Origin of the sequence: Lysobacter sp. M2-1 (genome assembly GCF_022662495.1) — a bacterium.
GTDB lineage: Bacteria > Pseudomonadota > Gammaproteobacteria > Xanthomonadales > Xanthomonadaceae > JAKPBU01.
Map to the genome: position 1 here is coordinate 685307 of NZ_JAKPBU010000001.1, position 115343 is coordinate 800649.

The following is a 115343-nucleotide window of genomic DNA, read 5'->3' on the forward strand; positions in this document are numbered from 1 at the left end:
AGGTGCCGGCCAGCAGCAGGGTCTCGGCGTCGGGCGCGATCTCGTGCACCTCGATGCCCATGCCGTTGATCATGCCGATGATGTCTTCGATCTGCTCCGGATCGACCATGTCGTCGGGCAGGTGGTCGTTGACCTCGGCATAGGTCAGATACCCCTGCTCGAGGCCTTTGCTGATCAGCAGCTTGATGTCGGACTGCGGGGCAGTCTGCCGTTCTTGGGCGTTGGCCATGGAATCAGGTACCGGAAGAATCGTGCGAAGTGAACTAACCATTATACCCGCGCGGACGGGGCATCCGGCCGGAACCGGACATCGCGTGACGGGCGCTGGGGGTGACGTGGAAGGCGATCAAGCTCGGAGGCCACGTGCCGGGAAGGCCATATGGGCGCCCGGATGCAGTTTTTCCAGCCCCACCGAGCCTCAGGCCCGAAGCAGGAAGGTCACCGGGCCATCGTTGACCAGGCTGACCACCATATGCGCACCGAAACGCCCGGTTTCAACGCCTGATGGGTGATGTTGACGGCATTCCGCAAGCAGTTCGCCGAAGATCCGCTCGGCCACGGGAGGTGGCGCCGCGGTGCTGAAACCCGGCCGCATGCCGCTGCGGGTATCCGCGGCCAGGGTGAACTGGCTGACCAGCAGCAGCCCGCCGCCGGTGTCGGCGAGCGAGCGGTTCATGCGTCCGGCCTCGTCCGCGAACACGCGATAGCCCAGCAGGCGCTCGCGCATCCGGGCCACCTGCGCGGCGCCGTCATCCGGCTCCACGCCCACCAGGGCCAGCAGGCCCGGGCCGATCCTGCCGACGATCTCGCCATCCACTTCGACCTGGGCCCGGCTGACGCGCTGGATTAGGGAGAGCATGGGCACGGAAGGCGACTGCGGGGCCGCGATTGTGCGGCGTTGCCCGTGGCGTCGCACCCACCCGATGGCGGCGTAGTGCGCCACCGCGACCGCCGAACCGCGCCGTCCCGACCGATACACTCGCCCGATGACCAAGCTCGCTGCCCGCCTGCTGTACTGGCTCGCAGCCGCCTTCGCGCGGTTGCCCTGGGCCTGGCTGCGCGCGCTGGCCGACGCGCTGGCCGCGCTCTGGCTGCGGCTGGACGCGCGCGAGGCGCGGGTCGCCAGGCGCAACCTGGAACTGATCGGCCCGCAGTGGCCACCGGCGCAGCGCGCGGCGCTCCTGCGCGAGGTGCTGCGCTCGACCGCCCGCCAGCTGCTGGAAACCCTGCGCCTGTGGACCCGACCGCACCCCGAAAACCTGGCGCTGATCCGGGAGGAACATGGCGTCGCCGGATTCGATGCCGCAATCGCCGCAGGCCGGGGCGTGATCGTGGCCGCCCCGCATCATGGCAACTGGGAGCTGCTCAACCAATGGCTGGCTGCGCACACGCCACTCGCGATCCTGTACCGGCCGCCGGATTCAGCTGTGGGTGAGGCGTTCCTGCGGATCGTGCGTGCCGACCGGTCCGGTCATCCCGAGCGTGGCGAGCCGAAGGACCGGGTCACCCAGGTCCGCGCGGACGGCCGCGGCGTGCGCGAGCTGTTCCGCATCCTGAAGGCCGGGGGCGTGGTCGGGATCCTGCCCGACCAGCAGCCCAAGGCCGGCGATGGCGTGCTCGCGCCGTTCTTCGGCCTGCCGACCTACACCATGACCCTGCTCGGACGCCTGGCCGAACGCAGCGGGGCCGCGGTGCTGTTCGCATGGTGCGAGCGGATCGACGATGCGCTGGGATTCGCGCTGCATATCGAGCCGGCGCCGGCGGGGATCGGCGCAGCCGACGCCGCGCTGTCGACCGCCGCGCTGAACGCCGCGGTCGAAGCCATCGCGCGCCGCGACCTAGCCCAGTACCAGTGGACCTACAAGCGCTTCCGGCTCAAGCCTTCGCGCGATCACGCCGAGAACCCCTACCGCGACACGCGCCGATGAGCCAACCCGATCCCCTTTCCCCACCCATCGATCCGGGGCACCGTGCGGACGCCTCCGCCGGCTGGCGCAGCCTGCCGCCGCAGGCGCGCAGCCTGTTCGTCCTGTCCGGGCTCATGCTGGCCCTCCCGGCAGGGTTCGCAGCGCGGGTGCTGACCCGTGTGTTCGACCTGCCTTATCCGTGGAGCACAAGCCTTGCGATCGCACTGCTCGGCGCCGCGTTCGGCGCCTGGCTGGGGCTGCGACGCTACCGGCACACCCGCTGGCTGCTGGATGCGGACGGGTTCTCGCTGCGCAAGGGCCGCATGTGGCAGTCCGACACGCGCGTGCCGGTGAACCGGGTCCAGCATCTGGACCTGCGACGTGGCCCGCTGGAGCGGCGCTACGGCCTGGCGACGCTGGTCATCCACACGGCCGGCACCCGCGACAGCGCGGTGAACGTAGGCGGTCTGGACGCTGGCGACGCCGAAGCGCTGCGCGACCTGCTCGCGCGGCAGGTGGAACATGACCGGCGTTGAGGCGGACGTGCCGCAGCCCGCGCTGCCCGAACGCAGGCTGCACCCTTGGTCCTGGCTGTTCGTGCTGGTGCAGCAGCTCAAGCAGTTCCTGCTGCCGTTGATCGTGCTGCTGGTGTTCGGCCGCGGCGACCGCAACGAGCTGTGGGGTCTGATCGCGGTGGGCGTGCTGGCGCTGATTTCGGTCTGGCAGTACTTCACCTACCGCTACCGGATCGAAGCCGACAGCCTGGTGGTGCGCAGTGGGCTGTTCGAACGCAGCCTGCGCCAGATCCCGTTCGCGCGCATCCACAACGTGGCCCTGCACCAGACCCTGCTGCACCGGCTGTTCGACGTGGCCGAGGTGCGGCTGGAATCGGCCGGCGGGCGCAAGCCCGAGGCGGAAATGCGGGTGCTGCGGCTGTCGGAGGCCACCGCGCTGGAAGCCCTGGTCCGCCGGCATGCGCGTGCGGCGTCCGCTGCCGGCGCAGCCACTCCAGACGCGGACGCGGAGCTTGCGCACGAGGTCGAACAAGCACACGAGCTCCTGCATCTGCCCGTGGCTGAAGTGATCCGCCTGGGCATGATCTCCAACCGCGGCATGCTGGTGGTGGGTGCCGCCTTCGCCACCATCAGCCAGCTCAATCCCGATCTGCTGGGCGAACCGGTGGAAGCGTTCGCGCGCGCGCTGGTGCGTTGGCTGGATCTGCACCAGCTGGGGCTGATCCAGTACGTGCTGGCCACGGCGGGCTTCGTGCTGGCCGCGGTATTGCTGCTGCAACTGCTCTCGGTCGCGCTGGCGCTGTTGCAATACAGCGGCTTCCGCCTGACCGAAACCGGGCCGCGCCTGACCATCGCACGCGGGCTGCTGACGCGTGTGCGGACCAGCGCCTCGCGCCGGCGCATCCAGGCATGGACGCTCAGGGAAGGCCTGTTGCACCGGCTGTTCCGCCGCCGTGCGCTGCTGGTCGATACGGCCGCCGCGCAGGCGCAATCCGAACAGCGCGCATTCCGCGAACTGGCGCCGGTGATCACGCCCGATCGCGCCGACGCGCTGGTCAGGCATCTGCTCGAACATGCGCACTGGCCGCTGCAGGGCTGGCAGCCATTGCACCCGCGCGCATGGTGGCGGCTCGCGATTCCGGGCGTGGCCGTCGGCCTGGCGGCGACGGCGGTGCTCGGCTTCCACTTCGGCACCTGGGGCCTGCTGGGTCTGCTGTGGCTGCCGTGGTCGCTGCTGGCGGCGCACCGCCATGCGCAGCGCGCAGGCTTCGCCTTCGAGGGCGAACTGATCGCGGTGCGCGAAGGCTGGTGGTCGCGCCATTGGCGCTTCGCCGAACTCGACAAGCTGCAGACCCTGCGCCTGCGTCGCGGTCCGCTGGACCGGCGCCTGGGCATGGCCTCGCTATGGCTCGACACCGCCGGCGCCGGCGCGTTCGCACCGCCGCTGCGGATCCGGTTCCTGTCCGTTGCGCAGGCCGAAGCGCTGCACGCACGGCTGGCCGCCGAGATCGCGCATCGGCCGCTGCGCTGGTAGCGGCCGCGGCCCTACGCTGATTGCGCTTGCGTCGCCAGCACGGTGTCGAGGTTCCCTGCGCGCCGCTCGAGCCAGGCCAGGATCTCCTCGCGCAGTTCGTCCGGCGCCAGTTCCAGGCTCTGCACGCAGGCGAATGCGGCGTTCGCGTCGCGATCGGCGCCCGCCATCTTGTGGCGCACCCGCATGGGCGACTGCTGGCGTGGCTTGAGCTGCACCGTGTGCAGGCTGTTGTCCAGCAGCGCGCAGTCCTGGGCAATCTCCAGGTGCGCGGCCAGCACTTCGGCCTTGAACTGCTCGGAGGACCGCAGCCGGTAACTCACGTTGCGTTCCAGCAGATCGGGATGCGCATCGAAGAACGCTTGCAGGCGCGAGCGCCGGAACGGGTACGGGTTGTGGTACATGCGGTAATAACGGCGCGGAAAGCCGGCAAGGCGCGCGCTCAGTTCCTGCGCATCGTGGTTAGTGGCCCGATCGGCCTGGACGCCGCGCCAGCGTTTCCACAGCGACGCCAGCCGGCGATTGATCCGGTAGCGCGACTGCGGCAGCCACTTGCCGCGCAGCACCATCTTCCCGTCGCGGAAAAAATCGGTTTCGGCAACCGGGCGCAGCAGGCTGAAGTCGTCGTTGAAATACACGAAGCGTTCGGCCAGGCCTTCGATCCGCCACAGCAGGCTGATGATCGCGCGGCTGTTGAAGGTCGGAAGGTGCTGTTCGAAGCCGGCGAAGATCTCGCGATGGTCGACCACCCGCACCCGGTCGGCGAACCGCGTCCCGGCCAGCTTCGCCACCAGCGCCGGCACCTGTCCGTCGGTCACGATGTGGATGGTGCGAAACCACGGCGCGTGGCGCAGAATCGAGGCGATGCAGTACTCGATCTCGCCGGCGTCATGAAAGCGCGTCGCCCGGGCGACCGGCGGCGCCTCGCCGCCGATCGAGGCCAGGTAGGCCGAAAGCCTGGCGCGATGCGCGGGGTCGTTTCCGTCGACCCAGGTGACGACCGCATCGATGCCGCTCACGCTGCGTCTCCGCCCTGCCCGCGTGCGGCGTTCAGCACCGCGCCGGGCCCCAGTACCCGATCCGCCTGCGCAGCTTGAGCTTGCGCCACAGGTTCGCCGGCTTGGGGCGGCGGTTGCGGCCGCCGCCGGCGATGAACGCGTCGATGGCATCGAGCACACGCTCGCTCGAGCGTCCGTCGCGATCCGGATGGATCGCCAGGCCGAACTCTGCGATCGCCCCCATCAGCTCCGGCGGTCGCGACAGCGCGCGCGCGATCGCCGGTTCGAACTGGTCGACCTGGTCGATGTCGATCAGTTGCGGCCCCGGGCGGCGGTTGCGGAAGGTCACGACCGGCTTGCCGGTGAGCAGGAACTCGCTCAGCGCGGACGAGGTGTCCGAGCACATCATGTCGACCTGGGGGAACAGGTCGAGGATGTTGTCGTCCTCGGCGAAGCGCAGATGCTCGTTCTGCAGCGCCTTGTACCTGGCCACCGTCTCGGCCGGCATCTTTGGGTGAAAGGTGACGATCCATCTCCAGCGGCCGTCGCGCGAGAGCCGCCGGACTTCCCCGTACAGCGTCTCCGCCGCGCTCCACGACGGCGAGAAGGTCGAGTGGTAGAGGATCACCGGCGGATCGCGTACCGGCGGCAGCGGCCCGGCGATCTCGCGCAGGGCATCCCTTTTAAACATGGGATCGAGCTTGGGCCAGCCGGTCTGGGCCACGCTGAAATGGCCGAGCTTGTCGGCCAGCGCCTGGAACTGCGCGGTGTCGCGCGGCCCGGTCGTGCAGTACAGGTCGAAGAATCCGCGGATGTAGATATGTCGCGGCTTACCGGCATCGAAGCCATGGAACACCTCGACCTTCACTCCAGGAAAGAAATGCGGCAGGTGGTTGCCCGGCGTGAGCACCGCGTCCGGCTTCCAATCACGCACGCCCCGCACGTCGAGCAGGCGTTCGCCCTCGACCAGGTCGGCGGCGCCGGGGCCGTCGAAAAACCACGCGGCTTCGCCGCCGCGCCGCCGGATGGCGTCCTGTAGCGGCCTGAGGATGGCCAGCGCGTAACGTTCCGACCCGTAGAGCAGGTATTTCTTCATCCGCGCATGATCGCATCTGCACGGCGGCGGCCGTCAGTCCTGGTCCTCTTCCTGCGTCGCTGCGCCATGCGGCCTGGTGCAGGGACCGGTCACCGCCGCGTGCGGCACCAGCCACCAGTCGCGCCGATTGGAACGACCAATCTCGATGCTGCGCGCACGATCGATGCAGGCGCCCAGTGCACGGCCTTCGACCAACAACCAGCGCCGCTGTGGCGCGCCGGCCAGCCATACCGTGCCGCGCCGCAGCTGCTCGTCCCACGGCTGTCGGAACCCGAAGTCGACCGCCTTGCGATCTGCCATCAGCAGGTTTTGCTCCTTCCACGCCACCAGCCCCAGCTCCGCATCGGGCCCGATCTGCCGGCCGGCTGCAGTCATCAACGCACGCGCCGAACTCGCATCGTTGAGCACCGGATAACCCACCAGCCCGAACAGCAGCCACAGGCCCGCCAGGCCCGAAAGCATCGCCGCCACCGGTCGTCGCACGCCGAACCAGAGCAGTCCGGCGCAGCCCCACACGCCCACGGCGGTGAGTAGCCATGCCAGCCCCTGCGCATCGGGCGCGAGTCCGCGCGCTTCGAGCAGACGGCGTTCGAAGCCCGGATTGCCGAGCAGCATCGCAAGCCCCGCGCCGAGCATGGCCAGCGCGAACGCCACCGCCCAGCCCAGGGCGATCCGGCGCGGCCAGGCACGTCGAAGAATGCCGGGCAGCAGCGGGGCGAGCGCCAGGCAAGCCATCGGCAGTGCGGGCAGGATGTAGACATCGCGCTTGCCGCTGGCAATGCTGAAGAACAGCAGCACCAGCGCCCACCACGCCAGCGGCAGCAGGTAGCGTGCATCGCGCCTGCGCAACCGTCGGCGCCATGCAGGAATCGCCCAGGGCAGCGCCAGGATCGCCGGCGCCCAGGTCAACATGACGCCGAGGAAATACCAGGGCGGCTGCGGATGCGACCAGGTACCACCGTAGCGTCCGGCGGTCTGGTGGAACAGGATGTTGTCCATGTAGGCGCGGTACGCAGGATCGGCGTGGCCGGTCGCCACGATCACCATCGGCACCAGCCACAGCGACACCGCCGCGAGGAAGGCCACCGGTCCCCACCACGCCCGGGCGCCACGCCTCGGCGCCGAAGCACGCGGAGACCAGCCGCGCAGCACCGCATACAGGCCCGGCAGCGCCATCAGCAGCGCGATCGCGCCCACGCCCTTGCTGATCGTGCCCAGCCCGGCCGCAAACCAGCCCAGCGCCCACATCCGCCAGTCGGGCCCGCGCAGGAAATGCCGCAGCAGGCCGTAATTGGCCAGGGTGATCCAGAACGTGACCAGCGGATCAATCTGGGCCTTCTTCGCCTGGTAGGTGAACTGGATCGCGAACAGCAACGCCCAGCCGGCATACAGCCCGACCCGTCGCGTCCACAGCCGCCGGCCGAGATCCACCACGCACCACAGCGTGCCGAGCGAGGCCAGCAGCGATGGCAGCAGGAAGGCGACGCGCCAGTCGCGCAGCACGGTGTACGCCGCCGCCTGCAACCACATGAACAGCGGCGGCTTGTCCGGATACAGCTCGCTGCCGCGATGCGGGAACAGCCACTCGCCGCTTTCCACCATCTGCCTGGCGACCAGGGCGAAGCGCGGTTCGTCCGATGGCCACGGATCGCGCAGCCCGAGCCCTGCCCCGATCACCAGCAGCGCGGTGAGCCAGAACAACCAGGATTCGCGGGAAGCGCGGGTCTCGAGCATCGCTAAATGATAGCCAGCACGGGTCGGAAAACCGTTGCCCTTGTAGGCGCGATGTAAGGCGCGAGCCTTCCACTCGAGGCCACGTTGGCGTGGCTAAAGCTCGCGACTTGGGTCGCTCCTACGGCGAGGGGGCTTTGCGCAGCCGCGCGTAGTAGAAGCCGTCCATGCCGTCTTCGCCGGGCAGGCGTTGCCGGCCATCGCCCGCGACGCGCCCGAAACGCGCATCCAGCGCATCGACAGTCGCATCGGGCGTGCGCGCGAGGAAAGCGGCCACCTGCCGTTCGTTCTCCGCGCGCAGGATCGAACAGGTCGCGTACAGCAGCGCGCCACCGGGTGCCAGCAGCGGCCACAAGGCCTCGAGCAGACGCGCCTGGGTGGCAGTCAGCGCGCCCAGGTCCGAGGCCCGACGATGCAACAGGATGTCCGGCTGGCGGCGCACGATCCCGGTGGCCGAACACGGCGCATCGATCACGACGGCATCGAAAGTCTGTCCGTCCCACCACGACGACGGATCGGTGGCGTCGCCCGTCCGCGCGTCGGCGTTCACGCCGATCCGGGCAAAGGTCTCGGCCATGCGCCGCACACGCCGCGGATCGATGTCGAGCGCGGTCAGGCGCAGCGAGGGATCGCGCTCGAGCATGTGCGCCGCCTTGCCGCCCGGCGCGGCGCAGGCATCGAGTACGCGCGCGCCCCCCGCGAGCTGCAGTGCGTCGGCCACCAGCTGCGCGCTCGCGTCCTGGACCGAGACTACGCCTTCGGAGAAGCCGGGAAGTTCCGCCACGGACACCGGCACGTCGATGCGCAATGCATCGTCTGCATCGGGGTGCGGCACCGCCACGATCCCTGCTTCCGTCAGTTGCTGCAGGTAGGCCGCACGCGTCCGCCGCTGCCGGTTCACGCGCACCCAGAGCGGAGCCGCTTGCGCACTGGCATTGAAGATCCCGGCGGCCTGTTCCGGCCAATCCGCCTCGACCCGCGCGCGCAGCCAGTCCGGCCACGCGGCTGCGGCATCGGTCGCTGCAATGCCATCGCGCTGCGCGCGCCGCAGCAGTGCATTGACCAACCCCGCCTGGTGCGCGCGCCCGAGAGCGCGAGTCGCCTCCACCGTGGCATCGACCGCCGCGTGCGCCGGCAATGCCAGCACGTCGAGCTGGGCGAAGCCGGCATGCAGCAGCGCGCGCAGTTCGCCATCGCGGCGTCCGAGCGGCCGCGGCATCCACGCGGCAAGCGCGGCGTCGTAACGCGTACGCTGGCGCAGCGCGGCGAAGACGATCGCCTCGACCAGGGCGCGATCGCGCGGGTCGGGCAGCGCCGGCAGCGCGGCTGCGAATTCGGCTTTCAGCGAGCGGCCGCGACGCAGCACCGCATCGAGGATGCGCGCGGCGATGATGCGGGTCTGGACGCCGGGGTTCGAAGACATTTGCGAATGCTAGTCCGTAGGAGCGGCGCAAGTCGCCAGCTGTGGCGACGACGTTCGGGGCGCCTGACCTGGACGCTGTGGAGGCCAGACAACGACTCGCGACTTTCGTCGCTTCTACGGCGTGCGTGCGACCAGATCGCGGCGGGCGTTGAGATAATCGGCCGCGGTGATCGCCTTGCCGCCCTCGCGCTGCAGGGTGCGGATGCGCAGCGCGCCCTCGCCGCAGGCCACGTCGATCCCATCGCGCCCGGCGAACAGCACCGTGCCCGGGGCGGCACTATGGGCCAACGGTAGCGCCACCGCGGCATGGATGCGCACGCGCTCGCCGGCCAGCTGCGCCTCGGTCATCGGGAATGGATTGAAGGCGCGCACCTTGTTCGCAAGCGCCTGTGCCGGCTGCGACCAGTCCAGCTTCGCGTCCGCCTTCTCGAGCTTGCGCGCGTAGGTCACCCCTTCGGTCGCCTGCGGCACCGCCACCGGGCGCACGCCCAGGCGCTGCAGTTTCAAGCCGTCGGCCAGCACCTGTGCGCCGAGGATCGACAGCGCATCGTGCAGCTGGCCGCCGGTCATGGTCGGTTCGATCGGAATCGCGCGACGCAGCAGCACCGGGCCGGTGTCCAGGCCCTTCTCCATCTGCATCAGGCACACCCCGGTTTCGGTGTCGCCGGCCTCGATCGCGCGCTGGATCGGCGCCGCGCCGCGCCAGCGCGGCAGCAGGCTCGCGTGCACGTTCCAGCAGCCGTACTGCGGGATGTCCAGGATCGACTGCGGCAGCAGCATGCCGTAGGCCACCACCACCATCAGGTCCGGCTGCAAGGCGCGCAGTGCGTCGCGCGACAGCTTGTTTTTCAGCGTCTCCGGCTGCAGCACGGGGATGCCGCGCTTGAGCGCTTCGAGTTTCACCGGCGAGGCAGTGAGCACCCGGCCACGGCCGGCGGGGCGATCGGGCTGGGTGTAGACCGCCACCACATCCGTCGCGTTGGCGGCCGCGCGCAGTGCGGGCACGGCGAATTCCGGCGTGCCGGCGAAGACGATCCTCATGCGGCCCCGGGATTAGGGATTGGGGATTGGGGATTCGAAACGGCACAAGGGCGGCCTACTCGCATTTGCGAATCCCCAATCCCCAATCCCGAATGCCGAATCCCGCGTGTGGCCGTCAGGCCGCACGCCTCGCCTTGGCCAGCTTCTTGCGCACCATCTCGCGCTTGAGCGGGCTCAGGTAGTCGACGAACAGCTTGCCGTCCAGGTGGTCCATCTCGTGCTGGACGCAGACCGACAGCAGGCCGTCGGTGGTCAGCTCGAACGGCTGGCCGGTGCGGTCGAGCGCGCGCACGCTGATGTCGTTGGAGCGGGTCACGTCGGCGAAAATCCCCGGCACCGAGAGACAGCCTTCCTGGTAGACCTGCTCGCCGGAACGGGCAGTGATCTCCGGATTGATGAACACCAGCGGTGCGCTACGGTCCTCGCTCACGTCGATCACCATGAAGCGCTGGTGCACATCGACCTGGCTGGCGGCCAGGCCGATGCCCGGCTCCTCGTACATGGTCTGGAACATGTCGTCGAGCAGCTGCTGGAAGCCGGGTTCGGAAATCCGGGCAGGGTCGACCGGCGTGGCCTTCGTGCGCAGGCGCGGATCGGGGAACTCGAGAATCGTCAGCAGGGCCATGCGGGAGGAACGCGCGGTGAAGTACGTGAGGTGAATTTTGGGTCGTCAGTCACATCCGCAAGGCGTGGGCGTCGCGGGGCCTTGAATTGTACTCCCGCCGGCTTGCAACCGTCCGCAGATTGTGGGCTATAGTGCCGCTGTTGTTGGGGAAAACTTCAAGGGGAGCGGACACATGGCCGCCAAGCTTAAGCAGCTTTCTCGGGGGCTGCGGATGTCTACGAGACTGCGCGTCGTACTGGGCGCCGCCCTGCTGACGGTCGCGACCTATGCGATCGCCCAGGAATTCCGCGGCGGTCATCCCGATACTTACGTGGTCAAGCGCGGCGACACGTTGTGGGACATCGCCGGCCGCTTCCTCAAGCGCCCCTGGCTGTGGCCGGAGATCTGGCAGGCCAACCCGCAGATCGCCAATCCGCACCTGATCTACCCGGGCGACGTGATCAGCCTGGCCTATCTCAACCGCCTGGCGGCGGAGCCCGGCCCTCGTACCGAGGCGCCGATCAACGCCATCCCGCTGTCGCAGGTGGAAAGCTTCCTCAAGGACCTGCGCGTGGTCGACGACTTCGACGACATGCCCTACGTCGTCGGCCTCGAAGACGACCGCCTGCGTAGCGCCCAGGGCCAGCTGGCCTATGTGCGCGGCCTGGGGGCTTCGCGCCCGGGCGACCGCTACATGGTGCTGCGTCCGCTCCAGCGCTACAGCCGGCTGGATCGCGAACAGGCCTGCTGCGACCGCTTCCACAAGACCGACCTGGACTTCCGCGGCGAGCGCACCCTGCTGTCCAATTCCTACTGGACCGATCCGGCCGGGGTCTATTGGGACACGCGCAAGGGCAAGGACTTCCTCGGCTACGAATTGCAGCGGGTCAACGCGGGAACCATCACCCGTGGCGAGGTGGACGGGATCGAGGCAAGCACCCTGCTGCTCGATGAGTCCAATGCCGAAGTTCGGATCGGCGACCGCGTGGTCCCGGTCGAGCCCCAGACCTACGACCTGCAGTTCTTCCCGCACCCGCCCAAGCAGACCCTCGACTACGGCCGCGCACGCGTGCTTGCGGTGGCGGACATGCTTACCGCCGGCGGCCCGCGCGACGTGGTGGCCCTCTCGGTGGGCGCGCGCGAGGGCGTGGACAACGGCACGGTGTTCTCGGTCTGGCGGGTGGGCAGCAACGCCGTGGACCGGGTGCAGTACGGCGAAGAGCGGACCGAAGACTCGGTCAGCTTCCGCAAGAAGGTCCGGCTGCCCGACGAGTACGCCTCGCACGTCATGGTCTTCCGCACCTTCGACAAGATCAGCTATGGCCTGGTGATGGAAGGGGTCAAGCCCACCCGCATGGGCTACGAGCTCAAGCACCCGGACGCGGCCTACTGATCGGTTTCGGATTTTTCTGACCGCACGATGCGACGGCGCCCGAGGGCGCCGTCGCTGTTTATGCGCCAGTCTGGCGACCATGCCCGACGCCGCATTGCATCGCCTACCCGTCTCCGAGCCCGAAGCCCTGCTGCGACTGATCGCCGCCGGCGGCCCTGCGGCGCCGCGACGGCGCCTGCTGGAACACCACGGCGCTCCAGGCGAGGCCCTGCGGGCGGGCGCCAAAGCCTGGCGCGAGGCCGGTCTGGACGGCCGCCAGATCGATGCACTCCAGGCACCCGATGCCGCCCTCATCGCCCACGCCTGCCGCTGGCTCGAGCACCCGGAGCATGCCGTGATTGGCTGGCATGACCCGGACTACCCGCCTCTGCTGCGATCCATCGCCAGTTCGCCCCTCGCTCTGTGCATGGCGGGTGACCCCGCCCTGTCGTGGCGACCCGTGGTGGCCATCGTCGGCAGCCGCGCCGCCACCGCCGCCGGATGCGAGCATGCCGTCGAATTCGCCACCCGGCTGGCCCGGGCCGGTTTCGTCGTGGCCAGCGGTCTGGCCTCGGGGATCGACGCGGCGGCGCACCGGGCCGCGCTCGCTGTGGGCGACACCACCACCGTGGCGGTGCTCGGCTGCGGGCCGGATATCGCCTACCCGCGGGTCCACCGGCAACTGCTGACCGAAGTCCAGGCACGCGGCTGCGTGATCAGCGAGCATCTGCCCGGCACCCAGGCGCGGCGTGAGTTCTTCCCCAGCCGCAACCGGATCATCGCCGGCCTCAGCCTGGGCACGCTGGTGGTGGAAGCCGGCGAGCGCTCGGGTGCGCTGATCACGGCGCGGCAGGCAGCCGAGGCGGGCCGCGAGGTCTTCGCCGTGCCCGGCTCGATCCGCAATCCGCTGGCGCGCGGCTGCCATCGCCTGATCCGCGACGGCGCCACCCTGGTGGAAACCGCACAGGAGGTGATCGAGCAGCTCGCACCCATGGCGGCCGACCATGCAGTGGCCTTGCGGGCAATGCTGAATGCCCCCATTCCAGCGGGCTCCGACCCATCCGTGCCGCGGGTGGCCGACCAGGACCGCGACTACAAGCGCTTGTGGCTGGCCCTTGGCCACGACCCAAGCCCTATGGATGCGCTGGTGGAACGCAGCGGATTGACGGCTGCGGAACTGTCCTCCATGCTGCTGGTCATGGAGCTGGAAGGCCGGGTTGTCGTCGAACACGGTCGTTACTCACGCAGGTGAGTTCACAACGGTGAGCTCACGCAAGTGATTTCCCGCAGCGCTCCGGGCCGCCTCGGCCGGCACGCACCGCGATCCAGGACGGATCGCAACCGCCACCGCGGGGGGAAGCATGCCGGTTACGGTGTGCGGTGGCGGCGGCCGGATCCATCGGCCACGACGCTGGCGGGCACGGAGCCCGACGGCGAACCCGGCGAGCTGCCTGCTTCTGGCAGGTCAGCACTTCGACGCGCCGCGTGCGGCGCAGGCCGAGGGAAATGAAAGAGAGCATCCTGGACGTCCTGCTGTACCTGTTCGAACACTATTTCGCCGAAGACGCCGCCCCACCACTGGGCGATCGTGATGCCCTCAACAATGGTGCGCTGTTCAACGAGCTCACCGATGCCGGGTTCAGCACGGCCGAGATCCACAAGGCTTTCGACTGGCTCGGCGCCCTGGACGAGCAGCGGCCGGTCGCCGGCACGCCGCGCGCCAAGGGCCCGACCCGGGTCTATTTCGGCCCGGAGCTGGACAAGCTCGACACCGAATCCCGCGGCTTCCTGCTGTTCCTGGAGCAGCACGGCATCCTCGATTCCGACCAGCGCGAGCTGGTGCTGGACCGGGCGATGGCCCTGGACCAGGACGAGCTGGACCTGGAGGACCTGAAGTGGGTCGTGCTGCTGGTGCTGTTCAACCAGCCCGGTTCCGAAGCGGCCTACGCGTGGATGGAAACCCAGATGTTCCTGGACGAGCCCGAGCCGGTGCATTGAGGCCCGGCCCTCCGTGAAGGGCGCGGCCGGGCCCTTCACGGAGGGCTTCGTGCCCTCGGGGCACGCCCACGACGCTTGACACGGCCGCCAGCGCCGTGACACCACTATAAAAAGAACGTACCTGAACGCCCGTGGCCGCCGGCCCCGGGCGTTGCCATCTCTGCCGGCTCTTTTGCGTCGCCGCGTGCGCGCCCGGATCGCTTCCCCCATGGCCAAGAACCTGCTCATCGTCGAATCGCCCGCCAAGGCCAAGACGATCAACAAATACCTCGGCAAGGACTTCCAGGTCCTGGCTTCCTACGGCCATGTCCGCGATCTGGTGCCCAAGGAAGGGGCGGTGGATCCCGAGCGCGGCTTCGCCATGGACTACACGCTGATCGAGAAGAACCAGAAGCACGTGGAGGCGATCGCCAAGGCGGCCAAGGCGGCCACTGGCATCTTCCTGGCGACCGACCCGGATCGCGAAGGCGAGGCGATCAGCTGGCATATCGCCGAGATCCTGAAGGAGCGCGGTCTGCTCAAGGACAAGACCCTGCAGCGGGTCGTGTTCACCGAGATCACTCCGCGCGCGATCAAGGAGGCCATGGCCAAGCCGCGCGCGATCGCCGCCGACCTGGTCGACGCGCAGCAGGCACGGCGCGCGCTCGATTACCTGGTCGGCTTCAACCTCTCGCCGGTGCTGTGGCGCAAGGTCCAGCGCGGCCTGTCCGCGGGCCGCGTGCAGTCCCCCGCCCTGCGCATGATCGTGGAGCGCGAGGAGGAGATCGAGGCCTTCATCGCGCGCGAGTACTGGAGCATCGAAGCCGAACTCGCGCACGCTTCGCAACCGTTTACGGCCAAGCTCACCAAGCTCGACGGCAAGAAGTTCGAGCAGTTCACCGTCACCGATGGCGACACCGCGGAAGACGCGCGCCGACGCATCGTCGATGCCGCCAAGGGCGCGCTGCACGTCACCGACGTCGCCAGCAAGGAACGCAAGCGCCGTCCGTCGCCGCCGTTCACCACCTCCACCCTGCAGCAGGAAGCCTCGCGCAAGCTCGGCTTCACCACCAAGCGCACCATGCAGGTGGCGCAGAAGCTGTACGAGGGCGTCAACATCGGCGAGGAAGGTACGGTCGGCCTGATCAGCTACATGCGTACCGATTCGGTCAGCCTGTCGTCGGAAGCGCTGGGCGAAATCCGCGACGTGATCGCGCGCGACTTCGGCACCCAGTCGCTGCCGGACAAGCCCAACTTCTACCAGACCAAGTCGAAGAACGCGCAGGAAGCGCACGAAGCGGTGCGCCCCACCTCCGCGCTGCGCACGCCGGCGCAGGTCGCGCGCCATCTCACCGACGACGAGCGCAAGCTCTACGACCTGATCTGGAAGCGCGCGGTCGCCAGCCAGATGGTTCCGGCCACGCTCAACACCGTGACCGTGGACCTGGCCGCCGGCAGCGAACACAGCTTCCGCGCCAGCGGCACCACGATCATCGCGCCCGGGTTCCTGGCCGTGTACGAGGAAGGCAAGGACACCAAGACCGCGGACGACGAGGACGAAGGTCGCAAGCTGCCGCTGATGAAGCCGGGCGAGCGCGTGCCGCTCGATCGCATCCACGCCGACCAGCATTTCACCCAGCCGCCGCCGCGCTTCACCGAAGCGGCGCTGGTCAAGGCGCTGGAGGAGTATGGGATCGGCCGTCCGTCGACTTATGCCTCGATCATCCAGACCCTGCTGTTCCGCAAGTATGTGGAGATGGAAGGCCGCAGCTTCCGGCCCAGCGACGTGGGCCGCGCGGTGTCGAAGTTCCTTACCGGGCACTTCACCCGCTACGTCGACTACGACTTCACGGCCAAGCTCGAGGACGATCTCGACGCGGTCAGCCGCGGCGAGGAAGACTGGGTCCCGCTGATGGAAAAGTTCTGGGGGCCGTTCAAGGAGCTCGTCGACGAGAAGACCGAGAGCGTCGACCGTTCCGAGGCCACCGGCGCGCGCGAACTCGGCACCGATCCCAAGTCCGGCAAGCCGGTCAGCGTGCGCCTGGGACGTTACGGTCCGTACGCGCAGATCGGCACCGCCGAAGACGAGGACAAGCCGACCTTCGCCAGCCTGCATCCGGGCCAGTCGATGCACACGATCTCGCTGGAAGACGCACTGGGGCTGTTCCGGCTGCCGCGCAAGCTGGGCGAGTCCGGCGGCGAGGAAGTCAGCGTCGGCATCGGCCGCTTCGGCCCGTTCGCCAAGCGCGGCAGCAGCTATGCCTCGCTGAAGAAGGAAGACGATCCCTACACGATCGATCTGGCGCGGGCGATCTTTCTGGTCGACGAGAAGGAAGAGATCGCGCGCAACCGGATCATCAAGGAATGGGACGGCAGCGACATCCAGGTGCTCAACGGCCGTTACGGCCCCTACATCAGCGATGGCAAGCTCAACGGCAAGATCCCCAAGGATCGCGAGCCCGCATCGCTGACCCTGGAGGAAGTCACCCGCCTGCTGCAGGAAACCGGCAAGCCGGCGCGACGCGGCTTCGGTGCGAAGAAGGCGGCTGCGAAGAAGGCGGCGCCCGCAAAGAAAGCCGCGAAGGCGCCTTCGAAGAAAGCCGCCGGCAAGACGACTGCGAAAAAGGCCACGACCAAGCGCACGGCGAAAAAGGCCTATGTCAGTCCGCATCCGGAACCGGCCAAGCCACTGGTCACGCCCGCCAAGGTGATCGAACCGGGCAAGAAGCGCGTGGTGAAGCAGGCCAAAGACGATGCGCCGTTCTAGGCGGGCGACGGCCACGTGGATCCGGCTTGGCCGGCGCGCGCCCTAGGATCGCGCCATGCCGGGTCATTTCAATGTGGCCCCAGCCGCCGCGCTCCTGCGGCGCGGCGGGGTGATCGCCTATCCCACCGAAGCGGTCTGGGGGCTGGGCTGCGACCCGCGCAATGAGGCGGCCGTGCTGCGCCTGCTGCAGATCAAGCAGCGCGACATCGGCAAGGGCCTGATCCTGATCGCCGCGCATGTGGAGGACCTGAAGCCCTATGTCGACTTTGGCGCCCTGCCCGAAGCCGCGCTTGCCGAGGTCCTCGCCTCCTGGCCCGGCCCCCACACCTGGATCGTGCCCGCCGACGCAGCCACACCGCGCTGGCTGACCGGCGACCACGACTCCATCGCCGTGCGCGTGAGCGCGCATTCCACCGTCATCGCGCTGTGCAGGGCGTTCGGGGGCGCACTAGTCTCGACCAGCGCCAACCCCGCCGGTGCGCCGCCACCGGTCGCCCTGGCGGACTTCGATCCCGCCTTGCTGCAGGCGATCGACGGCGTGGTCGAAGGCGACACCGGCGGCCTCGAACGCCCGACCGCGATCCGCGACGCGCGCACCGGCCAGGTGCTGCGTTCCTGAGCGCGACGCGCTGATCTCCTGCTCGCGACCTGCATCCTGAATCCGGACGAACGTCGCTCGCCTGCCGCCCGCGTTTTCGCTTTGCCTGCGACGGGTGCTGGCGCAAGATGCGCGCATGGCCGCGTTTCGCTTCCTGATCGCCCTGTGCTGCGCCTGCTGGGTGGTTCCGGCGGGCGCCGCCGAGGGCGTCACCATCTATCGCTGCACCGATGCGCGCGGCAAGGTGGAACTGCGCGATTCGCCTTGCCCTTCAGGCGTCCAGCAGACGACGCGGGAGATGGTGCGTCCGGTCGACCCGCCCCGGCCACAGCGGCTCGAACCGGTGCGTGTCGAAGCTCCCGCTTCCTACGATCCGCAACCCACCCGCGTGATCTACGTGAACACGCCGCGGCCGATGTACGAATGCGTGACCCCGGACGGCAGCCGCTACACCAGCGAATCGCCCGAGGGCAATCCGCGCTGGATGCCGCTCTGGGCGCTGGACTATCCGGTGCTCGCCGAGCGCGACATGTACACCCCAGGTGGCGGCAGCATTCGCTATCGCGACGGCCGCTGGGCGGCCGACTATCGCAGCGGTGGCGTAACCCGCCGCGTGGTGCCGACCATCGCCGCGTACGGCGCCGGCACCTGGGTGCGCGATGCCTGCCATGCGCTGCCGCAGCAGGAAGTCTGCGAACGCCTGATCGACCGGCGCGACGAAGTGCGCCGCCTGTTCTTCAACGGACAACCGTCCGAACGCGCGGTGCTGGAACGTGAGGAACGCGCGATCAATGCGCGCCTGGCTACCGATTGCGGAGGACGCTGATGCGGATGTGGTGGCTGCTGTTCCTTGTGCTGTCGACCAGCACCGACGCGATGGCCCAGCAGGCCGTGGTCCTGTATCGCTGCACCGACGCGCGCGGCGTGGTCACCCTGCAGAACGACACGCCCTGCCCCAAGGGCCAGCGGCAGGAAAAGCGCGTCGTGGAAGCGGCCGCCACGGCCGCGCCATTCCCGGTTCCGCTGCCGTCGCCGCCAGCGGAGATCGTGCAGATGCCCGCCGCCCCGAGCCGGCCGCAAGCGGATCAAGCCATTCCATCGAACGCAGTCGACACGTTGGCGCCTGTCAGTCCGGTGCTGCCGCTGCCAGCAGCGCAGACACGCCCCGGCGAACGGCTGCCACCCCCACCCTTGTACCAATGCAACACGGTCGAAAACGACAGCTATCTCAGCGACACGCCGGACCCCAAACCGCGCTGCGTGCGCGTGGAAACGGTCGGCATCGACGGCTCGCAACAGCTGGGCGCTGGCCAGGCCTGCACGATGGTCTACGACCAGTGCCAGCGCATTCCCGACGGCGCCGCCTGCCCCGCATGGCGCAAGCGGGTCAACGAAGCCCAGGCCGCCTGGACCTTCGCCCGCGCCGACAGCGCGGACGCGCTGAAGGCCGAGTACGAACGCATCGCCCGCGTGGTCGCGGAAACCACCTGCAATCAGTAGCGATGTGTCGCTTGACAACGACTCCGGGCGCAGTCCTCGCGCACGATGTCAGAACCCGTACCGCAAGAAGCCGCCGTCCACCGCCAGGCATTCGCCGGTGATGTAGCTGGCGGCGGGCAGGCACAGGAAGGCGACGGCGGCGGCGACTTCTTCTGGTTCGCCGATGCGACCCATCGGGGTGCGCAGCAGCACCTCGTCTAGATAGTCGGGGTCGGCTAGCTTGGTCGATGTGCGGCGGGTGCGGATGTACCAGGGCGCGACGCAGTTCACACGCACGCCGTCCTCGGCCCATTCCACCGCCAGGTTGCGGGTCATCTGGTGCAGTGCAGCCTTGGTCATGCCGTAGGGTGTACCGGAACGCACGTGGATCTCGCCCGACACGCTGCCGATGTTGACGATGCTCGAGGCCGCATGTTTGGTCAGCAGCGGGTAGGCGTAACGGCACAGCTCGAAGGCGCTGAACAGGTTGACCTCGAAGATCTCGCGCCACTCGTCCTCGCCGTAGTCGGTGGTCGGCTTGGTGAGGTTGCCGCCGGCGTTGTTGACCAGGATGTTGAGGCCTTCGCCGCGGGTTTCGCAGATGTCCTCGACCCAGTCGAGGACTTCGCGGCGCTGCTCGTCGTCGGCGACGTCGGCGACGAAACCGCGCACATCCGCGTCGGGAAGTTCATCGGCCAGCTCGTCGCGCGCGTTCTCGAGACCGGTCGCATCCCGCGCCACGATCAGTACGGCGGCGCCGAAGCCCAGCAGTTCGCGTGCGATCGCACGGCCGATGCCCGCACTGCCGCCGGTGACCAGGGCGAGTTGGCCGTCGAGGCGCCAGCGCTGCGGATCCATGGCCAGGTCATCCCGTGCAGGTCGATCGGCGTAGCATAGCGCCGCGGGTGGCCGCGCCCGCAGGGAGGACGCCGCCATGCATCACCACCGCAAGTCGATCGCGCTGGCCTGCGCCTTGCTCATCGCACTGGGCGCATGCGGCAAGCCGCAACCGCCGGACAAAGAACAACCTCCCGAACCGCAGGCGCAACGTTCGGAGCTGCGCGACGCGGTCCAGCAACCGATCGAACGGGCCAGGCAGGCGGATGCCGACGTGCAGAAGGCCGCCGAGGCACAGCGCGCGGCGATCGACGCCGCCACCGGCGGCTAGCGGAGTCCTGCTCGCGTAGGGAGTAGGCAAGCGTAGGGCGGGCCTTGACCCGCCATCGGAATAATCGACAAGCGAACAAAGGCGGGTCGAGACCCGCCCTGCATCAGAATCCGCAGAAGCAATAGGCCAGCGCCTTGACCGGCCTGCCGGGCGTGGTCTCGAGCGCGGACTGCAGGAATTTCAGGTCGCGTGCGGTGTGCGGCGAGGCCTTGGCGGCCAGCATCTGCAGCCAGGACGCATCGCGCAGCCAGTGCGCGCCCATGCGGCTGGAGGCGAAGCGGCTGAAGAACCGCTCGAACGGCGTGGCGGCCTTCTCGACGTAGCGCACGCGATACGCATCGGGCTTGCCCAGCTTGGCGCGTTGCGCGGCGTCCACGATGGCATCGTCCAGCCCGCCGAAGGCGTCGACCAGACCGCGCTCGCGCGCCTGCGCGCCGCTCCACACGCGTCCGCGTGCGATCGCGTCGATCTGCTGCACGCTGCGCTTGCGCGCCTGGGCGACGCGGCCGGTGAAGTCGCGATAGCCCTTGTCGATCACCGCCTGGATCACCTGGCCGACTTCCGGCGCCAGCGGCCGGGTGATGTCGAATGCACCGGCCAGGCGCGTGGTGCCGACACCATCGGTATGCACGCCGATCTTGTCGAGCGCACGCGGCGCGGTGGGGAACACGCCGAAGATGCCGATCGAACCGGTGATCGTCGACGGATCGGCATAGATGCGATCGGCATTCATGCTGATCCAGTAGCCACCCGACGCAGCCAGGTCGCCCATCGACACCACGACCGGCTTTCCCGCCTGCTTCAGGGCGACGACTTCGCGCCGGATCTGCTCGGACGCGAACACTTCCCCGCCCGGCGAATCGACCCGCAGCACCACCGATTTCACCTTCTCGTCGTCGCGCGCATCGCGCAGCAGGGCGGCGGTGGATTCGCCACCGATCGTGCCGGGCGGCTGCTCGCCGCCGGTGATCTCGCCCTCGGCCACCACGATGGCCACCTGCGGACGCTCGTCGACCGCCTGCAGCGCGCCATCGACGTGCTTGAGGTAGCCGCCCAGGTCCACGGCCCGGAATCCGGTCTCCGAATCCTCGTCGGCGACGCCCCGCTGCGCGAGCAGGGTTTCGACCTCCTCCTGGGTCTTGAGCCCGTCCACCAGTCGCTTGGACTGGGCGTAGCGCGCAAGATCGCCGTTGGCAGCGATGAGTTCGGCGGGAAGCGCATCGATGTCGGCCGCAAGCGACTGCGGGGTGGATTTGCGCAACCTTGCGACATCGCCCAGATAACGCTGCCACACGTCGTTCATCCAGAACAGGTCGGCTTCCTTGGCTTCAGGCGAGGCCGCGTCGAGCACATAAGGCTCGGCCGCGGACTTGTATTCGCCCACCTTGAACAGGTGAATGTCGACGCCAAGCTTGTCCTGCAATCCCTCGCGATAGTACTGGCGGTAGCGGCCCAGGCCTTCGAGCAGGATCCCGCCCATCGGATCGAGATAGACCTCGTTGGCCTGCGCGGCCAGCAGGTACTGGGCCTGGTCGAAGCTTTCGCCAAAGGCCACCACCTGCTTGCCGGCCGCGCGGACCCTGGCGATGGCATCGGCCACCTCGCGCAGCGATGCGTAGCCGGAGAACCGCATCCGGTCGGTGCGCAACAGCACGCGTTCGATGCGCTTGTCGGTGCGCGCGGCATCGAGCCCGCGCAGCAGATCGCGCAGCTGCACTTCCTTGCAGTCCTCGCCGCCGGTCGCCTGGGACAGCCCGCGACTGATCGCGTCGCAGGAATACTGTTCCACCAGCGCGCCTTCGGGCGCGATCACCAGGGTGGTACGGCCAAGCAACGGCCTGGCGCGATCGCCGGCCCCGATCACGGCCAGCAGCAGCAGGACGAACCCGAAGAACAGCAGGTTGAATGCCAGCCGGCGGGTGAAGTTCATCGCGTCCCACAGCCCCTGGAAGAAGCGGGCGATCGGACCGCGGCGGCGGGGTTCGTTCATCTGTGCTCCGTGGCGCAAGCGCCGGGGGTTGTCCGCAGCTTAGCCGGGCGGACGTAAGGGTTTCATGCGTCGTTGGTCACCATGACCTGCGCCGCTCCCGCCACCATGGGGACGCGCCGGCTGCTGCGCAAGAAGCGGCCCGCCATCAGCACGGCGGCGACCAGCAGGCCGGCGATCAGGCCGGTCCACATCCCCTGCGGACCATAGCCCAGGGCCAGCCCCAGGCCCGCGCCCACCGGCATGCCGATGCCCCAGTAGGCCAGCGCCGCGAGCAGCATCGGCACGCGGGTGTCCTTGATCCCGCGCAGCGCGCCTGCCGACATCACCTGGACGCCATCGGGAAACTGGAACGCAGCGGCGAACAGCAGCAGCGACGCCGCCAGCGCCGCCACTGCCGCGTCATGTGTGTACAGCGCGACGATGGCGTCATTGCCCAGCAGCATCACCCCGGCCGCGATCGACTGCGTTACCAGCAGCAGGGCATAACCGGCGAACGCGGCGCGCCGCAGGCCGTCGCGATCGGCGCGCCCCAGCGCATGGCCGACGCGTACCGTGGTGGCTTCGGCCAGCCCGAACGGAATCATGAAGCTCAGGCTGGCGACATTGATCGCGATCTGATGCGCAGCCGAAGGCACCGGACCCAGGCGCCCGATCAGCAGGGCCGTGGCGATGAACAGCCCGCCTTCCATCGCCACGGTGACGCCGATCGGCAGGCCGGTCTTCAGCAGCTCGCGGATGGTCGCCCAGCGCGGGGCTTCGGCATGCGCGAATAGGCGCAGGTCGGCGAAGCGCCTGGCCTTCCACAGGTACAGCGCGAAGCACAGCGCCTGTGCCCACATCATCATGGCCGACGCCGCGCCCAGCCCCAGCGCACCGAGCTCGGGAAGGCCGAACATGCCGAAGGTCAGCACGTATCCGGTGGGCGCCAGCACCAGCAGGCCACCGAAGCCAAGCACCATGCTCGGCAGGGTCCAGTGCAGTCCATCGCTGAGATAGCGCATGCACAGATACAGGGTGAATGCAGGGATGCCCCAGCGGATTCCGCGCAGGAACTCGGTCGCCGCCGGCCGGATCTCCGGCGCGATCCCGAGCCAGGCCAGCCCGTACGGCGCCACGCTGAGGAAGGCGAACATGGCCACGCCCAGCATCGCCGCCAACCACAGTGCCTGGCGGAACTGCTGGCCGATTTCGGCACGGCGGCCGGCACCGTCGAGCCGCGAGACCAGCGGCGGCAGCGCCATCAACGTGCCCATCGGGATCATCATCGGCAGCCAGAACAATGCGGTGCCGACCGATACGCCGGCGAGCGTAGCGGTGCCGTGGCGACCGGCGATCACGCTGTCGACGAAGCCGATCAGGCCGCTGGACACGTGCGCGGCGGCCAGCGGCGCGGCCAGCACGGCGGTGGTGCGCACTTCATCGCGGAAGCGCCGGGGCTGCGGAGAGGCGGAGGACATAATGAAGGCCATCACGACTGCGGCGGCGCATCGGAGCGTGCGCGCTGGCGCCGGGTCGCGGCAGGCGCGTATCTTACCCGCTGCCTCGCGCAGCTTTCGATCCACACGATGAGCGAATCCACCCTTCCGGTCGAAGCTGGCGACGATCCTGCAGCGCATGTCGCGCGCTGCGAGAATTGCGCAACCGTGCTGCAGGGCGATTACTGCCACCAGTGCGGGCAGTCCGCGCACAATCCGCTCGAACACGTCGGCCACGCGATCGAGGAGGTGTTCGAGTCGTTCTGGCACCTGGACGGCCGCATCTTCCGCACCCTGCGCCAGCTGTTCGTACCCGGGCGCGTGGCCATCAACTATCTGGCCGGACATCGGGTGCGCTACATCCCGCCGCTGCGCCTGTTCGTGATCCTCAGTCTGCTCACCTTCTTCATCGGCAAGCTGGTCCTGAACGTCGGCGAAGGCGTGCGCATGGAGGGCGTGGAGGCCGAGATCGGGCGCGCGCAGACCATCGCCGAAGTCGAGCAGATCCGCGACCGTCTGCTAGCCCCGATCGAAAAAGCCGAACAGGCGGCCGCGAAGACTCCGGGCGCGAACCCGGCCCTGATCGCCGCGCGCGTGCGTATCCAGGGCGAGGCCGCGTCCCGCATCGCCGAGCTGCGCGAACAGGCCGCGAAAGCGCAAGCGCCTGCCGACGCGACCGACCGGGGCACGACACCGGCTGACAACGTGGCTCCCGCGAAGGTGACCGTATCGCCGCTGGCGCAGGAGGACGACGATTCATCGTGGGTATGCCGGTTCAATGAGCGGCCGTTCGACGCCAAGACCAATCCGGTGAAAGCGGCCTGGATGCCCGGCTTCGCCAACCGCTGGCTCAACGCACGCATCGGCAGGGGCTGCGAGAACATCAAGGACGCCGATCGCAACGGCGAGCGCCTGTTCCAGCAATTCCTGGGCGCCATCCCCACCGCGCTGTTCCTGCTGATGCCGCTGTTCGCGCTGCTGTTGAAGCTGCTTTATCTGGGCTCCGGCCGCACCTATCTGGAACATCTGGTGGTGGCGTTGTACAGCCACGGCTTCCTGCTGCTGATGCTGCTGGCCCTGTTCATGCTCTCGGCTGCCAGCAATGCCGGTGCTCCGGCCTGGTTCACAGGCCTGGGTTATGCCGCGATCTGGATCTGGATGCCGATCTACCTGCTGCTCATGCAAAAACACGTGTATCGCGGCGGCTGGTTCACCACCGTGTTGCGCTACGTGGTGATCGGCACCGTCTACATGTTGCTGGTGAGCTTCGCCACGCTGTACGCCGCCCTGATCGGGATCTCGTCGTGAGCGCAACGGCGCAGGGCGTCATCTACGAGGTCAGCGTGGATCTCGAGAGCGCCATCGCCGATGAATACCACGCATGGCTGCGCCAACACATCGCGGAGATGCTGGCGCTTCCCGGATTCCTCTCGGCCCAGGTGTTCGATGTGCTCGAGCCGGTGGCAGCGGGACGCGTCACGTACTGCGTGCATTACCGCCTGCGCGATGCCACGGCGCTCGCGGATTACCTGCGCGATCACGCAGCGCGGATGCGTAACGAAGGCGCGGCACGCTTCGGCGACCGTTTCCGCGCGAGCCGTCGGGTCCTGCGCGAAAGCAATTGACTCAGGGGGCGGCGATTTCCGGACGCCCACTTACCGGAATGTTTCCATTCGGGCGAATGTCTCTTTGCTCATAGCGCGCAACCGCAAGCGGTGCGGTGCGGTGCGGTGCCGATGATCAGCGGTCCAGCTGCTCCATCAGCCAGGATCCGCGGTTGGCGGCCGGTACCGCCAGCAGTTCGCTGCGCAGGCGATTGCGCGTCTGCGGCGGTGTGCGCTGGGCCAGCACGCCCAGCGCCTCGCGTTGCTGGGGCGTCATCGCGCGCAGTGCGGACAGCAGCGGCAGGCGCTGCTCGGCCGGCACCTGCATCAGCAGCGGCTGCAGCCGTTGCCAGTGCACTCCGATCCCCGGGCCGAGCAGCCAACCATGCCGCTGGCTCTCGTCCAGCCGCGCGTAACGCGCGCGCAGATCGAGCTGGGCCTGCACCGGTAGTGCGGCGAATGCCCTCGCGGCCGCCTGCAGCTGCGCGCGTTCGCTGACCGGGAGTGCCTGCCAGGCCTGCCACCGCTCGCGGCGCTCGCGGCGCTCGGCTTCACCCAGGGTGTTCCATTCGGCCAGGCGCCGTTCGAACTGCTGCCGCTGCTGCGCCGTCATCGCCTGCAGACTCGCCGCGCGCCGGTACAGCAGGTCGCGCTGCGCGGACGGCAGCGACGCCACCTGTTCCTGCAGCGCGCCGGGCAGCGCCTGCGCGATCACGCCGCCGGTGCAGAGCGAGAGCACAACGACGGCCCAGCCGAGCAGAGTGCGGCTACGGCGCATCGATGCTCTCCGGCGGCTGTGGTGCCGTCGATGGCGCGCTTGTCTCTGCTTCGCCCATCTCCGCCTCCGGATCCGGCGCGCCGATCTCGCCGCCCTGGCTGGCGGCATACCAGGCATAGAAGGCGGGATCGTCCAACGGCGGCGCGAGCGGCCCGGCGGCGAGCACTTCGAAATCTCGCTCGGTGAGCAGTGCCGTCGCCGCGTCGAATCGCGCCGCGGGCGACTGGACCGGCCCGAGCGGCCGTATCCGGATGCCCGGATCGCCGCCTTCACCGCTCCAGCCGGGCGGCCACAGGAAGGTCACGGTCAGGCCGACCCCGCACGCGGCCACGCCCGCCCAAAGCAGTGCGCGCAGGCGCCGGTGCCGTGGCGGCGCGTGTTCCGGTTCGGCTTCCGGAGCCGGCACGTGCAGCGGGCCGATCAGTTCCGGCCGGCGACCCTGCACCGCGGCCTGGCGCAGCCGCGCAAGATGCGCGAGGCGTTCGGCGGGAAGCGCCCGGATCGCCTGCTGTACCGCCTCGGCCAACGCCCGCCAGGCTTCCGGATCGGCGCTACCGTCCTCCCGGTGCGGCAGGGCCTGCCGCAGGGCCAACCGGTAGGTGGGTGGCGCGATGCCCAGGGCCGCGGCGGCGTCGGCGTCGGTAAGACCGGCCACCAGGCGCAGCAATAGCGCCGCGCGCTGGCCCCCACCGATGGGCGCCAGCGCAGCGAACGGCCCCTCCCAGCGTGACGCCGGCGCAGGTGCACGCAGTTTCGGCGAGGCGAGCAGGGTGCGCCAGAACAGCCGCGACCAGTGCGCGAATGGCTGCGCGAGGGCGTGGTCGCGGAACTGGCGCAGGGCGACGGCGAAGGCCTGTTCGGCGCGCAGCGCATCGCCCACCAGCAGCTCGGCGAAGACCGCCCCTCGGCGTTCGATGCCGCGCAGGAAAGCAGTCAGGGCGGCCGGCGCGTCGGCGTCGGACAGGGGGAAATCGGTCATCGGCAGGGCATTCTCACCGCCGCATGATAGCCAGCGCGGCCAGTGCATCGCGCCAAGACCCGGCTAGCGGGAATGGCGCCAGCGAAACCGTTGTACACAGCCGTCACTCCGCTGTCACGGAGCCGCCCGGCTTGTCAAGATGGTGCGCGAACCCGCCGATGTTCCACAGGTAAATGACTGATTGAAAAGGATTATCCGGATTTGGCTGTTTTTTCGCCAATTCGCGTCCGCAGCCAATTTCTAGGCATTTTCGAATCGCGACCGGGATTGCATGCACAGAGTTATCCACATTCGGTGTGGATAAGGCCAAAACTCCTTCACGGCTAACGACTTGCGGCCGTTTCATCGGCGCGCGCACAACAAGCGCGCGCAACTGCGGGTGCGGCGGCGGCGGCGTGACGGCTCGCTAGACTGCGGCGATGTCTGCGTCTGCTCTCGTGCTCAAGGTCGCGTTGCCGCTGCCGCTGCCCTGGCTGTTCGACTACGCGCCGCCGCCCGGCGTCGAGGCCGCGCGCGTATTGCCCGGACAGCGCGTACGGGTGCCGTTGGGGACGCGCGAACTGATTGGCGTGGTCGACAGCCTCGGCGCGGCGGATCCGCATGCGGCCGAGCTCCGGCAGGCGCAGGCGCTCTGCGACGATGTGCCCTTGCTCGATGGTGAGCTGCTGGCTTCGCTACGGTGGCTCGCGCGATACACCCACGCACCCGCGGGCGAGGTGTATGCCACGGCGCTGCCAGCGGCGCTGCGACGCGGCGAGCCGCTGCCCGATACCCGCACCTGGGCGTGGCGTCTGACCGAAGCCGGTGCCACCGCGCTTGCCGGGCTGCGCAAGGGCACGCGTCCGCGCCGGCTGGCCGAGCTGCTGCATTCCGGCGATCGCGACGAGGACGCACTGGACCAGGCCATCGACGACTGGCGCATCGGCGCCCGTGCATTGGCGAAGCGCGGGCTGGTCGAGCGGGTGGCTAGTGTCGTCCAGATGCGTGGGGTGGGCGACTCGCTCGCGTCCGGCTTCGCCCCGAACGCGGAACAGCGCGCCGCCGTCGACGGCATCGATAAGGCGAGCGGTTTCGCCCCGTTCCTGCTCGATGGGGTTACCGGCAGCGGCAAGACCGAGGTCTATCTGCAGTCGATCGCCGCTTGCCTGGCGCGCGGAAGGCAGGCATTGGTCCTGGTGCCCGAGATCGGCCTGACGCCGCAGCTGCTGGCGCGGTTCCGCGCGCGCCTGGGCGTGGCGGTGCACGCCAGCCATTCCGGGCTGAGCGATGGCGAACGCGCACGCGTCTGGACCGCCGCGTGGCGTGGCGAGGCGCGCGTGGTCGTGGGCACGCGTTCGGCGGTGTTCACGCCGCTGCCCGAGGCGGGCCTGATCGTGGTCGACGAGGAGCACGACACCAGCTACAAGCAGCAGGACGGTATCCGTTATCACGCCCGCGATTTCGCCCTGGTGCGCGGCAAGGCGCTGGACGTCGCGGTGGTGCTGGGCAGCGCCACGCCGTCGCTGGAATCCCTGCACAACGCCAATGAGGGCCGGTACCGCCATCTGCGTCTCACCCGCCGCGCGGGCGCGGCCCGACCGCCGCAGGTGCGCGTGGTCGACGTGCGCAAGCGACCGCTGCAGGCGGGGCTGTCGCCGCAGGCGCTGGACGCGATGCGCGCCGCGCTCGACGCCGGCGGCCAAGTGCTGGTGTTCAAGAACCGCCGCGGCTACGCGCCGGTGCTGCTATGCCACGACTGCGGCTGGAGCGCGCAGTGCAGGCGCTGCAGCACGCCCGAGCACGGCCGGCCGATGACCGTGCATGCGGCCGGCCGCCGGCTGCAGTGTCATCACTGCGGCGCGCGTCAGATCCGGCCCGATGCCTGCCCCGACTGCGCCAGCCTGGCGTTGCAGCCGCAGGGCGTGGGCACCGAGCGGCTGGAAGAATTGTTGGCGGAACGGTTCGCGCAGGTCCCCGTGCTGCGGATCGACAGCGCCAGCACCCGACGCAAGGACGCACTGGAGCAGGCGCTGGCCAAGCTCGGCGATACGCCGGGGATCCTCGTCGGCACCCAGATGCTGGCCAAGGGTCACGACCTGGCGAATCTGACCCTGGTCTGCGTGGTCGGGGTGGACGAGGGCCTGTTTTCCGCCGACTTCCGCGCGCGCGAGAAACTCGCGCAGCTGCTGATCCAGGTGGCCGGTCGCGCCGGGCGCGCGGCGCGTGCGGGCGAGGTCCTGCTGCAGACCCACCACCCCGAACACCCGATGCTGCAGACCCTGATCGCCGGCGGCTACCACGCCTTCGCCGATGCCGAGCTGGCCGAACGCGCCGCGGCGGACCTGCCGCCGTTCGCGCACTTGGCCTTGCTGCGCGCGGAGGCCAGACACGCCGACGCGCCGATGGCGTTTCTGCATGCGGCGCGGCAGGCCCTTGCCGGCGAAGACAGCGTGTCGGTCGACGGCCCCTTCCCCGCGCCGATGCCCCGACGCGCCGGCCTGCATCGTGCCCAGCTGCTGCTGTCTTCCGCATCGCGCAGGGCTTTGCAGACGCGACTGGGCCTGGCCATGCCTGCACTGCATGCGCTGCCGGAAGCACGCAGGACCCGCTGGTCGCTGGATGTGGATCCGGTCGACCTGTACTGAACAGGATGACTAGGCAGGGTGCGTGCGAGTCGCCGCCGCGGGTGCACGCCATACCCATGCGGCGAAGGCGTAGAGCGAGATCGCGCACAGCAGGCTCGCGCGCAGACCGATCGCCATGCCCAGCAGCACTGCCGCGAGCGCAGCCACCACCGAGGCGAAGCCATTGAGCGCCCACGCCCACGGCACCCAGTCCGGCGCGGCGCGCGCGACCCGCGAAAGGCCGAGCGGAAACGGCAGGCCCATCGCGAACGCCAGCGGCGCGATGCCGGCCAGGCCCAGCAGCGCGCGCACGGCGACCGGCCAGCCCGCACCGAATGCGAAGCTGGCTTCGAAGGCGAGCAGCTGCCAGGCCAGACCCAGCGCGATCGCGGCGACCGCCCAGCCGGTCGCGCGTGCGATGGCGGCGTCGCTGTCCAGACGCGATAGCCAACGCTGCGCATACAGGCTGCCGAGTCCGGCGCAAAACAGGAATCCAGCCAGGCCGGTTGTTGCGGCGACCAGCGGATGTCCGACCAGCAGAACCAGGCGCGACAGGCTCGCGATCTCCACGATCAGGAACGCCAGCCCCAGGCCGATGAAATAGGCGGCGAGCCGCCATGGGCGCAGCTCCGTCGAAGCCGGGCGGACAGCGCTGCGCCTGAGTGCGAACAACGGCAACACGATCAACAGCAACGCCAGCGGCACGGCCTGCGCCAGCGCCGCCAGGACCAGCACATACCCGGTATCCAGCAACACTGCACCGCCCTGCGCGCGCAGCCGCCACAGCTCCGGCAGGCTGCGCCAGCGGAAGAAGTCGCCGAAGTACGGGCGGTCATCGGTGGCCGGTGCGATCGCGAACTTGTAATCGCGCAGGTAGGCGGACGCGCGTGGCGATACCAGGGTGTGTGCACCCTCGGACAGGTGGTCGCGATCGAGCGCGTTGTAACGGTTGGCTTCGTCCGGCCGCATGCCAGGGAGATACGCGAGGTCGAAACCGTGCGTATCGGCGAAGTTGCGCAAGGCCTGCAGCTCCACGGCTTCGAACGCGCCGCGCTTGATCAGCAGCGTGCTCGCGTCCCAGCCACGGATCATGGCCAGTTGAGCGCCCGGTGTACGTACGCCTTGCGCGCGCAACGCGGCCACCGCGGTGGCGAACAGCTTGAGTTCGTCGCGCGGCGGCTGCTTGGCGTAGCGCGTAAGTGCAAGCAGGCCGCCGGGGCCGAGCCGCGCGTACATGTCGCCCCACGCCTGCACGGTCAGCACGTACTGCTCGGCGGCCGCCTGCGCGCCGGCGCCGCCGCCGGTCAGCGAATCCGTATTGCCCAGCACGATCAGGTCATGGCGCGTGCGCGTGGCTCGTGCCCAGGCGCGCGGTTCGGCCACGTGGGTGCGCACGCGAGAGTCGTGGTAAGGGCGTCCGGCCCATGCATCGAACGTGTCGCGCAACAGCGCCAGACGCTGCGGATCGACTTCGACCACATCGACCCGGTGCGCGCCGAGCGACAGCGCTTGCAGCAGGTCCTGGCCGCCGCCCGCGCCGAGGATCAGGACGGCAGCCCGCGGTCGCATGCGGTACGGCAGGGCCGAGGTCATGCGCTCCAGGTAGGCGAGCGCACCCGGATCGCGGCCGACGCGGACGATCGGGCTGAGCGCATCGCCGTCGGTGAACACGCCCAGCTGCGGCGGTGGCTCCTGCACATTCGACAGACTCAGGCCAGGCGCGTGCCGCAGCGACACCTGTGGGCTCGCCACCACGGCAAGCCAGCCGTACGGCCCATGCCGCTGCGCGATCACGTGTGCACCCGGCAGCAGCAGCGCCTTCGCCAGGCCTTTGAACTCGTTGACCGGCGGAGCGACGGTGCGCGTCGGCAGTACCAGCAGCAGTCCCAGGACCGCGATGGCCGCCGCTGTCATCGCGGTCCGGACCCGCGGAGCGGACACCACCGCGGCGAGCGCGCCGCCCAGCGCTGCCAGCACCAGGCCGCGCTCCACTGGCCACCATGCCAGCCCGGCCGCCGCTAGCGCGCCCATCCCGGCACCGATCAGGTCTGCGCCGTACAGCGCGGGAATCCGCGAGCCGTGACGCGCGAATGCCAGGCCGAAGCAGCTGGCCGCGAACCCGAACGGCAGCGCCAGCACCAGATACAGCGCCGCCAGCCAGCCGAGCTGCTGCGGATTCCAGACCAGTTCCAGGCCATTGAACGGAATCGCGCGCGCCACTGCCAGCGCAGCCATGGACGTCAGTGCAAACAGCAGCGCGCAAACCGGAAACAGCCAGTCGAAGCGTTCGCGCGCGGCCGGCCACAGGCTCAGCCAGGTGCCGCTGGCGCCGTGGCCGAGCAGCGCGAGCGAAATGATCATGGCCGCGAACGGCGACCAGTGCGCCACCGCCAGCCAACGCATCAGCAGCAGCTGGTAAGCCAGGGCCGCGGCGGAGACCAGCGCGATCGCGAATGCGAGCCGCCACGTGGCCCGATGCGCGACGCTGGCGATATTGCCGGGCATGCGCGCGCTACCGCGACCGCCGGAGACTAGTCCGTCGCCCGCGTCAGCGGCACGAACCGCACCGGCATCAGCTGCCGCGAACGCACGCGGCCATCGGCCTGTTTCTCGATCAGCATCAGCGTCTGGGTGAAGAAACTGCCGCCCACCGGGATCACCATGCGCCCACCCGGGCGCAACTGGGCGATGAGCGGCGGCGGCACCGACGAGGCCGCTGCGGTGACCACGATCGCATCGAACGGCGCGTGTTCCTGCCATCCGTAATAGCCGTCGCCGATTCGCGTGTGCACGTTGCGGTAGCCCTGCGCCTGCAGGCGGCGTGCCGCGGCGCGTCCCAACGGCTCGATGATCTCGACCGAATACACCTGCGCGCCGGCTTCGGCCAGCACCGCCGCCTGGTAGCCCGAGCCGGTCCCGATCTCGAGGATCTTCTGATCAGGTTGCGGTTTCGCCAGCGACGTCATCAACGCGACGATATAGGGCTGCGAAATGGTCTGGCCGTAACCGATCGCCAGCGGCCGGTTTTCGTACGCGGCCGCGCGCTGCGCGGCGGGAACGAACACGTGCCGTGGCACCTTCGCCAGCAGATCCAGCGCAGCCGGATCCAGCCGCGGATCGTGCTCCGCACGCAATTCCGCCACCAGCGCGCGTCGCGCGGCGGCGTAGTGATCGGGTGCGCTCTGCGCCCGCGCTGGCGCCACCAGCGCCAACGCAGCGACGCAGCCCCACGCCGCCAACACACTCCGCACGATGCCCGCGCCTCGCATGCCGGCGAGCCTAGTCGCCGGGATGTGACCGTTGCGCAAACGGCCTGCCACGCGCCGCCTTGCAGGAACGGCCGGCATGAGCTGTCCGGTCCCGGAGCGCGACACGACACACGCGATGCTCCAGCGTGGCGGCGACTTGCGCGACAATCGCGTTCCCGCCTCCCACATCCGCACGCCATGCCCAACCAGCTCGAACAACTGCGGCGCCTGTCTTCGGTCGTCGCCGATACCGGCGATATCGAAGCCATTGCCCGTTTCCAGCCGCTCGATGCCACCACCAATCCGTCGCTGCTGCTCAAGGCGGCGGCGCTGCCGGCCTACGCGTCGCTGGTCGACGCGGCCACCGCGCAGGCGCAAGGCACGGGCGACGCGCGACTGGCCGATGCGTCGGACCGGCTGGCGGTCGCCGTCGGCGGCGAGATCCTCAAGCTGATCCCTGGCCGCGTCTCCACCGAAGTCGATGCGCGCCTGAGCTTCGATACCCAAGCCACCATCGCCAAGGCGCAGCGGCTGGTCGAGCTGTACCAGGAGGCGGGGATCGGCACCGAGCGCCTGCTGATCAAGGTGGCCGCGACCTGGGAAGGGATTCGCGCCGCGGAGCGGCTCGAGCGCGACGGTATCCACTGCAACCTGACCCTGCTGTTCTCGTTCGCGCAGGCCGTGGCCTGCGCCGAGGCCGGCGTGTTCCTGATCTCGCCCTTCGTCGGCCGGATCCTCGACTGGCACCTGGCCAACGGCATGGCCAGGCCGGCCACGCCCCAGGACGATCCGGGCGTGCAGTCGGTGCTGCGCATCTGGCGCTACTACAAGCAGCACGGCTACGACACGGTGGTCATGGGCGCCAGCTTCCGCAACACCGGCCAGATCCTGGCGCTGGCCGGCTGCGACCGGTTGACCATTTCGCCCGACCTGCTCGGCGAACTGGCGCAGGCCGAAGGCCAGGTGACGCGCGCCCTGGTGGATGCAGGCGCGCGCGCCACGCCTCCCGCCGCGCTCGCGGAAGCCAGCTTCCGCTGGCAGCACAACGAGGACGCCATGGCCACCGACAAGCTCGCCGATGGCATCCGCAAGTTCGCCGCTGACCAGGTCAAGCTGGAAGAACTGCTGCGCGAACGGATCGGCTGATGCCGGCAGCGGCGATCCGCGGCAAGCGCCAGCACCTGCTGATCGTCGGCGGCGGATTCGGCGGCTTGTGGGCGGCGCGCGCCCTGGCCGACGCGCCTGTGCGCGTCACCCTGCTCGATCGCGGCAACCACCATCTGTTCCAGCCACTGCTGTACCAGGTCGCCACGGCCGGACTGTCGGCGCCGGACATCGCCGCACCCCTGCGTCACATCCTGCGCGGGCAGCAGAACGTCACCGTGCTGATGGGTGAAGCCGAGCGGGTGGACACCGCCGGCCAATGCGTCCGGCTCGCGAACGGCGCGTCGATCGGCTACGACTACCTGCTGCTCGCCACCGGCGCCAACCATGCCTACTTCGGACACGACGAATGGGCGGTGCACGCGCCGGGGCTGAAAACGCTCGACGACGCGCTGCTGATCCGGCGCCGGCTGCTGTCCGCCTTCGAACGTGCCGAAGCCGAAACCGATACCGCGGCGCAACGCGCGCTGCTCAGTTTCGCCATCGTCGGCGGCGGCCCAACCGGCGTGGAGCTGGCCGGCACGCTCGCCGAGATCGCGCGCCATACCCTGCGCCGCGAGTTCCGCAACATCGATCCGCGGCGGGCGCGCGTGCTGTTGATCGAAGCCGGGCCACGGATCCTGTCGACATTCCCCGAATCGCTTTCGCAGCGCGCGCAGCGCCAGCTCGAACGGCTGGGCGTGAGCGTGCATACCGGCCAGCCGGTCACCGCGATCGATGCCGAAGGCGTGACCGTCGGCGAAACGAGCATCGCCGCGCGCACCGTGCTGTGGGCGGCGGGCGTGGCAGCCTCGCCCCTGGCGCAATCGCTGGGGGTGCCGCTGGATCGTGCAGGGCGGGTCGCGGTGGATCCCGATCTGAGCGTGCCCGGGCACCCGCGCATCTTCGTCGCCGGCGATCTGGCCAGCGTGCACAGCGACGGCAAACCGGTGCCCGGCGTCGCGCCAGCGGCCAAGCAGATGGGCAAGCATGTCGCGCGCGCCATCCGTGCGCGCCTGTCCGACCGAGCCGCAACGCCGTTCCGCTACCGCGACTTCGGCAACCTGGCCACCATCGGCCGCCGCGCGGCGATCGTGGATCTGCACGGCCTGCGCTTCTCCGGTTTTCCCGCCTGGGCCTTCTGGCTGGCGGCGCACATCTTCTTCCTGATCGGATTCCGCAATCGCGCGGTAGTGCTGCTGGACTGGGCGGTGGCGTACTGGACCTATCAGCGCAACGCGCGAATCATCGTCGGGCGCTAACCCACCGCGCTAGGTCTTGCGCTTGTCGCGGACCTTGACCACCTGGCCTTCGCGCCGGGTCTCGAACAGTCCGATCGCCTCGACCAGTTGCACCAGTTTGGCGTAACCGTAGTTGCGCGAGTCGAACGACGCCTGGTTGCGCACCTGCTTGCCGACCGCACCGAGGTTGGCCCAGCCGTCGTCGTCGGATTCGGATTCGATCGCGCTGCGCAGCATGTTCACCAGCCGGGTGTCGCTGCGCAACTTCTTCACATCCACCGGCGCGACCTCGGTCGCCTGCGCATTCTCGGCGGCCGGGGGTACGCCCAGCGCCTCGACGTAGGTGAACTGCGAGCAGGCGTTGACGAACGGTTCGGGCGTCTTGGATTCGCCGAAGCCGTAAACCTTGCGCCCGGCGCTGCGCAGCCGCATCACCAGGGGCGTGAAGTCGGCATCGCTGGACACGATGGCGAAGGCCTGCATGCGCTCGGAGGCGAGCAGGTCCATCGCGTCGATCACCATCGCGATGTCCGAGGCGTTCTTGCCCTTGCTGTAGTCGTAAAGCTGGATCGGCTGGATCGCATAGGGATGCAGCATCGCCTCCCATTTCTTCAGGTTGGGCTTAGTCCAGTTGCCGTAGGCGCGCCGCACGTGCGCGGTGCCGTGGCGCGCCACCTCGGCCAGGATCACCTCGATCTTGTCCGCCGGTGCGTTGTCCGCGTCGATCAGCAGCGCGATGCTGTGTTCGAGTTCAGCCATGGCCTGTTCCTGCTGCGATCCGACCCGCTACACGCTCGCACGCCCGTGCCGGATCGTCCAGTCGGGACGCGTCGATCAATGCAACCGCACCGGTGGCCTGCCGTCGGCGTGGACGCGCCAGAGCCGCCCGTCCTCGTATAGCGCGGCCTGCGGCACCTGTGTCTTGTGGTGCACGTCCAGGCGCAGCAGCAGGCCGCGATGTTGCAGGACGATGTCCGGGGCAATCGTGTGGCCGATCGCCAGTCGCCGCACGCCATAGCGGCGCGCGACCTGGCGCAGATGTGCGACCGGATCGTCCTCGAGCTGCGCGTCGGTCTTGGCGAGGCCGCGGTAGCGGGTGACGCCAGCGCGACCCAGTACCGCCTGGACCTGCGCCGGCATCAACACCCGTCGCCTTTCCAGATGCGGACGCGCGAGCGCGTTGGCCGCATCCACCGACAGGTCGGCGCGCAGGAAATCCGCACTGACGCCGCCGTGCGCGAGCAGGTGATCGCCGACGCGCGCGATCACCGGCTTGCTGCGCAGCCATTGGCCGAGCACGGATGCATCGGAAAACATCCGCTTGCTGCCGCCATCGAGTGCCTGCGCGGTGGCGCGCATGCGTTCCGGCCAGGACTCCATATTACCGGCCAGGCCCATCTGCTCGTGGTTGCCCAGGACATAGTGCACGCGGCCGCCGGCGCGTTCGGCTTCGCCTTCCAGCCGATAGACCAGCCACAGCAGCGGCACGACCTGTTCGCCGCGGTCGACCAGATCGCCAACCAGGGCGATGTGGTTGCGTCCGTACGCCCAGTGCAGCCCCGCGTCGATCGCTCCCTGTGCGCGCAGCAGCGCGACGAAGCGGTCGAACTGGCCTTCCATGTCCGAAAGCATCAGCAGCCTGGGCGGATTGCCCGGTTCGTCGGCGCGTTGCGCGCGGGCGGGTGGGCGCAAGGGCACATCGAAGCGGGTGTCCGCCGCATTGCCCACACGTACCGAGATCACAGGCAGCGGATGCGCGGGCATGCGCCGCGTCTGCAGACGCCAGCCGGTGCCGGATGGGACGGTTTCGACCACGGCATAGCCGTGCGCGTCGCGGAACACGTACGGCCCATCCTGCGCCATGCGCGGCCGCTGCATCCACTCCAGCGCGCGTCGCTCCGGATCCCAGCGCAGCAGCACCGTGCCGTTCCAGTCCGGATCGCGGCCACCGAACACCACCGCGGCGAGCACCAGCGCGATCGCCACGAGCGTCAACGATGCCAGCCATTTCAGCGTTCGCAGCATGGCGCTCCACGCCCGGCAGCTGGGTTCAAGCCAGCATAACGACCTGGGTGTCAATGCGCCGCCGTGGCCGCCGCGCGCTCAGACGCGTTCGACCCGGCACGCGTAGCAGCCACGCCGCGCGTTGTGGACGTGCAGATAGTCGATGCGCGCGTCGGCGAAGAAGCGCCCGATGGCCGCTTCCAGTTCGGTGCCCTGCAGAACGTCGGCGTCATGCATCCAGCCCTGCGCGTCGTACGCGCGCACCGACAGCAGGCGTTCGAGCTGCTGTTGCGGCACAGCGTTGCGCAGTTCGCGTGTTTCCATGGCCGCTTCGCGCACGAAGATCGGTCCGTCGGCACGATACGGCGTGTCGGCGTCCTGGTGCCGCCAGTTGAGCAGCAACAGCGATTCTCCCGGCTCCGCGTCTTCCAGCGTGATGCGGCATGGATAGCCGGGTTTGCTGTCGGCGACCATGCGCACGATCCCTCGTGCGGCGAGTTCGGTTTCGTCCAGGCCGAACAGCGGCTGGAAGGGCGCCAGCGGCAGGCCCTTGATGCGGTAGTCCATGTGGGTGCTCCGAATGGGAATGCCCGCAAGTTAGCCAGGCCCACCGGGTGGCGATATCCGATTCCTGCGCTGTCGCGCAGGGAACAGCGGCGCAAAGAAAACGGCCCGGTTGCCCGGGCCGTTTCGTCTTCTGCGTTGCGCGCGATCAGGCCGCGAACAGCGCCTTCATCTTCTTTAGCGCATTGGCCTCGACCTGGCGGATGCGCTCGGCCGACACGCCGTATTCGTCGGCCAGTTCCTGCAGCGTGATCTTGCTGTCGGCGTCCAGCCAGCGGCGCTTGATGATGTCGCGCGAGCGGGCATCGAGCTGCGACAGGCCTTCGCGCAGCAGTTCGAGCTGATGATCTTCGCTGTCGGTACGCTCGTAGGCCTGCGACGGATCTTCCGCGGGCGCGACCAGGTACGCGGCCGGCGACGGCGGGGCATGATCGTCGTCCTCGTCGGCGGGCGCATCGAAGCCGATGTCACGACCGGACAGGCGCGATTCCATTTCCAGCACTTCGCGTTCGGACACGTTGAGGTCCGCGGCGACCGCGCGCACTTCCTCGGCGTTCAGCCAGCCCAGCCGGGTCTTGCTCTTGCGCAGGTTGAAGAACAGCTTGCGCTGCGCCTTGGTGGTGGCGACCTTGACGATGCGCCAGTTCTTGAGGATGAACTCGTGCATCTCGGCACGGATCCAGTGCACCGCGAAGCTGACCAGGCGTACGCCGACCGACGGGTCGAAGCGCTTGACCGCCTTCATCAGGCCAATGTTGCCCTCCTGGATCAGATCGCCCAGCTGCAATCCGTAGCCGCTGTAGCCGCGCGCCACATGCACCACGAAGCGCAGATGCGACAGGACCAGTTCGCGCGCTGCATCGAGGTCTTCCCCGTCGCGGTAACGGCGGGCCAGCGCCTGCTCGTCCTCGACCGACAGCACCGGGATCTGGTGCACGGCGCCGATATAGGCCTCGAGCGAACCCAGGGCACTGGGAATGGGCAGGTTGTTGGCAACCAGGGCGTGGCTTTCGGGCATGGTGGTTTTGCTCATGAAGGTGATTTTAGCAGGCCATCTGTGACTACGGGCCCTGCCAAAAGTTCCCCTGCGTTCTGTTCATGGAACGCTGGGCGTTCCTTTCCCCGGCCTGTGTCGTGGCCTTGAACCTCAGGTGGGGCCGGAGGATGGCGCGGTCAAGGCCGCGGCCGGGGGCAGAGCCCAGTCGATCGGGGTCTGGCCGTTGCGGACCAGGTATTCGTTCGCGGCCGAGAAATGGCCGCAGCCGATGAAACCCCGGTGGGCCGAGAGCGGAGACGGGTGCGGCGCCCGCAGCACCCGATGCCGGCTGGTGTCGATCACCGCCCCCTTTTTCTGTGCGTAGCTGCCCCAGAGCATGAACACCAGATGCTCCCGCTCGCGGTTGAGGGCCTCGACGATCGCATCGGTGAAACCCTCCCAGCCCTTGCCCTGGTGGGCGCCGGCGCGCCCTTCCTCGACCGTCAGCACCGCGTTGAGCAGCAGCACCCCCTGTTCGGCCCAATGGGTCAGGCAGCCATGGCCCGGCGGCCGGATCCCGAGGTCGCGCTGCAGCTCCTTGTAGACGTTCTCCAGGGACGGCGGCACCGCCGTGCCCGGCTGCACCGAGAAGCACAGCCCGTGCGCCTGGCCGAAGCCGTGATACGGGTCCTGGCCGAGGATCACTACCTTGACCCGGTCGAAGGGCGTTGCGTCGAGCGCGGCGAAGATCTGCGGGCCGGGCGGGAAGATGCGTGCGCCCGCCGCCTTGCGCTCGCGCAGGAAGGCGGACAGCGTCTGCATGTCCTCACGCAGCAGGTAGTCGCCGAGGCGCGCCTTCCACGAAGGTTCGAGTTTGATCCGGTCCGCGCCGGTCATGGGGCGGCGAAGCGGCTATCCGCCCGCGGCTGCGCACCGCGGCCGGCCTCGCGGGTCATGCGCCCATTTCCTTCTGTTCCGGCATCGCCGCCACGCGCAGCTGGAACAGGAGCTTGGTCACCAGCAGGCGCTCCTCGATCGGCTTGAGCACCAGGTCGTTGGCGCCCTCGCGCAGCAACGCACCCTGTTTCTCGCGGTTGTCGTCGCCGGTCATGACCAGGACCGGCAACCGGCGCTTGCCGTAGCCGAAAGCGCTGCGGATCTGCGAGAGCAGTTCGCGCCCGCTGAGCACGCCTTTCAGGTATACGTCGCTGAGCACGATGTCGACGCCGACGTCGCTCCCGAGCTCGGCGCCGGTTTCGCGATCGCGCTTGGGGCGGTGCTCGTGCAGGTATTCGAGCGCATCTTCGGCGCTGAGCACGTGCACCACTTCCAGGCCCTGCGCGGCCAGGATCCGCTTTGTCGCTGCCGCCACCGTGCGACTGTCCTCCACATACAGGACGCGCGCTCCGGCAATCGGCTGCGGACGGACATAACCGCGCACGAACGCGGCCAGCGCCTGGTGCCCGAGCGCCTTGTCGAAATAGTCGGTCACGTCTTCGCCCAGGCTGCGGGCTTCCAACCGCGACTGGGCCTCGCCCGAGACCACGATCACCGGCACATAGGCCTGGCCGGAAGCGGTCCGGACGGCGCGCGCGACGGCCTCGCCATCGCCGTCGGGCAGCGACAGGGCGGTCGTCACGAGGTCCACCGGCGCCGCGGCCAGCGCGGCCTGCGCCTCGGTCAGGCCTGCGCAGGCAATGATTTCGGCTTCCGGCAGTTCCTTGCGCAGGACATCACCGATCAGCTTGCGGACCAGCTTCGAACCGTCAACCACCATGACCCGCGGATTGCCGCTGACGAGATGGTTGATGTCGTGGGGCGCGGCCATGCGGGCAGTTTAACGGCGGGTGATGCACAACGCGCTTTCCATGAGCGCACGCCGTGCGGATCCGTCTACCCGTTGCATGCGCCACGTACATGACCCAGCCAGTCCAGTTCGTGGTCTGCGGCGGATCAGGTTTCCGTCGGTCGCGTCTGCCGCAGGAAATGACCGGTCACCAGGCCCGCGCCGAACCAGCCCAGCAGCGCTGCGCCGATGACCACGCCTGCCGCGTGTGCCGGCGTGAAGCCCTGCAGGCTGAACCGGCTGCCGTAGGCGGCGGCCAGTTCGACGATTGGCGGCTGCAGCGCCAGCGCCGCCAGCGTGAGCAGACCCACGGCGAGGGCCCCGGCCGCCAGCCCATACCAGGCGCCCAGGTACAGGAAGGGTCGGCGGATGAAGCCGTCGCTGGCACCGAGCAGCTGCAGCACGCCGATTTCCTCGCGTCGCGACTGGATGTCCAGGCGCACTGTGTTGCCGACCACCAGCAGCGCTCCGAGCCCCAGCAGCGCCGCCAGCACCCAGGCCACGCGATTGCCGAACCGGAGCCAGCCATCCAGCCGCTGCCGCCACTGGGCGTCGTGCTGCACCAGATCGGCTTCGGGCAGGGTACGCAATGAGTCGGCGAGCAAGGTTTCGTCGCCTTTCGGCACTACCACCAGCACGCTGGGCAGCGGATTGTCGCCGGCGGCATCGATCGCCTCGGCCAGGCCGCTGCGCTCGCGCAGTTCCTGCAGGCCTTCCTGCGGGGTCTTCAGCGTGACCTGGGCGATGTCGCCGCGCGCGCGCAGGCGTTGCGCGAGTGCGCGGGCCTGAGCCAGCCCGATCTCCGGCTTCAGGAACACGCTGATCTCGCGCGAAGCCTGCACGCTTCCGGAAAACCGTTCGATGTTGCCGAGCACCTGCCAAAGCCCCACCGGCAGCGCCAGCGCCAGCGCCATCACCGAGATCGTCAAGAGCGCGGCCAGCGGTTTGCGCGCGATCCGGCCGAGGCTGGCGAGGAAACTGAAGGCGTGATGGTCGAGCCAGGCGCCCATTGGCGACGCATGGATCCGGCGCGCATCTTCGCGTTGTTCGCGTGCGGCCCGGACGGGATCACTCATCGGCCAGATCCTCCGGTGCGTCCTTCGACTCCGCGGGCTCCGCCCACTACGCTCAGGACAAACGGATGGCTACTCATCAGCCAGATCCTCCGGCGAGATGTCGTCGACCAGATGGCCATGATCGAGCACCAGTACCCGCTTCTTCATGCGCTTCACCAGACCCAGATCGTGGCTCGCGACCAGCACGCTGGTGCCGCGCTCGGGCAAGGAGGAGAACAACGCCATGATCTCGGCCGACAAGGTCGGGTCGAGATTGCCGGTGGGTTCGTCGGCCACAAGCAGACGCGGTTCGCCCACCACCGCGCGGGCGATGCCGACGCGCTGCTGCTCGCCGGCCGAAAGCTGGGTCGGCAGGGCACGCTCGCGCGCGCCCAGGCCGAGGCGTTCGAGCGCGCTGCGCACGCGCTTGCCGATCTCCGCGCGCCTCATGCCGCGCAGTACCAGCGGCAGTGCGATGTTCTCGAACACGCTGCGGTCGGTCAGCAGTCGGTGATCCTGGAACACCACGCCCACCTCGCGTCGGTGCAGCGGAATCCGGCCACCGCGCACCTTGAGCAGGTTGCGTTCGCCAAACAGGACCGCGCCACGGCTCGGCCGTTCTGACAGATGGATGAGCTTGAGCAGCGTGCTTTTGCCGGCGCCCGAATGCCCGGTGATGAACAGCATTTCGCCCTGTGCGATCTCGAAGCTGACGTCGGCCAGCGCGACATGCCCGCCGGGGTACTGCTTGCTGACGTTGTCGAAGCGCAGAACGCTCATCGGCCGGGATTCGAGTGCGTGGGAGATCGCGATCGCGCAATCTTACCTGCCGCCCTCGCCTGGGACGCCAATACCTGCCCTATCCGGCCCGAACCAATCCAGGCCAGGCGTGTGCGCTGCGAACACGCTTGCGTTCGATGAGCCAACGCGCGCACTTCACATGGGGCGGAGCCGAACCCGCCTTCAGTGCTGGTTGCTCGGGGAGCGGGTGACCAGTGACTTCAGTCCACGTCCCAGGCGCGAAAGCAGGGACGGCTTGCCTTCGGGCGACGCCGTCGGCGGCGTGGACGCCTGTCGCAACGCGGGTACGCGCGAAGCGGGCGTCGGCAGCTCGCGCGCGGGCGCGGAACCGCCTGCCGCCTCGCCTTCGATGCGCATGCCTCCGCGCCGGCGGCGGCGCTTGCGCGGTGCGCGCTCGCCTTCCGCCGCTGCAGCTGCGGTCGCGGCGGGCGCGTCGTCGCGCACCGGTGCGGCGGCATCCCGCGGCTTGCGCGACGGTCGTGAGGCGGTCGCTTCGGCGCCTGAGGCGACGCTTTCACCCGTGCGTGGACGCTCGCGCCGCGGCGCGCCGTCGCGGCGGCTCTCGCTGCGGCCTCCGCGACCCGGTCCTGCGCCCGTTCCCCGGCTGCGCGGGCCACCGCGCTTGGCCTCGTCCGCGGCGCGCTGTTCGCGCGCCTCGCGGAAGATCGTGCTGACGCTCTCCTCGCCTTCTTCGCCGGGTTCTGCGGCTACTGGAGCACGCGGCGTGCGCGGGAGCGCGGTCATCAGTTCACGCGTGACCGGTTCGGACGGGATCTTCTGCTCGATGAAGCGCTCGATGTCGGGCAGCGACATGGCGTAGCGCTCGCAGGCGAAGCTGATCGCATCGCCCTCCGCGCCCAGGCGCGCGGTGCGGCCGATGCGGTGCACGTAGTCTTCGGCATCGAACGGCAGGTCGTAGTTGTAGACATGGCTCACGCCATCGATATGCAGGCCGCGCGCGGCTACGTCGGTGGCGACGAGGATCTCGAGCTGGCCGGCCTGGAACTTCTTGAGCAGCGTCTCGCGCTTTTTCTGCGGGACGTCCCCGGAGAGCACCGCGACACGGTAGCCAGCCTTCTCCAGCGCGCGCGCCACGCGTTCGACGAAGGCCTTGGTGTTGACGAACACCATGGTGCGCGCACCCTCGCTGCGCGAGAGCAGCCCGAGCAGCAACGGCAGCTTCTCCTCGTCGGCCGGGTAGTAGATCTTCTGCCGCACCCGCGCCGCGGTGACGGTTTCGGTCTCCACCACCAGCTTTTCCGGCTCGTTCATGTGCTCGTAGGCGAGTTCGAGCACCCGGTGCGACAAGGTCGCCGAGAACAGCAGGGTCTGCCGCTCGGTGCGGATCGGCATGCGCCGCAGCAGGAAGCGGATGTCCTTGATGAAGCCGAGGTCGAACATCCGGTCGGCCTCGTCCAGCACGCAGATCTCGCAGGCGTGCAGGGACACGACCTTGTGCTGCTTGACGTAGTCGATCAGCCGCCCCGGGGTGGCGATGATCACATCCGCGCCGGCCTGCAGCAGGGCGCGCTGCTTGTCGTAGTCGACGCCGCCGTAGACCAAGGCGAATTTCAGTCCCAGATCGGACGCGAACTTCACCGCATCCTTGTGGATCTGGATCGCCAGCTCGCGGGTCGGTGCGAGGATCAGCGCGCGCGGATCCTCGGGCTTGCGTTCGGCCAGTGCCGGGCGCTGCAGCAGGCGGTTGATCACCGTGATCAGGAAGGCGAGGGTCTTGCCGGTACCGGTCTGCGCCTGGCCGGCGACGTCGCGTCCGGACAGGGCCAGCGGCAGGGTCAGCGCCTGGATCGGCGTGCAGCGCAGGAAGCCGGCGGCTTCGAGACCGGCGAGCAGCGCCGGATGCAGGTCGAATTCGGAAAACGGAATGTCGGTAAGTGGTTTGTCGGTCATTCTTGGTTCGCGGCGCGCAGGAGTGCGGTTGCGCGCGATGCGGCGGTCGTGAGGACCGCCGAAGGGGGTAAGATGGCTACGAGGATCCGCGGACCGGCGCTTGAAAGCCGCCGCTCGAGCCCCAGATTCAGCGCCAAGTCTACCAGTCTCCCCGCCAGCCCCGCCGCCCGCCCGCCTGTTCACGGCTTTTCGCGGGCCGCCATCCCAACAGGAGCCCTTCCGTGAGCGACAAGGTCATCCACGCCACCGATGCCGATTTCGATGCCGCCGTGCTGCAGTCCGACGAGCCGGTGCTGGTCGATTTCTGGGCGCAGTGGTGCGGACCCTGCAAGATGATCGCCCCGGCCCTGGATGAGCTGGCGGACACCTATGCCGGCCGGGCCAAGGTGGTGAAGATCGATATCGACCAGAACCGTGCGACGGCGATGAAGTACCACGTGCGTTCGATCCCGATGCTGCTGCTGTTCAAGGACGGCCAGGTGCAGGCGACCCAGATCGGCGCGGTGGGCAAGGCGCAGCTCAGCCAGATGATCGATAAGGCGCTCTGATCCCCCGTGATCGGCTTGATGGTCCGCGGTCCCTGGGTCTCCCCGCCTGCTGCGCGGGTCGACATGCGGCCCCAGGCAAGATGAACGCTTCGCCCGCAACGCTTGCCCCCGCTTCCCGGCAGTGCTAGCTTTCCACTGACCCGGCGCTGACCTCCGCGCCGCACCCCTTCTCAAGATTCCCTTTCCTACATCGCTCGCATCCCGCGAGTGCTCGCCTCAGCGAGGATTTCCCGCTTGTCAGACAACATCCAAGATGCCGGCGAACCGGCTGCCAAGCGCGTGCGCAAGGCACGCGTGGCCAAGTCCGCCACTCCCACCGAATCGCTTTCTCCCGCAGCACCCGCGCCCGAGGCGCCTGCCGCGATGCCGCCGAGCGCGCCGCCTCCACCTCCGATGCCGAATGAATCCGCGCCTTCCGCCGACGCCAGCGGCCAGGGCGGCGATGCCGGTAACGATCGCGACCAGCAGGGCGGGCGCTTCAACAACAACCGTCGCGACCGCTTCCGCAACCGCCGCGACCGCCAGCGCGACCGCTTCCAGGACGGCCTGCCCCGCGACGACACCGGACAGGAACAGTTCGTGCCGCGATCGCCGCCGGCCAATATTCCCGAAGGGTTTCCGCAGTATTCGCTGAGCGACCTCAAGCGCATGCCGGCGCACAAGCTGCTCGACATCGCCGAGCAGCTGCAGATCCACGAGGGCGTGGCCCGCGCGCGCAAGCAGGACGTGATCTTCGCCTTGCTCAAGGTGCTCACCCGTCACGGCGAGGGCGTGGCCGCCGATGGCGTGCTGGAGATCCTGCCGGACGGCTTCGGCTTCCTGCGCGGCGCCGAAGCCAGCTATCTGGCCGGTCCCGACGATGTCTACATCTCGCCCTCCCAGATCCGCCGCTTCAACCTGCGCACCGGCGACCACCTGGCCGGCCGCATCCGCTGGCCGAAGGACGGCGAGCGCTACTTCGCGCTGGCCGTGGTCGACACGATCAACGGCGAACCGATCGAAGCCAGCAAGGGCAAGGTGCTGTTCGAGAACCTGACCCCGCTGTTCCCACGCAAGAAGTTCAAGCTCGAGCGCGGCGACGGCAGCAGCGAGGACATCACCGGCCGCATCCTCGATCTCATGGCGCCGCAGGGCAAGGGCCAGCGCGCACTGATCGTCTCGCCGCCCAAGGCGGGCAAGACGATGATGATGCAGCAGATCGCCACTGCCATCACCACCAACCATCCCGACGTGCACCTGATCGTGCTGCTGGTGGACGAACGGCCCGAGGAAGTCACCGAGATGCAGCGCACGGTGCGCGGCGAAGTGGTGTCCTCCACCTTCGACGAACCCGCCGCACGCCACGTGCAGGTGGCCGAGATGGTAATCGAGCGCGCCAAGCGCCTGGTCGAGCACAAGAAGGATGTGGTGATCCTGCTCGACTCGATCACCCGCCTGGCGCGTGCGTACAACAACGTGGTGCCGTCGTCGGGCAAGGTCCTGACCGGTGGCGTGGACGCCAACGCGCTGCACCGACCCAAGCGCTTCTTCGGCGCCGCCCGCAACGTCGAGGAAGGCGGCTCGCTCACCATCATCGCGACCGCGCTGGTCGATACCGGCAGCGCCATGGACAAGGTGATCTACGAGGAATTCAAGGGCACCGGCAACTCCGAAGTGCACCTGGACCGCCGCATCAGCGAGAAGCGCGTTTACCCTGCGATCAACGTCAACGCTTCGGGTACCCGCCGCGAGGACCTGCTGATCGACCCCGACCTGCTGCAGAAGATCTGGATCCTGCGCAAGCTGCTGCATCCGATGGACGAGCTGGCGGCGATGGAGTTCCTGCTCGACAAGATGAAGAGCACCAAGTCGAACGACGAGTTCTTTGCTTCGATGAAGCGCTGAGTTCGAGCGCACGACAGCAGAACGCCCCGCAATGCGGGGCGTTCTACGTTGGATGATGGCAATCCGCGAATTGCTGCCGCCGTTTCACATGCCGCGCTGGATGGCATCGTGGCGTGCCTGCGCAGCGTCGGCCTGCGTCAGCACCACCACCGGATTGGCAGCCGCCATCCTGCTGCTTGCCTCGATGCTCTGCTTGAGCGCGGCGTCCAGTTCGATCGACACGATCTGCCGGGATTCCGATTGCGGATTGCTGACGGCGAGCAGGTGAGTGCCGGCCTTGTTCATCACCAGCGCGTCGACAGGAAGCTGGCCCGTCGCCGCGACCACAGCCGCCGCCACCCGCTTGTGCTGCTCCTCGTCCAATGCGCGGCCGTCGACCTGCAAACCCCCGACACCCTTCACTTTGCCCAGCATGTCATTGAACCGGGCGTGCAACTGGTTGCCGGTACTGGTCAGGATGCCGCCCACCCGCAGCACCTCATCGACAGTGCCGCCGAGCTGGTTGGTGTTGCGCTCGGCGCCGGCGCGCGCCGCGCCCTCGAGCAGGTAGCTGCCGCGGGTGCGATCGCCGTCGCGGTCGCGCACATAACGTTTGGTGTCGTCGATTTCGTGCTGCAGGAAGTCGCGCGCGCTGCCCTTGGCGGCGCGGGCCAGTTCGGCTGCATGCTCCTTGCCAAGACCGTCGAGCCTCCCGGTCGCCAACGCATCGACCATCGAATCGGGTTCCACCTTGCCCTTGAGGAAGGCGAGGAAGCGCTGCCGCGTTTCGGGACTACCGCCGAGCAGCTCCAGGACGCGACTGGACGTGGACGCCGCATTGCCGGGATCGGTTGGCATGCCCGCGATCTGTCGCATCGTGGCGCTGACGAACTGTTTGGGTTCGATGCCTTCGGCGCCCGGAAACCGCGCGCGGAATTCGTCCCACTGTGGCTGCAGCAGCGCCTCGCGTGCCTTCTTGATCAGCTCGTACGCGCCCGCGGCGAAGGCGACGATGGCCATGCCCGCGGGCGCGACTCCGATCAGCCCCGCGACCAGGCCGGAGTTGCGGGCACCAAACATCAGGGCGAGGTTGCCGATTTCCCCCGCCACCTGGAAGCCGGCGGAGAGCAGGTTGAAGGCGGCGTCGACGCGCTGGTCGGTGTTGAGCGGTTTTCCGGTCAGCGGATCGCGGCCGTTGAAGACGCGTTCCGCCTCCCGGCCGATGGTCTTGGCATCGCTGGCAACGCCCTTGATCGCGGTGTAGCGCTCGAGGATCTTCGCCGCCTCGCGCTCCTTGCCCATGCGCGTGGCGAATTCGAGCACCGTGCGCAGCGCGACCGCATCGACCGGCTGGCCTGCGGCACTCGCCGCCTGGCCAGCCCTGATCGCGGCATCGATCGCCTCGAGGGTGCGCGCGACATCGCTCTGGCCCTGGGTCGTCGCCAGAGACCTGAGTTGCGCGATGCTGGCATCGAGTGGAGGCGGCGGCGCGTCGCGCCTGCTGCTCCAGTCGCCCGCATACGCCAGCAGCGAACGTTGCAGCTGCGCCGGCATCGCCGCGGCGTAGCCATGAAACGGTGGCGCAACGCGACCGTCGTCGCGCGATTCCCCCTGCTGCAGCTTCCAGACCAGGGCGTCGTTGCCAAGCGGACCGGTATCGGCGGCGACCGATGCGACGGTCGCATCGAGCGTGTCCTCGTCGACCACCTTGCCGTTGCGTTGCAGGGCATCGGCTACGACCGCGCGCAGCACGGTCCGACGGGGCCATGCTTCGTCGGACGGCAACAGCACCGTGTAGTCCGACGGCACAGCGACCGGCGCATCCTGGCCTGCATACCTGCGCAGGATCTGGCTGTCGGAAGAGGAAGGATCGCCGGCGATGCCGGCCCGATCGACGACTGCGTCCATTTCGGTGTTCCCTGTCGTTGTGCGTGCCCGCCGACCCGGGTTGCCCGAGCCAGCCGTCCGATGGCGATGCTCCGTTCCGTGGAACATCCCGCTACGCCCGGGCATCCTGCCGGGGTATCGCTATATTTACTCCAAAAATGCCGCGCTGACCATGCCGGCGCGCCATCGACTGCAAACCCTGCGGACTTCGCGAGCAGTTGCATCCTCTGCGCAACTGCAGCCGCGCCATGCGACCTGAAAATCAGCCCTGAGAGGGCGTCACCAGCCTCGGGCCCTTGCCGACTTGATACAGGCCGCCAGCGATCATCGCATCGGGATTCTGCATGGCCTCGTCTGCGTCGATCCAGGCAGGACGCGCCTGCGGGCCGGGAATGTAAGCGTCCCATTGTCCATAAGCGGGTTCCTTCTGACTCCTGAGAAGGAAGGCGACCGGCACGCGTAGGCTCCAAAACGAATCGTCGGCCGATTCGCCGCGCGTGGGAATGCGGAACTTCCATTTGCGCGCGGCATCCATGCTGGCTTCGGCCAGCCACTTGCGGGATTGCTCCATCTGCCGTTCGTTGCCGAGGACGGTGAGGTTGATCTGCTCGACGACCAAGTCCTCGACCGTACCCTGCCGGCCGATCTTCAGCACCAGGTAGACCGTGCCGCTGACGTTGCGCATGGCAGCGTCCATGGGATATTCGGGTGGCCGCATCTTCTCTTTCGTGACGCTTTCTGCGTCATCACCGCCTTGTTCGCCGAAGCTCGTGCTCGCGATGCGCAGCTGGTAATTCCCGTTCTCCAGTTTCCGCGCAGCCACGCGCACGCCCATCTTGGCCCGCGCCTTCACCGGCTTGCCGCCCAGCAGCACCGGCTCGAAGCGCATCTCCGTCGCAGCTTTCGTTACGAGATCGCGCACGAACCCCGGCAGTTTTTCCGGTTGATCCAGCCGGTGGCCGATGGCTGCACCGTCGATGCCGATATCGATGGTGCCCGTGACCAGCATGCTGTTCTCGATGGTCTTGCGCACGTCGGCCTTGGTGTCGGCGGCATCCGCGACGAAGGTACCTGCCAGCAGTGTCAGCAGCAGCACGAGCCTGAGTTTCATGTTTCGTCCCCGTCGGCCTTTCCGCTTGACCGGCGGCAGGATAACGCCGTCCACGGTCGGATGCATGGGGACTCCTGATCCGGCAGGCATAATCCGACACGGAGGTGCCCATGCACGGCGGTGGACTCGAACTGGCCCTGGTATTCCTGCTGGCCGCGGTGATCGCGGTGCCGGTGTTCAAGCGTTTCGGGCTGGGCGCGGTGCTGGGCTATCTGGCGGCCGGTGCGGCGCTTGGGCCCAACGGAATCGGCGTGATCCGCGATGCCGAACGGGTGCTCACCGCCAGCGAGATCGGGGTGGTGATGATGCTGTTCGTCATCGGCCTGGAACTGTCGCTGCCGCGGCTGAAGGTGATGCGCAAGCCGGTGTTCGGAGTCGGCGGGTTGCAGGTGGCCCTGAGCGGACTGGCGCTATGCGCGCTGGGCATGATGCAGGGCCTGGGCTGGAAGGCCGCGCTGGTGATCGGCCTGGGCCTTGCACTTTCCTCCACCGCGGTCGGCCTGCAGCTGCTGGCCGAGCGCAAGGAACTGGGCACCGATCACGGGCGCCTGGCCTTCGCCATCCTGCTGTTCCAGGACCTCGCGGCGATTCCGCTGCTGGCCGCGATCCCGCTGCTGGGCAACGTGGCCAACCCCGATGCCGGCGAAACGCCCTGGCTGGCCATCGCCAAGGCGGTGGGCGCGATCGCCCTGCTGGTGTTTGGCGGGCGGGTGCTGCTGCGCCAGGTGTTCCGGATCGTGGCGCGCACCGGCATGCCCGAGGTGTTCACCGCGACCGCGCTGCTGATCGTGCTCGGCAGCGCCTGGCTGATGCAGATCGCGGGGCTGTCCGCGGGACTGGGCGCGTTCCTGGCCGGCGTTTTGCTTGCGGATTCCGAATTCAGGCACGAACTCGAATCGCAGATCCAGCCCTTCGAGGGCCTGCTGCTCGGTCTGTTCTTCATGGCCGTGGGCATGAGCATCGACCTGCGCCAGGTCGCCGCCGAACCTGCCGCGATCGCCGTCGGCGTGGCTGTGCTGATGGCGGTCAAGTTCGCACTCCTGTTCGCACTGGGGCTCAAGCCCGGCGGCCTGGACGCGCGCGGCGCCCTGATGCTCGGCAGCGTGCTGGCGCTGGGCGGCGAATTCGCCTTCGTCGTGTTCGCCGAAGCGGACAAAGCCGGCCTGCTCGACGCCGGCGCGCGCGCCCGGCTGGTGGCCATGGTGGGTGTTTCCATGGCGCTCACGCCCCTACTGCTCATCGGCATGACCCGCCTGGTCAAGCGCAAGGGCGAAAAGAAGAAATCCGCGCGCGCCTACGACGAGATTCCCGACGACCATCCTCAGGTGCTGATCGCCGGCTTCGGCCGCTTCGGCCAGATCGTCGCGCGGCTGCTGCAGTCGCAGCGGATCAAGTTCGTCGCGATCGAACACGATGCCGAGCAGGTGGACTTCTTCCGGCGCTTCGGCAACCCGGTCTATTACGGCGATCCGGCCAAGCCGGACCTGCTGCGCGCGGCGGGTGCGGCCAACATCAAGGTCTTCGTGATCGCGGTGGATACGATCGAAGCCAGCCTGCGCACCACGCGCCTGATCCGGCGCAGCTATCCCGAGGCGAAAGTCTACGCGCGCGCGCGCGATCGCCGCCACGCCTGGCAGCTGATGGACCTGGGCGCGATCGCGGTGCGCGAAACCTTCGCCTCAAGCCTGGAACTGGGGCGCGAGGTGATGATCGCGCTGGGCATGGATTCGCAGCTGGCCGAGGAACGCGCCAACCGCTTCCGCGAACACGACGAGCGGGTGTTGGCCGCGCAGCACCTGGTCTACGACGACGAGGACGCGCTGCGCCAGACCGCAAAGGATGCGCGTGCCGAGCTGGAGCAGTTGTTCGAGGCCGACCGCGGCGAAGGCGTCCTGGGTCAGGTCGGCGGCAAGGGCGTGCAATAGCCTGACCGGTCTGCCGGAGTTGCACCGCCGGTTCGATACGCGCTGCAACCTTGGCCCGGTAAGACGGGCGGGCGCTGCAGTCAGCGCGGCTCGCGCAGGAACCTGGCCATCGACACGCCCGGCTGGCCTGGCTCGAACTCGGCGGCGACATCGACGAAACCGCGCATCACCGCGATCTCGCGGGGAATCCGGTTGAGCGCGTCGCGCTGGTCGGGATCGGCACCTGCGCGCAGTAGCAGCTGGGTTACGCGCAGCAGTCCGTGCAGGGCGGACAGATGCAGTGGACCGAATCCGCGCGGGTCGCGGGCATCGAGCGACACCTCTTCGTCCAGCAGGCGCTCCAGGCCGGCGAGGACCACTTCCTCGTCGCAGGCGGTGCCCGGTTCGGCGCGCGCGCCGAGCAGCAGCAGCAGCGGGGTGACGTTGCCGGCGGCGGGCGCATCGGGTTCGCCGCCGGCAAGCAGCAGGGTGTCGAGCAGCGCCAGCAGGCGCGTCCGGTCCCGCGCGGTGAATCCGTACAGCGCCGCGCAATGCAACGGCGTGAGTCCCTGCGCGTCGCCCGCCTGCACGTTGGCGCCGGCGCCGAGCAGGCGCGCGCATACATCCGGCAGGCCGAGCGCCGCGGCCAGCATCAGCACGGTCACCTCGCCCGGCAGGCGATGCTCCAGGCCGGCGCCCGCGTCGAGCAGGCGCTCGACGATCTCGCCCTGGCGCATGCTCACCGCGGCCGACAGCGGCGTCGCGCCGGTGTTGGCCGCGCGCTGCGGATCGGCGCCGCGCGCCAGCAGCAGGTCCACGGTGGCGCGATGGCCGCCGCCGGCTGCACGCAGCAGGGCGCTGCAGCCCTGCGCATCGGGCGTGTCGATCGGGAAGCCGAGGTCGAGCAGGCGACGCACCGCATCGGCATCGCCGACGATCGCAGCGGCCGGCAGATCGGTGGCCTGCAGCGCGCGCCTGGGCAACGGCCAGCCGCGCCAGTCCAGCCAGTCGGCCAGGTCGCGGCGGCCGGCCGACAGCGCCACGCCCAGCGGCGTCTGCCCATCGGCCGCGCGCACATCGGGGTTGGCGCCATGCGCCACCAGCGATTTCAGCGCCGATTCGCGCCCCAGCGCCGCGGCCAGATGCAGCGCGCTCATGCCGCGGCTGTCGCGCGCATCCAACGACACGCCGCTTGCGAGCAGGCGTTGGGCGAGCCGGGTCCAGCCCAGTCGCACCGCAAGCGCGAGCGGTGGATCGCCGCCTGGCGAGGGCGCAAACGGATCCGCGCCGCGCTCGAGCAGTTCGATCGCGACGCGCTCGAAGCCGCGGGCGGCGTGGTCGCCGCCGGCGCAGGCGCCGAGGAAGCGCGCCAGTCCGCCGACGCCCGCGGGCGACACGCCTCGTCGCAGCAAGGCCTGCAGCGAGGCCAGCAAGGCCGGCCGCGCCAGCAGCTGGAAGATGGCCGTGTCGCCTCCGGCCGCGCGCACATCGGGGTTGACGCCCTGTCCCAGCAGCCACTCCAGACCGGCCGGCCATGTGAGCGCGACTTCCTCGCCCAGCAGCGCGCCCAGTTCGTCCGGAGTCAACAGCCGCGCCAGCGCGGGATCGAGCGCGTCGGGATCCTGGCGTTCCAGCGCCTCGCCGAGCAGGGCGGCCGGCGGGCGGTCCGGCAGATGGAGTTGTCCTTCGGCTTCCCCGATGTCGGCCGCCTCGTCGCCGGCGACGCTGGCCGGCAGTGCATAACCGGGGTCGAGCGCAGACACCAACGACCAGCGCCCCGCCTCCGCCGCCAGATCGACCGCGCGCTTGCCCGACTTGTCGACATGTCCCGGATCCGCGCCCACTTCGAGCAGCCGGCGCACCACCGCCACCGATGGCGTGTCGCCCGCGCAGGCCAGCGCCAGAGCGCCGCGGCCTGCCTCGTCTTCAGCGGTGGCGTCTGCCTTGGCGGCAAGCAGCGCATCGACGGCGCCAAGCCGCCCGCCATACGCGGCATCGAGCAGCGGTGTGCGGCCGGCGGCATCGCTGGCGTGCACGTCCGCGCCAGCGGCCAGCAATGCGGCCATGATCTCGACATGGCCCGCCTGCGCGGCTTCGTGCAGGGCGCTGCGTCCGCGCGCATCCCGCGCATCGATCCTGGCCTTGTGCTTGAGCAGCAGCAACACGCCGGCGGCATCGTCCTCCTCGCTGCCCGCGGCGGAGAGCAGCGCAGGCGATGCGCCGTCGATCTCGGCCTTGGCGCCGCGCTCCAGCAGGAACCGCGCCAGGCGCCAGTTGCCGGCGGCGCAGGCGATGCCCAGCGGGGTCACCCCGTCGCGATTGCGCACGTCGAGTTCGGCCGCCGCATCGCGCAACAGCGCAGCGACGCCGGGATCTGAACTGCGCGCAGCGTGATGCAGAGGCGTGTTGCCCTCACCGTCGGCCGCGCGCGGGTCGGCGCCGTTGGTTAACAGTGTCATCACGGCTTCCGGACGCCCATGCCAGCTGTCGCGCGTCGCGGCCAGCAGCGGGGTCATCCCGGCATGGGCGGCATTGAGGTCGACGCCGCGTGCGATCAGCGCGCGCAGCAGCCGCAGGTCGGGCAGCACCGCGGCGAGCACCGCCAGGCTGCGCTGGTCGCGATCCTCCGGCGGCGGTAGCGCCTGCGGATCGGCGCCGGCGTCGAGCAGCTGCAGCGCGCGGTCGACCCGGCCGCCACGGGCGGCGGCGAACAGCGCGGCTTGCAGATCGCCCTCTTCCAGCGCGCTCGTTGCGGATTCATCCTCGTCGAAAGCATCAGCGTCGAAATCCTCGATCGCGAGCATGGCCAGCGACGCGGCGCGCGTGCGCTGGACCAGCCAGTGAAGCAACGGCCAGCCGGGTACGGCGGCAGCGGCCAGCCACCAGCGGCTCGTGGCGTCCAGCCCGCCCGGCCAGGCGAGCGCGCCGATCCACGCCAGGAGGGCCAGCACCGCAGCGGCCACGCCCAGACCGCGCCATGCACCGATTTCGCTCTCGCCCAGCGCGCGCCAGCGTTGCGCCAACCCGCCGCCATCGCGTTCGAGCGACTGCCACAGCGGCCAGGTGCGCCACAACCCGATCAATGCGATGCCGACTGCGGCGCTCAGCGCCAGCGCCGCGCCCGCGCCACCGCCTTCGCGTACCGCCGACAGCGGCCACCACAGCAGCAGGGCCAGCCCCGCCAGCGCCATGCCCCAGGCCATCAGCAGCGCAAACGCATCCTCGCGCGGATGGGTGGCGGTGGGCGCACGCCAGTACCGCAGCGCCAGCGCGATCGCCGGCTGCGCCAGCAATCCTCCCGCGGCGGCGATCACGCCGCCCAATCCGCCTGCGATCGCGCCCAACCCGCCGATCAGCGCGGCGACCGCGAAGGGACCACGGGCGCGCAATGTGGATTCAGGCATCGGTGCCCCAATCCTCGCCCAGCGGATCGGCTGCGGCGCTGGGCGGGAACTGCAGGTGGAAGCCGCGCGCGACCAGGTTCTCGCGGACCGCCGCGGGATCCTCACGCGCCAGCGTGCGATCGGGCGTCAGCTCCACGTCCAACACGAATGCCAACGGCCCCAGCTGCGTGCGCAGCGGCTCGGGCAGCCGGGAAAATCCATCGCGTTCAGCCAGGTACACGTAGGTGTCGGCCCTGCGCTGGCTCTTGTAGACGTAGGCGTGCATGCACCGGGGGCTGCGCGGATCAGTGCTGGATTGTGCGGGAAACCACGCAAGCGTGAAACCCGCCACATAGCGGATGTGCCGGAACACCAGGCGCTAGTGATAACCCGAATCCGCCGCGACCTTGCCCGCGAACACGCGATACGACCACCACGTGTAGCCCAGGATCACCGGCAACAGCAGCACCAGCCCGACCAGCACGAAACCCTGCGACGACGGCGGCGACGACGCCTGCCAGATGGTCAGCGCCGGCGGCACCAGGTAAGGCCAGATCCCGAACACCAGGCCCGCGAAACCCAGCACGAAAAAGCACAGGGTCAGGACGAAGGGTTTGGCGTCCCGACCGTCCTGCATCACCGCCAGCCACAGCGCGAAGGCGTTCACCAGCACCAGCACCGGTACCGGCGCAAGCCACCAGAAATTCCCGCCTTCGAACCAGCGCGCCATGATCCGGCTGTCGAGAAACGGCAGCCACGCGCTCACCAGGCCCATGAACACCACGACCACCAGCATCAGCGGACGTGCCAGCGTGCGTGCGGTGCGCTGCAGCGGCCCTTCGGTCTTCAGGATCAGCCAGCAGGCGCCGAGCAGCGCGTAGCCGAACACCACCGCAGCGCCGGTCAGCATCGAGAACGGGCTGAAGAATCCGAACATGCCGCCGGCGTACCTGCCTTCCTGCAACGGCATGCCTTCCACCACCGCGCCCAGGATCACGCCCTGCCAGAACGCCGCGCACAGCGAGCCGAGCGCGAACGCCCATCCCCACAGCGGCCTGGAAGCATGGGCCTTGAACCGGAACTCGAACGCCACCCCGCGGAACACCAGGGCGATCAGCATCAGCAGCACCGGCAGGTACAACGCGGAGAGGATCAGCGCGTAGGCCTTCGGAAACGCGGCCAGCAGGCCCGCACCGCCCAGCACCAGCCAGGTCTCGTTGCCGTCCCAGATCGGCGCGGCGGTATTCATCATGTGGTCGAGCTCGTGCTCGTCCTTGGCGAACGGGGCAAGGATGCCCAGCCCGAGCACGAAACCATCGAGCAACACGTACATCAGCACGCCGAAGCCGATCACGCCGAACCAGATCACGGGCAGCCAGTACTCCATCAGCCTCGCCCCTCCACCGGCTCATCGGGCAGCGACAGCGGCCGTGCCGGCGTTTTCTCGCCGCCTTCGGTGTCCTTGGGCGGCTGCGGCACCGGGCCGATCTTGAGCAGCTTGCGCAGGTACCAGACGCCTGCCCCGAAAATGAAGGCATAGGCCGCGGCGTACACGATCAGCGAGGACAGCACGGCCGCCGCGGCCACGTTCGGACTCACCGCATCGCTGGTACGCAACAATCCGTACACCACGTACGGCTGGCGTCCGATCTCGACCACGTACCAGCCGGCCAGCAGCGCGATGAACCCGGCCGGGCTGAGCCAGCGCCAGCCGTCGAGCAGCCAGCGCCCGCTTCGGGTATGTGTGTCGAACAGGCGTCCGCGCCGCCACGCCCGTAGCGAGGCCAGGGTGAGCAGCAGCATCGCCACGCCCAGGCCGACCATGATCCGGAACCCGTAGAACACCGGCGCGACCGGCGGTCGTTCCTCGCGCGGGACCGCGGTCAGGGGCTGGATTTCCCCATCCAGGGTGTGGGTGAGGATCAGGCTGCCCAGTTTTGGAATCGCCAGTTCGTAATCGTTGCGCTCTTGCGCTTCGTTCGGCACCGCGAACAGCACCAGCGGCACGCCCTGGCCGCCCCCTTCGTTATGCCAGTGGGCTTCCATCGCCGCGACCTTGGTCGGCTGGTGCTCGCCCACGTTGAGCCCGTGCAGATCGCCGGCGACGATCTGCAGCGGCACCGCGATCGCCGCGAATGCCACCGCATGCCGCAGCATGCGCTTGCCGGCTTCCACGTGCACGCCGCGCCGCAGGTACCACGCGCTCACTCCGCCGATCACGAAGCAGGTGGTGATGAACGCGGCCAGCACCATGTGCACCAGCCGGTACGGGAACGAGGGATTGAACACGATCGCCCACCAGTCGGCGGGGTGGAACACGCCATGCGCATCCAGGGTGTAGCCCTGCGGCGTCTGCATCCAGCTGTTGGCGGAGATGATCCAGAACGTGGAGATCAGCGTACCCAGCGCCACCATGCAGGTGGCCAGGAAATGCAGGCGATCGGACACGCGCTTCCATCCGAACAGCATCACGCCGAGGAAGCTGGCTTCCAGGAAGAATGCGGTCAGCACCTCGTAACTGAGCAGCGGACCGAGGATGTTGCCGGCCTTCTCGCTCAGCACCGCCCAGTTGGTGCCGAACTGGAAGCTCATCACGATGCCCGAGACCACGCCCATGCCGAAGGACACGGCGAAGATCTTCAGCCAGAAAAAATACAGGTCACGCCAGAGGGCGTCCTTGGTCCGCAGCCAGCGCCATTCGATGAAGGCCAGCCAGCTCGCCAGGCCGATGGTGAAGGCCGGGAACAGGATGTGGAACGAAATGACGAACCCGAACTGGATCCGTGAGAGCAACAGCGCATCCACGAAGCTACTCCGCAGCGGAGGGAACGCCGCGGGAGGATTATCTCATGCGAACCCGGGCGGGTACCGATCTGGTACGGCCGATGGGGCTGACGCGCGGCCTGCCCTTCGAGCCATTGCTTGTCGAGGATCGGAGATCTTCCGACTCGTCACTCCCGCGCAGGCGGGGGGATCTATGGACGTTGCTGCTGGGTTGCTTAGGGTCCGGGGTAATGTCTTTAGGAGCAGAGCTTTCGCCTGCGGCGAGTTACTTTTCTTTGCTGGTGCAAAGAAAAGTAACCAAAAGAAAGCACCTTCCTCGACAAGTCGCTCAAGGCGTGCGGGTGGCGAAGGAATTTTCGGACTCGGCCTCCTGCCTCGATCCGAAAACGGCGGCCATCCATGGCCGCCGCCCCTCCGGGGTTTCCGGGTGCTGGTAGCTGCTGCGGGACTGCGAAAGTCAAAGGCGCCGGCAAGCCCGGTTTCCAGACGACCTGCTGCCGACGGCCCGATCTCCGTCTTTGATCTTCTCGACACTGCACATGCAATCCGCATCCGGACACCCGGAGGGCGGCCGGCATGGATGCCGGCCGTTTTCGGATCGAGCCATGGATGGCGAGTCCGAAAATGGCGACAGCACCGCATCTCCCCTGAGCGGTGTTGACTTCACGAGTAGGTGCTTTCTTTGGTTACTTTCTTTGCACCAGCAAAGAAAGTAACTCGCCTTCAGGCGAAAGCTCTGCTTCGATAGCCGCGACCAAGGGAGAAGGGTTCCTCCGCACATCGAGAGAGTAACCCCATGTCCTTCGGCATTAGCGCCAACCCACGCCCCTGCTAACCTGCGCCGGTTTCCACACACCTCCATCCGATGCGCTCATTTCTCCTGCTCGCCGCCCTGCTGCTGGCCGGCCACGTTTTCGCCCAACCCGCCCAGCCGCTGACACTGGAGCGGATCATGGCCGACCCGGACTGGATCGGACCCGCGGTCGAAGATGTGTGGTGGCGCTGGGACGGAAAGGCAGCGCAATACACCGCCAAGCGCGATGGGGCGACGATTCGCGATACCTTCCAGGTCGCGATCGACGGCGGCACCCCGGTCAGGATGGACGGCAGCGCGCGAGCTGACCTGGACGCACCCGGCGCCGTCTACGATCCGCAGGGCGCCCGCAGCGCGTTCATCCGCAATGGCGACGTGTTCGTTCGCAGTCTGCGCAACGGCGCGCTCACCCAGCTCACCCGCAGCAATGACGATGAAGCCCTGCCGCAGTGGAGCAGCGACGGCGCCCTGGTCTGGCGCGTCGGCAACACCTGGTACCGCTGGGACGGCCGCGGCGTCACCCAGGCGGCGACGATCAGGGCCGAAGACGACCCGGCGCAGTCGCCCAAGGCCGACGACCTGCGCGATCGCCAGCTGCGCCTGATCGACACCCTGAAGAACGATCGCGCGCGCCGCGACGCCGCGAGGGTGCAGGGCGAGGCCTGGCGTCGTGCCGACGCCACCCGCGCGGCGCCGCCGGTCTACCTGGGCAAGGACGTTGAGATCGCCGACAGCGCGCTGTCGCCGGACGGCCGCTGGCTGCTGGTGGTCACCAGCGTCAAGGGCGCCGACGCCGGCACCGCCGGCAAGATGCCCAAGTACGTGACCGAATCCGGCTACGAGGAGTTCGAGGAAGTCCGGGTCAGGGTCGGCCGCAATGCACCCCTGCCGCATCGGCTGTGGCTGGTGGACGTGGCCAACGCCAAGACAAGCGAACTGAAGTTCGATCCGTTGCCCGGCATCACCGTCGATCCGCTGGCCGCCTTGCGCAAGGCGGCCGGCAAGCAGCCGCTCAAGGGCAACCGCGACGTGCGCATCGAGACCGACAACGGCGGCGGCGGCCAGTCGATCCGCTGGAGCGCGGATTCGCGCAATGTCGCGGTGCTGGTCCGCGCGGTCGACAACAAGGACCGCTGGATCGCGACGGTCGACATGGCCGCTTCGGCGCTGCGACCGCGCCACCACCTGCACGACGACGCCTGGATCAACTGGGGCTTCAACGAATTCGGCTGGCTTCGCGACGGCCGCACGTTGTGGCTGCTGTCGGAAGAGAGCGGCTACTCGCAGCTGTACACGCTCGATGCCGAACGCGGCAAGGCGCAGGCGCTGACCTCGGGCAAGTGGGAGGTTTCGCAACCGGCCCTGTCGGTCGATGGTCGCCGGCTCTATTTCCTGTGCAACCGCCGCTGGCCCGGGCACTACGAGGTGTGCGCGGCCAAGGCCAACGGCGATGGGGACGTGGCGGAAGTCACCAACACCGATGGCATCGAGAACTTCGTGCTGTCGCCCGACGGCCGCTCGCTGCTGCTGCGCAAGTCGGCCGCGTACGTACCGGCGCAGCTTGCGGTGACCGAGATCGGCGACGGCGCGGTGCACACGCTCACCGACACGCGCAAGCCGGACTATGCCGCGCTCGAGTGGCTGCAGCCGGAGATCGTGCAGGTGCCCTCGCGCCACGGCGCCGGCACTCTGTGGGGCAAGTACTACGGCCCCAGGACGCCCGAACCCGGCCGCAAATATCCGATCGTGATGTTCGTGCACGGCGCCGGCTACCTGCAGAACGTCAGCGACCGCTATCCCAACTATTTCCGCGAGCAGATGTTCCACAACCTGCTGGTGCAGCAGGGTTACATCGTCCTGGACCTGGATTACCGCGCCAGCGAGGGCTACGGCCGCGACTGGCGCACCGCGATCTACCGGCACATGGGCAAGCCCGAGCTGGAGGACTATCTCGACGGGCTGGACTGGCTCGTCGCCAACAGGCAGGGCGACCGCGATCGCGCCGGCATCTACGGCGGAAGCTACGGCGGCTTCATGACCTTCGTCGCCCTGTTCCAGAAGCCCGGCGTGTTCAAGGCGGGCGCCGCGCTGCGCCCGGTCAGCGACTGGTCGCAGTACAACCACGAGTACACCAGCAACATCCTCAACACGCCCGAGCTCGATCCGGAAGCCTACCGGCGATCCTCGCCGATCGAGTACGCCGACGGCCTGCGGGACCACCTGCTGATCGCGCACGGCATGATCGACGACAACGTCTTTTTCAAGGACTCGGTCATGCTCACCCAGAAGCTGATCGAGCTGCGCAAGGACAAATGGACGATCGCCCCGTATCCGCTGGAACGGCATGCGTTCTCGCATGCCGATGCGTGGTACGACGAGTACCGGCGGATCTACGAACTATTCGAGCAGACCTTGAAGTAGTGCGGGTCTCGACCCGCCGCTGGTTACACGCGCCGCATCCCGGATCGATCCGGCGCCCCCGCGGGCGGCCGAACCCCGCCTTCAGACGCAACGCGCCCGGACCCTACAATGCAGGACATGCCTCGCCTCCCCGGGATAGAAACCGTCCGCGATCATCTGACTGGCCTGCAGGACCGCATCTGCGCGTCGCTGGAGCAGGCCGACGGCAACGCGCGCTTCGCCGAAGACATCTGGACACGCGATGAGGGTGGCGGCGGACGCACGCGCATCCTGCGCGACGGCGCCGTGTTCGAACAGGCCGGCATCGGCTTCTCGGACGTCTCCGGAGACAAGCTGCCGCCGTCGGCCAGCGCTGCACGGCCGGAGTTGGCCGGCGCCTCGTGGCGCGCGGTCGGCGTGTCGCTGGTCCTGCATCCGCGCAACCCGTACCTGCCGACCACGCACATGAACGTGCGCCACTTCCGCGCCCAGCGCGATGGCGAAACGGTCGCGTGGTGGTTCGGCGGCGGCTTCGACCTGACCCCGTTCTATCCGTTCGACGAGGACGTGCTGCACTGGCACCGCGTGGCACGCGACCTGTGCGTACCGTTCGGCGCCGACCGTTATGCCGCACACAAACGCTGGTGCGACGATTACTTCTTCCTCAGGCACCGTGGCGAAACCCGCGGCGTCGGCGGCCTGTTCTTCGACGACCTACATGGCGATTTCGAACGCGATTTCGCCTACCTGCGCGCGGTCGGCGACGGATTCCTGGATGCCTATCTGCCGATCGTCGAACGCCGCAAGGACACGCCCTATGGTGATCGCGAGCGCCAGTTCCAGCTGTACCGGCGCGGACGCTACGTGGAGTTCAACCTGGTCTGGGACCGCGGCACCCTGTTCGGCCTGCAGAGCGGCGGGCGTAGCGAATCGATCCTGATGAGCCTGCCACCACTGGTGCGCTGGGAATACGGCTACGCGCCCGATGCCGGCAGCGCCGAGGCGCGACTACACGACTATTTGCGTCCGCGCGACTGGCTGACCGAATTGGCCTGATCGCCTTTGTGCAGGAGCGCCGCTTCGGCGCTACCGCTCCGCGACCATCGCCCCGCTGCGACTGCCCATGGGCCGCCGCAGCGGCCTAGGACACGCACGCGGTACAGGCTTTCCGATTCCCCAGTCGCGCCGAAGCGGCGCTCCTACAGAGGCAACGCCGCTAATCGGAGGTAAGCCCCCTTAGTAAGCGGGCGCGGCGAAGCCGCGGGGTTTGGATGACCTGGCGTGGGGCCCGAAGTTTGCGAAGCAAACTTTGGGGTTGTAGCGGCGCCGCCGCTACAACACGTACACGAACAGGAACAGCCCCAGCCAGACCACGTCCACGAAGTGCCAGTACCAGGCGACCGCTTCGAACGCGAAATGATCGTCCTTGTTGAAGTGACCCTTCAGGCAGCGCAGCCAGATGATCGCCAGCATGATCGTGCCCAGGGTCACGTGCGCGCCGTGGAAACCGGTGAGCATGAAGAACGTGGAGCCGTAGATCCCCGAGCCCAGGGTCAGGTTGAGCTCGGTGTAGGCGTGGATGTATTCCTCGGCCTGGAAGAACAGGAACAGCGCCCCGAGCAGCACGGTCAGGCCCAGGAACACCAGCAGCTGCGCCCTGCGGCCGGCCTTGAGCGCATGGTGGGCGATGGTGACGGTCACGCCCGAGCTCAGCAGGATCAGGGTGTTGAGCAGCGGCAGGCCCCAGGCCGGGATCGTCTGGTAGCTGCCGCCGATCGTGCCCGGCCCGTTGCTGGGCCACGCGGCCGAGAAGCCCGACCACAGCAGGTTGTTGGTCATCACCCCGTCGCCCTCGCCGCCCAGCCACGGCATCGCGAACTGGCGGGCGTAGAACAGCGCGCCGAAGAACGCGGCGAAGAACATCACCTCGGAGAAGATGAACCACACCATCCCCATCCGGAACGAAGTGTCGACCTGCTTGTTGTAGTAGCCGCGCAGCGATTCGGTGATCACGTCGGCGAACCACTTGAACAGGATCAGCGCCAGGAACACCAGCCCGCCGAAGAACATCGGCTTGCCTACGCTCGATTCGTTGAGCCAGCTGGCGAAGCCGAACATGGTGATGAACAGCGCCACCGAGGCGATGACCGGCCAGCGGCTGCCGTGCGGCACGTAGTACACGTTGGCGTCGTGATGTTCGGCGTGGGCCTGGGCCATGGTCTGGTCTCGCTCTCGATCAGGGTGCGGCGCGCGAGGCGTCGCCGGAGGTTGCCTGGGAAATCGCGCCGGCCGCGTTCAGTTCCGCGGTCAGCGCATCGTTCTTGTAGAAGGTGTACGACAGGGTGACGGTCTTGACGTCGTCCGGCAGCGCGGGATCGACGATGAAGCGGACCGGCATGTCGCGCGCTTCGCCCGCGGCCAGGGTCTGCGCTGTGAAGCAGAAGCACTCGGTCTTGTTGAAGTAGCCAGACGCGCGCGCCGGCGCAACGGACGGCACCGCGCTGCCGACGATCGCGCGATCGCTCTGGTTGCGGGCGAAGTAGCTGGTTTCGTACTGCTCGCCGACCCGCACCTGCATGGTCTGCACGTTGGGATGGAAACCCCACGGCAGTTTGGAATTCACGCCGCCGTCGAATTGCACGGTGACCAGGCGCCCTGGCTTTGCGGTCGCGCTGGCCAGCGCCTGCGCATCCGCCGGGCCGCGCTCCAGGCGCACGCCGAACACCTTCTCGCAGGCGATCCGGTACAGCGGCACCAGGGCGAAGGTGAAGGCGAACGCGGCCACAGCCACCGCGACCATCTTGACGATGCCGCGTGCGTTCGCGTTGTGCGCCGGCGCGCTCATGCGCCGGATCCGAACACGCCGGACAGGATGAAGGCCAGGTACACCGCCACGGCGATGCCTGCGACGATCCACGCCGTGCGCGCCACGGCGCGGCGGCGGGCGGCGACGCTGGGATCGTTGCTGGCGCCGGTCTTGTGCATCAGGACTCGCGGCGGTTGCTGTGCGCGGCCGTGTCGGCGCCGGTGGTGGCGTTGTCGTAGTCCAGGTGCGCGAAGTCGCCGTGCGCCAGGTCGCCGTCGCGAATCACCGGCGGTGTGGTGAAGGTGTGGTGCGGGGCCGGCGAGGGCACGGTCCATTCCAGCCCGCGCGCACCTTCCCAGGAGCGCGCCTCGGCCTTGTCGCCCTTCTTGAGCGAATGCCACAGGACGAACGCCATCATGAACGGGGTCAGGAACATGCCGAACGCGCCGATCGAGCTGATCAGGTTCCAGTCTGCGAAGACCACGTTGTAGTCGGGAATGCGCCGCGGCATGCCGGCCAGGCCCAGGAAGTGCTGCGGGAAGAACAGCAGGTTGACGAACACCACGCTCCACCAGAAATGGAACTTGGCCATGCCCTGGCTGTACATGCGCCCGGTCCACTTCGGCCACCAGTAATAGACGGCGGCGATGATCGAGAACAGCGCGCCGGTCACCAGCACGTAGTGGAAATGCGCGACCACGAAATAGGTGTCGTGGTACTGGAAGTCGGCGGGCACGATCGCCAGCATCAGGCCGGAGAAGCCGCCGATGGTGAACAGGATCACGAACGCGATCGCCCACAGCATCGGCGCCTCGAACGTCATCGAGCCGCGCCACATGGTGCTGACCCAGTTGAACACCTTCACCCCGGTCGGCACCGCGATCAGCATGGTCGCGAACATGAAGTAGATCTCTCCGCCCAGCGGCATGCCCACCGTGAACATGTGGTGCGCCCACACGATGAAGCTCAGGAACGCGATCGAGGCGGTCGCGTACACCATCGCCTGGTAGCCGAACAGCGGCTTGCGGGCGAAGGTCGGGATGATCTCGCTGGCCACGCCGAAGGCGGGCAGGATCATGATGTAGACCTCGGGATGGCCGAAGAACCAGAAGATGTGCTGGAACATCACCGGGTCGCCGCCGCCGGCCGCGCTGAAGAAGCTGGTGGCGAAGAACTTGTCGGTGAGCAGCATGGTCACCGCGCCGGCCAGCACCGGCATCACCGCGATCAGCAGGAACGCGGTGATCAGCCAGGTCCAGCAGAAGATCGGCATCTTCAGCAGGTCCACGCCCGGCGCGCGCATGTTGAGGATGGTGGCGATGACGTTGATCGCGCCCATGATCGAGCTGATGCCCATCATGTGGATGGCGAAGATCGCGAACGCCACGTTGCTGCCACCCTGCAGCGACAGCGGCGGATACAGGGTCCAGCCGCCGGCCGGCGCACCGCCCGGCAGGAACAGGGTCAGCAGCAGCATGGTGAACGCGAACGGCAGGATCCAGAACGACCAGTTGTTCATGCGCGGCAGCGCCATGTCCGGCGCGCCGATCTGCAGCGGGACCATCCAGTTGGCCAGGCCGACGAACGCCGGCATCACCCCGCCGAAGATCATGACCAGGGCATGCACCGTGGTCATCTGGTTGAAGAACATCGGATCGACGAACTGCAGCCCCGGCTGCATCAGCTCGGCGCGGATGATCACGCTCATCCCGGCGCCGACGATGAACATGATGAAGCTGAAGATCAGGTACAGCGTGCCGATGTCCTTGTGGTTCGTCGAAAAGAACCAGCGCTCGACGAAGCTCTGCTTGTGGCCGTGCGCATCGGTCGAATGGGGATCGGCGACGGCTTCGTAATGGGTGGACATGGGCCTACCTCGGGGAATGCGGGTCTTGGACGACGGCGATCAGCCGGCGCTTGCGGGAGCGGGAGCGGCGGCATCCGCGGTGGCGGCCGGCGCCGCCTCGGCCGGTGCCGCCTCTTCGGGGGCGGCCGGAGCTGGTGTCGCGGGCGCGGGGGCCGGAGTGGGCGCGGGCGGCGCCAGCTTCGCCTTCTCCGCCGCAAGCCAGCGGTCGAACTCGGCCTGCGGCAGTGCGCGGACCACGATCGGCATGAAGCCGTGGTCCTTGCCGCACAGTTCGGCGCACTGGCCGCGGTACAGGCCGGGCTGTTCGATGTTCGCCCAGGCCTCGTTGACGATGCCGGGGATCGCGTCCTGCTTCCAGCCCAGCGCCGGTACCCACCAGGCGTGGATCACGTCGTCGGCGGTGATCACGAAGCGCACCTTGGTGCCGACCGGCAGCACCAGCGGATTGTCGACGTCGAGCAGGTAATGCGGATGATCGGCGGCGGTGACGGTGCCGCCGCCCTGGCGCAGCTGGTCGCTCTTGCGGTCCAGGCGGCTGGTGAAGGACACGCCCTCTCCCAGGTACTCGTATTTCCACATCCACTGGTAGCCGGTAACCTTGACCGTCATCCCGGCATTCCGGGTGTCGTACATGTTGATCAGGTTCTTGGTCGCCGGCCAGGCCAGGCCGATCAGGATCAGCACCGGCACCACGGTCCAGATGATCTCGGCGGTGGTGTTGTGGCTGAACTGCGCAGCGACCGCACCCTTGGACTTGCGGAACTTGAACATCGAGTAGGCCATGGCGCCGAACACGATCACGCCGATCACCACGCAGATCCACAGCACGATCATGTGCGAGTCGTAGGCGATCCGGGACGTGTGGGTCACGCCCTTGCCCATGTTCAGCTGCCAGCGCTGCGGATCGGCGGCCTGCGCCAGCGCCAGCCCCGGCAGGGCGCACAGCGCCGCGGCCAACACCGCCAAACCCCTTCGCACGGAACGTGCCTGCATCATTAGCCTGAACCCCAATGTCATCGGTCGCGGCCGGCGGCGGCCGGCTGCATGGCGGTGGTGTGATCGCTCATGTGAGCGCTCGGATAAGAGCACGGGTCGCGAACCCGCTACATCGGGGCGCGAAAACCGGTAAATGGTAGCCGCCGGCGCGCTTTTCCGGCAAGCCGCGCGCCGATGCCCGCGCCGCGGCGCCCGGCGAAAAACCCGGCCGACGGCTAGAATCCGCGGCTCCAACACCGCCAGAGCCTGCGTGAGCGCAATCCTTTCGACCGAGCTGCCGGTCCCGCCCGATCCGCTGCGCGCCGCCATTACCGCCGCCTGGGCCCGCGATGAAGCCGGTCATGTCCGTGAACTGCTCGAGGTGGCGCGCCAGCCGGCGCCCGGCTGGAGCCAGGCCGATCGGGCCGCGATCCAGTCCACGGCTGCCGACCTGGTGCGGCGCGTCCGCGCGCGCGCGCAGGACCAGGGGGCGATCGAGGCCTTCATGCGCCAGTACGACCTTGGCAGCGAGGAAGGCGTGCTGCTGATGTGCGTCGCCGAGGCGCTGCTGCGGATCCCGGATCAGGACACCGCTGACCGGCTGATCCGCGACAAGCTGGGCGAGGCCGACTGGAAGCGCCACCTGGGCCAGTCCGATTCGGTCCTGGTCAACGCCTCCACCTGGGGCCTGATGCTGACCGGGCATCTGGTCGACCTGGCCGACGACACCAAGCGCGACGTGCACAACGCCTTCAAGCGGCTGGTGGGGCGCGTGGGCGAGCCGGTGATCCGGCTGGCGGTGCGCCAGGCGATGCGGATCATGGGCCACCAGTTCGTGATGGGCCGGACCATCGACGAGGCACTGGCACGCAGCCGGAAAGGCAGCAACGCCGCCTACCGCTATTCCTTCGACATGCTCGGCGAAGGCGCGTTGACCGACAAGGACGCGCTGCGCTATCTGGAGGCCTACCGCCTGGCGATCCACGCCATCGGCCGGCATTCCGGCGCGCCCGCGGACGTGTTCGCGGCGCCCAGCATCTCGGTCAAGCTCTCGGCCCTGCATCCGCGCTACGAACACGCCAAGCGCGCGCGGGTGCTGGCCGAACTCGGCCCGCGCGTGCTGGAGCTGGCGCAGCTGGCCAGGCGCTACGGCATCGGGCTGACCATCGATGCCGAAGAAAGCGATCGCCTGGAGCTGTCGCTGGACCTGATCTTCGCGACGCTGGCCGATGTCTCGCTGGCCGGCTGGGACGGCTTCGGCATCGTCGTGCAGGCCTACCAGAAGCGCGCGCCGTTCGTGATCGACTACATCGCCGACCAGGCGCGCCGGCTGCAGCGGCGCATCCCGGTCCGGCTGGTGAAGGGTGCGTACTGGGATTCGGAGGTCAAGCGCGCGCAGGTCGAGGGCCAGGAAGGCTATCCCGTGTTCACCCGCAAGCCGAACACCGATGTCTCCTACCAGGCCTGCGCGGTCCGGCTGCTGCGCGCGACGGATGCGATCTATCCGATGTTCGCCACCCACAACGCGCAGACCATCTCCGCCATCCACCGCATGGCCCAGGCATTGCTCGGCGGTGCGCGCGATGGCAATGATTTCCGTTACGAGTTCCAGAAGCTGCACGGCATGGGCGACGACCTTTATGCCGAGGTGATCCCGGCCGAACGGCTGGACGTGCCCTGCCGGGTCTATGCGCCCGTCGGCTCGCACGAAGACCTGCTGCCCTACCTGGTGCGCAGGCTGCTGGAAAACGGAGCCAACTCCAGCTTCGTCAATCGCATCACCGACGAGGACGTGTCGATCGACGACCTGGTGCGCGATCCGGTCGAAACCGTATCTGCGTTCGAATCGATTCCACATCCGCGCATTCCGCTGCCGGTCGCGCTGTACCGCAGCCAGGGCTTCGAGAGAGACAATTCCATGGGCATCAACCTCGCCAACGACGACCAGCTGCGCGCGCTCGCCGAACAGGTCGGCGCCGCGACCACCGGGGACTGGCACGCAGCGCCGCTGGTACCGGGCGCGAATCCGTCCGGCGCGACGCTCACCGTGACCAATCCCGCCGACCGCCGTCAGACCGTGGGCCAATGGCTGCCCGCGGACGCACAGACGGTGGAACAGGCGCTGCAGAACGCGGTCCGCGCGCAGCCGGCCTGGGACCGCACCCCGGTGGCATCGCGCGCCGCGATCCTGGAACACGCCGCGCAACTGATGGAAGCGCGCATGCCGCAGTTCATCGCGATGTGCACGAAGGAGGCCGGCAAGACCATCGCCGACGGCGTGGCCGAAGTGCGCGAAGCCGTCGATTTCCTGCGCTATTACGCGGCCGAGGCGCGGCGGCAGTTCAGCGTCGAGGCCCTGCCCGGACCGACCGGCGAATCCAATACCCTGCAGCTTGCAGGTCGCGGCGTGTTCGTCTGCATCAGTCCATGGAATTTCCCGCTGGCGATCTTCACCGGGCAGATCGCCGCGGCGCTGGCCGCCGGCAACAGCGTGATCGCCAAGCCCGCCGAGCAGACCAACCTGATCGGCCATGCGGCGGTCAAGCTGCTGCACGAGGCCGGCATCCCGGTGGACGTGCTGCAGTTCCTGCCCGGCGACGGCGCCACCGTCGGCGCCGCTCTGACCCGCGACCCGCGCGTGGCCGGCGTCGCCTTCACCGGCTCCACCGACACTGCGCGTGCGATCAACCGCGCCCTGGCCGCGCGTGATGCCGCGATCGGGGTGCTGATCGCCGAAACCGGCGGCCAGAACGCGCTGATCGCCGATTCTTCGGCCCTGCCCGAGCAGCTGGTCAAGGATGCGTTGGCCTCGGCCTTCACCTCCGCCGGGCAGCGTTGCTCGGCCGCGCGCGTGCTGTTCGTGCAGGCCGACATCGCCGACAAGGTGATCGGCATGCTGGCGGGCGCCATGGCGGAATTGTCCGTGGGCGATCCGGCCCTGCTCTCCACCGACGTGGGCCCGGTGATCGACGACGACGCCAGATGCCTGCTCGACGAGCATGCCGGCAGGATGCAGGGAACGGCGAAGCTGATCGCCGAGGCGCCGCTGGGCGCAGACACCGGGCACGGTACCTACTTCGCGCCGCGCGCCTGGGAGCTGTCATCGCTCTCGCAGCTGACCCGCGAGAACTTCGGGCCGGCCCTGCACGTGATCCGCTGGAAGGCCGACGAACTCGACCAGGTCATCGACGCGATCAACGCCACCGGCTACGGCCTGACCCTGGGCGTGCATTCGCGCATCGACGAGACCATCGATCGGATTGTCGTCCGCGCCAACGTCGGCAACATCTACGTCAACCGCAACCAGATCGGCGCGGTGGTCGGGGTGCAGCCCTTCGGCGGCCAGAACCTGTCGGGCACCGGTCCCAAGGCCGGCGGTCCGCATTACCTGCCGCGCTTCGCTACCGAGAAGACCGTGACCATCAACACCACCGCCGCGGGCGGCAACGCCAGCCTGCTGACGCTGGGCGACTGAGGCTCCAGGCGCGCGGCCGGCGATACGGCTGCAACCAAAGCAACCGTCCCGCAAGAAAAAAGCCCCGCCGGAGCGGGGCTTTCTTGCTTCAACGGGCGTCTGGGATCAGAACCGGTACTGCGCCGACACACCGAACAGATTGGCCGAACCTTCCGCATCGCCGACCAGGCGCGAGCCGCTGGACGACACGATGTCCAGTTCCGGATCGTCCACCACGATGCGGGTGTAGGCCGCGCTGACCTCGAGCGCCTCGCTCGCGGCCCAGGTCAGACCGAACGAGTACCAGTTGCGGTTGTTGTCGGGCAGGCGCGGGGTGCGCGTCGCGTCGCTCACGGGGGTCTCGTCATAAGCAACGCCCGCGCGCAGGGTGAACGCGTCGTTGAGCTTGTACTCGGCACCGAGCGACATGAAGATCGTGTCCTGCCAGCGGTAGGCTTCCGACGAGGTCGGCTGCGCGCTGTCGTAGTCGATGTCGATCGACTGCAGCGAGCTCCAGCCAGTCTTGGACACGTCGGCCATCAGCGCGAACGATTCGGTCGCCTGCCACACACCGCTCAGGGTGGTGATGCTCGGGGTGGTCAGCGGCGCGGTGACGCCAGTGTCGACGAAGTTGCCCGGACGCACGACGCCCAGCACGGCAGCGACATTGGCCGGCACGGTGAAGTCGACGTCGCCGCGCAGCTCGTGATCGATCTCCGAGCGGTGCGACAGACCGACCGCTAGGTTGTCGGTCGGACGCCAGTGCAGGCCGACCGTCCAGCCGAAGCCGTTGTCGTCGCCTTCGACCTTGGCGAAGCCGTCGTTGCGCTGCGGGAAGAACGGCGAGGTGGGCGCGAAGCACGCGGCCGGATTCGGCGCGCACAGTGCGCTGCCGAAATCGACCGCATTCGACAGGGTGACTTCGGCGCGCTCGTAGATCATGCCGACGCCGAACGAGAACCGATCGGTGATGTCGAACGAAGCGGCCAGGGTGAGGTCGATGATGCGCACGTCGGACTCGACGGCGTGGTAGCGGCCGATCCAGTCGGCGTCGTACTCGGTCTTCAGGCCGAACGGCGCGCTGATCGCCGCACCGACGGTAACGCCGCTATCGCCCAGCGGGAAGATCGCCGACATCGCGGGCACGCCGGACAGGTCGCCGGCGTCGCCGCCGTCGCCGCCGGTCATCGGCCGGCCGAAGGCATCGGTGCCGGTGGCATCGATCGTGTACGACAGGTCGATGGCGTGGAGGTCGGCCTGCACCGCGTTCTGCTCGAACGTGCTCATCGCGGCGGGGTTGTTGATCACCACCGAGGCGTCGCCCGAGGCGGCACCGGACCCGGCGTATGCGCGGCCGGTGGCCTTGACGCTGTTTTCCTTGAGCTGGAAGCCCGACGCCTGGGCCTGGCCAAACGCCAGCGCGCCGGCGATGCCGAGCGCGAGGGCGGAAACGTGGATCACTCGGGACGCGAAGTGCATTGCAGATGTCTCCATGTGGACGTTGTGGTTCCGGTCGCCCGGGCGGCGGTCATCAGACCTGCTTCGCCAGGATGCAGCGCGTGCCGGAAGCCCCTCCCCCGACGTACGTCGCCGTATGTGATTGTAACGCTGGTTTACCAAAAGATAACAATCGCAGCCCTGCACCCCGCCCATGGCGGCACGGGGAGCACCGCGCTAGCCTTCCGCGATGTTCGTCCCCCTGCCGACCCGGATCCGGCCCACCCTGCGCTGGGCCACACCGCTGCTGCTGCTGGCCTGTTCGGCGCTGTTCGTCTGGGCCAGTACCCGACCCGGCCCGGCCCAGCAGGCCCTGTTGCTGGACTGGGGTGCGCTGGCCGCGGGCCTGGACAGTCCACAGGCCTGGAACGGCGCGATCCGAGACGGCTCGCTGTTGCGCCTGTTCACAGCGGTGTTCCTGCACGCGGACTGGGCCCACCTGCTGGGCAATCTGGTGTTCCTGCTGATCTTCGGTCTGCCCGCCGAGCGGGCCATGGGACCCTGGCGTTTCCTGCTGTTGTTCCTGCTCGGCGGTGCGGCGTCCAATCTGGCGGCGGTGCTGTTCGCGGGCACCCCGGACCGGCTCATCATCGGCGCGTCCGGCGCGGTCTCGGCAGTGATCGGCGCATACCTGGCGCTGTTCCCGCATGCGCGCCTGGGCGTGGTGTTGCCGCTGGGGCTGTTTCTGGAGTTCGTGCGCGCGCCGGCCTCGCTGCTGATCGGGATCTGGGCGCTGTTGCAAATCGGGTTCGCCTATATCGGCCCGGCATTCGGCGAGGTGGCCTGGAGCGCACACGTGGCCGGTTTCTGCTTCGGCATGCTGTTCGCCCTGGTGGCGCGCGCGGGCATCGCGCGGCGGTTGCGGCGGCGCAGCGGGTATTGAGGTCGCGCGGGTCCTTGCGTGTCGGGTCCATCGCCCCGATCTGGGATGGACGGCAACACATGTCCGGCAAGGACCCCCACCTATAATCGGCCCATGGCGACGAAGACGCTCTACAAGGTGACGTTCCACAACCACGGCAAGGTCTACGAGCTGTATGCGCAGCGGGTGGCGAGCGGCGCGCTGTGGGGCTTTACCGAGGTCGGCGAGCTGGTGTTCGACGTCCACGATGGCGTGGTGGTGGATCCCACCGAGGAACGCCTGCGCGACGAGTTCGGCAACACCCGGGTGTTGCACCTGCCGATGCAGAGCATCGTGCGGATCGAGGAAGTCGAGAAGAAAGGGCAGTCGGCGATCCGCGACGCGGCCACCGGCGAAGCCGTCGTGACGCCATTCCCGATGCCTGTGCGACCGCGTTAGGCGGACTGGCGACCCGGCGCCGTCAGGCGCCAACGGACCGGGCGCGTCCCATCGCGAAGCGTGATCGCCGCGATGGTGCCAGCCAACGGTACCCCGCTCGTCGGAAAACAGCGCCTGGCGCCGCAGCATTCACGAATGCGGAACGAAACCGCGCCTAGCGTCTCGCCCGGGGATCCGCCACTTCGCGCGCCCCGCCGCGCGATCCGACCCGGGACGCCTGCCATGAAACCTTCCGCCCTGCTGCAACGCACACTGTGGATGGGTGCGCTGTGCGCGCTGCCGTTCATCGCGCATGCCGAAACAGTCATCATTCCGCTGCACGGCTTCCAGGAAGTGCCAGCCATATCGACTAGCGCGCGCGGCGCGTTTGTCGCAGATATCAAGGGTGATTCGATTCGCTACGAACTGCGCTACGACGCGCTGCAGGGCAGCGTGCTCCAGGCCCACATCCACCTCGGTCAGCGCGACGTCAACGGCGGGGTCAGCGTGTTCCTGTGCCAGACGGCCACCAATCCGGATCCGACCGGTCTGGCGCCGACCTGCTCGCCACCGCCGGCGCGGGTCTCAGGAACGCTTACCGCCGCCAACGTGATCGGACCGGCCAGCCAGGGCATCGCCGCCGGCGAGTTCGCCGAATTGCTCAGGGCGATCCGCGCGGGCAAGGCCTACGTGAACGTGCATTCGGACACGTTCCCGGGCGGCGAAGTGCGTGGACAAGTCGGGCACGGTCACTAGCGGGCGAACGCCGCACGCGCTCGACCGTCAGTCGCGTTGCGCCGCATCTCCGGTCGCAGCGGTGCCGATGCTCTTCTTGAGATCGGCCAGCGCCGCGGCGATCGGCGCATCGCCGTCGAGCACGTCACCGGCGTTGTCGCCTGCTTCGTCGCCCTCGCCGCGCAGGTGTCCGGCCAGGGTGGCTTCGGAGTAGCGCTGTTGCCCCGGCAGCAGGGCCGCGGGCTTGTCCGGCTGCAGGACCAGGTCGGGCACGATGCCCAGCGCCTGGATCGACTTGCCGCTGGGCGTGTAATACCGCGCGGTGGTGAGCTTGACCGAATCGCCGTTGTCCAGCGGCAGTACGGTCTGCACCGAACCCTTGCCGAAAGTGCGGCTGCCGACCACGCGCGCGCGCTTGTTGTCGTGCAGCGCGCCGGCAAGCACTTCCGAAGCGCTGGCCGACCCGGCATCGACCAGGACCACCACCGGCGCGCCGCCCAGGCGATCGCCCGGCGTGGCACCGAACTCCGCGTCGCTGATCGGCACGCGCCCCTTGGTGCTGACGATCTTCCCCGACTCAAGCAGGTCGTCGGCGATCTGGACCGCGGAGGTGAGCAGGCCGCCCGGGTTGCTGCGCAGGTCGATCACCAGTCCGCGCAGCTTGCCGCCCGCCTGCGCCTGCAGCCTGGCCATATGCTTCTCGAAATCGGCCGCGGTGTCGGCCTGGAACTGGCTCAGGCGGACATAACCGTAGCCGGGCTCGAGCATGCGCGAGCGCACGCTGGCCACGCGGATGGTCTCCCGTTGCACGGTCACGTCGAACGGCTTGGGCGTGCCCTCGCGCACCACCGTCAGCACCACCGAACTGCCGGGCTTGCCGCGCAGCGGTCCCTGGTCGTCGTCGCTGGGTTCGAGTGGCTTGCCGTCGACCGCGATGATCACGTCGCCCGACTTCAGGCCGGCGCGCTGCGCCGGCGTGTCGTCGATCGGCGAGATGATCTTGACGCTGCCATCGGGCTGCTCCAGCACTTCCACGCCGATTCCGTCGTAGGCGCCGCTGCTGCTCTCGTCGAAGGCCTGCGCGTCCTGGCGCTCCAGGTAGGCGCTGTGCGGATCGAGATCGAGCAGCAGGCCCTTGATCGCCGACTGCATCAGCTTCTTGTCGTCCACCGGATCGACATAGGCGTCCTTGACCGCGTTGTAGACCGCCACATAGCGGCGGATCTCGGTCAGCGGCACCTTGGTCGCGGCGCTTTCGGCGGCATCCGGGTCGTCGCTGGCCGCCACTTCGAGCTCGGCTTCCTCCGGCGCCGGGGTAGCCGGCGCCGCGGCGGGCGGAGCCGGTTCCACGGGTTGCGCGGGCCTGGGCGCCGGGTCCTGGGCCGGTGGCGTGGCGGGCGCGTCCTGGGCGAGGGCGAACGGCGCCGCGACGAGCAGCAGGCTGGCGCCGATCAGGGCCGAAAGACGGATGGACAGGGGCATGCGGAGCTCCGGAGACCTTCGTGGCGCGCCCGATGATGGACCGACGGGCGCAAGCCGGGTTCATTCGATTATGCCGGGCGCCGCCGAAAATGCCCGTTCGGCGACCCCGTCTGTTCAGCCGCCTGTCGGCCGGTCCCGCGCCATCCTCTGAACGCGTGCGCTAGCGCTTCTGCAGCCACGCCCGCGGATCGACCGGCTGACCGTTGCGACGCAGTTCGAAGTACAGCGCGCTCTGGCCCTGTCCTCCCGAATTGCCGACGCTGGCCACGGCGTCGCCGCGCTTCACGTCGCTGCCGGCATCGCGCAGCAGGCCGTCGTTGTTGGCGTACAGGCTCATGGTGCCGTTGCCGTGATCGACGATGCACAGCAGGCCGTAGCCGCTCATCCATTCGGCGAACACCACCTTGCCGTTGGCGACCGCCTGCACCGCGGTGCCCGCGGGCGCCGCGATCAGCACCCCTTGACTGCGACGTCCATCCGGCAGGGTGCCGCCATAGGCGGTGACCAGGGTGCCCGACAGCGGCCAGCCCAGCCCGCCCACGCGGATCGGCTGCGCGTTGGCGATCACCGGCGGCGGCGGGCGACGCCCGGACGAGGCGGAGCCGGTCCGCGCCTCGCGCGCCGCGGCGGCCTTGCGCTCGGCCTCGGCCCGGCGTGCCGCTGCGCGCAGCTGCGCCAGTACGCTCTGCAGGCCCTTCACGTCCCGTCCCAGCGCCCTTTCGCGCGTCCGCCGGTCCTGGTAGCGCTGATCGAGCTCGGCCACGGCACTGGAGCGCTGCTTGCGATCGCGCTCCAGCCGGGCAACGTCGGCTTGCTGCTGCTGCCGGGTTGCCGCCAGTGCCGCGCTCGCGTCGGCGATGCTCCGCTCCAGTTCGGTGAGTCCGGCCAGTTCCGCGCGCAAGTCGGCGATGCGCCTGGCGCGATCGCGCTGCAGATAGCCGTGATAGGCCAGCAGGCGGTTGCCGTCGGCCACGCGGTCCTGGGAGAGCATCAGCTTCAGCGGCGCGTCGCCGCCGACGGCGTACGCCGCGCGCAGCAGCTGCGCCAGTTCGCGTCGCTGCGCGCCCAGTGCGGCATCCAGCGCGCCGCGCCGCGCCTGCAGCGCCTGCAGTTCGGCCTGTTGCCGGTGCAGCTCGGCTTCCACCCGCTTGAGCGCGCGGGTCGAGGTGCCTACGCGCTCGTCGAGCTCTCGCAGCTTGCGCGCCGCTTCTCCGCGCTGGCCTTCGATCCGGCGGCGTTCCGCCGCGACATCGTCGAGCTCCTTCTTCGCCCGATCCAGCTTGCGCTGGGTGTCGCGCGTGCTCTGCGCTCCAGCAGGAAGTGCGACCGCCACCAGTGCCGCAACGACCAGCAGGGCGCGCAGCAGCCTCACGCGAACAACGTGGTCCCGGTCATTTCGACCGGCTGCGGCAGGCCAAGCAGATCGAGCAGGGTCGGTGCCACATCGCGCAGCGCGCCGCCGCCGCGCAGGGTCGCACCGGTCCGTTCGCCCACGTAGACCAGCGGCACCGGTCCCACCGTATGCGCGGTATGCGGCTGTCCGGTGGCCGGGTCGCGCATCATTTCCAGGTTGCCGTGATCGGCGGTGATCACCAGGGCTCCGCCGGCTTCGCGCACGGCCGAATCGATCGCACCAATCGCCACGTCCACCGCCTGCGCGGCCTGGATCGCCGCCGCGAGATCGCCGGTATGCCCGACCATATCCGGATTGGCGAGATTGCAGACGATGAGGTCGAAGCGGCGCGCGCGGATCGCGTCCACCAGCCGGGCGGTGACCTCCGGGCAGCTCATCTGCGGCTGCAGATCGTAGGTGGCGACCCTGGGGCTAGGCACCAGGATGCGTTCCTCGCCGGCGTAGGGCGCCTCACGGCCACCGCTGAAGAAGAAGGTGACGTGCGCGTACTTCTCGGTTTCGGCGATACGCAGCTGGGTCAGTCCCTGCGCCGCGATGATCTCCGGGAGCGTTTGCGCCAGATCGTCGGGCGCGAACGCGACCGGCGCGGGCAGGTTCGCGTCGTACTCGGTCAGGCACACGAAACGCGACAGCTGCGGCCGGCGCGCTTCGAAACCGGCAAAACCCGGATCCACGAACGCCGCGGTGAGCTGACGCGCACGATCGGCGCGGAAGTTCATGAACACCACGCAGTCGCCGTCGCCGACCGGCGCACCTTCGCCGATGACCGTGGGCGCCACGAATTCATCGTTCTCGCCTCGTGCGTACGCGGCCGCGAGCGCGGCGCCCGCATCCGGTGCGCGGAATTCCGAGCGCGCTTCCACGATCGCCTCCCAGGCACGGTGCAGTCGCTCCCAGCGCTGGTCGCGGTCCATCGCATAGTAGCGACCCGAAACACTGGCGATTCGGGCGTTGCCCAGCGCATCGCATTTCGCCTGCAGCGCAGCCAGGCTGGGTTCTGCCGAGCGTGGCGGCATGTCGCGTCCGTCCAGGAACGCATGCACCGCGACCTGCTGCACGCCCATGCGCGCAGCGAGTTTGAGCATGGCGAAAATATGCCGCTCATGGCTGTGCACGCCGCCGGGCGAGAGCAGGCCCATCACGTGCAGGGTGCCGGCCGAAGCCTTCGCGGCGTCGCAGGCGGCACGCAGTTCGACGTTGTCGAAGAAGCTGCCATCCTCGATCGCCGCGTCGATCCGGGTCAGGTCCTGGTAGACGATGCGGCCGGCGCCCAGGTTCATGTGCCCGACTTCCGAATTGCCCATCTGCCCATCCGGCAGGCCCACATGCCGCCCTTCGGTATGGATCAGCGTGTGTGGCGCGGTGGTCAGCAGGCGGCGCCAGTTCGGCAATTCGGCCTGCGCGAGCGCGTTGTCGGCCGGATCCTCGCGGTGACCCCAGCCATCCAGGATCAGCAGGACGACAGGCTTCGGAGCCGCCGGCTTCGCAGCCGTGAGCTCGGGGCGACGGACGACATCGGGCACGGGCAGGTTTCCTGAAGGAGGGGCGCTGGAATTGTAGCCGCGGCTGCGGGAGCAGCCGGTGGCATGCGCGCCTTCCATGCCTTGCATGCGGCGGCACAGGCGGACGGACGCCAGGCACCGCGTTGAAACTGAACCGCGCCAGGCACAGGGTTGCAATGACTAAGGACAGATGCGCCTACCTGTCGGGCACCCTAGGCTGCCTGCAAGGTTTGCTGCGCCAAATGCCGCGGACCTCCTCTTCCGCAACGCTAAGGTCCGATATGAAGATCGCGATCCCGTACTCCCGCATCGCCCTGGCCCTGACGCTCGTGCTGTGCGCACCGCATGTCTTCGCCCAGGAGAGCATCGACAAGGTCAACGGCAGCATCACCGCCCAGGCCGGCGAGACCTATGGCGATCTGGAGACCGTCAACGGCAGCATCCAGATCGAATCCGGCGCGCGTGCGCGCGGCGCGGAAACCGTCAACGGCAGCATCCGGGTGGGCGACAACGCCGCCGTCGGCACCCTCGGCACGGTCAACGGCAGCATCCGCATCGGCAAGCAGCTGCGCGCCAGCGGCGACATCGAAACCGTCAACGGCAGCGTGTTCGTCGATGACGGCGGCAGCCTGCGCAGCGTGGCCACGGTGAACGGCTCGATCGGCCTGGTCGACAGCGACCTCTCCGGCGGCATCGAAACGGTCAACGGCGACATCACCGTCGGTGCCGGTTCGCACGTCAAGGGCGGCATCAAGGTGGAGAAGCCGACCAGCAACTGGATGCCGATCAGCATCGGCAAGCGCAAGCCGCCGCGAATCGTCATCGGACCCAATGCCGTGGTCGAAGGTCCGCTGGTGTTCGAGCGCGAAGTCAAGCTGTACGTGCACGACAGCGCACGCATCGGCAGTGTGAGCGGCGCCACCGCGGTGCGCTACAGCGGTAGCCGCGCCCCGGCGGACTGAAAAGCGCGATCGCTCGCCATGCGCGTGCGCCTGCCGCACGCGCAGTCGCCCGTGGGCTGCAGGCTACAATCCGGGATCCCGCTTGCCGAGGAACCCGCATGACCCGACCCCTCCTGCTCACCGTCGCGGCGGCGCTGGTGCTGTCCGCCTGCAATCGGGGAGCGCCCGCACCCGAAACCACCACGGCCACGCCAGCGCCGGAGACGACCGCTCCCGCGGGCACGCACGTGTTCAGCGATGCGATCAAAGCCGACGATTTCGCCGAACTGGTCAAGACCCTGGCCTCGGATGAGTTCGAGGGCCGCGGTCCGGGCACGCCGGGCGAAGAGAAGTCGGTGCAGTACATCAAGGCGCAGTTCGAACGCATCGGCCTGAAACCCGGCAACAACGGCGACTGGTTCCAGACCGTGCCGATGCAGGAGACCACCGCGGACGAAACGACGACGATGGCCATCGACGTCAACGGCAAGCCGCACACGCTCAAGTTCGGCACCGATATGGTGATAGGCACCCGCACCGGGCAGCCGGAAGTGAAGGTCGACGCCAGCGAGCTGGTGTTCGTCGGCTACGGCGTCGACGCGCCCGAACAGCAGTGGAACGACTACGCCGGCGTCGACGTCAAGGGCAAGACGGTGGTGATGTTCGTCAACGACCCGGGCTTCCACGTCAAGGATCCGGACTTGTTCAACGGCAACCGCATGACCTATTACGGGCGTTGGACCTACAAGTTCGAGGAAGCCGCACGCAAGGGCGCGGCGGCCGCATTGCTCATCCACGACACCGAAGGCGCGTCCTATGGCTGGGACGTGGTGAAGAATTCCTGGTCGGGCGCGCAGTACGACCTGCGCGCCGCCGACGATCCCGAGCCGCGACTGCCGCTGCAGGGCTGGATCACCGGCGACCAGGCCAGGGCGCTGTTCGCCGATGCCGGGCTGGATCTGGACAAGCTGCGCAGCGATGCCAACAAGCGCGGCTTCAAGCCGGTGCCGATGTCGGCGAAGATGAGCGTGGCGCTCAAGAGCACCACCAGCGAGAAATCCTCGCGCAACGTGCTCGGCCTGCTGCCCGGGACCGGGAAGCCGGAGGAAGCCGTGGTCTACATGGCCCACTGGGACCATCTGGGCAAGCACGACGGCGAGCAGACGCCCGACGGCAAGACCGACGTGATCTACAACGGCGCGGTGGACAACGCCACCGGCGTGGCCGGAATCATCGAGATCGCCGAGCAGATGGCCAAGCTCGGCAAGCCCAAACGCTCGGTGCTGTTCCTCGCCGTGACGCTGGAGGAATCCGGGCTGCTCGGTTCCAAGTACTACGTCGCGCATCCCGCGATTCCGCTGGACAAGACCGTCGCGGTGATCAACCTCGATGCCATGGGCGTGGCCGGCAAAGCCAAGGACATGACCGTGGTCGGCATGGGCAACTCTGAGCTGGAGGACATCCTCAAGCCGATCGCGGCCAAACAGGGCCGCACCCTGGTGGAGGAATCCAATCCTGCCGGCGGCTACTACTTCCGCTCCGATCACTTCAACTTCGCCAAGGCGGGCGTACCCGCGCTGTACACCGATGCCGGCACCGATCTGGTCGAAGGCGGGAAGGCGGCGGGCGATGCCGCGGGTGAGGACTACAACGACAACCGCTACCACAAGCCCGGCGACGAATACGACCCGGCGACCTGGAAGCTCGACGGCGCCATCGACGACCTGGCCGCGGTCTACGACGTGGGCCTGCAGATCGCCAATGGCGATACCTGGCCCAATTGGTACAAGGACAATGCCTTCCGCGCCGCGCGCGACAAGATGCTGCCGGCCAAGCCGGCGGCGACGGAATCGGCGAAGCAATAACCGGTATCAGCTCGCACGGAAAACGGCGCCGCAAGGCGCCGTTTTCCGTGGAGATGTAGGAGCGACGTGAGTCGCGAGCTTCTGCTTCGCCTGCCTCCACGGGAGAAGAGCTCGCGACTGACGTCGCTCCTACGGCTGGCTATCCGCCAGCGCCGCCAACGCCTACGCTGTGTTCCGGGCCACGCCGGAAAACGCCATGACCATCGCCTACATCTGCATCCTGCTCGCCGCGCTGCTTCCGTACGTGTGGACGGTGATCGCCAAGACCTCGGCGCCGAAGTTCGACAACCGCGATCCGCGCCGCTGGCTTGCGCGCCAGGACAACCCGCGCGTGCAGCGCGCCAACAACGCCCAGCTCAACGCATTCGAGGCCTTCGCCCCGTTTGCCGCCGGCGTGCTGATGGCGCAACTGGCCGGCGTCGACCCGCAGCGCACCACCTGGCTGGCCATTGCCTTCGTCGCGCTGCGCCTGCTGCACGGCGTGTTCTACCTGACCGGCACCCATCGCGCCCGCAGCCTGGTCTGGTTCGCGGGCCTGGGCTGCGTGATCGCGTTGATGGTGCAGGCGGCACTGAGGATCGCCTGACCACGTGTCGTGTCAGCCGGGACGCGCCTTGTCCCGGCGCACTTCGAAGCGCTTCTCCGCCCACTTCAGCACCAGCAGCACTACGAGCGTCAGCAGGGTCGCACCAAGTGCGAGCACGTGAACGCGCAGGCCCGCGGCGATGCCGATCGCCGCCACCATCAGCAGCGAGGCGGCGGTGGTCAGTCCCGACACGCTGTTCCCACCGCTGCGGCGGAAGATCGCGCCCGCGCCGAGGAAGCCGACCGCCGCCACGACCGCCTCGATCAGCCGGATCGGATCCACTCGCACCAGTTCGCGATAGTCCTCGGCGCTGAAGTGCACGGCGAGCAGGTCGCCGAGCCCGACCAGCATCGCGGCCGCACCGGCCACGAGCATGTGGGTGCGAAAGCCCGCCGGACGGTCCTTGAGCTCGCGCTCCCAGCCGATCAATCCGCCCAGCACCATGGCGTAGGCAGTGGTCAGCAGTACGGAAAGTTGTTGTGGCCAGTTCGCGAGCAGGTCGGACATCCGGGCATCCTGCCGCGCGCGGCGTCATGGCGACGTCGGCGCCGCTCGTCTGGCGTGGATGCACATCGCCGTGCGCGGCACCAGCAGCCGGAAGACCGTGGTGCGGACGTGCGACGTGCGTCCGTCGGCGCGCCTGCGCAGCAGCCTGTGGCACTATTTCGTGGCTCGCTGAACGCTCGGGGGGACAATGCGATGGATGCCACGCCGACATTGATTTGGTCGACGCGGCGCCTCGTCGGCAAAGACTTCACTGCACTCGCCGTTCCCCGCAATCGCCGAAGCATCACCGCGAACGACACCCCGATCCCGACGCCACGCGGTCCGGTGGTGCGCTGATGGGCCGTGACGCTGGCGGCATGGGCGATGCGCGGCCCGCGAAACGCGGCGGGATGCTGGCCCTGGCGGGCCTGTCGGCAGCCTTGGTGGCAGCCTGGATGACCGCGTTCGAGCTGGCGCGGGTGCTGGAATACCAGCCGCATGCCAGCCTGTGGTTTCCACCGGTGGCAGTCACGGTAGCCGCGCTGATGGTGCTCGGCTGGCGCGGCGTCCCCGCGATCGCCATCTCGAGCGTGTTGGCCACATTGGTGGGATTCGAAAGGGGCGTGGGTACCGCCCTGGACGCGGCGGTCGCGCAGTACGCGGTGATCTTCGCCGTGCAGCAGCTCGGCGTCTGGGGCGGCCTGGCCTGGGTGCTGCGACGCGCTTCCCGTCACGGCCCTCCCGCCACCAGTCTGCCGCGGGCGGTGACGTTCTTCATCCTCGGGGGTGCGTTCGCCTCGCTGCTGTCGGCGTGCATCGGCAGCGCCGGGCTGCTCGCCACCGGCGCGATCGACGTGCCGACCATGATCGAGCAGGCGATCCCGTGGGCGATCGGCGATTACGCGGGCCTGCTTGCGCTCGGGCCATTGGCGATCGCCGGCGTGCTGCGCTTGGCTGATTGGCTGCGGGTCGCGCCCGAGCCCGGCGTGCCGCGCATGTCGGAGATGATCGCGCCGGCAGGGAGCGCTTCGGCCTATGCGGCCAAGCTCTCGCTCCTGCTCGGGTTCACGCTGGCGGTGATGCTGGCGGCGGCCGCGCTGCCGCAGCAACCTGCGGTGGTGTTCGCGCTGTTCGTCGTGGTGGTGGTCCAGCTGTGGATCGTGCATACCCACGGAACCTTGCATACGTTGGCTGCGATCGCGGCCTTCAGCCTGCTGATCGCCATCGCCACGCCGCTGCTGGGGCTGGGCACGCAGGCGCTCGCCCTGCAGTTCGCGATGATCAGCCTGGCGGCGAACAGCTATTTCGGGTTGGCGGTTCCCGGGCTGTACGCGGACAACACCCGCTTGCGTCGCGCGCTGGTGCGCGATCCGGTCACCGGCGCGCTGTCCCGGGCCGGCTTCCTGGAGCAGGTGCGCAACGATCTGCGGCTGGCCGCGCCGCGCAATCACGCTGCGGCGCTGATCATCGCCGACATGGACAACCTCAAGGCGATCAACGACGAGCTCGGCCATGCCGCCGGCGACGCGGCGCTGCGCGCCTTCGTGGGGCGCTGTCGCCGCTGCCTGCAGCCCGGCCAGCTGATCGGCCGACTGGGCGGCGACGAATTCGCGCTGTACCTGCCCCACACGACCTCGAAGACGGCGCAGGCGCTGGTCGAAAAGCTCCGTCAGGCGCTCGCCCATCCGCGCGAGGGCGACGAGCTGCCGTTTCCGCTGTCGGCCAGCTTCGGCATCGCCGACTGCGCTCCAGACGATCTGGATCTCGATCGACTGCTCGAACGCGCGGACGCGGAAATGTACGCGGACAAGCGCCAGCGGCGCGCGTCGACGCCGGGACGGGCCTAGGGCCTGCCCTAACCCGCGATCAGCCGCACGCGCGCGAAGTTGCGCTTGCCCACCGCGAGCATCCCTTCGAAGCCGGGCGCGAAGACCTGCGCGGGATCCTCGACCACCGCACCATCCACCTTCACCGCACGCTCCCTGAGCTTGCGCATGGCCTCCGAGTTGCTGGGGGTCAGCCCGGCGGCGGTGAGCAGCGCGCCGATGCGCAGCCCCTCGGCCGGTACCGCCACCTGGCGCAGCGGCACCGCGGCCAGATCGCCCTCGCCGCGCACCGCCGCGTTCCAGCCGATCAGCGCATCGTCGGCCGCGCGCGCATCGTGGAAGCGCGCGGCCAGCTCGCGGGCCAGGCGCAGCTTGACGTCGCGCGGATTGAGCTGGCCCGCGGCGACCTCGGCCTGCAGCTGCCGGGCCTCGTCGACGCCGATGTCGAAGCTGAGCAGCTCGATCCATTTCCACATCAGCTCGTCGCCGATCTTCATGGTCTTGCTGACGATGTCGATGGCCGGCTCGGCGATGCCGATGTAATTGCCCAGCGACTTGCTCATCTTCTGCACGCCATCGATGCCTTCCAGCAGCGGCATGGTCAGCACGATCTGCGGCGGCTGTCCGTGCGCCTCCTGCAGGCCGCGTCCCATCAGCAGGTTGAACTTTTGGTCGGTGCCGCCCAGTTCGACATCGGCCTTCAGCGCAACCGAGTCGTAGCCCTGCACCAGTGGATACAGGAACTCGTGGATGGCGATGGGCTGCTGCGCGGCGTAGCGCTTGGCGAAGTCGTCGCGCTCGAGCATGCGCGCGACGGTGTGCTGGGCGGCGAGCCGGATCATGTCGGCCGCATCCATCTTCCCGAACCATTCGCTGTTGAAGCGCAGTTCGGTCCTGTCCCGGTCGAGCACCTTGAACACCTGCTCGGCATAGGTGCGCGCATTGGCCTTCACGTCTTCGCGGGTCAGCGGCTTGCGGGTAACGTTCTTGCCGGACGGATCGCCGATCATCCCGGTGAAGTCGCCGATCAGGAAGATCACCTGATGGCCCAGGTCCTGGAACTGGCGCATCTTGTTGAGCAGCACCGTGTGGCCGATATGCAGGTCGGGCGCGGTGGGATCGAACCCGGCCTTGATCCGCAGCGGCCGCCCCAGCGCCAGACGCGCTTCCAGCTCCTCGCGCTTGAGGATTTCGTCCGTGCCGCGGGCGATCGTCGCGAAGGCAGCGGGGTCGACGGAGGGGTGGGCCGGCATGGGTGGGGACTCTCGATGAAAGTGGCGCGGAAGTTCCGATCGCGCGTTGCGACCCAAAACATGAATACGGGAACGAGAACGTGACGAAAATCCCTAACTGTCTCAAGGGTTTGACGCAGGGTGCTCGCGTGATTATGTTACCGCCGTTACGTGCCCGTCACGCGGGGACAGAGGAACGGGACAGATGAGCGCATCCGGCATGGGCCAAGACCAAGGTCAGCGTCTGCATACGCCTTCCAGCCCTGCCCGGGAGCGCATCACACCCCGGATTCCCGCCGGTTTCAACGGCCGCTGGACCCGCAGGCAGTGGGCGCATGCGAGTCTGTTCGCGACCCTTGGTGCGCTGGTCGCCGCCATCGTGCCGGGCTTCGACAGCGCCATGCAGACTCCCGGCCGCCCCCAGACCACGTCGATGTCGCTCGCCCTGCCACAGCTGAGCCTCGGCAACCGCGGCCCCTCGACCGATCACTGGCAGTCGGTGCGGCTCAAGCCGGGCCAGACCCTGAGCGGCGTGTTTTCCGAGCTGGGCATCCCCTACAGCCAGCTCGAACGGGTCATGCAGCACCCGAAAATCAAGCCGGTACTGCGCCGCCTGCGGCCCGGCACCGAGCTGGCATTCAACCTGCCGGCCGACGGCAGCGTGCGTGCGATGACCATCACCCTGGACGACCAGCCGATGGAGCTGGAGTTCGCCGCCGACGCATTGCGCGAGAAATCAGTGCCGCAGGAAGTCACCACCCGCACGGTGGTGCTGAGCGGCAACGTGGGCAAGTCGCTGTTCGCGTCCGCACGCAAGGTCGGGCTCGGCCATCGGCAGCTGGCGCAGCTGACCGACGAGATGTTCAAGTACGACATCGACTTCGATTCCGACCTGGACGAGGACGACCGCTTCAGCGTGGTCGTCGACCGGACCTGGAAGAACGGCCAGCTGGCCGAGACCGGCCCGGTACTCGCCGCCACCTTCACCGTCGATGGCAAGCTCAAGAGCGCGTTCCGCCATGTGCGCGCCGGCAAGCCGGAATACTTCACGCCGGATGGCCGCTCCCTGCGGCGCCCGTTCATCCGCATGCCGATCCCGTATGCGCGGCTGTCGTCGGGCTTTGGCGCGCGCCGCCATCCGGTGCTCGGACGCATGCGCATGCACAAGGGCGTGGATTACGCCGCCGGCACCGGCACGCCGATCATGGCGGCGGGCGATGCGCGGGTGCAGTTCGTCGGCTGGAAGGGTGGCTACGGACGCGCGGTGATCCTCGACCATGGGCGCGGCCACACCACGCTGTACGGCCACATGTCTGCGTTCGCCAAGATCCGTCCGGGCCAGCGCATCGCCCAGGGCACGGTCATCGGCCGCGTCGGCAGCACCGGCCTGGCCACCGGCCCGCACCTGCACTACGAGTTCCGGGTCAACGGCGTGCACCGCAATCCGCTGTCGATGACCATGCCGCCGCCCGAGCCGCTGCGCGGCGCGGCGCTGGTGGCGTTCAAGAACGAGACCCGACGTGCGCTCGACAAGATCCGCGAAGTCGAGAACGTCATCTACTACCCGGGCGAAGACAGCCGAGTCGCCAAGGCCGAGCCAGCGAAGAAGCCTGCCCGCAAGGGCTGACGGGCGCCGCGAGATCGTTCCCGTCGCGGCCGCTTCCGGGCCGCCGCAGCGGCCTTGGACAAGGATTCGGTCCGGAGCAGAGGCTTGGGCCTGGACCGTCCGGTCGCGCGGGAGCCGCACTCCTACAATGGGCCGATGGAACAGCTCTTCCTCGGCCTGATCTCCGGCACCAGTGCAGACGGCATCGACGCCGCCCTGGTCCGCTTCGCCAGCGATGCCCCGGATGCGCACTGCGAACTGGTGCTCGGCCGCACCTATGCCTGGCCAGAAACAATTCGCGCGCGACTGATCGAACTCGGCCAAGGGGGCGAGACCCGCTCGCTCGACGAACTGGGCATGCTCGATGTGCGGATCGCCCATGGCTTCGCCGATGCCGTGCTGGCGCTGCTGGAGGATGCCGGGCTTGGCCCGCGCGACGTGCAGGCGCTCGGCTCGCACGGCCAGACCGTGCGCCACCGGCCCGAATCCATCCCGCCTTTCACCTGGCAGATGGGCGACGGCAACGTGATCGCCGAGCGGACTGGCATCACCACGGTCGTCGACTTCCGCCGCCGCGATGTTGCCGCGGGTGGGCATGGCGCACCGCTGCTGCCTGCCCTGCACGCGGCATTGCTGCGCGCGCCGGACGAGGATCGCGCCGTGCTCAACCTGGGCGGCATCGCCAACCTGACCCTGCTGCCGGCCTCCGGCGCGGTGCGCGGCTTCGACACCGGCCCGGCCAACGCCCTGCTCGATGCTTGGTGCGAACACCATACCGGCGCGGCGTTCGATGCCGACGGCGCCTTCGCCGCACGTGGAACCGCCGATAGTGGCCTGCTGGCGCAGCTGCTCGACGATCCCTGGTTCGCGCTGCCGCCGCCCAAAAGCACCGGGCGCGAGCAGTTCCATCTCGGCTGGCTCGAGGCGCGTCTTGGCGACGAGTCGCGCAGGCCCGAGGACGTGCAGGCGACCCTGCTCGAGCTGACCGCGGCCAGCGTGGCCGATGCGCTGCGGGCGGCGCAACCGTCCACGCGGCGGGTGCTGGCCTGCGGCGGCGGCGTGCACAACCGGGCGCTGCTCGCGCGCATCGCCGCGCGCCTGTCCGAAGCCGTGCTCGAATCCACGGCAGTCCACGGCGTCGACCCGGACTTCATCGAGGCGATGGGCTTTGCCTGGCTGGCGCGCGAGGCCCTGGCTGGGCGCCCGGGCAATCTGCCCTCAGTGACCGGCGCGAAGGGGCCGCGGGTGCTGGGCGCGATCTATCCGGCCTAGACAGAACCGGCCGACCCTGTCCGGCCGATGAGGGCAAACCCCGGATCGTCGGGCATCCGCTCCATTGCGGCGATCGCCCCTACCAGCACGTCGGCTTCGCGGCCGTCCAGATCAGGGGCGAGCCCGGCCTCGACCGATTCCAGGCCGGTCTCGAGCAGCCGCGCCAGCGCCTCTGGCACGTCCCAGCCTCGTACCCTGGCCACGCGTTCGATCCGACCCTTCAGCGCAGGATCGATGTCCCTCAGCACGATGTCCGTCATTTTGTGTATCCCCCGTCGGGAACAACGCAAGCCGTCCCGTGCTGCGGTCAGGCGGTTTGGCTGCTCGCGCCTGCAGCGCGATTGCGTCGGACCAGCAACAGGCACAGCAGCAGCGCGGGAATGCCGGCCAGCGCAGTGCCCAGGAAGAACAGCGCATAGCCTTCCACCAGCGTGCGTCCGACCGCGAGCTGTTCCACCGCCACCCCGGACAGCCCTTTCAGCACCTTGCCCAGCAACGCATAGAAGGAACTGAGCAGAGCGTACTGGGTGGCGGTGTAGCCGATGCTGGTGAGGCTCGACATATACGCCACCAGCGCGGTTCCGGCGAAACCGGTGGCGAAGCCGTCGATCGCCATCGCCGCGCTGAACACGGTCGGGTCGCCACCCGTATAGGCAACCCAGGTGAACGCCGCGTTCGAACCCGGCCCCAGCACCGCGCCGGCCAGCAACGTGGGCACGAAGCCGAAACGGACCGCGCTCAGTCCGGCCGCCGCGATACCGACCAGCGAGGCGATCAGGCCGATCGACGCCCGGATCTCGCCCACGAATTCCTTGGCGATCCCGATATCGGCATAGAAGGGGTTGTTCATCGGCCCCATCACGAAGTCCGGCAGCCGGTACAGGCTGATCGCGGCCAGCATCAGCAGCGCCCAGGTGCCATGGGTCCTGAAGAAGGCGATGAACGGGCCGGCGATGGCGTCGGCCAGCCCCGAGAACGTCCACAGCGGGGCATGCTGGGTGACTTCGGGCGCCTGCGACGCCGCCGGCTCGCGCGCCAGGAACAGCGCCGCCAGTACGCCCACGCCCATCAGCGCCGCCATCAGCCAGTACGAGGGCGACCAGCCGATATAGGCGGCCAGGATCAGGATCAATGCGTCGGTCACCAGCAGCGCGGTGCGGTAGCCGAACTGGGTCCCCGAGGTGAGCAGTCCCAGCTCGTCGCTGTTGTCGGCGATCTCGATCCGCCAGGCATCGATCACGATGTCCTGGGTGGCCGAGGCGAACGCGGCCACCAGCGCCAGCGCTCCGAACAGCACCAGCCCGCCCTGCGGCTGCACGATCGCCATGCCCGCCAGTGCCGCCGCCACCACGATCTGCGACAGCAGCATCCAGCCGCGGCGATGGCCCAGGCGCCCGAGTAGCGGCACGTCGGTCTTGTCGATGATCGGTGCCCACAGGAACTTGAGCGAGTACGCCAGGCCCACCCAGGACAGGAATCCGATCGCCGACAGCTCGCTGCCGCCTTCGCGCATCCAGTAACCCATGGTGTTGCCGACCAGGTACAGCGGCAGCCCGGACGAGAACCCCAGCAACAGCATCGCCAGCACCTTCGGCTGGCGCAGCGCGCGCAGCACGTCGCGGGTGCCGGTCCTTCTCGTCGCCGTGCTGCTGTCTGCGGACATCGGATTCCTTGTAGGAGCGACGTGAGTCGCGAGCTTTGGCCTTTCCTTCCCCTTCAATGGGAAGGCCGGGATGGGGATGGGGTTTGCGACAGTCGCGGAATGCGTGAGGGAACCCACCCCCTCCCAAATACTCCCCTTGAAGGGGAGTGCTTCAAAGCCTGGGATTCACAGATCGTAGTCCACCAGATACGGCGCGTGGTCGGAGAAACGTGGCTCGGGAAAGATGGTCGCGCCGCGGATACGGTCGGCAAGCTTTGGTGTCACCAGCTGGTAGTCGATCCGCCAGCCGACGTTGTTGGCGCGCGCAGCACCACGTTGCGACCACCAGCTGTATTCGACTGCGTCGGGCTTCACCACCCGGAAGCTGTCGCGCCAGCCGGGGTTCGCACGCTGTACCAGGCCATCGCCGCAATCGTCGTCGATCATCGCGTTCATCCACGCGCGTTCGTGCGGCAGGCAGCCGGAATTCTTCTGGTTGCCGGTCCAGTTGCGGATGTCGTTGCGGCTGCGCACGATGTTCCAGTCGCCGCACAGCACATACTCGCGGCCGCTGGCCAGCCACTCGTCGAGGATCGGTCGCAGCCAGGCCATCACGTCTTCCTTGACCGCCTGCCGGACCTCGCCCGAGCTGCCGGACGGAATGTAGAAGGACACCACCGACAGGTTCCCGAAGCGGGCTTCGATGTAGCGGCCTTCCTCGTCGAAGTCGGTGCGGCCCAGCCCGGTGCGGACCTCGTCGGGTTCGCGGCGGCTGTAGATGGCCACGCCGCTGTAGCCCTTCTTGGTGGTGGCATCGCGGAAGAACGCGGTATAGCCCTCGGGCAGGAACGCGGGCAGCCGCAGCTGATGTTCCTGCGCCTTGGTTTCCTGCACGCACATCACGTCCACGTCCTGCGTCGGGAACCAGTCGAAGAATCCCTTGTTCGCAGCCGAGCGCAGGCCGTTGGCGTTGAAGCTGAGGATGCGCATGCGTGCTCCGCGGGGCGTTCGCGGCGATCATAGCAATCGCGCCAACCCGGTCGCGGACTGATACCGGGGCATGCACACGGCCTCACCGCCATCGGACTATGATCCGCGGATGCCACGATCGCCCGCTCCCGCCGTGGTCAGCGTCCAGCAGGTGACGCCCGAGATTGCCGCGGCGGTACGCGCGCTGCGCGCCGACCCGGCGCAATACGCCTTCGTCGGCGACGTGGCCAGCAACCTGATCGATACCGAGGCCGATCCCGACAGCGAGGCGATGGCCGTGCTCGCGGACGGCAAGGTGGTCGGTTTCTACCGCCTCGACCTGCGACCCGGCGCGGTGGCCGGCTGCGATTACGGCAATGCCTGCGCGGCGCTGCGCAGCCTGCTGATCGACCGCAGCTGGCAGGGTCGCGGGCTGGGCACGCGCGCGCTGAACGCCTGCTACGAGGATCTGGAGCGCAGGCACCCACGGGTGCGCCTGCTGGCGTTGACGGTGCACTGCGACAATCACATCGCCCTCCAGGCCTATCGCAATGCCGGCTTCATCGACAGCGGCCGCATGTATTTCGGCGAGCGGTCCGGCCCGCAGCATGTGCTGCTGCGCACGCTCGGCTCGGACGACGTGGGAAAATCGGCGGCATGACCGACCATCGCCGGCGTTTCCTCCAGCTCGCCCTGCGCGCCGATGCGCTGCGCTTCGGCGAGTTCACCCTCAAATCGGGGCGCACGAGTCCTTACTTTTTCAATGCCGGCCGCTTCGACTCGGGCGCGGTACTGGCGGATCTGGCCGGTTGCTACGCCGATGCATTGGAAGCGGCGCGGCTGGCCGGTTCCCTCGGGGATTTCGACCTGTTCTTCGGCCCCGCCTACAAGGGCATCCCGCTGGCCACTGCGCTGGCCTGCGAGTACGCGCGCCGCGGCCGCGACCTGCCGCTGGCCTTCAACCGCAAGGAGGCCAAGGCGCACGGCGAGGGCGGCACCCTGATCGGCGCGCCACTGGCCGGACGCCGCGTGCTGGTCGTCGACGACGTGATCACCGCCGGCACCGCCATCCGTGAGGCGCTGGAGATCATCCGGCAGGGGGGCGGCACGCCGGCCGGCATCGTGATCGCGCTCGACCGCCAGGAGCGGGTGAGCGACACCGACCCCCGCTCGGCGGCGCAGGCGGTCGCGCAGGATCAGAACATACCTGTGATCGCGGTCGCAGGGCTGGACGACCTGCTGGCGTTCGTCGGCGAAAGCGACACGCTGGCCGCCGAACGCGACCGCCTGCAGGCGTACCGCGTACGCTATGGCAGCACCACACCGGCCGGGGGGACCGGATGAAGACACAGCTCACTCTGGGAGGGGCGGCGCTGTCGCTGGCGATCATGCTCGCCGCGACGCCGCAGGCGTTGGCGCAGAAAGGCGCCACGCCGCAGAAAAAACTCTATTGCTGGACCGACAACGGCAAGAAGGTCTGCGGCGATGCACTGCCGCCGGAGCAGGCTGCCCGTGCGCGCAAGGAGTTCAGCGCCCGCAGCGGGCGCACGCTGAACGAGGTCGACCGTGCGCTGACCGCCGAAGAACGCGCCGCTGCGGCCGCCGCCGCCAGCCAGGCACAGCTCGCTGCCGATGCGCAGGCCGCGCGCGTGCGCCGCGACCTGGCGATGGTGGAGTCCTACGCCACCGAGGCCGACCTGCAGCGCGCGTTCAACGAACGCATCGTGCTGGTGGAGGAATCGATCAAGACCTCCACCCTGGGCCAGGCCAATCTGCGTCATGGCCTGGTCACACTGCTCGGGCAGGCGGCGAACCTGGAACTCGGCGGCAAGCCGGTGCCCAAGCCGCTACACGACAACATCCTCAAGCAGCATGCCGATCTCAACCGGCAATCGCAGGTCCTGCGCGATCAGCGCGCCGACCGCGCGATGCTCGACGGCGATCTCGCATCGGCGCTGCAGCGTTACCGCGACCTGAAGACCCCCCCGGGAGAAGCAACCCCGGACGCCGCGAGCAGCGACTAGACCGGACGCAGCAGGGCGCGTCCGCCGCGGCCGGCTACCGCGAGGCCGAGGGCCGTCAGAACGGGATCGGCAAGTCCGGCTGGAACCCGAGCAGCTGCTCGCGGAACACGTTCTGGATGCGCTGCAGGGCGTCCTCGTTGTCGGCATCGAAACGCAGCACCAGCACCGGCGTGGTGTTGGATGCGCGAATCAGGCCCCAGCCGTCCGGCCAATCGACGCGCACGCCATCGATCGTCGATATCCGTCCGCCTTCGAAGCTGGCGCGACTGCGGAAACCCTCGACGAAGGCGTGCGGATCGCCATCGGGGGCATCGATCTTGATCTCCGGTGTGGACACGCCGCCCGGCAGCGCGCCGAGCACCTCGCTGGGAGACTCCTCGCGCCCGGCCAGGATTTCGAGCAGGCGCGCCGCCGAATAGATGCCGTCGTCGAAGCCGAACCAGCGCTCGGCGAAAAAGAAATGCCCGCTCATCTCGCCGGCCAGCTCCGCACCGGTTTCGCGCATCTTGGCCTTGATCAGCGAATGCCCCGTCTTCCACATCAACGGGCTGCCGCCATGGCGCAGCACGTGCCCGGAGAGCTGTCCGGTGCACTTCACGTCGTACAGGATCACCGCGCCGGGATTGCGCTCGAGCACGTCGGCCGCGAACAGCATCAGCAGGCGGTCGGGGAAGATGTTCACGCCTTCGCGCGTCACCACGCCCAGGCGGTCCCCGTCGCCGTCGAAGGCCAGGCCGAGGTCTGCGCCTTCGCGCTGCACCGTAGCGATGAGGTCCTCGAGGTTGTGCGGCTCGCTGGGGTCGGGATGGTGGTTGGGGAAGGTACCGTCCACCTCGCAGTACAGCGGCACCACGTCCGCACCGATCGCGCGGAGCACGCGCGGGCCGAGTTCGCCGGCCACGCCGTTGCCGGCATCGACCACCACCTTCAACGGGCGCTGCAGCTGCACGTCGTGGGCGATGCGCTCCAGGTAATCGTCGTCGATCCGGCGCTGCGACACGCTGCCCGGCTCGGCCGCGTTGTGCAGGCGACCGCCGGCGATCCGGTCGTACAGGTCGGTGATCGCATCGCCCGACAGTGTGTCGCCGCCGACCACGATCTTGAACCCGTTGTAGTCGGGCGGATTGTGGCTGCCGGTGACCGCGATGCAACAGCCGGTGCGCAGGAAAAAGCTGCCGAAGTACACCAACGGGGTCGGCGCCAGGCCGATGTCGATCACGTTGCGCCCGGCCTTGCGCAGGCCTGCGATCAACCCGGCGACCATGTCGGGACCCGATAGGCGGCCGTCGCGGCCGACCACGATGTCGGGCAGGTCCCTGTCGCGCATGAGCGAACCCACCGCCTGGCCGATGTGCTCGGCCACGCCGGCGTCCAGGCTCTGACCGATCACCCCGCGGATGTCGTAGGCGCGAAAGATGCCGGGATCGATCGATACGGCGGCGGGCTTGCTGTCTTCCACTGTTGTCGACTCCTTGGAAACGATCGGAACAGGCGCTGCTGCATCAGACGTCGGCGCCGGCGCCTGCTGCAGCGCCTGCACCAGGGTCGGCTCGGTGTGGGCGGCTGCTTCCGGCGTGCGCCGCGGGCCACGTTTCCACCCGACCAGCGCCAGCAGGGCCATGACTGCCAGCACGCCTGCACCCACCAGGGCGGACATCGCACCCATGCCGAATGCGGCACCCGGGGTCGCGGGGGCGCCCGCGGACACCCGCAGCTCGGTTCCCGGGATCGCCGTGGCCAGCGCCTCGGCGGCACCGGCCAGTGCCCGGTCGCCGCGTTCCACCACGCTGAAGTCGCCCTGTCGCAGCGCCAGGTAGCCGTCGCTGCCGACATCGACCGTTTCGAACGCACGCGCTACACGCGTGGCGGGCAGATGCACGATCGCGACCGCATCCGGCCGTCCCGGGGCGCTCGCCGGTGCCGCCACCAGCAAGCGCGCGCCGCCAGCCTCCTTGGCCATGCGCGCGACCGGCGCATCCGCCGCCAGCGCCGCCTCGGCCACGGCAATCCGGCCGAATCCGGATTTGGGCAGCTGCGCGTAGGCCTCATCCAGCCCGGCAGGCAGCACGTCGACCTGTCCGGCGTCGGGCCAATCGCGCCGGATCGCCGCGGCGGCACCGGCCAGGTCGCCGGCGGCGAGGGCCGACCGGGTGGCGGGGGCGGCCAGCTGACGAGCCAGCCGGTCGGTTTCGGCCTTCAACGCGCGTGCGGTGTCCTGGACCATCTGGTCGCGCGCAGCCTGCACCTGCTGCCGCGCCTGCTCCCCTTGCCACTGGCGCCAGCCGCTCCAGGCCATCCACAGTGCCAGCAGACCCAGGACCGCCGCCGCGATCGGCAGCGCGGGCCGCAGCTGGGCAGCGGAGAGTTGCCGCGTCGGTGTCTGACTCATGTCATGGGTGTCCGTGCACTGCGGGATTCAGCGCAGCCCGGTATGGCCGAAACCGCCGGCTCCGCGCGCGCTGTCTGCGAAAGTATCCACCACCTGCAATGCGGCCCGCACGATCGGCAGCACCACCAGCTGCGCGATCCGGTCGCCGGGCGCGACGGTGAACGGCTCGCGCCCGCGGTTCCAGGTGCTGATCAGCAAGGGGCCCTGGTAGTCGGCATCGATCAGCCCGGTGCCGTTGCCCAGCACGATCCCGTGCTTATGCCCCAGCCCGGAGCGCGGCAGGATCACCGCGCACAGCTGCGGATCGGCCAGGTGGATCGCCAGCCCCGATGGAATCAGGGCTGCGTCACCCGGCATCAGGGTGAGGGGCTCGTCCAGCGCGGCACGCAGGTCCAGGCCGGCGCTGGCCTGGGTGGCGTAGGCAGGCAGCGGCCATTCACCGCCAAAGCGGGAATCGAGCAGCTTCACTTCCAGGGTGTGGTGGTGGGCCAGATTCACGTTTGGTCCGTTCGAGGGGAAGCCAGGGGCGTCATTGCGGCCAGCCGCTCGCCGATCAGGTCTAGCAGGGCATCGGCCAGGACCTGCTTGCTGGCCGGGCCGAGCGCACGTTCGCCCCCTGGCCAGAACAGCTGCAGCGCGTTGTCGTCGCTCTCGAAGCCCGAGCCCTCCACCCCCACCCGGTTGGCGGCGATCAGGTCGACGCGCTTGCGTTCGAGCTTGCCGCGCGCGTAGCGCTCGACCTCATCGGTCTCGGCGGCGAAGCCCAGCACCAGGCGCGGCCGCTGCGGATGCGCCGCCACGTCGGCCAGGATGTCGCGGGTGCGGACCAGTTGCAGGGTCAATCCCTCCTCGCCGGGCTGCTTCTTGATCTTGCTGCCGGCGAAGCTGCGCGGGGTGAAGTCGGCTACCGCCGCTGCGCCGATGTAGACATCGGCAGGCAACGCGGACAGCACGGCTGCGTGCATCTGCGCGGCGCTGCGCACGTCGGTGCGTTGCACGTCGCGCGGTGTGGGCTGATGCACTGGGCCAGCGATCAGCCGCACCTGCGCGCCGCGCTGCGCGGCGGCGGCGGCGATGGCGAAACCCATCTTGCCGCTGCTGCGGTTGCCGATGAACCGCACCGGGTCGATGTCCTCGTACGTGGGCCCCGCGCTGACGACGATGCGCAGCCCGGCCAGCGACGTGCTCATGCGCAGCTTCCCTGGCGCTGCGAACCCTTCATCCGGCATCCAGGGCAGCCACGATCTCGGCGGGCTCGGCCATGCGCCCGGGACCGGACTCGCCTTCGGCCAGCGGACCGTCGTTCGGACCGACGCTGCGCACCCCGTGTGCGTGCAGGGTCTGCAGGTTGGCCTGGGTCGCCGGATGCCGCCACATGCGGTGGTTCATCGCCGGCGCGATCAGGATCGGCGCCTCCGTGGCCAGGCACAGGGTGCTGACCAGATCGTCGGCGAAGCCGTGCGCCAGCTTCGCCAGCATGTTGGCCGTTGCCGGCGCGACGACTACCTTCTCCGCCCAGCGCGCGAGTTCCAGATGGCCCATAGCCGCTTCGGCCTGCGCGTCCCATAAGGACGAGCGCACCGGATGACCCGACAGCGCCTGGAAGGTCTGCGCGCCGACGAAGCGCTGCGCGTTCTCGGTCATGGCGACCTGCACCTGTGCGCCGGCCTCGCGCAGCCGGCGCACCAGATCGGCCGCCTTGTAGGCGGCGATGCCGCCGCACACGCACAGCAGCACGCGCTGTCCACGGATCGTCATGACGCGCTCGGAAAATTCCTAGTCACGAATCGGAACTAGCTTACCCGATGACCGGACTTCGCCCGATCGTGCGAGCCGGCGGCACTGGCTAAGGTATCGACAGGCACGGCGCTGCGGGAATGCAACTTGCACTCACAGCAATCTCCGGCTTCCCGCGGCGTCGCGCCCCCACTTTCCAACCCCAGGCTGACCGCCACCATGCATATCCGCGACTGGCCCTGCGGCGAACGCCCGCGCGAAAAACTGCTCGCGCGCGGCGCCGGTACGCTCTCGGACGCGGAACTGCTGGCGATCTTCCTGGGCTCGGGCCTGCGCGGCGAGGACGCCGTCGCCACCGCACGCGGCCTGCTGTCCAGCCACGGGCCTCTACGTAGCCTGCTCGAACGCAGCCCGGACGAGCTCATCGGGCTACCCGGCCTCGGTCCGGCCCGTGCCTGCCGGCTGTCGGCGGCGCTGGAGCTGTGCAGCCGCTATCTGGCCGCCGGCCTGGAGCGCGGGGAAGCGCTCTCCGACCCGGCCGCCGCCGGGCGCTACTTCGCCCAGCGCCTGCGCGGCCATCCGCAGGAAGTCTTCGCGGCGCTGTTCCTGGACAGCCGCCATCGCGCGCTCGCATTCGAGGAGCTGTTCACCGGCACCATCGACGGTGCCGAGGTGCATCCGCGCGAAGTGGTGCGACGCGCCCTGGCCCACAACGCCGCGGCAGTGATCGTGGGCCATAACCATCCCAGCGGCAGCGCCGAACCCAGCGCCGCCGACCGCGCGGTCACCGCACGACTCAAGCAATCCCTGGCGCTGGTGGATGTACGCCTGCTCGACCACTTCGTGATCGGCGACGGTACGCCGGTGTCGATGGCGGGTCGGGGTTGGCTATGAGCAGGCAGCGGCCATAGCGGCAGTGCAGCACCAACCTGCGGCAACGCGCATGACGGCAAGCAGTGCCTGCTGCCGCCACGTACAATGCGCAATCAGCCGAAAACCCTTGCTTCCCCAGTGAAACCCCAACTCCGCGCCCTGCTGGAGCAGGCCGTCGCTGCCTTGCAGGCCAACGGCACGCTGCCGGCCGACATCGACGTGCCCGACTTCATCGTTGAACGGCCGAAGGATCGCAGCCACGGCGATTTCTCGACCAATGCGGCGATGTTGCTGGTCAAGCATGCCGCACGTGACGGCGCAAAGCCCAATCCCCGCGTGCTGGCGCAGGCCCTGATCGACGCGCTGCCGGCGAGCGAGGATGTCGCGAAGGTCGAGATCGCCGGCCCCGGCTTTCTCAACTTCCGCATGGCGCCGCAGGCCTGGCAGGAACAGCTGCACGAGATCTGCGTGCGCGGCTGCGCCTATGGGCGCAACGAGTCCGGGCAGGGCCGGCGCGCGGGCGTCGAGTACGTGTCGGCCAATCCCACCGGCCCCCTGCATGTCGGCCACGGCCGCGCGGCGGTGATCGGCGACTGCATCGCGCGCGTGCTCGCCGCCAACGGCTGGGAGGTGGTGCGCGAGTTCTACTACAACGATGCCGGCGTGCAGATCGAGAACCTCGCGCGTTCGGTCCAGGCGCGCGCGCGCGGCGCGAAACCCGGAGATGCGGACTGGCCGGCAGATGCCTACAACGGCGACTACATCGCCGAGGTCGCCACCGCCTACCTGCGCGGCGACAGCGTCGACATTGAGGGTCATGTCGTCACCGGCAAGCACGACGCCGACGACTTCGATGCCATCCGCAGGTTCGCCGTGGCCTGGCTGCGCCGCGAGCAGAATGCCGACCTGGCCGCGTTCGGCGTGTCCTTCGACGTGTATTTCCTGGAATCCTCGCTCTACGCCGACGGCAAGGTGGAGGAAACCGTGCGCGAGCTCGTCGCCCACGGCCACACCTACGAGGAAGGCGGCGCGCTGTGGCTGCGCACCACCGACTTCGGCGACGACAAGGATCGGGTGATGCGCAAGTCGGATGGCACATACACCTATTTCGTGCCGGACATCGCCTACCACCGCAGCAAATGGCAGCGCGGCTACGAGCGCGCGATCACCGAACTGGGCGCCGATCACCACGGCTCACTGATGCGCGTGAAAGCCGGGCTGCAGGCGCTCGACGCCGGCATCCCGCCCGGCTACCCGGACTATGTGCTGCACCAGATGGTCACCGTGATGCGTGGCGGCGAGGAAGTGAAGCTCTCCAAGCGCGCCGGCAGCTACCTGACCCTGCGCGACCTGATCGAGGAAGCCGGCCGCGATGCGACCCGCTGGTTCCTGCTCGCACGCAAACCCGATTCGCAGCTCACCTTCGACATCGACCTGGCGCGCAGCCAATCGCTCGACAATCCCGTGTATTACGTCCAGCTCTCGCACGCGCGCATTTGCGGAGTGTTCCGCCAGCTGGCCGAGCGTGGGCTGTCCTTCGGCCGCGAGAATGGCCTGGCGCAGGCACTCGACCTGGACAACCGCGCCACCCGCGACCTGCTCACCGACCTGTCGCGCTGGCCCGAGGTCGTGGCCGCCGCGGGCGCGGATCTGGAACCGCACCTGATCACGGCCTATCTGCTGGAGCTGGCGCAGGACTTCCAGTCGTACTACAACGACCACCAGTTCCTCGTGGACGATGCCAACCTGCGCGATGCGCGCCTGGTCCTCGCGTCGGCCACACGCCAGGTACTGAAGAATGGACTGGAACTGATTGGCGTCGAAGCGCCGGAGGCGATGTAAGTGGCAGCAAGACGGGGCAGATCCCAGGCGCGGCGCAACACCGGCAGCGGCAGCGGCTCGCTGCCCGGCTGGGCATGGATGGTGCTGGGCATCGTGCTGACGGTGGGGGTGATCCTGGCCGCGCCGCGATTCCTCAAGGGCAATGGCGAGGATGGATTCTTCCGGCCGCGCGCCAACCCGGATGCGCAGCCGGTGGGCTCGGACGCAGCCGACGAGGCGGACGTCGCAGGCACCGGAACCGAAGACCCCCCGGGCAGCCCGGGCGCGAAGACCGATGCGCCCGAACAGCCCGATTACGATTTCTACGACCTGCTACCGGGCGAGGAAGTCGCCATGACCGACGCCCAGCTCGCGGCCGCGGCGCGGGAGGAGCAGGAGCGCGCGCAGCGGGAGCAACAGCGCCTCGCGCAGCAACAAGCCGCTGCGGCGCAGCCCCCGGGCAACGCGCCCCAGCCACAGCCGCTGGCCGAATCGCAGGCCCCGGCCACAGCGGTCGCCGCCGCTGGAGCAACCACCCCAGCTGCGGCCGTCGCCACGGGCACCGACACGCCCTACGTGCTGCAGGCCGGGGCCTTCGGCGCCTCGGGCGATGCGGAGGCAGTGAAAGCCAAGATCGCCCTGCTCGGGCTCAATGCCCGGGTCGAATCGGCGCAGATCAACGGCAAGACCGTCTACCGCGTACGCATGGGCCCCTACGGCACTGCGTCCGAGCTGGCCAGCGCCAAGGGCAAGCTCGCCAGTGGCGGCCTGCCGGCGCTGGCGATCAAGGCGAAGTAGTCGAGCGGGAGCCGGATGCGGGCACGCCTCCACCGGCGGGCCTGCGCGCTCCCGAGCCGATGCCGGAACGCCTCCCGTCGCTGCCTGTGAGAAGCCGATCCCGCACACTGTCTTCCCTGTAGAGGAAGCACCGCCATGGCCATCGAAGCCGCCCTGATCAAGCCTGTCGTCGATGCGCTGATGGCGCTGTTCCGCCAGAGCAACGACGTCAAGCTCAAGCGCAACGCGGAAGCCGCGGTACGCGAGGCGATCCGTGAGCTGCTGCTGGCCAATCCCGACGAGAACAAGGCCGAGGCGCGGATCGCGATCGCCAAGGCCGCCGGGATCCTGTCCGAGGACATCGTCCTGGCCGAGGACATGCTGGAAAAGCATCGGGCATCGAAGTCGCGCACCGCGGGCAAATCGTCCACCGGCCGCAAGCGCAAGGCCGCTGCGTCCGCGGCGGCGGAGAAGCCGGCAAAGAAGGCCGGCAAGGGCTCAGCGGCAGCGAAACCGCCCGCGAAGAAGTCCTGATCTCCAGCGCGACATTCTTCATCCGGTTGTAGCGGCCGCGATCGGGAAGTGCGGCCGGATCGCGCGAATTGCTACGCTTGCCCGCCGTCCACAGCGCATCGCCTGTCATGCCCAAGACCGCCCTGATCACCGGCGCCACGTCCGGCTTCGGCCGTGCCACCGCACAGCGGTTCGCCGCGCAAGGGTGGACCGTCATCGCCACCGGACGTCGCGCCGAGCGGCTGCAGACCCTGCGGGACTCGCTCGGCGAGCGCGTGCACACGCTGGCGTTCGACATCCGCGACGCCGATGCCATGCAGGCGGCGCTCGCCACCCTTCCCGAAGCGCTCCAGGGTATCGACCTGCTGGTCAACAACGCAGGCCTTGCCCTGGGCACCGCGCCGGCGCAAAGCGCCGACCTGGGCCAATGGCGGCAGATGATCGACACCAATATCACCGCCCTGGTCGCGCTGACCCACGCCCTGCTCCCGGGCCTGATCGAACGCCGCGGTGCGATCGTCAACATCAGTTCGATCGCCGCGACCTACCCCTACACCGGCGGCAACGTCTACGGCGGCACCAAGGCGTTCGTGAGCCAGTTCTCGCTCGGCCTGCGCAGCGACCTGCACGGCACCGGCGTGCGCGTGACATCCATCGAACCGGGTCTGGCCGAAACCGAATTCACCCTGGTCCGCACCAGCGGCAACCAGTCGGCTTCCGACCAGCTGTACGCAGGCGCGCAGCCGATCACCGACACCGACATCGCCGATGCGATCTGGTGGGTCGCCACCCTGCCGCCGCACCTCAACATCAACCGGCTGGAAGTGATGCCGGTAAGCCAGTCGTTTGCGGGATTCCAGATCCATCGCGGGCAATGACCCGCGACAGGAGCGGCGTGTGAAGCGGCCTGTGGGAGCGGCCTTGGCCGCGATTGCCCTTGATGCTGCTGCAACCGGCAAAGCCAAAGGCATTCGCGGCCAGGGCCGCTTCCACCGCACCGCGTCTCAGGTCCTGATCGCCTCGCGTCGCTTCCAGGCCCAGCCGATCGCCAGCAGCACCGACAACAGCCCGATCCAGCCCAGCGCATCGAACACGCCGTCCCCCACCAGCCCGACCACCAGCCCGATCAGCGACGCCAGCGCGATCAGCACCGGCAAGGTCCAGGTGGATTGCCGCAGGTTCATCGCGCCATCTCCATGCGCGCATCGATCCGCGCTTCGATCTGCGCGCGCGAGCCCCGTCGGACGAACAGCACCAGGCCGCTGACCAGCACCACGATCGCCACCAGATCGAGCAGCGCCCACAGGATTTTCAGCGGCAATCCGGCGTAATCGCCGAAGTGCAGCGGCTGCGAGAGCAGCAGCGCCTGCATCCACACCGGCTGGGTCACGCTGCCGGCGAGCTTTCCGGTGGTGGCATGGGCAAACACCGGCGTCACCAGCCGCGCCCTCAGCGGCGTGTCGCCGCGCAGGAATACGCCGTAATGCTGGCTGCCGCTGTATCCGGTGCCCGGAAAACCCACCCAGGAGGGAATCGCATCGGGATGGCGCGCATGCGCCGCTTCGATCGCCGCCTGCAGCGAAGCCGCAGGGCGCCGCGGCGCTGCGACTCCGGGCGGCTCCTGCAGCACCTGCGCCACGTGGCGCTGCTGCCACAGGCCCACCAGCGGCTGCTCCAGCGTGTTGATGACCCCGGTCAGACCCACCACCGAGAGCCAGGCCAGGGTGACGATGCCGGTGAGGTTGTGCCAGTCCAGCCACGCGAGCCGACGCTGGCCGCCACGCAGCACGCCGAACGGCAGCTTGCGCATGTAGGGCGCATACAGGACCACGCCCGAGACGACCGCCAGCACCAGCAGCAGGCCCATCAGACCCATGAACAGCAGTCCGGGCAGGCCCGCGTACAGGTCGGTGTGCAGGCGATAGAACACCCACATGATGCCTTCGTTGAACTGCGGCGCCGGGATCGCCGCGCCGGTCAGCGCGTCGAAGGTGGACACGTGCATCTCGTCGTTGCTCGCGTCCGGGCGCGGGCCGGTGGTGACGTAGGTGACGCGCGGCTCGTCCTCCTCCCAGCTCACGAACAGCGGCACGTCGCCGGGGCGCGCCCGCAGCGCGCGCGACACCAGCGTGTCCACGCTCACCGGCGTTGCGTTCGCGCTCGCGGCCGGCAGCTCGGGTTCGCCTCCGGTCAGGTGCGCGATCTCGTGCCAGAAGATCAACGGCAACCCGGTCACGCACAGCAGCAGCAGGAACAGCGTGCACACCAGGCTGCTCCAGCGATGCACCTGGAACCACGCGCGCAAGGTATTGCGTTTCATCCGATGCCTCCGTGATCCGGACCTAGTAGCGCAACCCGAACTCGGCCATGACCGTGCGCGGCATGCCCGTGAAGCAGTCGCCAAGCGCACGGCAGGGCGCGAACACCTGACGGTCGGCGACGTTGTTCACGTTCAAGCGCACGAAGTACGGCCCCTGCGCGTACTCGGCGCGCAGGTCGAACAGGGTGTAGTCGGGCGACTGGATGGTGACGTTCTCGCCATACGACGTGGTGCTGCCGACATGGCGCGCGCCCGCGCCCAGCGACAGCACGCCTGCGCCAAGGCCGATCCGCTTGTCGACCCACAGCGAAGCGAGCCGGCGCGGCACGTCGTTGAGCTGGCGCCCTTCCTCGTAGTCGAAGCTGCTCTCGAGCACCTCGACGTCGGTGAAGCTGGCCGCGCCGGTCACGGTCCAGCCGTCGCCGCCGCTGTACAGCGCCTCGATCTCGCCACCCTGCGAACGCACGCGCCCGGTCTGGATGGTGTTGCTGATGTTCTCCGGATCGTTGGTCAGGCGGTTCTGCTCTTCCATGCGGAAGGCGGCCACGGTCAGCGCGAATTGTCGCGAAGGCATCCACTTCACTCCGGCTTCGACCTGGTCGCCGCGCAGCGGTTCGAACGGGTCGCCGTAGAAGTCCACGCCCTGCACCGGGGTGAACGATTCGCTGTAGTTGGCGTACGGCGAGATTCCAGGCGCGATTTCGTACACCAGCCCGGTGCGCCAGGTGGTTTCGCTCAACCGCATTTCGGGCGCGCCTTCGGTTTCGACATTCACCTTGTCGTGGCGGCCACCGACCACCCAGGTCAACCGGTCGCCGAGGCGCATCTGGTCCTGCGCATAGACGCCGAGTTGGCGCGCGCGCTGGTCGGGCTCGTCGAAGTATTCCGGTTCGACGATGCCTGCCGAGACCGGATCGTCCAGGTCGATCGGCGTGATGTAGCCCCACGCGCTGCGGCTGCGCTGGCGGAAACGCGCATAGTCCACGCCGAACAGCAGCGCGTGCTCGACCGCGCCGGTCGCAAACACACCTTGCAGCCCGGCATCGGCCTGCTGGCTGCGCATCACCGGCGTGACCCCGTAGAACAGGCGGTTCACGGTTCTGCCCGGCGCGCCGGGCACGAACGGATCGAACGGATTGCTGAAGCTGTCGACATAGATCTGGGCGAAATCGGTGCGCGCATGGCTGTCGCGCGCCTTCACCGACAGCGACCAGCGTTCGGCGAAGTCATGTTCCAGCAGCAACGTATTGGTGTTCTGGCGCGCGTCGAGCCGGTCGTGGCGCGGATCGCCGATGCGCAGGCGCACGTCGTCGAGCTTTTCGCCGCGCAGCCCCTTCACCGCCGCGTACGGCAGGAACTGCTGGGCCGAGGCGGAATCGTCGCGCTGGAACTGGCCCAGCCATGTGATGCGCGTGGCATCGCCGAGGAACCAGGTCAGCGAAGGTGCCACCAGCAGCCGGTTGTTCGGCAGGTCGTGGGTGGGCAGCTCGGCATCGCGCGCGACCGTGACCAGCCGCGCGGCCACGGTGTCGCTGGCATTCAGGGATCCGGTCATGTCCATGCGCACTTCGGCATGGTCGAAGCTGCCGAAGCGCACGGACATCTCCGCAGCGTCGCGCAGGCTCGGCCGCTTGCTCACCGCATTCACCAGGCCGCCGGTCGTGCCCTGCCCGTACAGCACCGAGGCCGGCCCGCGCAGCACCTCTACCCGGTCGATCGCGTACACGTCCACCCGCGGCATCGGACTGTAGTTGTACAGCCGACGGAAGCCATCGAGAGTCTGCTGCGCATCCAGTCCACGCACGAAGAAGCCGTCGGCGCGCGGATCCAGGCCGTAGGGTTCGGCGGTGACGCCCGCGGTGTAACGCAATGCATCCTGCAGGGTGTCGGCGCCACGCGACCTGGCCAGTTCGCCCGAAACCACGCTCACCGCCTGTGGAATCTCGTCCAGTTCGGTATCGGTCTTGGTCGCGACCTGGGTCTTCTCCGCGACCACCGTGATCCGGTCGAGGTCGCGGGCCTGGCCTTCGACCGGCTCCTGCGCGGCGAGCGCCGGTGGCAGCAATGCAGCGAGCAGCAGCGAATGACGGACGTTGGACCTTGCGCCGAAACGCGAACGGGACGATCGGGACATGCGATGCGTGCACTCACTGGGCGCATCATGCTATTGCGATCAATTCCTATTTGCAAATCATTCTCATTGACCAGCCACTGTGGTCGGCGCGCTTGCGCGCTGGCTCAGGCCTGCTGGGGCACTCCGGCCGGACCGAGGTTGCGCCTGTGCCATCGTTCGCGCAGCCGCAGGAATGGCCGTTCCACCGCGTAGTGCAGCAGCGCGCCGCCGGCCAGCGCCGCCACGCCATAGGCCACGAACGCGAGCACGCCCTTGTCCTGCAACTGCGGGCCGTAGGCCGATTCGAGCAGGTGGTACATCTGCTTGTGCATCAGGTACAGGCTGTAGGACACCGCGGCCAGCCACGCAGCGCCCGGCACCCGCCAGCGCCCGATCAGGCTGCGGCGCTCGGCGCCTGCGAACACCAGCAGTGCCAGGCCCAGCGCCAGCACCGGCCAGCCGACGCTGTTGCCGAGCAGGCCGACACGGTCGCGGAACAGCCAGATCGCCAGGGCCAGCACTCCCAGTCCCAACACCAGCACGCCGTTCGCGTGCGCCTGACCCCGCTCCCACAATGCCGGTCGGAACTGGCGCAGCGCCGCCAGCGCCACGCCAGCCAGCAGACCGTCCAGCCGGCACCAGGTCGGGTAATAGAGTTCCTCGACGAACCAGTTGCGGTCCGGATCCGCTTCGGTGAAATGCAGCCAGATCGCGCTGCGCAGGAGAATGCCACCGAGCACCAGCAACACCCCCAGCGTCACGAACCGCCAGCCCGTCGGCTTGCGCATCAGCGCCCACGCCAGCAGCGGAAACAGCAGGTAGAAGTGTTCCTCCACGCACAGCGACCACGCATGCGAGAACGCGGCGTTGCGGCCGTAGTCGATCGACAGGTTCATGGTGAACGTGGCGAACTTCCACCATGGTTCCATCCCAGGCGCCTCGTGGAACCCGGGCCACAGCAGATAGATCGCCAGCACCGCCAAGAACGCCGGAAGGATGCGGAACGCACGGCGCAGATAGAAATCACCGAACGCCAGGCGTTCGCTGCGCGCCAGCGGTGCCAGCACCTGTCCACCGATCAGGAACCCGCTCAGCACGAAGAACAGGTCCACCCCCATCCAGCCGTAGCGCGACAGCCACGCCCAGTCCGGGCCGAGCCCGCCGACCAGGAAGGAATGGAACAGCATGACCCAGACGATGGCGATGGCGCGCAAAAGGTCCAGGCCGGGCATCCGCATGGCTACGTCCTTGTGCGCCGTGCGCGCGATCAGGAAATCGGGAAGGGTGGAACGGATTACGCGATCGGCGAATCGTCGAGATAGGTGTACGCGGTCAGGCCGTTCTCCAGCGCCTCGTTGAGCCGCTGCGCCTCGGCCTTGGTCAGATCGGCGGCGCCGACCTTGGCCCGGTAGATCCGGCGCAGGTCGTCGAGCTTGTAGCCCACGTAGTCGAGCATCACGTCGGTGGTGTCGCCGCGGCGCTGCTGGCTGATCGCATAGCCTTCGCCGTCCACCTTCACCTCGATCGCATCGGTGTCGCCGAACAGGTTGTGGATGTCGCCCAGGATCTCCTGGTAGGCGCCGACCAGGAAGAAACCGAGCCGGTAGCTCTCGCCCTTGCGCAGCGCATGCAGCGGCAGCGAGCTGTCCAGGTCCTCGTTCTCGACGTAGGTATCGATCTTGCCGTCGGAATCGCAGGTCAGGTCGGCGATGATCCCGCGGCGCTCGGGCTGCTCGCCCAGGCGATCGATCGGCACAATCGGGAACACTTGGTCGATCGCCCACACGTCCGGCATCGATTCGAACACGCTGAAGTTGACGAAGTACTTGTCCACCAGGCGTTCGTTGAGCTCGTCGAGCAGGTCGCGATGGCTCTTCTCGTCGTAGGTCAGCCGCGCGCGCACTGCATGGGCGATCGCGTAGAACAGATCGTCGATGCGCGCGCGGTGCACCAGGTCCAGCTGGCCCAGGGCGTACAGCGACAGGCCTTCGGCATGCGCCTGCGCGGCTTCATGGAACAGCTCCACCGCCGGACGCGCGTCGAGCTCGCCATGGATCTCGCGCAGATGGCGGATCGGCGTGGGCTCGTCGTCGTGCGCCGGTGGAACCCGCCCTTCCGGCGCCTCCTCCACTTCCGAGACGTTGGTGACCAGCACGGCGTGGTGCGCAGTCATCGCACGACCGCATTCGGTCACCAGCCGCGGCGGGGTGATGCCATTGGCCTCGCAGGCCTCGGCCAGCGGCTGGATGATGCTGTTCGCATACTGCTGCAAACCGTAGTTGATCGAACAGAAGCTGCGTGAGCGCGTGCCTTCGTAATCGATGCCCAGGCCGCCGCCGACGTCCATATGGGTAATGTTCGCGCCCAGCTTGGACAGTTCCACGAAGTAGCGCGTCGCCTCGCGCATGCCGTTGGCGATATCGCGCACGTTGGAGATCTGCGAACCCATGTGGAAGTGGAGCAGGCCCAGCGTGTCGCTCATGCCCGCATCGCGCAGCTGCTTCCACAGATCGAGCAACTGACGCGGACTGAGCCCGAACTTGGCCTTGTCGCCACCGCTGTTCTGCCACTTGCCGGCGCCCAGTGAGGCCAGGCGCATGCGCACGCCGAGCCCTGGGGTCACCCCCAGCGCCTTGGCCTCTTCCATCACCAGCGGCAGTTCCGAAGGCTTCTCGATCACGATGAAGGTCTGCATGCCGAGCTTGCGGCCGATCAGCGCAAGGCGGATGTATTCGCGGTCCTTGTAACCGTTGCACACGATCAGCCCGCCCGGCCGCGACAGTGCCAGCACCGCCATCAGTTCCGGCTTGCTGCCCGCTTCCAGGCCGAAGCCGTCGCCATGGTGCGAGGCCAGCGTGCCGGCGACGCCCGCGTGCTGGTTGACCTTGATCGGGTACACGGCAGTGTAGCCGCCCGGGTAATCCCATTCTGATTGCGCCTGGGCGAAGGCCGCCTGCAGCTTGCGCAGGCGATCGCCGAGGATGTCGGGAAAGCGCACCAGCACCGGCAGGTTGCCGCCCTGCGCCAGCGACGTGTCTACCGCGTCGGCCAGGATGATGGACGGCCCCTCCGCGCCCTTGGGCCGCACGACGATGCGGCCGGCCTCGTCCACGTCGAAATAGCCCTCGGCCCAGTGCGGGATCGAATAGGTCTTGCGGGCGTGGTCGATCGACCAGGCAGTCATGGGCGGATCCGGGGCGAACAGGTGGACATTGTAGAGCGTGCGATGCGTCGTCGCGGCCGGCGTTCATGCAACGGGTTCGCAACCGCGCTTCGCTACAATCCGCATCCCGCTCCGGCGCTGGCATTCATCGCACGCCCAGGCGCATCCTCACAGGCCGACCGATGACCGAACCACGCTGGCACTACGAACCCTTCGAACCCACCGGCTCGGCGATCGGTTTCCGCATCACCGGCAAGCTCGACCAGGTGCAATCCCCGTTCCAGAAGATCGAGATCTTCGGCTCTACCGACTGGGGCAACCTCATGCTGATCGACGGCGCGATGATGCTGACCGCGCGCGACAACTTCCTGTACCACGAGATGATCGCGCATCCGGCACTGTTCACCCACGCCGACCCGCAGCGCGTGGTGATCATCGGCGGCGGCGACTGCGGCACCCTGCGCGAGGTGCTCAAGCATCCGGGCGTGCGCGGCGCCACCCAGTGCGACATCGACGAGCAGGTCACGCGCATGGCGGAGAAATATTTTCCCGAGCTGTGCGAATCCAACGGCGACCCGCGCGCGGAACTGCTGTTCGACGATGGCATCGCCTACATGGCCAACTGCGAACCGGGCAGCGTGGACGTGGTGATCGTGGATTCCACCGACCCGGTCGGCCCCGCCGAGGGCCTGTTCAACGCCGCGTTCTTCGCCAGCTGTCATCGCGCGCTGAAGGACGACGGCATCCTGGTGCAGCAGTCCGAATCGCCATTGATGCAACTGGAACTGATCAAGGCCATGCGCGCGGAAATGGGCAAGGCTGGCTTCGCCAGTTTCCAGACCATCCCGTTTCCGCAGCCCTGCTACCCGACCGGGTGGTGGAGCTGCACGATGGCGAAGAAAGCCGCCGACGCGGGTTTCGGATTCCGCGAGGACGACTCGCGCAACAAGGTGTTCGAGACCAAGTACTACACCGCCGACATCCACAAGGGCGCGGCGTCGCCGATTCCGTTTATGGCGGCGGCGCTGAGCGGTTCTTGACCCGCCAATCCTGAAGGACCGTCCTCAAGGCCCGCGCCTACCGCGCGTGGGCGAAGAGGTACTTCTGCACATCCGGGTTGCCCTTGCGCCACATCACGGTGTCCAGGAAGTAGTGGTGCACGTTGATGAAGATCCAGAACAGGAAGAGGAAAAGCCCGGTTCCGAACAGCGCGTGGTCGTAGGGAACGTGCCGGTTGAGGTAGCGCGGCAGCCACCAGAAGCCGAGGTAACCCAGGCCCAGGCCGATTGCGTAAAAGCCCGCCATGCGCAACTCGGGCAACATCTCATGCGGATGGATGGCGTGAATGCGGTTGCGCTCGTAGCGCCAGACCACCGCCAGGTACTGCAGCGAGTGGAACAGCGGGACCCAAAGCACCAGCACCGGATCGCGGATCAGCAGCCATACGTAGCCGCTGGCCGCGTACGCCAGCAGCCCGTTCCAGGCGATGGCGTCGCCACGCCGCTGTTTCCGCAGCAGGCGCCAGGCCAAGTCCAGGCCGCAGCCGATCGCGACCACGCAGGCCAGCCAGGCCAGCGGCGCGGGAATGGCGATGAACGCGTACTCGACACCCCAGTAGCTGCTCGCTACGCCGCCGAGCATGCGATTGAGCAGCAGCCATGAAAGCAACCAGACGGCGTAGGCGTTGCGCAGCAGTGCGCGCTTCTCGGCATCGGTAAACCAGGCCTGCTTGAACGCGGCATCCACCACCGCCATGCCGTAGCCCTGCTTGACGTAGTGCCATCCGACCAGGAAGAACATCAGATTGGTCATCAGACCGAGCGCGCGCGGCTGCCTTGCGGCGACGGCCCAGGCCATGACGGCAACCAGGGCCACCGGCGCCACCACGCCGCAAAGCCAGTAACGCAGGCGCAGGTCGGGCGGATAGCTGGTCAACTTCGCACCGAACTCGCGGTAGAACAGTTGGTACGAATGCATGAAGTGCGGATTGTTGATGACGTGGGCCAGCGCCAGCGTGGTGCCGGCGGACCAGGCCCTGGCCCAGGCGGCGTCGCCCATCGCCCAGCGAAGCGCGAGCAGCGCCAGCAGCGATCCGCCCCCCAACAGCAGGAAATCGGACACGGGCCCGTTGAGGTACCGGCGCGCAGCTGCCTTGTCGGGGGCAGCGGATCGCAGGATCGTGGACATCAATCGCCGAAGGGGAGAGCCCGGCTGGAGTGCGGCCACGCGATAGGTACCGACTCGTGTCCTTCAACCCGAAGCATCGGCGCGGTCACAGCGCATCCCCATCCAACTCCCCCGTGCGGATTCGCACCACCCGCTCCAGGTCCCAGACGAAGATCTTGCCGTCGCCGATCTTGCCGGTGCCGGCGGTTTTCATGATCGCCTCGACCACGGCGTCGACCTGGTCGTCGGTAATCGCGACCTCCAGCTTGATCTTGGGCAGGAAATCGACCACGTATTCCGCGCCGCGATAGAGCTCGGTATGGCCCTTCTGGCGGCCGAACCCCTTCACCTCGGTGGCGGTGATGCCGGCCACGCCGGCCTCGGCCAGCGCCTCGCGCACGTCATCGAGCTTGAACGGCTTGATGATGGCCATGACCATCTTCATGGGTCTGTCTCCTGCGTGGACCGGAACGCCGGGCCAGCATAAACGCTGACCGTCGGGGATTTTCGGATTTTTCCTAGGCCCCGGCGCGGCATCGCCCGAGGGACGCGGCCCCGGCGCATACGCGAGGCTATGCCAAAGCCACCGCGATAGGATGACGCCATGATCGACCTGAGCCATATCGACGACCTCGCCCGCCGCCTGAGCAACCTGGTGCCGCCGGGCATGCGCGAAGGACGCGAGGAACTGCAGCAGAACTTCAAGGCCGTGCTCCAGGGCGGCCTGTCGAAGCTCGACCTGGTCACGCGCGAGGAATTCGACGTGCAGCGCGCGGTGCTGCTGCGCACGCGCGCGAAGCTCGAGCAACTGCAGCGCACGGTCGAGGCGCTCGAAGCGCAGCTCGGCGCCCAGCCGCCACAGCACTGACGCCGCCGCCATGGGTCTTGCGCTGGTGCACAGCCGTGCACGCGCCGGCGTGCGCGCGCCTGCGGTCACGGTGGAAGTGCACCTGGCCGGCGGACTGCCGCGGATGAATATCGTCGGCCTGCCCGAGGCGGCGGTACGCGAGGCCAAGGACCGGGTACGGTCTGCGATCGTCTGCGCGCAGTTCGAATTTCCGGCCCGGGTCATCACCGTCAACCTAGCCCCGGCCGACCTGCCCAAGGACGGAGGCCGCTTCGACCTGCCCATCGCCTTGGGCGTGCTGGCCGCGAGCGGGCAGATCCCGCTCGAGGCATTGGCACGGTTCGAGTTCGTGGGCGAACTGGGCCTGACCGGCGAGTTGCGCCTTGTCGACGGCGCTTTGCCGGCTGCGCTCGAAGCCGCAAAGGCCGGTCGTACGCTGGTGGTGCCCGCACCCAACGGTGCCGAAGCCGCGCTCTCGCGCGACGGCGAGGTGCTGACCGCCCGCACCCTGCTGGAAGTCTGTGCCGCGCTCGTCGGCAGCCGTGCACTGCCGCACGCCGTCGCGCCCGCACCGGTGACTCCGCGCGGCCCCGACCTGGACGAAGTCCGTGGCCAGGCGCATGCACGACGCGCGCTCGAGATCGCCGCTGCCGGCAATCACCATCTGCTGCTGATCGGGCCACCCGGGTGCGGCAAGACACTCCTTGCCTCGCGCCTGCCCGGCATCCTGCCGCAGGCCGGCGAAGCCGAAGCGCTGGAAGCCGCGGCCATCGCTTCGGTCAGCGGTCGCGGCCTGGACCCGTCGCGCTGGCTGGAACGTCCCTATCGCGCACCCCACCACACCGCCAGCGCGGTCGCCCTGGTCGGTGGCGGCGCATTGCCGCGTCCGGGCGAGATCTCTCTGGCCCACCACGGCGTGCTGTTCCTGGACGAATTGCCCGAGTGGGACCGTCGCGCGCTGGAGGTGCTGCGCGAGCCGCTGGAATCGGGCGTGGTGACGATTTCCAGGGCGGCACGGCAATGCGAGTTCCCGGCGCGGTTCCAGCTGGTGGCCGCCATGAATCCATGCCCCTGCGGCTGGGCCGGCGACCCCTCCGGCCGCTGCCGCTGCAGCGGCGAAGCGATCCAGCGCTATCGCGCGCGGATTTCCGGTCCGTTGCTCGACCGGATCGATCTGCAGATCGAAGTGCCGCGTCTGCCGCCGGCGGATCTGCGCCCGGGCGGCGTGCCGGCGGAATCGAGCGCAACCGTGCGCACGCGGGTCGAAGCGGCACGCGCCCTGCAGCTCGTACGCGCGGGCAAGGCCAACGCGCAGCTCGGCCAGGCGGAAACGATGCTTACGTGCACCCTGTCAGAACACGACCAGCGCCTGCTCGAACAGGCGGTCGAAGCGATGCAGCTGTCGGCGCGTTCGATGCACCGAATCCTGCGCGTGGCACGCACCATCGCCGATCTCGCGGGCAGCGAATCCATCGTCACCGCGCACCTGACTGAAGCGATCGGCTACCGCCGGCTGGAGCGCGGGCCGGGCCGGCTTGCCGCCTAGCTGCTCGCGCCGTCGCGGTTCCGGCCCGCGGGGTTCGTCGTGTCGCCGGGGTCGGCAGCGCCCTTCATCACCGGCGCATCGATCGCCGCGGATGCAACGCCGTAACCGTGCAGTGCCTATGATGGAACGATCCCCCGCACGGCATCGCCCGCCACTCTGGACAGTCTGCACGCCATCGACCAGCGCCTGCTTGCCGGTGCGCTGCTGATCCTCGCCGGCATCGCCTCGTCGTTGCTGGCGCGCCGGTTCGGCGCGCCGTTGCTGCTGGTATTCCTGGTCCTTGGCCTGCTGCTGGGCGTGGACGGCCCGGGCGGCATCCGTTACGACGATGCGCATCTCACCTACCTGGTCGGCGCGCTCGCGCTGGCCATGATCCTGTTCGACGGCGGCCTGCGCACGCAGGCACGTCAGGTCAGAGGCGCGGTGGCGCCGTCGCTGGTCCTCGCATCGGTGGGCGTGCTGTTGACCGCCGCGCTGACCGCGGTGGCAGCGCACTACCTGCTCGATCTGTCGCCGCTGCGCGCGTTGCTGCTCGGCACCGTGCTCGCCTCCACCGACGCCGCCGCGGTGTTCTTCCTGCTGCGCGCGGGCGGCCTGCACCTGGAGCGACGGACCGGCAGCACGCTGGAGATCGAATCGGGCGCCAACGATCCGGTCGCCGTGTTCCTGACCATCGCCCTGACCGGCTGGCTTGCGGGGACACAGGCCGGCGGCGTCGGATGGGTCGTGGTCCAGGTGGCGTGGGCGCTGGTGGGCGGCGTGCTGTTCGGCTACGTCGGCGGGCGCCTGATCGTGTCCGCGCTCAATCACCTGTCGCTGCCGTCGGGTCTGCATCCCTGGTTGGCGATGGCGGGGGCACTGAGCGTGTTCGCGCTCGCCAACCTGGTCTACGCCAGCGGTTATCTCGCCGTGTATCTGGCCGGCGTCGTGGTCGCCAACCGGCCGGTGCGTGCGCGCAGCGAAGTGATGTCGGTGCAGGACGCCGCGACCTGGTTCGCGCAGCTGACCATGTTCCTGCTGCTGGGCCTGCTCGCAACGCCCAGCCGCCTGGTGGACTATCTCTGGCCTTCGCTGGGCGTGGCGGCTTTCCTGATGTTCGTGGCGCGTCCGCTCGTCGTCGCGCTATGCCTGGCTCCGTTCCGCTATCGCCTCGGCGAAATCGGATTCATTTCGTGGGTGGGTCTGCGCGGTGCGGTGGGGATCTTCCTGGCATCCATTCCGCTGCTGGCGAAGCTGCCCAATGCATGGCTGTTCTTCAACGTCGCCTTCGTGGTGGTGCTGGTATCGCTGATCGTGCAGGGCTGGAGCCTGGCTCGCGCCGCGCACTGGTTCGGCGTCGCGGTGCCGCGCAACGATCCCGATACGCGCCGGATCCAGCTCGACCTGCCCGGACAGCTGGATTACGACATGGTCGGGTACCGGATCACGCCCGGCAGCGCCGTGCTGCGCGGCCATGCGTTGCCGGCCAGCGTGCGTCTGGCGATGGTGGTGCGGGAGGGCAAGGTCCTGTTGCCCGAAACGGTCGGGGCGCTCGCATCGCAGGACTACGCCTACTTCCTCGCTCCGACCGGGCAGGCGCGGCGCCTGGACTGGCTGTTCGCCGAAGGCCGCGACGCCAGCGATGCCGAACGGGACATGTTCGGCATGTTCCAGCTGCCGGGCGACGTGCCCCTGGGGGAACTGGCGAAGTTCTACGGCCTGCGGATCCCCGAGCACTATCTCGCGCGGACCGCGGCGGACCTGTTCGACGAGCGCTTCGACGAAGCGCCGCAGGTCGGCGACCGGCTTGCATTGGGACGCGCACTGATGGTGGTGCGTGAACTCAAGGACGATCAGGTGACCCGGGTCGGGCTGAAATTCACCAGCGTCGGCGAACAGCTGCTGACCGGCGGCCCGAAGCGCTGAGCATTCCGTCCACCGGCGAGGGACGCCAGGCGCAGGCGTCTGGCGTCCCGCACCGCTGCAATCAGGCCGCGACGCGCTCGGACTGGAACTGTTCCTCCTCGGTCGAACCGGTCAACGCCACCGTGGACGACTTGCCTCCCTGGATCGTCTGGGTGACCGCATCGAAGTAGCCGGTGCCCACCTCGCGCTGGTGCTTGACCGCGGTGAAGCCGCGTTCGGCTGCGGCGAACTCGGCCTCCTGCAGTTCGACGAACGCGCTCATCTGGCGCCGCGCATAGCCGTGCGCCAGGTGGAACATGCCGTAGTTGAGGCTGTGGAAACCGGCCAGGGTGATGAACTGGAAGCGATAGCCCATCGCAGCGAGCTCGGTCTGGAACTTCGCGATCGTCGCGTCGTCGAGGTTCTTCTTCCAGTTGAAGCTAGGCGAGCAGTTGTAGGCCAGCAGCTTGCCGGGGTACTTCGCATGGATGGCCTCGGCGAACCTGCGGGCGAACTCGAGGTCGGGCTTGCCGGTCTCGCACCACACCAGGTCGGCGTACGGCGCGTAGGCTAGGCCGCGCGAGATCGCCTGGTCCAGGCCATTGCGGGTCTTGT

Annotated in this window: 95 protein-coding genes and 3 pseudogenes (2 of these 98 running past the window's edge); 43 read left to right on the plus strand and 55 right to left on the minus strand. The window is 68.6% G+C overall.

Features of this window, described 5'->3' with window-relative positions:
- Positions 1 to 229, minus strand: the start of a protein-coding gene (gene rpoD, locus MC375_RS03040; protein WP_242101795.1) for an RNA polymerase sigma factor RpoD. The gene continues 1634 nt to the left of window position 1, outside the view; only the first 229 of its 1863 coding nucleotides appear in the window; its start codon is at positions 227 to 229; its stop codon lies beyond the left edge, outside the window.
- A gap of 189 nt (positions 230 to 418) precedes the next feature.
- Complete coding sequence (gene dtd / locus MC375_RS03045) at positions 419 to 859, minus strand: D-aminoacyl-tRNA deacylase (protein WP_242101796.1); 441 nt, start codon at positions 857 to 859, stop codon at positions 419 to 421.
- Between the two features lie 127 nt (positions 860 to 986).
- Here dtd and MC375_RS03050 point away from each other — a divergent pair, with 127 nt between their 5' ends.
- From MC375_RS03050 to MC375_RS03060, 3 genes are read left to right on the plus strand one after another with little or no spacing between them, the layout of a single operon-like run.
- Complete coding sequence (locus MC375_RS03050) at positions 987 to 1928, plus strand: lauroyl acyltransferase (RefSeq protein ID WP_242101797.1); 942 nt, start codon at positions 987 to 989, stop codon at positions 1926 to 1928.
- Positions 1925 to 2443: a PH domain-containing protein gene (locus MC375_RS03055; protein WP_242101798.1), complete on the plus strand. Its 519-nt coding sequence runs from the start codon at positions 1925 to 1927 to the stop codon at positions 2441 to 2443. Before MC375_RS03050 ends, MC375_RS03055 begins: the two co-directional genes overlap by 4 nt.
- On the plus strand, positions 2430 to 3956 hold the full coding sequence (locus MC375_RS03060; protein ID WP_242101799.1) for a PH domain-containing protein: 1527 nt from the start codon (positions 2430 to 2432) through the stop codon (positions 3954 to 3956). The genes MC375_RS03055 and MC375_RS03060 overlap by 14 nt, the downstream gene beginning before the upstream one ends.
- Positions 3957 to 3967: 11 nt before the next feature.
- Here MC375_RS03060 and MC375_RS03065 read toward each other — a convergent pair whose 3' ends face one another.
- The 6 genes from MC375_RS03065 to def form a co-directional block, all read right to left on the minus strand.
- A complete protein-coding gene (locus MC375_RS03065) occupies positions 3968 to 4972 on the minus strand; it encodes a stealth family protein (RefSeq protein ID WP_242101800.1) in 1005 nt (334 codons plus the stop codon).
- A gap of 31 nt (positions 4973 to 5003) precedes the next feature.
- Positions 5004 to 6047 carry a CDP-glycerol glycerophosphotransferase family protein gene (locus MC375_RS03070; RefSeq protein WP_242101801.1) on the minus strand — a complete coding sequence of 348 codons (1044 nt, stop codon included), beginning with the start codon at positions 6045 to 6047 and terminating at the stop codon, positions 5004 to 5006.
- Between the two features lie 33 nt (positions 6048 to 6080).
- A complete protein-coding gene (locus MC375_RS03075) occupies positions 6081 to 7781 on the minus strand; it encodes a glycosyltransferase family 39 protein (RefSeq protein ID WP_242101802.1) in 1701 nt (566 codons plus the stop codon).
- A gap of 118 nt (positions 7782 to 7899) precedes the next feature.
- Complete coding sequence (rsmB, locus tag MC375_RS03080) at positions 7900 to 9201, minus strand: 16S rRNA (cytosine(967)-C(5))-methyltransferase RsmB (RefSeq protein WP_242101803.1); 1302 nt, start codon at positions 9199 to 9201, stop codon at positions 7900 to 7902.
- Between the two features lie 114 nt (positions 9202 to 9315).
- The gene (fmt, locus tag MC375_RS03085; RefSeq protein ID WP_242101804.1) at positions 9316 to 10242 is read right to left on the minus strand and encodes a methionyl-tRNA formyltransferase; all 927 of its coding nucleotides are present in this window, start codon (positions 10240 to 10242) and stop codon (positions 9316 to 9318) included.
- Between the two features lie 115 nt (positions 10243 to 10357).
- On the minus strand, positions 10358 to 10867 hold the full coding sequence (def, locus tag MC375_RS03090; protein ID WP_242101805.1) for a peptide deformylase: 510 nt from the start codon (positions 10865 to 10867) through the stop codon (positions 10358 to 10360).
- Between the two features lie 211 nt (positions 10868 to 11078).
- On the opposite strand from def, the gene MC375_RS03095 reads away from it, so the two are divergent.
- The 7 genes from MC375_RS03095 to MC375_RS03125 all read left to right on the plus strand — a co-directional run bounded on the left by MC375_RS03095 (position 11079) and on the right by MC375_RS03125 (position 19060).
- Entirely contained in the window at positions 11079 to 12239 is a 1161-nt protein-coding gene (locus MC375_RS03095) for a LysM peptidoglycan-binding domain-containing protein (RefSeq protein ID WP_242101806.1), read from the plus strand.
- 79 nt (positions 12240 to 12318) lie between these two features.
- Positions 12319 to 13470 carry a DNA-processing protein DprA gene (dprA, locus tag MC375_RS03100; protein ID WP_242101808.1) on the plus strand — a complete coding sequence of 384 codons (1152 nt, stop codon included), beginning with the start codon at positions 12319 to 12321 and terminating at the stop codon, positions 13468 to 13470.
- Between the two features lie 254 nt (positions 13471 to 13724).
- A complete protein-coding gene (locus MC375_RS03105; protein ID WP_242101809.1) occupies positions 13725 to 14216 on the plus strand; it encodes a DUF494 family protein in 492 nt (163 codons plus the stop codon).
- A 208-nt stretch (positions 14217 to 14424) separates the two neighbouring features.
- Entirely contained in the window at positions 14425 to 16962 is a 2538-nt protein-coding gene (locus MC375_RS03110; protein WP_242101810.1) for a DNA topoisomerase I, read from the plus strand.
- A 55-nt stretch (positions 16963 to 17017) separates the two neighbouring features.
- Positions 17018 to 17581 carry a Sua5/YciO/YrdC/YwlC family protein gene (locus MC375_RS03115; protein ID WP_242101811.1) on the plus strand — a complete coding sequence of 188 codons (564 nt, stop codon included), beginning with the start codon at positions 17018 to 17020 and terminating at the stop codon, positions 17579 to 17581.
- Between the two features lie 115 nt (positions 17582 to 17696).
- Positions 17697 to 18386, plus strand: a complete 690-nt coding sequence (locus tag MC375_RS03120; protein ID WP_242101812.1) for a DUF4124 domain-containing protein — start codon at positions 17697 to 17699, stop codon at positions 18384 to 18386.
- Entirely contained in the window at positions 18386 to 19060 is a 675-nt protein-coding gene (locus MC375_RS03125) for a DUF4124 domain-containing protein (RefSeq protein ID WP_242101813.1), read from the plus strand. The genes MC375_RS03120 and MC375_RS03125 overlap by 1 nt, the downstream gene beginning before the upstream one ends.
- Before the next feature lie 48 nt (positions 19061 to 19108).
- Here MC375_RS03125 and MC375_RS03130 read toward each other — a convergent pair whose 3' ends face one another.
- A complete protein-coding gene (locus tag MC375_RS03130; RefSeq protein WP_242101814.1) occupies positions 19109 to 19897 on the minus strand; it encodes an SDR family oxidoreductase in 789 nt (262 codons plus the stop codon).
- A 76-nt stretch (positions 19898 to 19973) separates the two neighbouring features.
- Between MC375_RS03130 and MC375_RS03135 the strand changes: the two genes are divergently transcribed.
- Positions 19974 to 20207 (plus strand): hypothetical protein, encoded by a 234-nt coding sequence (locus MC375_RS03135; RefSeq protein ID WP_242101815.1) that lies wholly within the window; start codon positions 19974 to 19976, stop codon positions 20205 to 20207.
- A 103-nt stretch (positions 20208 to 20310) separates the two neighbouring features.
- Here the strand turns inward: MC375_RS03135 and sppA are convergent, their stop codons facing one another.
- Complete coding sequence (sppA, locus tag MC375_RS03140) at positions 20311 to 22197, minus strand: signal peptide peptidase SppA (RefSeq protein WP_242101816.1); 1887 nt, start codon at positions 22195 to 22197, stop codon at positions 20311 to 20313.
- 62 nt (positions 22198 to 22259) lie between these two features.
- Entirely contained in the window at positions 22260 to 23666 is a 1407-nt protein-coding gene (locus MC375_RS03145) for an MATE family efflux transporter (protein WP_242101817.1), read from the minus strand.
- 96 nt (positions 23667 to 23762) lie between these two features.
- Between MC375_RS03145 and MC375_RS03150 the strand changes: the two genes are divergently transcribed.
- Positions 23763 to 24980, plus strand: coding sequence for a DUF3667 domain-containing protein (locus MC375_RS03150; protein ID WP_242101819.1), 1218 nt, complete (start codon positions 23763 to 23765; stop codon positions 24978 to 24980).
- Positions 24977 to 25297 carry a DUF4286 family protein gene (locus MC375_RS03155; protein ID WP_242101820.1) on the plus strand — a complete coding sequence of 107 codons (321 nt, stop codon included), beginning with the start codon at positions 24977 to 24979 and terminating at the stop codon, positions 25295 to 25297. Before MC375_RS03150 ends, MC375_RS03155 begins: the two co-directional genes overlap by 4 nt.
- A gap of 115 nt (positions 25298 to 25412) precedes the next feature.
- Here the strand turns inward: MC375_RS03155 and MC375_RS03160 are convergent, their stop codons facing one another.
- Together MC375_RS03160 and MC375_RS03165 are read right to left on the minus strand one after the other, a co-directional pair.
- The gene (locus MC375_RS03160) at positions 25413 to 26054 is read right to left on the minus strand and encodes a DUF3106 domain-containing protein (RefSeq protein ID WP_242101821.1); all 642 of its coding nucleotides are present in this window, start codon (positions 26052 to 26054) and stop codon (positions 25413 to 25415) included.
- Positions 26044 to 27033, minus strand: a complete 990-nt coding sequence (locus MC375_RS03165; RefSeq protein ID WP_242101822.1) for a hypothetical protein — start codon at positions 27031 to 27033, stop codon at positions 26044 to 26046. The genes MC375_RS03160 and MC375_RS03165 overlap by 11 nt, the downstream gene beginning before the upstream one ends.
- 419 nt (positions 27034 to 27452) lie before the next feature.
- On the opposite strand from MC375_RS03165, the gene MC375_RS03170 reads away from it, so the two are divergent.
- Positions 27453 to 29657 carry a primosomal protein N' gene (locus tag MC375_RS03170; protein ID WP_242101823.1) on the plus strand — a complete coding sequence of 735 codons (2205 nt, stop codon included), beginning with the start codon at positions 27453 to 27455 and terminating at the stop codon, positions 29655 to 29657.
- Between the two features lie 9 nt (positions 29658 to 29666).
- Here the strand turns inward: MC375_RS03170 and MC375_RS03175 are convergent, their stop codons facing one another.
- Positions 29667 to 32141 (minus strand): hypothetical protein, encoded by a 2475-nt coding sequence (locus tag MC375_RS03175; protein WP_242101825.1) that lies wholly within the window; start codon positions 32139 to 32141, stop codon positions 29667 to 29669.
- A 26-nt stretch (positions 32142 to 32167) separates the two neighbouring features.
- Entirely contained in the window at positions 32168 to 32905 is a 738-nt protein-coding gene (locus tag MC375_RS03180) for a protein-L-isoaspartate(D-aspartate) O-methyltransferase (protein ID WP_242101826.1), read from the minus strand.
- A gap of 177 nt (positions 32906 to 33082) precedes the next feature.
- On the opposite strand from MC375_RS03180, the gene tal reads away from it, so the two are divergent.
- Together tal and MC375_RS03190 are read left to right on the plus strand one after the other, a co-directional pair.
- Positions 33083 to 34030 (plus strand): transaldolase, encoded by a 948-nt coding sequence (gene tal / locus MC375_RS03185; RefSeq protein ID WP_242101827.1) that lies wholly within the window; start codon positions 33083 to 33085, stop codon positions 34028 to 34030.
- Positions 34031 to 34046: 16 nt separating this feature from the next.
- Positions 34047 to 35289, plus strand: a pseudogene (locus tag MC375_RS03190) (NAD(P)/FAD-dependent oxidoreductase); the annotation flags it as partial.
- A 9-nt stretch (positions 35290 to 35298) separates the two neighbouring features.
- Here MC375_RS03190 and MC375_RS03195 read toward each other — a convergent pair.
- The 9 genes from MC375_RS03195 to rhlB form a co-directional block, all read right to left on the minus strand.
- Complete coding sequence (locus MC375_RS03195) at positions 35299 to 36027, minus strand: NYN domain-containing protein (RefSeq protein ID WP_242101829.1); 729 nt, start codon at positions 36025 to 36027, stop codon at positions 35299 to 35301.
- A gap of 75 nt (positions 36028 to 36102) precedes the next feature.
- Entirely contained in the window at positions 36103 to 37293 is a 1191-nt protein-coding gene (locus tag MC375_RS03200; RefSeq protein ID WP_242101830.1) for a metallophosphoesterase, read from the minus strand.
- Between the two features lie 78 nt (positions 37294 to 37371).
- Positions 37372 to 37839 carry a DUF1203 domain-containing protein gene (locus MC375_RS03205; protein WP_242101832.1) on the minus strand — a complete coding sequence of 156 codons (468 nt, stop codon included), beginning with the start codon at positions 37837 to 37839 and terminating at the stop codon, positions 37372 to 37374.
- A 145-nt stretch (positions 37840 to 37984) separates the two neighbouring features.
- Positions 37985 to 38869, minus strand: a complete 885-nt coding sequence (gene rpoH, locus MC375_RS03210) for an RNA polymerase sigma factor RpoH (RefSeq protein WP_242101833.1) — start codon at positions 38867 to 38869, stop codon at positions 37985 to 37987.
- Positions 38870 to 38983: 114 nt separating this feature from the next.
- A complete protein-coding gene (gene ung, locus MC375_RS03215) occupies positions 38984 to 39709 on the minus strand; it encodes a uracil-DNA glycosylase (RefSeq protein WP_242101834.1) in 726 nt (241 codons plus the stop codon).
- A gap of 55 nt (positions 39710 to 39764) precedes the next feature.
- On the minus strand, positions 39765 to 40640 hold the full coding sequence (locus MC375_RS03220) for a response regulator (protein WP_242101837.1): 876 nt from the start codon (positions 40638 to 40640) through the stop codon (positions 39765 to 39767).
- A gap of 125 nt (positions 40641 to 40765) precedes the next feature.
- Positions 40766 to 41668: a permease-like cell division protein FtsX gene (gene ftsX / locus MC375_RS03225; RefSeq protein ID WP_242102940.1), complete on the minus strand. Its 903-nt coding sequence runs from the start codon at positions 41666 to 41668 to the stop codon at positions 40766 to 40768.
- A gap of 135 nt (positions 41669 to 41803) precedes the next feature.
- Entirely contained in the window at positions 41804 to 42493 is a 690-nt protein-coding gene (gene ftsE, locus MC375_RS03230; RefSeq protein ID WP_242101838.1) for a cell division ATP-binding protein FtsE, read from the minus strand.
- A 183-nt stretch (positions 42494 to 42676) separates the two neighbouring features.
- The gene (gene rhlB, locus MC375_RS03235) at positions 42677 to 44425 is read right to left on the minus strand and encodes an ATP-dependent RNA helicase RhlB (RefSeq protein ID WP_242101839.1); all 1749 of its coding nucleotides are present in this window, start codon (positions 44423 to 44425) and stop codon (positions 42677 to 42679) included.
- A 221-nt stretch (positions 44426 to 44646) separates the two neighbouring features.
- On the opposite strand from rhlB, the gene trxA reads away from it, so the two are divergent.
- On the plus strand, positions 44647 to 44973 hold the full coding sequence (gene trxA / locus MC375_RS03240; protein ID WP_242101840.1) for a thioredoxin TrxA: 327 nt from the start codon (positions 44647 to 44649) through the stop codon (positions 44971 to 44973).
- A gap of 234 nt (positions 44974 to 45207) precedes the next feature.
- A complete protein-coding gene (rho, locus tag MC375_RS03245; protein WP_242101841.1) occupies positions 45208 to 46857 on the plus strand; it encodes a transcription termination factor Rho in 1650 nt (549 codons plus the stop codon).
- A gap of 84 nt (positions 46858 to 46941) precedes the next feature.
- On the opposite strand, the gene MC375_RS03250 is transcribed toward rho, so the two are convergent.
- Positions 46942 to 48744: an XVIPCD domain-containing protein gene (locus tag MC375_RS03250; RefSeq protein WP_242101843.1), complete on the minus strand. Its 1803-nt coding sequence runs from the start codon at positions 48742 to 48744 to the stop codon at positions 46942 to 46944.
- A 241-nt stretch (positions 48745 to 48985) separates the two neighbouring features.
- A complete protein-coding gene (locus MC375_RS03255) occupies positions 48986 to 49900 on the minus strand; it encodes an energy transducer TonB (RefSeq protein WP_242101844.1) in 915 nt (304 codons plus the stop codon).
- A 44-nt stretch (positions 49901 to 49944) separates the two neighbouring features.
- Between MC375_RS03255 and MC375_RS03260 the strand changes: the two genes are divergently transcribed.
- Positions 49945 to 51759 carry a monovalent cation:proton antiporter-2 (CPA2) family protein gene (locus tag MC375_RS03260; protein WP_242101846.1) on the plus strand — a complete coding sequence of 605 codons (1815 nt, stop codon included), beginning with the start codon at positions 49945 to 49947 and terminating at the stop codon, positions 51757 to 51759.
- Positions 51760 to 51839: 80 nt separating this feature from the next.
- Here MC375_RS03260 and MC375_RS03265 read toward each other — a convergent pair whose 3' ends face one another.
- From MC375_RS03265 to MC375_RS03280, 4 genes are all read right to left on the minus strand, one after another.
- The gene (locus tag MC375_RS03265) at positions 51840 to 55142 is read right to left on the minus strand and encodes an ankyrin repeat domain-containing protein (RefSeq protein ID WP_242101847.1); all 3303 of its coding nucleotides are present in this window, start codon (positions 55140 to 55142) and stop codon (positions 51840 to 51842) included.
- On the minus strand, positions 55135 to 55407 hold the full coding sequence (locus MC375_RS03270) for a YcgL domain-containing protein (protein ID WP_242101849.1): 273 nt from the start codon (positions 55405 to 55407) through the stop codon (positions 55135 to 55137). The genes MC375_RS03265 and MC375_RS03270 overlap by 8 nt, the downstream gene beginning before the upstream one ends.
- Before the next feature lie 93 nt (positions 55408 to 55500).
- A complete protein-coding gene (gene cydB / locus MC375_RS03275; protein ID WP_242101850.1) occupies positions 55501 to 56508 on the minus strand; it encodes a cytochrome d ubiquinol oxidase subunit II in 1008 nt (335 codons plus the stop codon).
- Positions 56508 to 57926, minus strand: a complete 1419-nt coding sequence (locus tag MC375_RS03280) for a cytochrome ubiquinol oxidase subunit I (protein ID WP_242101851.1) — start codon at positions 57924 to 57926, stop codon at positions 56508 to 56510. Before MC375_RS03280 ends, cydB begins: the two co-directional genes overlap by 1 nt.
- Positions 57927 to 58770: 844 nt before the next feature.
- On the opposite strand from MC375_RS03280, the gene MC375_RS03285 reads away from it, so the two are divergent.
- Positions 58771 to 61140: a S9 family peptidase gene (locus MC375_RS03285; RefSeq protein ID WP_242101853.1), complete on the plus strand. Its 2370-nt coding sequence runs from the start codon at positions 58771 to 58773 to the stop codon at positions 61138 to 61140.
- A gap of 117 nt (positions 61141 to 61257) precedes the next feature.
- Positions 61258 to 62175, plus strand: a complete 918-nt coding sequence (gene hemF / locus MC375_RS03290; RefSeq protein WP_242101854.1) for an oxygen-dependent coproporphyrinogen oxidase — start codon at positions 61258 to 61260, stop codon at positions 62173 to 62175.
- A gap of 276 nt (positions 62176 to 62451) precedes the next feature.
- On the opposite strand, the gene MC375_RS03295 is transcribed toward hemF, so the two are convergent.
- From MC375_RS03295 to coxB, 5 genes and pseudogenes are all read right to left on the minus strand, one after another.
- Entirely contained in the window at positions 62452 to 63336 is an 885-nt protein-coding gene (locus MC375_RS03295; protein ID WP_242101856.1) for a cytochrome c oxidase subunit 3, read from the minus strand.
- Between the two features lie 19 nt (positions 63337 to 63355).
- Positions 63356 to 63964, minus strand: a complete 609-nt coding sequence (locus MC375_RS03300) for a cytochrome c oxidase assembly protein (protein WP_242101857.1) — start codon at positions 63962 to 63964, stop codon at positions 63356 to 63358.
- The gene (locus MC375_RS03305) at positions 63961 to 64104 is read right to left on the minus strand and encodes a hypothetical protein (protein ID WP_242101859.1); all 144 of its coding nucleotides are present in this window, start codon (positions 64102 to 64104) and stop codon (positions 63961 to 63963) included. The genes MC375_RS03300 and MC375_RS03305 overlap by 4 nt, the downstream gene beginning before the upstream one ends.
- Positions 64105 to 64169: 65 nt before the next feature.
- Positions 64170 to 65792 (minus strand): annotated as a pseudogene (ctaD, locus tag MC375_RS03310) (cytochrome c oxidase subunit I); the annotation flags it as partial.
- 39 nt (positions 65793 to 65831) lie between these two features.
- Complete coding sequence (gene coxB, locus MC375_RS03315) at positions 65832 to 66788, minus strand: cytochrome c oxidase subunit II (protein WP_242101860.1); 957 nt, start codon at positions 66786 to 66788, stop codon at positions 65832 to 65834.
- Positions 66789 to 67047: 259 nt separating this feature from the next.
- On the opposite strand from coxB, the gene putA reads away from it, so the two are divergent.
- The gene (gene putA / locus MC375_RS03320; protein WP_242102941.1) at positions 67048 to 70242 is read left to right on the plus strand and encodes a bifunctional proline dehydrogenase/L-glutamate gamma-semialdehyde dehydrogenase PutA; all 3195 of its coding nucleotides are present in this window, start codon (positions 67048 to 67050) and stop codon (positions 70240 to 70242) included.
- Positions 70243 to 70347: 105 nt separating this feature from the next.
- Here putA and MC375_RS03325 read toward each other — a convergent pair whose 3' ends face one another.
- Complete coding sequence (locus MC375_RS03325) at positions 70348 to 71700, minus strand: outer membrane protein transport protein (RefSeq protein WP_242101862.1); 1353 nt, start codon at positions 71698 to 71700, stop codon at positions 70348 to 70350.
- Between the two features lie 208 nt (positions 71701 to 71908).
- Here MC375_RS03325 and MC375_RS03330 point away from each other — a divergent pair, with 208 nt between their 5' ends.
- The 3 genes from MC375_RS03330 to MC375_RS03340 all read left to right on the plus strand — a co-directional run bounded on the left by MC375_RS03330 (position 71909) and on the right by MC375_RS03340 (position 73753).
- Positions 71909 to 72601, plus strand: coding sequence for a rhomboid family intramembrane serine protease (locus MC375_RS03330; protein WP_242101867.1), 693 nt, complete (start codon positions 71909 to 71911; stop codon positions 72599 to 72601).
- A gap of 93 nt (positions 72602 to 72694) precedes the next feature.
- Positions 72695 to 73018: a DUF1820 family protein gene (locus MC375_RS03335; RefSeq protein ID WP_242101868.1), complete on the plus strand. Its 324-nt coding sequence runs from the start codon at positions 72695 to 72697 to the stop codon at positions 73016 to 73018.
- A 222-nt stretch (positions 73019 to 73240) separates the two neighbouring features.
- The gene (locus MC375_RS03340; protein WP_242101869.1) at positions 73241 to 73753 is read left to right on the plus strand and encodes a CHRD domain-containing protein; all 513 of its coding nucleotides are present in this window, start codon (positions 73241 to 73243) and stop codon (positions 73751 to 73753) included.
- Positions 73754 to 73780: 27 nt separating this feature from the next.
- Here MC375_RS03340 and MC375_RS03345 read toward each other — a convergent pair whose 3' ends face one another.
- From MC375_RS03345 to gpmI, 3 genes are all read right to left on the minus strand, one after another.
- Positions 73781 to 75214: a S41 family peptidase gene (locus MC375_RS03345; RefSeq protein WP_242101870.1), complete on the minus strand. Its 1434-nt coding sequence runs from the start codon at positions 75212 to 75214 to the stop codon at positions 73781 to 73783.
- Positions 75215 to 75374: 160 nt separating this feature from the next.
- A complete protein-coding gene (locus tag MC375_RS03350; RefSeq protein ID WP_345779247.1) occupies positions 75375 to 76586 on the minus strand; it encodes a peptidoglycan DD-metalloendopeptidase family protein in 1212 nt (403 codons plus the stop codon).
- The gene (gene gpmI / locus MC375_RS03355; RefSeq protein ID WP_242101872.1) at positions 76583 to 78151 is read right to left on the minus strand and encodes a 2,3-bisphosphoglycerate-independent phosphoglycerate mutase; all 1569 of its coding nucleotides are present in this window, start codon (positions 78149 to 78151) and stop codon (positions 76583 to 76585) included. Before gpmI ends, MC375_RS03350 begins: the two co-directional genes overlap by 4 nt.
- 260 nt (positions 78152 to 78411) lie before the next feature.
- Here gpmI and MC375_RS03360 point away from each other — a divergent pair, with 260 nt between their 5' ends.
- The 3 genes from MC375_RS03360 to MC375_RS03370 all read left to right on the plus strand — a co-directional run bounded on the left by MC375_RS03360 (position 78412) and on the right by MC375_RS03370 (position 81522).
- Positions 78412 to 79092 carry a hypothetical protein gene (locus MC375_RS03360; RefSeq protein WP_242101874.1) on the plus strand — a complete coding sequence of 227 codons (681 nt, stop codon included), beginning with the start codon at positions 78412 to 78414 and terminating at the stop codon, positions 79090 to 79092.
- A gap of 98 nt (positions 79093 to 79190) precedes the next feature.
- Positions 79191 to 80936 carry a M28 family metallopeptidase gene (locus MC375_RS03365; protein WP_242101876.1) on the plus strand — a complete coding sequence of 582 codons (1746 nt, stop codon included), beginning with the start codon at positions 79191 to 79193 and terminating at the stop codon, positions 80934 to 80936.
- 196 nt (positions 80937 to 81132) lie between these two features.
- The gene (locus tag MC375_RS03370; RefSeq protein WP_242101877.1) at positions 81133 to 81522 is read left to right on the plus strand and encodes an MAPEG family protein; all 390 of its coding nucleotides are present in this window, start codon (positions 81133 to 81135) and stop codon (positions 81520 to 81522) included.
- Positions 81523 to 81534: 12 nt separating this feature from the next.
- Here the strand turns inward: MC375_RS03370 and MC375_RS03375 are convergent, their stop codons facing one another.
- A complete protein-coding gene (locus MC375_RS03375) occupies positions 81535 to 82029 on the minus strand; it encodes an MgtC/SapB family protein (RefSeq protein ID WP_242101879.1) in 495 nt (164 codons plus the stop codon).
- 335 nt (positions 82030 to 82364) lie between these two features.
- Between MC375_RS03375 and MC375_RS03380 the strand changes: the two genes are divergently transcribed.
- On the plus strand, positions 82365 to 83855 hold the full coding sequence (locus MC375_RS03380; RefSeq protein WP_242101886.1) for a diguanylate cyclase: 1491 nt from the start codon (positions 82365 to 82367) through the stop codon (positions 83853 to 83855).
- 8 nt (positions 83856 to 83863) lie between these two features.
- Here MC375_RS03380 and tyrS read toward each other — a convergent pair whose 3' ends face one another.
- On the minus strand, positions 83864 to 85087 hold the full coding sequence (gene tyrS, locus MC375_RS03385) for a tyrosine--tRNA ligase (RefSeq protein WP_242101888.1): 1224 nt from the start codon (positions 85085 to 85087) through the stop codon (positions 83864 to 83866).
- Between the two features lie 184 nt (positions 85088 to 85271).
- On the opposite strand from tyrS, the gene MC375_RS03390 reads away from it, so the two are divergent.
- Together MC375_RS03390 and MC375_RS03395 are read left to right on the plus strand one after the other, a co-directional pair.
- Positions 85272 to 86693, plus strand: a complete 1422-nt coding sequence (locus MC375_RS03390) for a M23 family metallopeptidase (protein ID WP_343223582.1) — start codon at positions 85272 to 85274, stop codon at positions 86691 to 86693.
- A 135-nt stretch (positions 86694 to 86828) separates the two neighbouring features.
- Positions 86829 to 87944, plus strand: a complete 1116-nt coding sequence (locus MC375_RS03395; RefSeq protein ID WP_242101897.1) for an anhydro-N-acetylmuramic acid kinase — start codon at positions 86829 to 86831, stop codon at positions 87942 to 87944.
- Here MC375_RS03395 and MC375_RS03400 read toward each other — a convergent pair.
- The 3 genes from MC375_RS03400 to MC375_RS03410 all read right to left on the minus strand — a co-directional run bounded on the left by MC375_RS03400 (position 87941) and on the right by MC375_RS03410 (position 90576).
- Positions 87941 to 88204, minus strand: coding sequence for a hypothetical protein (locus tag MC375_RS03400; protein ID WP_242101899.1), 264 nt, complete (start codon positions 88202 to 88204; stop codon positions 87941 to 87943). The genes MC375_RS03395 and MC375_RS03400 overlap by 4 nt on opposite strands.
- 47 nt (positions 88205 to 88251) lie before the next feature.
- Positions 88252 to 89607, minus strand: a complete 1356-nt coding sequence (locus MC375_RS03405; protein WP_242101900.1) for an MFS transporter — start codon at positions 89605 to 89607, stop codon at positions 88252 to 88254.
- Positions 89608 to 89772: 165 nt separating this feature from the next.
- On the minus strand, positions 89773 to 90576 hold the full coding sequence (locus MC375_RS03410) for an exodeoxyribonuclease III (protein WP_242101901.1): 804 nt from the start codon (positions 90574 to 90576) through the stop codon (positions 89773 to 89775).
- Between the two features lie 109 nt (positions 90577 to 90685).
- Between MC375_RS03410 and MC375_RS03415 the strand changes: the two genes are divergently transcribed.
- From MC375_RS03415 to MC375_RS03425, 3 genes are read left to right on the plus strand one after another with little or no spacing between them, the layout of a single operon-like run.
- Positions 90686 to 91216: a GNAT family N-acetyltransferase gene (locus MC375_RS03415; protein WP_242101902.1), complete on the plus strand. Its 531-nt coding sequence runs from the start codon at positions 90686 to 90688 to the stop codon at positions 91214 to 91216.
- Positions 91213 to 91899, plus strand: coding sequence for an orotate phosphoribosyltransferase (gene pyrE / locus MC375_RS03420; RefSeq protein ID WP_242101903.1), 687 nt, complete (start codon positions 91213 to 91215; stop codon positions 91897 to 91899). Before MC375_RS03415 ends, pyrE begins: the two co-directional genes overlap by 4 nt.
- Positions 91896 to 92579: a hypothetical protein gene (locus MC375_RS03425; RefSeq protein ID WP_242101904.1), complete on the plus strand. Its 684-nt coding sequence runs from the start codon at positions 91896 to 91898 to the stop codon at positions 92577 to 92579. Before pyrE ends, MC375_RS03425 begins: the two co-directional genes overlap by 4 nt.
- A gap of 55 nt (positions 92580 to 92634) precedes the next feature.
- On the opposite strand, the gene MC375_RS03430 is transcribed toward MC375_RS03425, so the two are convergent.
- The 3 genes and pseudogenes from MC375_RS03430 to coaBC form a co-directional block, all read right to left on the minus strand.
- Entirely contained in the window at positions 92635 to 94968 is a 2334-nt protein-coding gene (locus MC375_RS03430; protein WP_242101905.1) for a phosphomannomutase/phosphoglucomutase, read from the minus strand.
- A gap of 27 nt (positions 94969 to 94995) precedes the next feature.
- Positions 94996 to 95460, minus strand: coding sequence for a dUTP diphosphatase (dut, locus tag MC375_RS03435; RefSeq protein ID WP_242102943.1), 465 nt, complete (start codon positions 95458 to 95460; stop codon positions 94996 to 94998).
- 2 nt (positions 95461 to 95462) lie between these two features.
- Positions 95463 to 96726, minus strand: a pseudogene (gene coaBC, locus MC375_RS03440) (bifunctional phosphopantothenoylcysteine decarboxylase/phosphopantothenate--cysteine ligase CoaBC).
- 198 nt (positions 96727 to 96924) lie between these two features.
- Between coaBC and radC the strand changes: the two are divergent.
- The 5 genes from radC (at position 96925) to MC375_RS03465 (ending at position 101567) form a co-directional block, all read left to right on the plus strand.
- On the plus strand, positions 96925 to 97599 hold the full coding sequence (gene radC / locus MC375_RS03445; RefSeq protein ID WP_242101906.1) for a DNA repair protein RadC: 675 nt from the start codon (positions 96925 to 96927) through the stop codon (positions 97597 to 97599).
- Positions 97600 to 97716: 117 nt separating this feature from the next.
- On the plus strand, positions 97717 to 99420 hold the full coding sequence (argS, locus tag MC375_RS03450) for an arginine--tRNA ligase (RefSeq protein ID WP_242101907.1): 1704 nt from the start codon (positions 97717 to 97719) through the stop codon (positions 99418 to 99420).
- Positions 99421 to 100197 (plus strand): SPOR domain-containing protein, encoded by a 777-nt coding sequence (locus tag MC375_RS03455; protein ID WP_242101908.1) that lies wholly within the window; start codon positions 99421 to 99423, stop codon positions 100195 to 100197. It begins immediately after the preceding gene.
- Between the two features lie 135 nt (positions 100198 to 100332).
- A complete protein-coding gene (locus tag MC375_RS03460) occupies positions 100333 to 100710 on the plus strand; it encodes a hypothetical protein (RefSeq protein WP_242101909.1) in 378 nt (125 codons plus the stop codon).
- A 107-nt stretch (positions 100711 to 100817) separates the two neighbouring features.
- The gene (locus MC375_RS03465) at positions 100818 to 101567 is read left to right on the plus strand and encodes an SDR family NAD(P)-dependent oxidoreductase (protein ID WP_242101910.1); all 750 of its coding nucleotides are present in this window, start codon (positions 100818 to 100820) and stop codon (positions 101565 to 101567) included.
- Positions 101568 to 101693: 126 nt separating this feature from the next.
- Here MC375_RS03465 and MC375_RS03470 read toward each other — a convergent pair whose 3' ends face one another.
- The 5 genes from MC375_RS03470 to speA form a co-directional block, all read right to left on the minus strand.
- A complete protein-coding gene (locus MC375_RS03470; RefSeq protein WP_242101911.1) occupies positions 101694 to 101873 on the minus strand; it encodes a hypothetical protein in 180 nt (59 codons plus the stop codon).
- Complete coding sequence (locus MC375_RS03475) at positions 101870 to 103009, minus strand: PepSY-associated TM helix domain-containing protein (protein ID WP_242101912.1); 1140 nt, start codon at positions 103007 to 103009, stop codon at positions 101870 to 101872. The genes MC375_RS03470 and MC375_RS03475 overlap by 4 nt, the downstream gene beginning before the upstream one ends.
- A 22-nt stretch (positions 103010 to 103031) precedes the next feature.
- On the minus strand, positions 103032 to 105143 hold the full coding sequence (locus MC375_RS03480) for a TonB-dependent siderophore receptor (RefSeq protein WP_242101913.1): 2112 nt from the start codon (positions 105141 to 105143) through the stop codon (positions 103032 to 103034).
- Between the two features lie 104 nt (positions 105144 to 105247).
- Positions 105248 to 106360, minus strand: a complete 1113-nt coding sequence (locus tag MC375_RS03485; RefSeq protein ID WP_242101914.1) for an acyltransferase — start codon at positions 106358 to 106360, stop codon at positions 105248 to 105250.
- A 56-nt stretch (positions 106361 to 106416) separates the two neighbouring features.
- Entirely contained in the window at positions 106417 to 108306 is a 1890-nt protein-coding gene (gene speA, locus MC375_RS03490) for an arginine decarboxylase (RefSeq protein ID WP_242101915.1), read from the minus strand.
- A gap of 161 nt (positions 108307 to 108467) precedes the next feature.
- Here speA and speE point away from each other — a divergent pair, with 161 nt between their 5' ends.
- Positions 108468 to 109325, plus strand: a complete 858-nt coding sequence (gene speE, locus MC375_RS03495) for a polyamine aminopropyltransferase (RefSeq protein ID WP_242101916.1) — start codon at positions 108468 to 108470, stop codon at positions 109323 to 109325.
- 37 nt (positions 109326 to 109362) lie between these two features.
- On the opposite strand, the gene MC375_RS03500 is transcribed toward speE, so the two are convergent.
- Positions 109363 to 110472 carry a hypothetical protein gene (locus tag MC375_RS03500; protein WP_242101917.1) on the minus strand — a complete coding sequence of 370 codons (1110 nt, stop codon included), beginning with the start codon at positions 110470 to 110472 and terminating at the stop codon, positions 109363 to 109365.
- Positions 110473 to 110557: 85 nt separating this feature from the next.
- Positions 110558 to 110896 (minus strand): P-II family nitrogen regulator, encoded by a 339-nt coding sequence (locus tag MC375_RS03505; RefSeq protein WP_242101918.1) that lies wholly within the window; start codon positions 110894 to 110896, stop codon positions 110558 to 110560.
- A gap of 159 nt (positions 110897 to 111055) precedes the next feature.
- Here MC375_RS03505 and MC375_RS03510 point away from each other — a divergent pair, with 159 nt between their 5' ends.
- The 3 genes from MC375_RS03510 (at position 111056) to MC375_RS03520 (ending at position 114749) form a co-directional block, all read left to right on the plus strand.
- Complete coding sequence (locus tag MC375_RS03510) at positions 111056 to 111319, plus strand: accessory factor UbiK family protein (RefSeq protein ID WP_242101919.1); 264 nt, start codon at positions 111056 to 111058, stop codon at positions 111317 to 111319.
- Positions 111320 to 111329: 10 nt separating this feature from the next.
- Entirely contained in the window at positions 111330 to 112844 is a 1515-nt protein-coding gene (locus MC375_RS03515; protein ID WP_242101920.1) for a YifB family Mg chelatase-like AAA ATPase, read from the plus strand.
- Between the two features lie 174 nt (positions 112845 to 113018).
- A complete protein-coding gene (locus MC375_RS03520) occupies positions 113019 to 114749 on the plus strand; it encodes a potassium/proton antiporter (RefSeq protein ID WP_343223585.1) in 1731 nt (576 codons plus the stop codon).
- Between the two features lie 61 nt (positions 114750 to 114810).
- Here MC375_RS03520 and aceA read toward each other — a convergent pair whose 3' ends face one another.
- Positions 114811 to 115343, minus strand: partial view of an isocitrate lyase gene (aceA, locus tag MC375_RS03525; protein WP_242101922.1) — the 3' end only. Its footprint extends 766 nt past the window's final position; 533 of the gene's 1299 nt are visible here — the last part of the coding sequence; the start codon falls outside the window, past its right edge; the stop codon is at positions 114811 to 114813.

Coding starts and splice junctions, on each gene's coding strand:
- dtd (WP_242101796.1), bottom strand. CDS start 859: ATGCTCTCCCTAATCCAGCGCGTCAGCCGGGCCCAGGTCGAAGTGGAT.
- MC375_RS03050 (WP_242101797.1), top strand. CDS start 987: ATGACCAAGCTCGCTGCCCGCCTGCTGTACTGGCTCGCAGCCGCCTTC.
- MC375_RS03055 (WP_242101798.1), top strand. CDS start 1,925: ATGAGCCAACCCGATCCCCTTTCCCCACCCATCGATCCGGGGCACCGT.
- MC375_RS03060 (WP_242101799.1), top strand. CDS start 2,430: ATGACCGGCGTTGAGGCGGACGTGCCGCAGCCCGCGCTGCCCGAACGC.
- MC375_RS03070 (WP_242101801.1), bottom strand. CDS start 6,047: ATGAAGAAATACCTGCTCTACGGGTCGGAACGTTACGCGCTGGCCATC.
- MC375_RS03075 (WP_242101802.1), bottom strand. CDS start 7,781: ATGCTCGAGACCCGCGCTTCCCGCGAATCCTGGTTGTTCTGGCTCACC.
- rsmB (WP_242101803.1), bottom strand. CDS start 9,201: ATGTCTTCGAACCCCGGCGTCCAGACCCGCATCATCGCCGCGCGCATC.
- fmt (WP_242101804.1), bottom strand. CDS start 10,242: ATGAGGATCGTCTTCGCCGGCACGCCGGAATTCGCCGTGCCCGCACTG.
- def (WP_242101805.1), bottom strand. CDS start 10,867: ATGGCCCTGCTGACGATTCTCGAGTTCCCCGATCCGCGCCTGCGCACG.
- MC375_RS03095 (WP_242101806.1), top strand. CDS start 11,079: ATGTCTACGAGACTGCGCGTCGTACTGGGCGCCGCCCTGCTGACGGTC.
- dprA (WP_242101808.1), top strand. CDS start 12,319: ATGCCCGACGCCGCATTGCATCGCCTACCCGTCTCCGAGCCCGAAGCC.
- MC375_RS03105 (WP_242101809.1), top strand. CDS start 13,725: ATGAAAGAGAGCATCCTGGACGTCCTGCTGTACCTGTTCGAACACTAT.
- MC375_RS03110 (WP_242101810.1), top strand. CDS start 14,425: ATGGCCAAGAACCTGCTCATCGTCGAATCGCCCGCCAAGGCCAAGACG.
- MC375_RS03115 (WP_242101811.1), top strand. CDS start 17,018: ATGCCGGGTCATTTCAATGTGGCCCCAGCCGCCGCGCTCCTGCGGCGC.
- MC375_RS03120 (WP_242101812.1), top strand. CDS start 17,697: ATGGCCGCGTTTCGCTTCCTGATCGCCCTGTGCTGCGCCTGCTGGGTG.
- MC375_RS03125 (WP_242101813.1), top strand. CDS start 18,386: ATGCGGATGTGGTGGCTGCTGTTCCTTGTGCTGTCGACCAGCACCGAC.
- MC375_RS03130 (WP_242101814.1), bottom strand. CDS start 19,897: ATGGATCCGCAGCGCTGGCGCCTCGACGGCCAACTCGCCCTGGTCACC.
- MC375_RS03135 (WP_242101815.1), top strand. CDS start 19,974: ATGCATCACCACCGCAAGTCGATCGCGCTGGCCTGCGCCTTGCTCATC.
- sppA (WP_242101816.1), bottom strand. CDS start 22,197: ATGAACGAACCCCGCCGCCGCGGTCCGATCGCCCGCTTCTTCCAGGGG.
- MC375_RS03145 (WP_242101817.1), bottom strand. CDS start 23,666: ATGGCCTTCATTATGTCCTCCGCCTCTCCGCAGCCCCGGCGCTTCCGC.
- MC375_RS03150 (WP_242101819.1), top strand. CDS start 23,763: ATGAGCGAATCCACCCTTCCGGTCGAAGCTGGCGACGATCCTGCAGCG.
- MC375_RS03160 (WP_242101821.1), bottom strand. CDS start 26,054: ATGCGCCGTAGCCGCACTCTGCTCGGCTGGGCCGTCGTTGTGCTCTCG.
- MC375_RS03165 (WP_242101822.1), bottom strand. CDS start 27,033: ATGACCGATTTCCCCCTGTCCGACGCCGACGCGCCGGCCGCCCTGACT.
- MC375_RS03170 (WP_242101823.1), top strand. CDS start 27,453: ATGTCTGCGTCTGCTCTCGTGCTCAAGGTCGCGTTGCCGCTGCCGCTG.
- MC375_RS03175 (WP_242101825.1), bottom strand. CDS start 32,141: ATGCCCGGCAATATCGCCAGCGTCGCGCATCGGGCCACGTGGCGGCTC.
- MC375_RS03180 (WP_242101826.1), bottom strand. CDS start 32,905: ATGCGAGGCGCGGGCATCGTGCGGAGTGTGTTGGCGGCGTGGGGCTGC.
- tal (WP_242101827.1), top strand. CDS start 33,083: ATGCCCAACCAGCTCGAACAACTGCGGCGCCTGTCTTCGGTCGTCGCC.
- MC375_RS03195 (WP_242101829.1), bottom strand. CDS start 36,027: ATGGCTGAACTCGAACACAGCATCGCGCTGCTGATCGACGCGGACAAC.
- MC375_RS03200 (WP_242101830.1), bottom strand. CDS start 37,293: ATGCTGCGAACGCTGAAATGGCTGGCATCGTTGACGCTCGTGGCGATC.
- MC375_RS03205 (WP_242101832.1), bottom strand. CDS start 37,839: ATGGACTACCGCATCAAGGGCCTGCCGCTGGCGCCCTTCCAGCCGCTG.
- rpoH (WP_242101833.1), bottom strand. CDS start 38,869: ATGAGCAAAACCACCATGCCCGAAAGCCACGCCCTGGTTGCCAACAAC.
- ung (WP_242101834.1), bottom strand. CDS start 39,709: ATGACCGGCGCGGACCGGATCAAACTCGAACCTTCGTGGAAGGCGCGC.
- MC375_RS03220 (WP_242101837.1), bottom strand. CDS start 40,640: ATGGCCGCGCCCCACGACATCAACCATCTCGTCAGCGGCAATCCGCGG.
- ftsX (WP_242102940.1), bottom strand. CDS start 41,668: ATGGGCGCCTGGCTCGACCATCACGCCTTCAGTTTCCTCGCCAGCCTC.
- ftsE (WP_242101838.1), bottom strand. CDS start 42,493: ATGAGCGTTCTGCGCTTCGACAACGTCAGCAAGCAGTACCCCGGCGGG.
- rhlB (WP_242101839.1), bottom strand. CDS start 44,425: ATGACCGACAAACCACTTACCGACATTCCGTTTTCCGAATTCGACCTG.
- MC375_RS03250 (WP_242101843.1), bottom strand. CDS start 48,744: ATGGACGCAGTCGTCGATCGGGCCGGCATCGCCGGCGATCCTTCCTCT.
- MC375_RS03255 (WP_242101844.1), bottom strand. CDS start 49,900: ATGCATCCGACCGTGGACGGCGTTATCCTGCCGCCGGTCAAGCGGAAA.
- MC375_RS03260 (WP_242101846.1), top strand. CDS start 49,945: ATGCACGGCGGTGGACTCGAACTGGCCCTGGTATTCCTGCTGGCCGCG.
- MC375_RS03265 (WP_242101847.1), bottom strand. CDS start 55,142: ATGCCTGAATCCACATTGCGCGCCCGTGGTCCCTTCGCGGTCGCCGCG.
- MC375_RS03270 (WP_242101849.1), bottom strand. CDS start 55,407: ATGCACGCCTACGTCTACAAGAGCCAGCGCAGGGCCGACACCTACGTG.
- cydB (WP_242101850.1), bottom strand. CDS start 56,508: ATGGAGTACTGGCTGCCCGTGATCTGGTTCGGCGTGATCGGCTTCGGC.
- MC375_RS03285 (WP_242101853.1), top strand. CDS start 58,771: ATGCGCTCATTTCTCCTGCTCGCCGCCCTGCTGCTGGCCGGCCACGTT.
- hemF (WP_242101854.1), top strand. CDS start 61,258: ATGCCTCGCCTCCCCGGGATAGAAACCGTCCGCGATCATCTGACTGGC.
- MC375_RS03295 (WP_242101856.1), bottom strand. CDS start 63,336: ATGGCCCAGGCCCACGCCGAACATCACGACGCCAACGTGTACTACGTG.
- MC375_RS03300 (WP_242101857.1), bottom strand. CDS start 63,964: ATGAGCGCGCCGGCGCACAACGCGAACGCACGCGGCATCGTCAAGATG.
- MC375_RS03305 (WP_242101859.1), bottom strand. CDS start 64,104: ATGCACAAGACCGGCGCCAGCAACGATCCCAGCGTCGCCGCCCGCCGC.
- coxB (WP_242101860.1), bottom strand. CDS start 66,788: ATGATGCAGGCACGTTCCGTGCGAAGGGGTTTGGCGGTGTTGGCCGCG.
- MC375_RS03325 (WP_242101862.1), bottom strand. CDS start 71,700: ATGCACTTCGCGTCCCGAGTGATCCACGTTTCCGCCCTCGCGCTCGGC.
- MC375_RS03330 (WP_242101867.1), top strand. CDS start 71,909: ATGTTCGTCCCCCTGCCGACCCGGATCCGGCCCACCCTGCGCTGGGCC.
- MC375_RS03335 (WP_242101868.1), top strand. CDS start 72,695: ATGGCGACGAAGACGCTCTACAAGGTGACGTTCCACAACCACGGCAAG.
- MC375_RS03340 (WP_242101869.1), top strand. CDS start 73,241: ATGAAACCTTCCGCCCTGCTGCAACGCACACTGTGGATGGGTGCGCTG.
- MC375_RS03345 (WP_242101870.1), bottom strand. CDS start 75,214: ATGCCCCTGTCCATCCGTCTTTCGGCCCTGATCGGCGCCAGCCTGCTG.
- MC375_RS03360 (WP_242101874.1), top strand. CDS start 78,412: ATGAAGATCGCGATCCCGTACTCCCGCATCGCCCTGGCCCTGACGCTC.
- MC375_RS03365 (WP_242101876.1), top strand. CDS start 79,191: ATGACCCGACCCCTCCTGCTCACCGTCGCGGCGGCGCTGGTGCTGTCC.
- MC375_RS03370 (WP_242101877.1), top strand. CDS start 81,133: ATGACCATCGCCTACATCTGCATCCTGCTCGCCGCGCTGCTTCCGTAC.
- MC375_RS03375 (WP_242101879.1), bottom strand. CDS start 82,029: ATGTCCGACCTGCTCGCGAACTGGCCACAACAACTTTCCGTACTGCTG.
- MC375_RS03380 (WP_242101886.1), top strand. CDS start 82,365: ATGGGCCGTGACGCTGGCGGCATGGGCGATGCGCGGCCCGCGAAACGC.
- tyrS (WP_242101888.1), bottom strand. CDS start 85,087: ATGCCGGCCCACCCCTCCGTCGACCCCGCTGCCTTCGCGACGATCGCC.
- MC375_RS03390 (WP_343223582.1), top strand. CDS start 85,272: ATGAGCGCATCCGGCATGGGCCAAGACCAAGGTCAGCGTCTGCATACG.
- MC375_RS03395 (WP_242101897.1), top strand. CDS start 86,829: ATGGAACAGCTCTTCCTCGGCCTGATCTCCGGCACCAGTGCAGACGGC.
- MC375_RS03400 (WP_242101899.1), bottom strand. CDS start 88,204: ATGACGGACATCGTGCTGAGGGACATCGATCCTGCGCTGAAGGGTCGG.
- MC375_RS03405 (WP_242101900.1), bottom strand. CDS start 89,607: ATGTCCGCAGACAGCAGCACGGCGACGAGAAGGACCGGCACCCGCGAC.
- MC375_RS03410 (WP_242101901.1), bottom strand. CDS start 90,576: ATGCGCATCCTCAGCTTCAACGCCAACGGCCTGCGCTCGGCTGCGAAC.
- MC375_RS03415 (WP_242101902.1), top strand. CDS start 90,686: ATGCCACGATCGCCCGCTCCCGCCGTGGTCAGCGTCCAGCAGGTGACG.
- pyrE (WP_242101903.1), top strand. CDS start 91,213: ATGACCGACCATCGCCGGCGTTTCCTCCAGCTCGCCCTGCGCGCCGAT.
- MC375_RS03425 (WP_242101904.1), top strand. CDS start 91,896: ATGAAGACACAGCTCACTCTGGGAGGGGCGGCGCTGTCGCTGGCGATC.
- MC375_RS03430 (WP_242101905.1), bottom strand. CDS start 94,968: ATGAGTCAGACACCGACGCGGCAACTCTCCGCTGCCCAGCTGCGGCCC.
- radC (WP_242101906.1), top strand. CDS start 96,925: ATGCATATCCGCGACTGGCCCTGCGGCGAACGCCCGCGCGAAAAACTG.
- MC375_RS03460 (WP_242101909.1), top strand. CDS start 100,333: ATGGCCATCGAAGCCGCCCTGATCAAGCCTGTCGTCGATGCGCTGATG.
- MC375_RS03465 (WP_242101910.1), top strand. CDS start 100,818: ATGCCCAAGACCGCCCTGATCACCGGCGCCACGTCCGGCTTCGGCCGT.
- MC375_RS03470 (WP_242101911.1), bottom strand. CDS start 101,873: ATGAACCTGCGGCAATCCACCTGGACCTTGCCGGTGCTGATCGCGCTG.
- MC375_RS03475 (WP_242101912.1), bottom strand. CDS start 103,009: ATGAAACGCAATACCTTGCGCGCGTGGTTCCAGGTGCATCGCTGGAGC.
- MC375_RS03480 (WP_242101913.1), bottom strand. CDS start 105,143: ATGTCCCGATCGTCCCGTTCGCGTTTCGGCGCAAGGTCCAACGTCCGT.
- MC375_RS03485 (WP_242101914.1), bottom strand. CDS start 106,360: ATGCGGATGCCCGGCCTGGACCTTTTGCGCGCCATCGCCATCGTCTGG.
- speA (WP_242101915.1), bottom strand. CDS start 108,306: ATGACTGCCTGGTCGATCGACCACGCCCGCAAGACCTATTCGATCCCG.
- speE (WP_242101916.1), top strand. CDS start 108,468: ATGACCGAACCACGCTGGCACTACGAACCCTTCGAACCCACCGGCTCG.
- MC375_RS03500 (WP_242101917.1), bottom strand. CDS start 110,472: ATGTCCACGATCCTGCGATCCGCTGCCCCCGACAAGGCAGCTGCGCGC.
- MC375_RS03505 (WP_242101918.1), bottom strand. CDS start 110,896: ATGAAGATGGTCATGGCCATCATCAAGCCGTTCAAGCTCGATGACGTG.
- MC375_RS03510 (WP_242101919.1), top strand. CDS start 111,056: ATGATCGACCTGAGCCATATCGACGACCTCGCCCGCCGCCTGAGCAAC.
- MC375_RS03515 (WP_242101920.1), top strand. CDS start 111,330: ATGGGTCTTGCGCTGGTGCACAGCCGTGCACGCGCCGGCGTGCGCGCG.